Below are 113,348 nucleotides of genomic sequence, written 5' to 3' on the forward strand. Positions count from 1 at the left end.
GTCTGCTGTGTTCATGACGCCCGATGCTACACCCCATTTCGTCAGTGTGACGATTTGTGGTGGGCGTGGCAGCATGGGGGTTGTGACGTCAGCCGCTCCCATCGAGATCGAACGCACCGAGTCGGCGGAGGAGGTCTCTGCCGTACCCGAGCCCGACGTCCCCTGGGTCACCATCGTGCACAACGACCCGGTCAACCTCATGAGCTATGTGACGTACGTCTTCCAGACGTACTTCGGCTACTCCAAGGAGAAGGCGAACAAGCTCATGCTCGACGTCCACCACAAGGGCCGGGCGGTCGTCTCCAGCGGAAGCCGCGAGGAGATGGAGCGCGACGTGCAGGCGATGCACGGCTACGGCTTGTGGGCCACCCTCCAGCAGGACCGGAAGTAGCGACCGCCCCCATGCCAGGAACCTTCGAACGCCTCCCCGGCGGCGGCGCGGCCGTCGCCCTCGACGAGGTCGAGATCTCGATCATCCGGTCGCTGACCGTCCAGCTCCTGGAGCTGATCGGCCCCGGACCCGCCGAGGACGCCGCCGCCGACCCGCTGGCCGAGCTGTTCGCCGAGGGCCCGAGCGAGCCGCCCTCCGACCCGGTCCTCAAGCGCCTGTTCCCGGACGCCTACACGGACCCGATGCAGCCCCCCGCCTCCGCCGAGCGGGCCGAGGAACAGCGGGCGTACTCCGCCGAGTTCCGCCGCTTCACCGAGAACGACCTGCGGGCCGGCAAGCGCGACAACGCCCTCGCGGTGATCCGCTCGCTGGACGAACTGGCCGCCGACGCCACCGGTTCCGGCGCGGTGCTGAAGCTGACGCCCGACCGGGCCCGGCCCTGGCTCGGCGCGCTCAACGATCTGCGGCTCGCCATCGCCGCCCGCCTCGACATCACCGACGAGGACGAGAGCGCCCTGCTCTTCCGGCTCCCGGACGACGACGAGCGCAAGCCGATGGTGATGGCCTATCTGTGGCTGGGCGGCCTCCAGGAGACCCTGGTCCAGTCACTGATGCCCTGAGGGCGGTCGCCCCGGGCCCGCGGAGCCGCCGCCCGGCGAGGCTCCGCCCAGCGAGGCGCCCTCGGCCCGCGAGGGGCGCCCCCGGCGAAGCGCGCCCCGGCCCGCGGGAGACGCCGCCCGTGAGAGGCCCCGCCCGGCGGGGTTCCGCCCGGCCAAGCGCGCCCCCACCTGCGAGAGGCGCCACCTGGCGAGGTTCCGCCCGGCGAGGCGCGCCCTCGGCCCGCGAGAGGCGCCCCCCGGCGAGGCGCCCCCGGGCCCTCGAAGGGCCCCGCCCGGCGAAGCGCGCCCCGGCCCGCGAGAGGCCCCGCCCGGCGAAGCGCCCCCGGCCCTCGAAGGGCCCCCGCCCGGCGAGGCGCCCCCCACCCCGAAATCCCCCACCCGATGCGCCCCACCCCGCGAAGCCTGACCCCCCGAAGCCCCACCCGGTGAAGGCGGACGCCCCCATTCCTCCTTGGGTTCGATTGTCCGGGGACCGTCACGCTTACGTTCCTCAGTCAGCCCTCAAATCGCGGTATCGATCAAGTGAATGATGCCGTCGCTTATGGCGAGGCGGCTCCCCTTTGTCCCCTTCTTCCAGTGTGCTGCGTCACACAACGCCGGGACGGCCGGCCGTACCGGCGTGATACATCTTCACCTCGCCCGGCGGACGCCACCCCTGTCCGGCCCGGGTGCGCCACAGCGCCGGCCGACCGCCGGCCGGGCGACTCCATTCCATCCGGGGGGATCGAGACCCGATCCGAAGCCGCGCGCCGGCTCGGATCGGACATGGAGAGAAGGGGCGCACCACCCATGACCTCACCGCAGGTCGACCAGCACACGAGCGGACGCGATCACACCCCCGAGGAGGGCTACGAGCGCGGGCTCGGCAGCCGGCAGGTCCAGATGATCGCCATCGGCGGCGCCATCGGCGTCGGCCTCTTCCTGGGCGCCGGGGCGAACATCGCCAAGGCCGGACCGAGCCTCATCCTGATGTACGCCCTCGCTGGCGTGATCATCTTCTTCATCATGCGGGCCCTGGGCGAACTGCTCCTCTACCGCCCCGTCTCCGGCTCCTTCGCCGAGTACTCGCGGGAGTTCCTGGGCCCGTTCTTCGGCTACTTCACCGGCTGGACCTACTGGCTGATGTGGGTGGTCACCGGCATGGCGGAGCTGACCGCCGCCGCGATCTACGTCAACTACTGGTGGCCCGCCGTCCCGCAGTGGGTGACCGCGCTGGTCTTCCTGATCGTCCTGTTCGGGGCCAATCTGATCTCGGTGAAGCTGTTCGGCGAGATCGAGTTCTGGTTCTCGATGGTCAAGGTCACCGCGCTGATCGGCATGATCGTGATCGGCCTGGGCGTGCTGACCTTCGGCTTCAGCGCGGCCGGTGACACCGCCGCGGTCTCCAACCTCTGGGCCTTCGACGGCTTCTTCCCGACCGGCGTCGGCTCGTCCCTGATGACCCTCCAGGGCGTGATGTTCGCCTACCTCGCGGTCGAGCTGGTCGGTGTCACGGCCGGTGAGTCGGAGGACCCCGAGAAGACCCTCCCCAAGGCCATCAACACCCTCCCCTGGCGGATCGCGCTGTTCTACGTCGGCGCCCTCACCGTCATCCTGTGCGTGGTCCGCTGGACCGAGTTCGCGCCCGGGGTCAGCCCGTTCGTCGCGGCGTTCGCCCAGATCGGCATCCCGGCCGCGGCGGGCATCGTGAACTTCGTGGTGCTCACCGCCGCCCTGTCGTCCTGCAACTCCGGGATGTACTCCACCGGCCGCATGCTGCGCACCCTGGCCGACAACGGCGAGGCCCCGCGCGTCTTCAGCAGGCTGTCCGGCACCAAGACCCCCGCCTTCGGCATCACCGTCTCCGTGCTCTTCATGGGCATCGGTGTGGTCCTCAACTACATCGTCCCGGAGAAGGCGTTCGGCTATGTGGTCTCGGTCGCCACCGCCGCCGGTATCTGGACCTGGCTGATGATTCTGATCAGCCATGTCCTCTACCGCCGGGGCGTGGACGCGGGCCGCCTGGCGCGCTCCTCCTTCCCGGCCCCGGGCGGCGCGGTCTGCTCCTGGATCGCCATCGTGTTCCTGCTCTTCGTGACCTGTCTGATCGCGTACGACGCCGACGCCCGGGTGTGTCTGTACGTGATGGCGGGCTGGGCCGCCGCGCTCGGCATCGGCTGGCAGATCCTCAAGACCCGCACCCCCGCACCGGAGGGCGCCGAGGGCACCCCCGGCAAGGTCGACAGCATCGGCTGACCCCGGCCGCGCGGACGCCCGCCGTCCGCCATCCGGACCGCCCCGTACCAGCCATCGGTACGGGGCGGTCCGCACGCTTATCCTGGCGACCATGCTGACCATCACCCAGGCGCTGTACGACCGGATCGTCGCCCACGCGCGCGAGGACCACCCCGACGAGGCGTGCGGCGTGGTAGCGGGCCCGGTGGGCCGGGGCCGCCCCGAGCGGTTCATCCCGATGCTGAACGCCGCCCGCTCGCCCACCTTCTACGAGTTCGACTCCGGCGACCTGCTCAAGCTCTACCGCGAGATGGACGACCGCGACGAGGAGCCGGTGATCATCTACCACTCCCACACCGCGACCGAGGCGTACCCCTCGCGTACCGACATCTCCTACGCCAACGAGCCCGGCGCCCACTACGTCCTGGTCTCCACCGCGGACGCCGACGGCGCCGGGGAGTTCCAGTTCCGCTCCTTCCGGATCCTGGAGGGGGAGGTCACCGAGGAGGAGGTCACGGTCGTCGCGGCCTACTGAGCCGGGGACGCCCGATCCCGCCCCTGATCCCGGTATGCGGCCCCGATCCCGGTATTCGGTCAGAATTCATCCACTATGTGGGATCCCTCTCGGATCGGCGGACCGGGAATCGTTACGATGACCGCATGGTTCTGAACGACGTGAGCGAGAAGACGCCGAGCAGCCCGCTGCTCGTGGCGCGGCTGCACGTCGACCTGTGCAGGCTGAACAGCGCCATCTGTTGACGTTCCCCGCCGCCGCACGGCCGTGAGCCGCGGCGTCACCCCGCACCACACCCGCCGCACCGACGCCGTCGCGCGCCCACCGACCAGCCTTCTTCCGACAGGAGCCCTCCCACCATGGCCATCGAGGTCCGCATCCCCACCATCCTGCGCCAGTACACCGACGGCCAGAAGGCCGTGGCGGGCAGTGGTGACACCCTTGCCGAGCTGTTCGCCGACCTGGAGACCCGGCATACGGGCATCGAGGCCCGCATCGTGGACGGCGGCCAGCTCCGCCGGTTCGTCAACGTCTACCTCAACGACGAGGACGTCCGCTTCCTGGACGGCATCGGCACCAAGCTCGCCGACGGCGACAACGTGACGATCCTGCCGGCCGTGGCCGGCGGCATGGCCTGATCGGCCACCGCCCCCGATGCGCTACGACTCCCCGCTGGCCGCGGTGGGCAACACCCCCCTGGTGCGCCTGCCGCGGCTCTCGCCCTCCCCCGAGGTGCGGATCTGGGCCAAGCTGGAGGACCGCAACCCCACCGGCTCCATCAAGGACCGCCCCGCCCTGCACATGATCGAGCAGGCCGAGAAGGACGGCCGCCTCACCCCGGGCTGCACGATCCTGGAGCCCACCTCCGGCAACACCGGCATCTCCCTGGCCATGGCCGCCAAGCTCAAGGGCTACCGCATGGTGTGCGTGATGCCCGAGAACACCTCGCAGGAGCGCCGGGACCTGCTCGGCATGTGGGGCGCCGAGATCATCTCGTCCCCGGCCGCGGGCGGCTCCAACACCGCCGTCCGGGTCGCCAAGGAACTCTCCGCCGAGCACCCCGACTGGGTCATGCTCTACCAGTACGGCAACCCGGACAACGCGGGCGCCCACTACGCGGGCACCGGCCCCGAGATCCTCGCTGACCTCCCCTCGATCACCCACTTCGTCGCCGGACTCGGCACCACCGGCACCCTCATGGGCGTCGGCCGCTTCCTGCGCGAGCACAAGCCGGACGTACGGATCGTCGCCGCCGAGCCGCGCTACGACGACCTGGTCTACGGACTGCGCAACCTCGACGAGGGCTTCGTCCCCGAGCTGTACGACGCCTCCGTGCTCACCACCCGGTTCTCGGTCGGCTCCGCCGACGCGGTCACCCGCACCCGGGAACTGCTCCAGCAGGAGGGCATCTTCGCGGGCGTCTCCACCGGCGCCGCGCTGCACGCCGCGATCGGGGTCGGCCAGAAGGCGGTCAAGGCGGGCGAGAGCGCGGACATCGTCTTCGTGGTGGCCGACGGCGGCTGGAAGTATCTGTCGACCGGCGTCTACACCGCGGCGACGACGGAGGAAGCGATCGAAACCCTCCAGGGCCAGCTCTGGGCCTAGTGACCTGACCGGCGCGCCGACCCGCGCAGCGCGGCGGCCCAGACCCCGGCCGCCGCGTACCCACCGGAACCGGTAGCCGCCCGTACGCACGGGAAACCGGTAACCGCAGGACCCGGCAACCGCAGGACCCGGTCACCGCCGTGACCCGGTCACCGTGCCAGATGCCGCACCCGGTCCCACAGTGCCGGTTCCACCGGCCCCACCCGGCGGCGGAAACCGCTCACCCGGACCCGGCGCAGCTCGTCCGTCTCCAGGAAGCTCGGCCGTCCCCGGGCGTCCCCGACCGAGCCCGGCGGCAGCGGGATCACCCCGGAGCGCTCCTCCCGGAACCTCGTGGTGATCTTGGCGACCAGCGCCCACCGCCCCCGGACCGCCAGCACCAGACAGGGCCGGTCCTTGGCGCCCGGCCCGTCCTCGTAGGGCACCTCCGCCCACCAGATCTCCCCGGCCCGCGGACCGGGTCCCGCCGCCGCGCGCTCCGGACGGCCCCCGCGCCCCGGGTGTCCGGGCGGCCGGGTGATCCGCCCGCCCGGCCGGCTCCCGCGGCCCCAGCCGTCGACCAGGGTCGCGACCAGCGCGAGCAGGACCACCGCAGCCAGCGCGAGCCACCATGACGTGTCCATACCGACGACGGTACCGGCGTCCGCCCGCCCGGTGGGGCGCCCCCGCCCCGGACGCGCGACGCGCCCGGCCCCCGCACCCCGTCCGTCCAGCCGAACCGGTGACACCACAGGTGAGTTCGCCCACAACAGACCTTGCCGGAGGAGCGACCGGACGTTTTGCGCCTTACGCTCGACAAACCGCACGACCCCCGTCTCTCCATATCCGCCAGCGGAGGTTTCTGTTTCATGAAGCTCACCGTCGTCGGCTGCTCGGGGTCGTTCCCGTCCGCGGAATCGGCCTGTTCGAGTTACCTCGTCGAGGCCGACGGCTACCGGCTGCTCCTCGACATGGGCAACGGTGCCCTGGGTGAGTTGCAGCGCCACTGCGGTCTCTACGACCTCGACGCGATCTTCCTGAGCCATCTGCACGCCGACCACTGCATCGACATGTGCGCCTATTTCGTGGCGCGGTACTACCGGCACGACGGCGGGCGGTGCGATCCGATCCCGGTCTTCGGGCCGGAGGGCACCGAGCACCGGCTGACCACCGCCTACGCGGACACCCCGACGGCCTCCTCCATGAGCGAGGTCTTCGACTTCCACACCGTCAAGCCCGGCACCTTCGAGATCGGCCCCTTCACGGTCCACACCGACCGGGTCGCCCATCCGGTGGAGGCGTACGGCATCCGGGTGGAGCACGGCGGGCGGTCCCTGGTGTACTCCGGTGACACCGGGGTCACCCCGGCGCTGGACGAACTCGCCCGGGACGCCGACCTGTTCCTGTGCGAGGCCGCCTTCACCCACGGCAAGGAATCCATCCCGGACCTGCACCTCACCGGCCGCGAGGCGGGCGAGACCGCGCACCGGGCCGGCGCCCGGCGCCTGGTCCTCACCCACATCCCCCCGTGGACCGACCCCCAGCACAATCTGGCCGACGCCCGCGCGGTGTACGCCGGCCCGGCGGAACTGGCGGCGCCGAGGGTGACGTACGAGGTCTGACGCAACCCGCACCCGCACCCGCACCCGCGGCACGCAGGAGACAGGACGAAGGCCCCGGCATCGTGGTGATGCCGGGGCCTTCGTCAGGGGCGTATGGGAGGCACCCCGGGAGGGTGGGGTTACGCCCCTGCGGGGGTTACGCCTTGGTGAGGTCCTCGATCTCCTCCTCGGGCTCGCGGCCCGGGGTGGTGAGGTTGAACTTGACGATCGCGAACCGGAAGAGCGTGTAGTAGATCGCGGCGAAGACCAGTCCGATCGGGATGATCAGCCATGGCCTGGTGGCCAGGTTCCAGTTCAGCGCGTAGTCGATGAAGCCCGCGGAGAAGTTGAAGCCCGCGTGGACGCCGAGGGCCCAGGTGATCGCCATGGACAGCGCCGTCAGCACCGCGTGGATCACGTACAGCAGCGGCGCGATGAACATGAACGAGAACTCGATCGGCTCGGTGACACCGGTCACGAACGAGGTCAGGGCCAGCGAGACCATCATGCCCATCACGGCCTTGCGGCGCTCGGGGCGGGCGGCGTGCGCGATGGCGATGGCGGCGGCGGGCAGACCGAACATCATGATCGGGAAGAAGCCGGACATGAACATTCCGGCCTCGGGGTCACCCGCGAGGAAGCGGCTGTAGTCACCGTGGACGACATCACCGGCGGCGTTGGTGAAGTCACCGAGCTGGAACCAGGCCACGGTGTTCACGAACTGGTGCATGCCGATCGGGATGAGCGCGCGGTTGATCGCACCGAACAGCGCGGCACCGAAGGAGCCCAGACCGGTCATCCACTCGCCGAAGTTGCTGATGCCGTCACCGATCGGCTCCCAGACCAGCCCGAAGAAGACACCGACCGCGACACCGACGAACGCCATGATGATCGGGACGAGCCGCCGGCCGTTGAAGAAGCCGAGCCAGTCCACCAGCTTCTTGCGGTGGTACCGCTGCCACAGGACCGCCGACAGCAGACCCATGATGATGCCGCCGAGCACACCGGGATTGTTGTAGGTGGCGGCGGCGTCGGCACCGTCCTGGACGACGGCCTCGGTGACCGGGAAGGACTCCAGGACCTTGCTGTAGACCAGGAAACCGACCAGGGCGGCGAGGGCGGTGGAGCCGTCGGACTTCTTGGCGAAGCCGATGGCCACACCTATACAGAAGAGCATGGGCAGAGAGCCGGTGATCGCGCTGCCCGCGTTGGCGAACACCGACGCGACCTTGTCCCAGCCCAGGCCGTCCTTGCCGAAGACGTCGTCCTGGCCGAGACGGACCAGCAGGCCCGCCGCGGGCAGCACGGCGATCGGGAGCTGAAGGCTGCGGCCGACTTTCTGGAGGCCCTGGAACAGTCCGGATCCCCGCTTCTTCGCGGGGGCCGCCGTGGTGGTGGCGGAGCTCATACTTCCTCCAACGGGTGGTGGTCTACACCACTCAGTGGTGTAGACCTGTTCTAGCAGATGAGCTACGCATAAGGAACCCACCTTTCATAACGTCCTGGGATGCTGTTCCGGATCAATCCGCGGGCCACCGGAAACACGCCGAAAGGCCCTCGGACGCGGGGTCCAAGGGCACTGGGGCGGACGTTAGTTGAGGCGGCTGTGAAGCGGGTTACACCTTGGTCACGTCTTCCACCTCGTCCTCCGGTTCACGGCCCGGGGTCTTCAGATCGAACACGGTGATCGCGAACCGGAAGATCACGTAGTAGACGGCGGCGAAGGCCAGGCCGATCGGGATGATCAGCCAGGGTCTGGTCGCCAGGTTCCAGTTGATGAGGTAGTCGATCAGACCGGCGGAGAAGCTGAAGCCGTCCTTCACGCCCAGCCCCCAGGTCACCGCCATCGACACCCCCGTCAGCACCGCGTGCACCGCGTACAGCACGGGCGCGACGAACAGGAACGAGTACTCGATCGGCTCGGTGATGCCGGTGACGAACGAGGTCAGCGCCACCGACAGCATCAGCCCTCCGACCTCCTTGCGCCGGCCCGCCCGCGCGGTGTGGGTGATGGCCAGCGCGGCGGCCGGCAGGGCGAACATCATGATCGGGAAGAACCCGGTGGTGAACTGTCCCGCGCCCGGGTCCCCGGCCAGGAACATATTGATGTCGCCGTGCACCACCGTGCCGTCCGGCTTGGTGTACGAGCCGAACTGGAACCAGATGGGCACGTTCAGGAACTGGTGCAGTCCGATCACCAGCAGCGCCCGGTTGGCGACCCCGAAGATGCCCGAGCCCCAGGCGCCGAGGCCGTCCAGCCAGGAGCTGAAGCTCTCCAGGGCGCTGCCGATCGGCGGCCAGATCCACAGGCACAGCGAGGCGAAGGCGATGGCCACGAACGCCATGATGATCGGGACGAGCCGGCGCCCGTTGAAGAAGCCCAGCCAGTCGACCAGCCGGGTGCGGTGGAAACGGGCCCAGAACCAGGCGGCCAGCAGCCCCATCACGATCCCGCCGAACACCCCCGGGTTCTGATAGGTGAAGGGCCCGACCGTGCCGTCCTGCGCCTGGCACCCCGCCACCACCACCCGCGCCCCGGGCGGGCACTCCACCGGGAACTGGCGCAGCACCGAGTAGTAGACGAGGAACCCGGCGACCGCCGCGAGCGCCGTCGAGCCGTCCGCCTTCTTCGCCATCCCGATGGCGACCCCGACGCAGAACAGCAGCGGCAGCCCCAGCGCGGAGTCCAGCAGCGCGCCGCCCGCGCCCACCATCACCTTGGAGACATCGGTCCAGCCGAGCCCCTCGGCCCCGAACACATCCGGCTGCCCGAGCCGGTTGAGGATGCCCGCGGCAGGCAGGACGGCGATGGGCAGTTGAAGGCTCCGGCCCATTTTCTGAAGCCCCTGGAACAGACTGTTCCAGCGGGCCCGTCCCGGACTGACGACGCTCTCGGCACTCATCGGACTCCTCTCGGACTCCTCCCGGTGGGGCCGGGCTTGGCGGCGGTCCATGTGGTGGTGTAGACCAGTTGACAGAGGGTTCCGCTGTCGTGTCGCCATCATTCGGTACGGACGGCATGACCGCTCGCGAAGTTGGGCCAACTGTGGGTTACTGCGACAAAGCGGTTCGGATCAGGGAGAAGGAACATGGCCAGCAAGGCTGAGAAGATCGTCGCCGGGCTCGGGGGCTTGGAGAACATCGAGGAGATCGAGGGCTGCATCACCCGGCTTCGGGTCGACGTCGCCGACGCGTCCCTGGTCGACGAGGCCGCTCTCAAGGGCGCCGGCGCCCACGGCGTGGTGAAGATGGGCACGGCCATCCAGGTCGTCGTCGGCACCGACGCCGACCCGATCGCCGCGGACATCGAAGACATGATGTGACCCCCCGCCCCGGGTGAGGTGACCACGGGGCGAGGTGAGGGGAGCCCCTCCGGCACGACCGCCGGAGGGGCTCCTTCCTGTGCCCGCGACCGCCCCCGGCCGTCGGCGTACCTGCCGGTAAGGGGCGCCCTCCCAGGGGGCTAGGCTCAGCGCATGTCACGAATCGACGGCCGCACCCCCCAGCAGCTCCGCCCGGTCACCATCGAACGCGGCTGGAGCAAGCACGCCGAGGGCTCCGTCCTCGTCTCCTTCGGGGACACCAAGGTCTTCTGCACCGCCTCCGTCACCGAGGGCGTCCCGCGCTGGCGCAAGGGCAGCGGCGAGGGCTGGGTCACCGCCGAGTACGCGATGCTGCCCCGCGCCACCAACACCCGCGGCGACCGCGAGTCGGTCCGGGGCCGCATCGGCGGCCGTACGCACGAGATCTCCCGCCTGATCGGCCGCTCCCTGCGCGCGGTCATCGACTACAAGGCGCTCGGCGAGAACACGATCGTCCTCGACTGCGATGTCCTCCAGGCCGACGGCGGCACCCGCACCGCCGCCATCACCGGCGCCTATGTCGCCCTCGCCGACGCCATCACCTGGGCCCACGGCAGGAAGCTGATCCGCGCCAGCCGCCAGCCCCTCACCGGCACCGTCGCCGCCGTCTCCGTCGGCATCGTCGACGGCGTCCCGCTGCTCGACCTGCGCTACGAGGAGGACGTCCGCGCCGAGACCGACATGAACGTGGTCTGCACCGGTGACGGACGCTTCGTGGAGGTGCAGGGCACCGCCGAGGCCGAGCCGTTCGCCCGCGAGGAGCTGAACGCCCTGCTGGACCTGGCCGTCGCCGGATGCGGGGAACTGGCCGCCGCCCAGCGCGCCGCGCTTGATACGGTCCTCGAAAAGTAATCGGCAAGTAAAGGGCGCACCGAAGGAGCCGTCCGGCGCGGGCAACCGTGGCCGCCGGTCCCTGCGTCACTACCGGTACGGGCGTACGGCTGATCCCTGTGCGCCCGGCCAGCAGTTCAGGGCACAGGGGGCGGCATCGGGCCGGGTCCCGGCCCGCACCCGAGGGAGGGGACCGTTCCATGGCCGCGAGCCGCCGTCGCCGCACCGCAGCCGTCGCCGCCACCGTGGCGGCCGTCGCGCTCACCGCCGGCCTCACCACCGGCTGCGACGCCGTCAGCACCGCGCTGGACTGCGTCCAGACCGCCGACGCCATCGCCGACAGCGTCACCGACCTCCAGCAGGCCGTCGACGCGGCGGCGAACGACCCGACCCAGCTCAGCGAGTCCCTCCAGTCCATCGAGGACAATCTGAACGAGATCGGGGACACCACCGACAACACCGATGTCTCCCAGGCGGTGGACGACCTCCGCACAGCCGTCGAGAACGTCAACACCGCGGTGGAGAACGGCGACGCGACCCCGGACATCAGCCCGGTCACCGACGCCGCCGGTGAGCTGACCAAGGTCTGCACCCCGTAGGGACCGCACCCGACCGGCGTTGCGGGGGGCCCGCGATACTGAGGGCATGACCCGCCTGATCCTTGCCACCCGCAACGCCGGGAAGCTCATCGAACTCAAGGCCATCCTGGCCGACGCCGGACTCCCGCACGAACTGGTCGGCGCGGACGCCTACCCCGAGATCCCGGACGTCAAGGAGACCGGCGTCACCTTCGCCGAGAACGCCCTGCTCAAGGCGCACGCCCTCGCGCGGGCCACCGGCCTGCCCGCCGTCGCCGACGACTCGGGCCTGTGCGTGGACGTGCTGGGCGGCGCCCCCGGCATCTTCTCCGCCCGCTGGGCCGGACGGCACGGCGACGACCGGGCCAATCTCGATCTGCTGCTCGCCCAGCTCTCCGACATCGGCGACGACCACCGCGCCGCCCACTTCGCCTGCGCCGCCGCCCTCGCCCTGCCGGACGGCACCGAGCGGGTGGTCGAGGGCCGGCTGCGCGGCACCCTGCGCCACACCCCCGCCGGTACCCACGGCTTCGGCTACGACCCGGTCCTCCAGCCCGACGGCCACGACCGGACCTGCGCGGAGCTGAGCCCCGAAGAGAAGAACGCCATCAGCCATCGCGGGAAGGCGTTCCGCGCGCTGGTGCCCGTCGTACGGGAGCTGATCGCGCCGTAGGCGTGTCCGGGCACGCACGGGAAGCGGGACGGGCGTCGCGCCCGGACATGCCTCGGGAAGAAGAGTGGTTGTGGTGCGGCCGGAGGGACTCGAACCCTCACGGGAGTTACCCCACTGGGACCTAAACCCAGCGTGACTGCCAATTCCACCACGGCCGCCTGCTGCTGCCCGGCCATGCTACTGGCCGGGCAGGGGCGTCAGATGCCCAGATCCTTGATGATCTTCGCCACGTGGCCCGTCGCCCGGACGTTGTAGAACGCCCGCTCGACCTTGCCCTCCTCGTCCACCACGACCGTGGAGCGGATGACACCCAGATAGGTCTTGCCGTAGTTCTTCTTCTCGCCGTACGCCCCGTACGCCTCGATCACGGTCTTGTCCGGGTCCCCGGCCAGCACCACCCGCAGGTGCTCCTTCTCGCGGAACTTCGCGAGCTTCTCGGGGGCGTCCGGGGAGATCCCGATCACGTCGTACCCGGCGGCGGCCAGGACGTCCAGGTTGTCGGTGAAGTCGCAGGCCTGCTTGGTGCAGCCGGGTGTCAGGGCGGCCGGGTAGAAATAGACGATGACCTTGCGGCCCTTGTGGTCCGCCAGGGACACATCGTTGCCGTCGGCGTCGGGCAGGGTGAAGGCGGGGGCCACGTCCCCGGGCTGGAGTCGCTCACTCATGGGATCGAGCGTAACCGGGGGTGCTGACCGTGCGGTCCGCCGGGAAGCTGACAGACTGTCCGGAACAGTGCATCAGCGGAACTTCGGAGGCCGTACGGTGGCGGACACGTCGGACACCAGAACCCCGGCGCAGATCGAGGCGGACATCCAGCGCCGCCGCGAGGTGCTGGCCGAGACCCTCGACGAGATCGGGGTCCGGGTCCACCCCAAGACGATCGTGGGCGATGCCAGGGCCAAGGCCGCGGCCCAGGTCGACCACACACTCGGCAAGGCATATGTGCAGGTCAACAAGGCCGTGACCGAGGTGCGGCAGCGGTTCGTCACCGACGAGGGCGCCCCCCGCCTCGAACGGATCGTGCCCCTCGCCCTGGTCACCGTCGGCGTGGTGGGCCTGCTGGCCCTGTCCGCCCGGCGCCGCAAGGGCTGACCCGGAGGCGGACGGCCGTGGTGAAGGCAGGTAGGTTCGAGCCGTGAGCGCCAACACGAACGACTCCAGCACCCACCCGGACAAGCTGCCCATCCGCATGCTGCACGACCGGGTCCTGGTCCGCCAGGACACCGCCGAGGGCGAGCGGCGGTCCGGCGGCGGCATCCTCATCCCCGCCACCGCGGCCGTCGGCCGCCGGCTGGCCTGGGCCGAGGTGGTCGCGGTGGGACAGAACGTACGGACGGTGGAGCCGGGCGACCGGGTGCTCTACGACCCCGAGGACCGTGCCGAGGTCGAGGTGCGCGGGGTGGCGTATGTGCTGATGCGCGAGCGGGATCTGCACGCCGTCGCCGCCGACCGCTTCGAGGGCTCGGAGGACTCGACGGGGCTGTATCTCTAGCTCCCGGGATCTGGAGATCCCGGGCGCGGCCTGCGAAGTAGCGGCTCCGAAGGGCTGGTGACCATCGTCACCAGCCCTTTTCCCTGTTCTTTGCTATGTTTGGAAGGCATCCCGACGAGACGCGCCGTACCGGGCCGAAACGCAAAGACGACGCACCCCGTTCAGTGACAAGACGTGACACAACGTGGCACGACGTCTCGGAGGTGCCTGACATGGCCTGGATTCTGCTGCTCATCGCCGGTCTGCTCGAAGTCGGCTGGTCGATCGGGATGAAGTACACCGAGGGCTTCACCAAGCTCTGGCCCAGTGTGTTCACCGGGATCGGGATCGCCGCCAGCATGATCCTGCTGGCCCAGGCCGCCAAGACCCTGCCCATCGGCACCGCCTACGGCGTCTGGGTCGGTATCGGCGCGGCCGGTGCGGCGATTCTCGGGATGGCCATCCTGGGCGAGCCGGTGACCGCCGCCCGGATCTTCTTCATCTCCCTGCTGCTGGTCGCCGTCGTCGGCCTGAAGGCGACCTCCGGTCACTGACCCGAGGCCGCCCCGCCCGGGGACCGGTCACTGCCGACGCGTCGTCGGCAGTCCGCCGGTCCCCGTCGTCGTTCCCGCGTCGGTCCCGCCGCCCCCGTCGGCGCCGCCGCTCGGGGTCTCGCCCGTGGTCCCCCCGGTGCCGGTCTCCCCGCCGGTCACCCCTCCGTCGGCCGTACCGCCGCCCCCGGTGGTCTCGCCGGTCGTCCCGCCGTCGGCGGTACCCCCGGTCACCCCTCCGTCGGCCGTACCGCCGCCGTCCGTCGTACCGGTGCTCGGCCCGGTCGGCGTCTCGGTGCCACCGGTGCCGTTGTCCGGCTCCTCGCTGGGCGGCTCGGCCACATCGGACGAGTTCTCCGGGTCGGGGTCACCGCTGCTCGGCGGCGTCGACGGATACACCCAGTCCTCGGCGCCGTCCTGCACCTGGAGGTCGAACTCCTTGACCTCGACCCCCTTGAGCGCGGCCTTGGTGTACTGCGCCCAGATCTCCGCGGGCGGCCCGCTGCCGCTCACCCGCGCCAGGCCCATGGCCCCGTACAGCGGTTCCTGCGCGGCCGTCTCCGGGTTCTGGCCCATCACCGCGACCACCGTCACCAGCTCCGGGGTGAACCCGGCGAACCAGGCCGCCTTGTCCTGCTCGGCGGTGCCCGTCTTGCCCGCCGCCGGACGGCCCGCCGCCTGCGCCGCGACCCCGCTGCCGTTGTCGACCACGCTCTGGAGCACCGAGGTGGTGGTGTCGGCGGCCTCGCGGCTGATCACCCGGCTGGTCTTGCGCTCGGGCACCGGGATCTCCTCCGCGCCCTCCTTGGTGATCTTCTTCACCAGGGTGTACGCCCCGTACCGGCCGTGGTCGGCGAGGGTGGTGTACGCCTGCGCCATGTCCAGGGGGCTCGCGGTGGCCACGCCGAGCGCGACCGCGGGGACCGCGTCCAGCGACGGGGTGTCCTTCGGCAGCCCGATGCTCTCCGCCGTCCCCACCACCTTGTCCGGGCCCACGTCCACCGCCATCTGGGCGTAGACCGAGTTCACCGACTTGTCGGTGGCCTCGCGCACCGAGAGATCGCCGTAGTCGACCTCGTCCTGGTTCTCCGGGGCGTAGGAGCCGCCGCTCCAGCCCTCCACCGGGCGCTCGCTGCTGCCGTCGTAGACGGTGTTGGGGGTGATCGTCCGGCCGCCCTGGGTGCTGGCCTTGTGGTCGACCGCCGAGGTGAACACGAACGGCTTGAAGGTGGAGCCCACCTGGTAGTCCCGGCGGGTGGCGCCGTTGGTGTACTGCTGGACGTAGTCGATGCCGCCGTACATCGCGACGACCTCGCCGGTCTTCGGGTCGATGGAGGCGCCGCCCGCGCGGACGTAGTTGTCCACCTTGCGGTCCTTCTTGTCCAGCTCGGACATGAGCTGGTCGTCGACCGCCTTCACAAAGGCGTCCTGCTTCGGCTTCTGGAGGGTGGTGGTGATCCGGTAGCCGCCGGTCTCCAACTGCTCCGGGGTGAGGATCTCCCGCTCGGTCAGATACTGCTTGACCGCCTCCACCAGATAGCCGCGCTGCCCGGACATCCCGGTCGACAGCGTCGCCTCCCTGGGCACCGGGAACTTCAGCCCCGCCCGCTCCGGCTCCGCCAGCCAGCCCTTCTTGACCATGCCGTCCAGCACATAGTTCCAGCGGGCCTCGGCCGCGCCGCGGTTCTGCGGGTTGGCGATCACGTCGTACTCGCTGGGCGCGTTCAGCAGCGAGGCGAGGTAGGCGCCCTGCGCCGCGTCCAGGTCCTTGGCGTCGATGCCGTAGTACGCCTGGGCCGCGGCCTGCATTCCGTAGGCGTTGCGGCCGAAGAAACTGGTGTTGAGGTAGCCCTCCAGGATCTGGTCCTTGCTCTTCTCCTGGTCCAGCTTGATCGAGATGAAGAACTCCTTCACCTTGCGGGTGACGGTCTGCTCCTGCGCCAGGTAGTAGTTCTTCACATACTGCTGGGTGATCGTGGACCCGGACTGCTTGCCCTCGCCCGTCGCGGTCTTCCAGGCCGCCCGGACCATCGCCTTCGGGTCGATCGCCGACTGGTTGTAGAACTCGCGGTCCTCCGCCGCCAGTACCGCGTTGCGGGCGTCCTTGGAGATCGCCGACAGCGGGACGTTCTCCCGGTTCACCTCGCCGTCGCGGGCGAGCTGCGAGCCGTCCGCATAGAGATACACATTGCTCTGCTTGGTCGCCAGCGCGTTCGCCGGCGGGATCTTCACCAGGGAGTAGCCCAGGAAGAACAGCCCGCCGAGCAGCAGCAGGCCGGTCACACAGGTGGCCAGCGTGATCCGCCAGGTCGGGATCAGCCGCCGCCACCCGGTCCGTTTCGGCCGGTTCTTCTTCCCGCCCTCCGGCGGTGCCCCCTCCGGCGGTGGCTGCGGTGCCGAGCCCTCGGTCGGCTGCTGCGGCTGCGGCTGGTCGCTCATCTCGTGCACGGACTCCTGTTTCGCGTCGTACGGGAACTCCGTACGCCCTCGGTAACGCTTCACGCCCCCCTGTGAAGACTCTCGCACCGCCCGAACCGTTCCCGGTCACCGGCACGCGACCGGCCCGGAAATGCGGTGGCGTGCGTCACGGCCCGCTCGCTAGGCTCCTGCGCTCGGCCGTCCCGGCGGTTCGGCGACGGTTCGTTGACGAGGGGGAGGCTGGTGGGAGTGGGCTCGGGACGGTTGTACCTCGCCGTCGCCGCGAGTGGAGTACGACGGTACGCGACCTACCGGGTGGCCACCGCCGCCGGCGTCTTCACCAACACCGTCTTCGGGATCATCCTCGTCTACACCTATCTCGCCCTGTGGGACCAGCGCCCCCACCTCGGCGGCTACGACCAGGCCCAGGCCGTCACCTATGTGTGGCTGGGCCAGGCCCTGCTGTCGACCATGGCCATCGGGGGCGGCGGCTTCGAGGACGAGCTGATGGACCGCATCCGCACCGGCGACATCGCCATCGATCTCTACCGGCCCGCCGACCTCCAGCTCTGGTGGCTCGCCACCGACCTGGGCCGGGCCCTCTTCCAGCTCCTCGCGCGCGGGGTGCTGCCCTTCGTCTTCGGCGCCCTCGCCTTCGACGCCGCGCTGCCCTCGGACACCGGGACCTGGGCCGCCTTCCTGGTCGCCGTGAGCCTCGGCATGCTGGTCAGCTTCGGTATCCGCTATCTGGTGGCGCTCAGCACGTTCTGGCTGCTGGACGGGGTGGGGATGAGCCAGCTCGCCTGGCTGCTCGGCTTCTTCTGCTCCGGGATGCTGCTGCCGCTGAACGTCTTCCCCGGCGCGCTCGGCGAGACCGTCCGCGCCCTGCCCTGGTCGGCCCTGCTCCAGGCCCCGGCCGACGTCCTCCTCGGCCGCGCCGGCCTCGTCACCACGTTTGCCTTCCAGGCGGGCTGGGCGGTGGTCCTGTTCGCGGCGGGCCGGATGCTTCAGTCGGCGGCTGCTCGGCGGGTGGTGGTCCAAGGTGGGTGACACCTCCGGTGGGTCGTTGGGTGGTGGTTCGGGGGGCTCGTCGGGTGCGGGTGGGTGGGGGCTGGTCGCGCAGTTCCCCGCGCCCCTGAAAGATTGCGCAGTTCCCCGCGCCCCTGGAGGGCTGCCGGGGGCCTCGGCTGGGGGTGGGGCTTCGGGTGGTGGGGTGGCGTCGGGGCGGGCGGAAGGTGGGGCTGTGGGTGGGGCTATGGGTGGGGCGCGGGGTGCTGCGGTGGACGGGGGTGGGCCGGGTCGTGGCTCGCTGGGTGCTGGGGGTGCTGGGGGTGCTGGGGGTGCTGGGGGTGCTGGGGGTGCTGGGGAAGGCAGGGGAGGCGCGGGCGTTGGGGGAGGTGGGGGTGCTGGGGGTGCCGGGGGCGGTGGGGGTGTGGTGGGTGGGGAGGAAGGGGGCTGGGGTGAGGGGGGTGTTCGGGGTGGGCGGTTGGGGGACGGGGTGCGGGCCTATCGGCTCATCGTCGCCATGTGGATCCGCTCCACCATGGCCTACCGGGTCTCCTTCGTGATGACGACCCTCGGCAGCTTCCTCGCCACCGGTCTGGACTTCATCGCGATCCTGCTGATGTTCTCCCGCGTCGACGCCCTCGGCGGCTACGCGCTGCCCGAGATCGCCCTGCTCTACGGCCTGTCCAGCCTCTCCTTCGGCCTCGCCGACCTGGCCATCGGCTCCATGGACCGGCTCGGCCGCCGGGTCCGGGACGGCACCCTGGACTCCCTGCTGGTGCGCCCCGCGCCGGTGCTCGCGCAGGTCGCCGCCGACCGCTTCGCCCTGCGCCGCCTCGGCCGGGTCCTCCAGGGCTCGCTGGTCCTCGGCTACGGGCTCGCCCACCTCGACCTCGACTGGACGGCGGGGCGGCTGCTGCTGATGCCGGTGATGATCCTCAGCGGCGGGCTGATCTTCTGCGCGGTGTTCGTCGCCGGGGCGGCCTTCCAGTTCGTCGCGCAGGACGCCTCCGAGGTGCAGAACGCGTTCACCTACGGCGGGACGACGCTGCTCCAGTACCCCCCGACCGTCTTCGGCACGGACCTGGTGCGCGGCGTGACCTTCGTCCTGCCGCTGGCCTTCGTCAACTGGGTGCCCGCCAGCTATGTCCTGGGCCGCCCCTACCCGCTGGACCTGCCCGCGTGGACGGCGTTCGCCACGCCGCTGGTCGCCGCCGGGTGCTGCGCGCTGGCGGGACTGGCCTGGCGGGCGGGCCTGCGGACCTACCGGAGCACGGGAAGCTAGAGAGGATCGCCGGAGAAGATGACGGAGCTGGAGCTGGAGCGGGACCGGGAGCGGCGGGAGCCGCCCGGGTTCATCGAACTCGACCGCGTCGAGAAGGTCTTCGACGTCCGCAAGAAGACCGGCTTCCTCAAGCGGGAGCGCCGGGAGGTGCGGGCGGTCGACGCGCTCTCCTTCACCGTGGCGCGCGGCGAGATGGTCGGCTACATCGGGCCGAACGGCGCCGGGAAGTCCACCACGATCAAGATGCTGACCGGCATCCTCACCCCGAGCGCGGGCCGCCTGCGGGTGGCCGGGATCGACCCGTCCCGCGAGCGCGGGCGCCTCGCCCGGCGGATCGGCGTCGTCTTCGGGCAGCGCACCACCCTGTGGTGGGACCTCCCGCTGATCGACTCCTACCGGCTGATGCACCGCATGTACCGCATCCCGGACGCCCGTTACCGCGCCAACCTCGACCGCTGCGTCGAACTCCTCGAACTGGGCGAGCTGCTGGACGTCCCGGTCCGTCAGCTCTCCCTCGGCCAGCGGATGCGCGGCGACATCGCCGCCGCCCTCCTCCACGACCCCGAGGTCCTCTACCTCGACGAGCCGACCATCGGTCTGGACGTCATCTCCAAGGCCAGGGTCCGGGAGTTCCTGCGCGACCTCAACGCCGAGCGCGGCACCACCGTCCTGCTCACCACCCACGACCTCCAGGACATCGAACAGCTCTGCTCCCGCGTGATGGTCATCGACCACGGCCGCCTCATGTACGACGGCCCGCTCGCCGGGCTGCACGAGGCGGGCGAGAGCGAACGGACCCTGGTGGTCGACCTGGAGCGCGAACTGCCGCCGATCGACGTCCCGCCCGCCCGGGTCGTCCGGGTCGAGGGCCCCCGCCAGTGGCTGGCCTTCCCGGCCGGGGAGTCGGCGGCGCCGCTGGTGGCGCGGGTGGCGGCGGAGTACCCGCTGGTGGACCTGTCGGTGCGGGAGCCCGACATCGAGGCCGTCATCGCGCGGATGTACGCGGGCCGCGCGGAAGCCGCGTAGTGCCGGGCGCCCGAAACTCGTAGGCTGCCGGTATGACCGACGATGCCCCGGAACTGCGTGCCTCCGACGCCGATCGCGAGCGGGTCGCCGAGATCCTGCGGGACGCCCTGGCGGAAGGGCGGCTGGACATGACGGAGTTCGAGGAGCGGCTCGACCGGACGTACCAGGCCCGGACGTACGGCGAACTCGCGCCGATCACCCGCGATCTGCCCGGCGTGTCCCTGGTCAAGGGGCCGGAGGAGGGGCGGGGTTGGGCGGGCCGGGTCACCAGGGGGGCCGGTTCGTCGACCTGGGGTGTGGCGGTGCTGTCGGCGTTCCAGCGCAAGGGGCGCTGGACGGTGCCGGAGCGGTTCAACAGCGTGGCGTTCTGGGGCGGCGGGGAGATCGATCTGCGCGAGGCGGACTTCGCGGAGCGCGAGGTCGTCATCAACTGCGTGGCCGTCATGGGCGGGGTGACGGTGATCGTGCCGCCGGGGGTGGAGGTGGTGGTGCGGGGGATCGGGGTCATGGGCGGTTTCGACCACCGCGAGGACGGAGTGCCGGGCGAACCCGGCGCCCCGCGGGTCGTGGTCACCGGCTTCGCCTTCTGGGGCGGCGTCCAGATCGAACGCAAGGCGACCCGCGCGGAACGCCAGCGCCTGAAGGAGGAACGCCGCCAGGCCCGCCAGGAGCGGCGACAGGAGCGGCGACAGGAACTGCGGGAACGCCACCAGCAGTACCGCGACGACATGTACGACGCCCACCGCCGCATGCTGGACGACCACAGGGATCGCCGGCGGGGGGAGTGACGCCGGGGCGGGCATGAGGGCTTTCGGGGGCCGGGATCCCCCCCCGGCGAGTCTCAGAGCCGTACCGGCGCCGACCCCCTCAGCGCGGGCAGCGGAAACACCGCCCCCATCCGCGCATACCCCCGGTCACTCGGATGCAGATGGTCCCCCGAGTCGTACTCCCCGGCCAGGCGCCGCGGGTCATACCCGTCGCGCACCGCCCCGTCGAAATCGGCGACCGCGTCGAACACACCCCCCGCCCGGATCTCCGCGTTGATCCGCTGCCGCACCCCCTCCCGGGCGTCCGTGTACCCCCGGTGGCCGAAGAACGGCATCAGCGTCGCCCCCACCACCTTCACGCCCCGCGCGTGCGCCCGGTCGGTCAGCGTGCGCAGACCGTCGAGGATCCGGTCGGGATCGGCGGTCCCGGGGTGCCGCAGGATGTCGTTGACGCCGAGGGCGATCACCACCACCCGGACCCCGGTCCGCTCCAGCACGTCCCGGTCGAAGCGCTCCAGCCCGCTGGGGTTGTCCGCGGGGCGCCCGAGCCCGTCCGTGAGGACCTGGTTCCCGCTGATGCCCTGGTTGACCACGCTGTAGCGCGGGACGCCGTCCGCGCCGGAGGCCACCGCCTCGCGGAGCCGGTCGGACAGGACATCGGTCCAGCGCCGGTTCCGTCCCACGGACGAGGTCACCCCGTCCGTCAGCGAGTCCCCGAGCACCACCACCGTCCCCTCGGACTCATGGCTGAGGACGTCCAGCGCGGTCAGATACCGCCAGGACTCCACCCGCGCGGTGTACCCGGCGCCGCTCGCCTCGGCGGCCAGGTCGCCCCGGGCTGCGTAGGAGAGCTGGCGGGCCCGCGGATGGTGGGTGACCGGCCCGGCGCCGGTGGGGGAGTACGTCGTGACCAGCACATCGCTGTCGTACGGGATCCGCAGCTCCACCGGGTCGCTGACGAGCTGCTCCCCGGCCGGGACGACGATCCGGGGGCTCCCGGCGGACGTCAGCCGCCGCATGCTGCCGGGCACCGCCGCCGCCGTATCCTCCCCGGCCGACAGGGCGATCGTGGCACGGGTGATGATCAGCGGCTGCCGGCCGTAGAGGTTGGAGAGGGTGATCCGCGCGTGGGTGCCGCCCACGCCGGTGTGCACCACATTGCGCAGCGACCGGCCCGCGAGACCGTCCGTCCCGGTGCCGGGCTCGGCGCCCGCCGGGGACGCGGACCAGGAGCCCACCCAGACGCCCGTGGAGGCGGGCGCCGCCGACGGCCCGGTCGCCCGCTCGGTCACCGGTCCGGCCGTACGCGCCGGACCGGTCGGGACCCCGAGGTATATCCCGGCCGACACGGCGACGACCAGCGCGAGCAGCGCGGCCAGGAGAAGGTGGTCGTGGCGCCTGGTCATGGCGGTGCTGGATCTCCTGTCGTCGTCCGGAGGACGGTCCCCCGGACCGAGGGACCGGAGGACGGTCCCGCAGTCCCGCAGTCCCTCGGTCACCCGGCCTCCCCGGTCACCCGGCCCCGGCCCCCGTCCCTCCCGCCCCGACAGACGCCGGGAACTCTCACTCCGTTCCGGGAGTCGGTCAGGAAGGGACACAGGAAGGGACAATGGCGTTGTGGGGGATCGCGAACGGGTGGAGCGGATGGATCGTACGGAAGTCGATGAGAAGTCGGTCAGGTCGGACATAGCGCCGGTGACTGGGGTAAATGGCGCGCACGGGGAGAATGCCCGGCCCGGTACCCCCGGCAACCCCGGTACCCCCGGCAACCGTCCCGGGGCGCGCGCGATGACCACCTTCTCCGCCGCCGACCTGGAGAAGCAGCGCGGGGTCCGGCAGATGAAACTCACCGCGACCGGGCTGCTGCTCCTGGTGGCCGTGATCTACGTCCTGGCGAAATGGGCGTCGAACGCGGGCGCGGGCCCCTGGGCGGGCTATGTGGCCGCCGCCGCCGAGGCCGGGATGGTCGGCGCGCTGGCCGACTGGTTCGCGGTCACCGCCCTTTTCCGGCATCCCCTCGGCATCCCGATCCCGCACACCGCGATCATCCCCCGCAAGAAGGACCAGCTCGGCGAGGCGCTCGGCGGCTTCGTCGGTGAGAACTTCCTCTCCGAGACCGTCGTACGGCAGCGGCTGCGGTCCGTCGGCATCGGCAGCAGGCTCGGCGCCTGGCTCGCCGAACCGGCCAACGCCGACCGGGTCACGGCGGAGCTGGCGACCGCGCTGCGCGGTGCGCTGACCGTGCTGCGGGACTCCGATGTCCAGGCGGTGGTGGGGGAGGCGATCACCCGGCGGGCGAACGCCCAGGAGATCGCCCCCGGGATCGGCAAGCTGCTGGAGAAGGTCGTCGCCGACGGCGGGCACAACCGGATCGTGGACCTGGTGGTCACCCGGGCGCACGACTGGCTGGTGCTGCACGGCGACTCCGTGATGGACGCGGTGCAGGGCGGGGCGCCCGGCTGGACCCCCCGGTTCGTGGACCGCCGGATCGGCGACCGGGTCTACAAAGAGCTGCTGCGGTTCTGCGCCGAGATGCGGGACATGCCCACGCACCCGGCCCGCGGCGCCCTGGACCGCTTCCTCACCGACTTCGCCTCCGACCTCCAGTCCGACACCGAGACCCGGACCAAGGTGGAGCGGCTCAAGGGCGAGGTACTGGGCCGCGGCGAGGTCCAGGATCTGATCGCGTCCGCCTGGACGGCCGTACGCACCATGATCGTCTCGGCGGCCGACGACGAGCGCAGTGAGCTGCGGCTGCGGGTGCGGTCCTCGCTGCTGTCGCTGGGTGCCCGGATGGCCACCGAGCCCGGTCTCCAGCGGAAGGTGGACGCCTGGGTGGAGGACGCGGCGGTGCATGTGGTGACCACGTACCGGGACGAGATCACCTCGCTGATCAGCGACACCGTGGCGAGCTGGGACGCCGAGCACACCACCCGCAAGATCGAGGCGCACATCGGCCGTGACCTCCAGTTCATCCGGATCAACGGCACGGTCGTGGGCTCGCTCGCCGGGCTGCTGATCTACACGGTCTCGCGCATGCTGGGGGCATGACCCCCGGGCCGCGGGCTTCCCCGCTCCGGCTCCGGGCACCCGGCAAGGGTCGCCTCGACGCAGAGGGAGCGGGCCATGACAGCAGCGGAGTCGGAATCGTCGCCGGAGTCGTCACCGAAGGCGTCCTCGGGGGCACCGGGGGTTCCGGGAGCGTCGGGGGCGTCGGGGGCACCCGGGGCGTCGGGGTCACCGGGGTCGCCGTTGGAGCCGTCGCCGCCGGAGCCGTCGTCGAGGCCGTCGCCGGGGCCGTCTTCGAAGCCGTCCTGGCGGTCCGTGCGGCCCCCGGGGCAGGTGCAGGGCCCTCCGGGGGCGGCGGGGACGGCGGGGGCTTTGGGGCCTCCGGGGTCTCCCGGGTCGCTGGGGTCGCCGGGGTCGCCGGGATCTTCCGGCCCGACGGCGAGGGGGACCGGAACCGGCGGCAAGGGGGCCGCCGTGCCCGGCAACGGCGGCAAGCGGCGCCCCGTTTCCGGGGACACCGGCACCCGCCCCGGGGACACCGGCCCCGCGCCCAAGCGCCTCGGCCCCGCTCCCGGAGACCCTGGCCCCATCCCCGGGGACACCGGCCCCGCGCCCAAGCGCCTCGGCCCCGCCCCCAAAGACCCCGCCTCCAAAGACCCCGGCCCCATCCCCGGGGAGACCGGCACCGTCACCACCGCCGTCCCGGCCCGGCTCGACCGGCTGCCCTGGTCGCGCTGGCACTGGATGATCGTCATCGGTCTGGGGACCGTCTGGATCCTGGACGGTCTGGAGGTGACGATCGTCGGCAATGTGGCCGGACGGCTCGCCGAGGACGGCAGCGGGCTGGCCATCTCGTCCGCCCAGGTCACCGGGGTCGCCGCCGCGCTCTATGTGGCGGGGGCCTGTACGGGGGCGCTGTTCTTCGGCTGGCTCACCGACCGCCACGGCCGCAAGAAACTGTTCATGATCACCCTGGTGGTCTATCTGAGCGCCACCGCGATGACCGCGCTGTCCTTCGAGTCCTGGTGGTTCTTCCTCTTCCGCTTTCTGACCGGCTTCGGCATCGGCGGCGAGTACGCGGCCATCAACTCCGCCATCGACGAACTGATCCCCTCCCTGTACCGGGGCCGGGTCGATCTGATCATCAACGGCAGTTACTGGCTCGGCGCGATCGGCGGGGCCCTGCTGTCGATCGTGATGCTGGACACCGCCATCTTCCCGAAGGACCTGGGCTGGCGGCTCAGCTTCGCCCTCGGGGTCGTCCTCGGCCTGGTGATCCTGCTGGTGCGGCGGCACGTCCCGGAGAGTCCGCGCTGGCAGTTCATCCACGGCCAGGGCGACCGGGCGGAGGAACTCGTCTCCTCCGTCGAACACGAGATCGAGCTGGAGCAGGGGAAGCCGCTGCCGCCGCCCGCCGGTGAGATCACCATCCACCAGCGCAAGAGCATCGGCTTCGGGCTGGTCGCCCGGACCGTCTTCCGCCGCTATCCGCGCCGCGCGGTCCTCGGCCTCTCCCTCTTCATCGGCCAGGCGTTCCTGTACAACGCCATCACCTTCGGCTTCGGCACCATCCTGATCACCTTCTTCGATGTGCCGACCGGCCACACCGGCTACTACTTCGCCGTCATCGCCGCGGGCAACTTCCTCGGCCCGCTGCTGCTCGGCAAGCTCTTCGACACCGTCGGCCGCCGGATCATGATCTCCTCGACGTATCTGATCTCCGGGGTGCTGCTGTTCGGCACGGCCTGGCTGTTCGACCGGGGCTCGCTCACGGCGAGCACCATGACCGCCTGCTGGTGCGTGGTGCTGTTCTTCGCCTCGGCGGGCGCCTCCAGCGCCTATCTGACCGTCTCCGAGATCTTCCCGATGGAGACCCGGGCCATGGCCATCGCCTTCTTCTACGCCCTCGGCACCGCCGCCGGCGGGATCAGCGGGCCGCTGCTCTTCGCCGACCTCACCGCGTCGGGCGTGGTCGGCGACACCGCGCTCGCCTTCCGGATCGGCGCCGCGCTGATGTGCGCGGCGGGCCTGGTGGCGGCCTTCCTGGCGGTGAAGGCGGAACGCCGGTCGCTGGAGGACATCGCGACGCCGCTGTCGGTGGTGCCGGGCACGGTGAAGTGACGGTCAGGTGACCGGGACGGGCGCGGCGGCCGGGGCTGCGAAGCCGGGTGCCCCCGGCGCCCCGAGCATCGTCGGGGGCGTCGGGGGCGTCGGGGGTACCGGTGGGACCGGTGGGACCGGTGGGGACCTGGATCCGGGTCAGCGCAGATGGGCCCGGAAGAAGGCGCCCACGGTCGGGAAGCTCAGCGCCGGTGAGGTGGCGGTCCGGGTCGGGCGGCAGCCGCGGGTGGTCTCCACGGTCTGCTCGGGGTGCGGGGCGGAGAGCGCGCCGGAGAACGGGAAGAAGTGGTCGGCGCCCTTGAGGGTGTACAGGGCGGCGGTGCCGCAGGACGCCTTCAGGGCGGAGTAGAGCAGCCGGCTCTGCCCGAGGGGGACGAGCGGGTCGGCGTCACCGTGCCCGAGGAGGAACGCCGGGGGGCGCCGGGTGGATGCCTGGAGATGGGTGATCGGGTTGGCCTGCGCCAGCACCTCGGGCGAGCAGGAGGCCAGCCCGGCCGGGCAGCCGAGGTAGGTCGAGGCGGCCGGGTCCAGCCCTGGGTGGCCGGTCAGGGAGGCGAGGTCGTTCGGCCCGGAGAGATCGACCACGGCATCGACGCAGCTCGACGGCCCGGTCGTCCCGATGGACCCTTCGAGCGCCGGGACCCGGCAACTCGTGCCGACGAGCGCGGCGATCTGCCCGCCGGCCGATCCGCCCCACAGTCCGACCTTCCCGTTGAGCCCGTAGGCGGCGGCGTTGGCGCGCAGATACCGGATGGCGGCCTTCACCTCGTGGATCTGCTGGGGGAAGAGGGCGCCGGGCGCCAGGGTGTAGTTGACGGAGGCGACGGCGACGCCCTCGCCGAGCAGGGACTCCCAGGCGGGGATGCGCTGGAGTTCGGTCTTGTCACCGGCGAACCAGCCGCCGCCGTGCACATAGATCACCAGCGGCAGCTTCTTGCGGGCGCCTTCGGGCACGTACAGATCGAGGACCTGGCCGGGGGCGGAGGCGTAGGGGACGTCGAGGCGGCTGGTGTAGGCGGGGGTGGTGGCCGGGGTTGTGGTGGTCGGGGTGGACGGGGTGGGCGCGGTGGGGCGTTCGGCGGTGCCGCTCGCCTCCGCCGTGCCGGCGAGGAGGCCGAAGCAGGCGGCGGCTGCGGCCACCGCGGCGGTCAGACGTCTGGCGCGGTGTCCCGGGCGGGACAGCAGGGCGGCGAGCGGCATGGGTGACTCCTCGGGCATCGGCGGTGCGGGGAGCGGCAGTGCGGGGGAGCGGCAGTGCGCGGAGTCGAAAGTAAAATGGAGATTACTTCTCCACAAGGGGTGCGACGCTGCTTTCCCGGCGGCCTGGCAGAAACCGAACCACCACTCCGGCCCCTCGCGCCCCCCTACGCCCCGGTAGTGGACCCCGGCCGCACGATCATCAGCACCGTCACGGTCGCCCACAGCAGATTGAAGATCCCGGTGAACATGGCCAGCCGTACGGTCGTCTCCCGGGTCCCGCGCCCCTCGGCCAGCGCGCCCTGCCGGGGCAGCACCAGCAGCACCAGCACGGCCGCCGCGAGCACCGTCAGCACGATCGAGGTGATCAGCCAGGCGTCCCCGAGCACCCCCATGGCGCTGCCGGTGGCCAGCCCGAAGACCGGTACGGCCACCCCGACGGCCGCGTACACCTGGCAGATCCGGTGCAGCAGCGCCACGGTGCCGGTGGCGCCGGGGTCGTCCGGCGTCTCCAGGGCCTTGCGGGCGGCGGGCGGGAACATGCTGGCCGCGACCGTGACGGGACCGATGGCGACGATGGCGGCGATGACATGGACGGAGAGCAGGAACTTGGTCACGGGCGTCGAGAGTAGGGACCTGCGGAGCGGCGGAGAAGTGGCGGAAATGCCAGGTGCCGACGGATTCTCGCCAGGAGGGTGGGAGGGGGCCGGGAGAGGGTTCCTGGGGGCCGGAGGGGCTTCGGCGGGGCGGAGCGCGGGGTTCCAGTGGCCCGGAGTGCCGATGTACCGCTTGGCGGAAATCCGTCGGCCGCCTACCCTCTGGCCATGCACACCGTGGCCGTTCTCGCCCTGGACGGGGTCATTCCGTTCGATCTCTCGGCGCCTGTCGACGCGTTCGGCTGGGCGCGGCTGCCGGACGGGCGGGAGGCGTACCGGGTGCGGGTCTGCTCGGTGGGCGGGGAGGTGAACGCGGGCCCCTTCACCCTGCGCACCCCGTACGGGCTCGAACTGCTCGCGGAGGCCGACACGATCGTGCTGCCCGGCGTCGAGAACCCGCCCGAGGTGCTGCCGCCCGGGGTCGCCGAGGCCCTGCGCGCGGCGGCGGCGAACGGCACCCGGATGGCCTCGGTGTGCGTCGGGGCGTTCCTCTTCGCCGCGACCGGACTGCTGGACGGACTGCGCGCCACCACCCACTGGCTCGCCGCGCCGGACCTGGCCGCCCGCTATCCGAAGGTGACCGTCGACGCCCGGGTGCTGTACGTCGACAACGGCCAGTTCCTGACGTCGGCGGGCGCGGCGGCGGCGCTCGATCTCTGTCTGCACATGATCCGCGGCGACTACGGCTCGGCGGTGGCCGCGCACACCGCCCGGATGTCGGTGATGCCGCTGGAACGGGAGGGCGGCCAGGCCCAGTTCATCGTCACCGATCCGCCCCCGGCACCGGCCGGGGCGGCCATGGAGCCGCTGCTCGGCTGGCTGGAGGACCGGTTGGACCGGGATCTCACCCTGGAGGAGATCGCCGCCCACGCCGGGATGAGCACCCGCACCCTGAACCGCCGCTTCCGCGAGCAGACCGGTACGACGCCGCTGCGGTGGCTGCACCGGGCACGGGTGCGGCGGGCCCAGCATCTGCTGGAGACGACCTCGTACCCGGTGGAACGGATCGCCGCGCAGACCGGGTTCGGCTCGCCGACGGCGTTCCGGGAGCGGTTCCGGAAGGTGGTGGGGACGAGCCCGCAGGGGTATCGGAGGGCGTTCAGGGGGTGAGGGGGCTCACGCCTTGCGGTCGGCGACCGCCCAGGAGGCGAGGGCGACGGCCCCGGCGACCCCGAACACCGCCGGCCAGGCGCCGACCTTCTTGGCCAGCGGATGCGACGCCCCGAACGCGGCCACGTACCCGGCGGTCAGCGCACCCGCCGCAGGCCCCCCGGCGCGGGCCCGCCACTGCGTGGCGGCGGCGGCTCCGGCGACGGCCAGCACGGCCCCGCCCAGTTCCCGCCGCTTGGTCCAGCGGGCGACGCCGTACCCGCCGACGAGTCCGCCCGCCGCGACCAGCGCGCTGGGGACCTTGGCCATCGTTGCCTCCTCAGTACCGGGACCGACCCACCGACCCACCGACCTACTGATCGATCCATCGGATCCATCGGATCCATCGTCGCTTCGAGGCTAACCCCGGCCCCGCCCGGACCGTCGCGCGCCCCCGTCCCCGCTCCGGCGGTATATCAGGGACATGGACGTGGTGGACGCGAACCCGGACCCGGAACCGGACCCGGACCCGGGCGTGGGCGTGGACGTGGACGTGGACGTGCTGATCGTCGGGGGCGGGCCCGTCGGGCTGGCCGCGCGGGTGCTGCTGGAGCGGTGGGGGGTGCGGACCCTGCTGGTCGAGCGGCACCGGGAGCTGTCGCCGTTCCCGCGCTCTCGGCTGGTCAATGTGCGGTCGATGGAGATCCTGCGGCAGCTCGGGCTGGCCGAGCGGCTCACGGCGGTGGCGTTCCCGGCGAAGTACGGGCGCATCCGGTTCCGGGACACCCTGCGCGGCCCGGACTTCGCGACCGCGGCGATGGTCGGCGTACGGGAGGCCGTCCCGGAGAGTCCCGTGCGCGGGGTGGTCAGCTCCCAGGACCGGCTGGAGCCGCTGCTGCTGGGCGCGGCGGCCGGGGAGATCCGCTTCGGCACCGAACTGACGGCGCTGCGGGACACCGGCACCGGGGTGATCGCCGACCTGGCCGACCGGGAACGCGGTACGTCGGCCCGGATCGGCGCCCGCTTTCTGCTGGCCGCCGACGGGGCGGGCTCCGCCGTCCGGCGGCTGCTCGGCATCGGCGTCCACGGGCCCGGTGAGCTGGGCCGGACCACCACCGTCGTCTTCGACGCCGACCTCGCCGAGTGGAGCGACCGGGAACCGGCCGGGATGTACGTCACCGCGCACGGCTCGTTCCTGCCGCTGTACCCCGAGGGCGGCTGGGCCTGGTTCGGGCCCACCCCCGAGGGCGCGGCGCACACCGACTGGGGCGCGCTGGTCCGGCGGGCGCTGGGAGCGGCACGCGACGGGGACGGCGGAGTGCCCGGTCCCGCGACGGACGTCGATGTCCTGCGCGTCCAGCACTGGACCATGAACGCCTTCGTCGCCGACCGCCTCCGCCACGGCCGGATCCTGCTGGCGGGGGACGCCGCCCACGCCGTCCCGATCGTCGGCGGACTCGGCATGAACACCGGGATCGGCGATGTCCACAACCTGTGCTGGAAGCTGGCCGGGGTCCTGAAGGGCTGGGCCCGCCCCGCTCTCCTCGACACCTACGCGCCCGAACGCCACCCGGTGGCCGAACGGGTGCTGGAGCAGTCGGTCGCCAACACCCGCCTGATGGCCGAGGTCCAGGCCCACCGCCGCGCCCGGCTCGCCGCGGGCCCCGCCGAGGCGGACCCCGGCCGGGTCGAACTCCCCTGGACCGACCAGTACTTCGCCCAGATGGGCCTGGTGCTGGGGGTGGCGTACGAGTCGACGGCGGTACTGCGGGAGCCGTCCGGCACGGGCCCCGCTCCTGCCGGGGGCACCGACTACGTCCCCACCCCCCACCCCGGCCACCGCCTCCCCCACCTCTGGCTCACCCCCACCCGCTCCACCCTGGACACCCTCGGCGAGCACTTCACCCTGCTCACCGCGAGCCCGCCCCCGCACCTCCCCGCCACCCCCTGGCCCCTGAGCGTCCAGTCCCTCGCCCCGCGCCACGCCGACGCCTACGGCCTCGCCCCCGGCGGCGCCCTCCTCGTCCGCCCCGACGGTCACATCGCCGCCCGCTTCCCCGACGCCCCGCCGACCCCGGCCACCCTCACCGGCGCGCTCGACGCGATCACCGGAGGTGGCTGACGACCGCCTGGCCACGGCCCGGCCCGGTCCGGCTACGGCCGCCAGGTCACGGTCCGGCCCGGCTACGGCCGCCAGATCACGAAGTCCGACCAGACCTCCACCGTCGTCTCCTGGTCCCAGGGACCGCCGTCGTCCAGCCCGGCGAACTCCCGTTCGATGTAGTCCACGAGGTGATCGCTGTGGCACCGGATGGCCGTGCCCCACATGGACAGCACCGGATGCCCGTACGACCCGCCCCCGGCCGGCAGAAACCGGTGGCCGTACACCGGGACCATCGCCGGGGCCTCGGCCAGTTTGCGCCGGGCCATGTCGACGGCGGCTCGTGCCCCGCGGGGCCGGGCGCCGAAGGCCCGTTGGTGCCAGCCGCCCAGCTCCACTTCCCGCAGGACCTCCCGTACCGGCCACTCCAGCCGGTACCGCAGATCCTCCGGGTCGCCGTGGCGCCAGTCCGGCCAGGGCTGCTCCCAGGCGGCGCCGCGTTTGGGCGGCGAGGCGACGGGCAGCCCTTCGGCCAGAAAGGCGCGGTGATCGGCGGCGAACACAAACCCGTAGGTGCGCTCGATCCGGGCGAGTTCGGCCTCGCTCAGCCCGGCCGCGACATCGCACCCGGGAAGCGCCGCGAGCCGCCGGGCCGCTTCCTTCCCCAGCCGGACACCGTCCGTACCGCCCGCACCGTCCCTGTCAGCCGTGCCGTCCGTGTCAGCCATTCGGGCAAGGTACACAGGGAACGGCCGTTCGGACGCCGGAATCGGCCAGCACACCGGAACCACCCGGCCGACGCGGCGACGAAGGTCCGACGGAGCACGAATGGCAGCCCGTCGGAGCATGAATGACGGCCCAGCGCAGCATGAATGACGACGCGTCAGAACAACAATGGCAACCCATCAGAGCGGGGCCGTCGGCCGGATCGGCCTGCTGATCCGGCCGACGGTGCTGCTGCCGAGGGCGAGGCGCTGGCGGCCGGCGGGCCGGTAGCCGGTGCCGTAGCAGCACTGGCGCCGGGTGAGGACGACCTTGACGGGCCGTCCGGCCTCGCGGGTGGGCGCGAAGGGGGTGGTGGGAGCGGGGGTGGGGACGGGGGTGGTCATCGCCTACTGCCCTCCTGTGCTAGCGAGTTGGCGACGGACGATGCCCCCCGGCGAGCGGCACGGCGCGACGCGGGAACCCCGCCCGGGGTGAGGCGACCGGACGGGGTTCGGGGAGGTTGGGGGGATCGGGGGTGCTCAGCCGATGTCGGCGTTGCGTGCGAGTGTCAGGAGATCGGTGAAGGCCGCGAGGGAGAGTATGAGGACCGGGCCGTCGGTGCGCTTGCTGTCCCGGAGGGGGATGAGACCGGTCGTCGTGATGTGGTCGGGGGCCCATTCGACGCACTGACCGCCGCCACCGCTGTAGGAAGACTTGATCCAGTTGAGAGGCTCGCTCATCACAAGGTGCCCTTTCGTACCTGGTCAATCATGGCTACGGAACCCGCCTGCGGGAGCGCGTGTTTCTGCAGGTGATGGTAGGCCGTCAAGAGGGGCAGCACGGAGTTGGTTTCCCGGTCCAGGTGTCCCCGGGTGGCGGACTCCGCGTAGGCCAGGAGAGACCGGTCGGGCAGGGTCAGCACGGTTATCGGCAGACTGAAGGGGCGACGAGCCCCTATGGAGAAGTCCGCGACTTGAAGGACGGCGTTCGGCTGCTCGGCGAAGGCGATCAACCGCGCCATCTGGGCCTGCATCACGGAAGGGCTGCCGACCGGTCGCCGGATGCAGCTCTCGTCCAGCACCACATGGACCAGCGGCGGCGGCTTGCGGGCGACCATCGCCTGCCGCTCACCCAGAAACGACACCCGCTCCTGGGCCTGCTCCGGGGTGATGGCTCCCCGCTCGACATGTCCTGCCTCGATCGCCGCGGCGTAGTCCGGGGTTTGCAGAAGTCCGGGGATGACGCCGACTTCGTACGCCCTGATCTCCGCCGCCCGGCCCTCGTGGCCCACGTACTCGGGGAACCCCTCCAGCAGACTGCCGTGCTGGATCTCGCGCCAGGCCCGTTCGAAGGTGTCCGCCGCGCCTTGGAGTCCGAACGCGGCGTCCGCACTGCGCGAGAAACGCCAACTAGGAATCTTGCGGCCGGTTTCCACGGCTGAGATGTGCCCGCTGGAGTACTTCATCATGGCGGAAAGATCTTCTTGCTTCCAGCCGTGCGCCTCACGTGCGCTGCGTAATCGCGCGCCGAACGCCGCCTGCGGAGAAGCGTCGGGGTTCAACTCCTTGCGGTTCACCCGGGACCCCCTACTTTTCTTGCTGCTTTGCCACGTTGATCGAGTGCCGACTCTAGACCACGCTGACTCCACCGGGTAGTGGAACTGCTACGGAGAGGAGTGGTGTACGTGTACGTGCCTCACGACGACGTGACCGCGGAGGTGGCCCGGTGAACGCCGGTACCCCGCCCGCCCCGGGCACCTCCCGGATGACGATCGAGACGTACCGCGTCCGCCCGAACGGCGAACGCGTGGGCCGCACCCGGCGCCGCACCTTCCGCGCCGGCCCCGGCCCGCTCACCCTGCTGGACGCGCATCGGTGGCCGCCTTGTCGGTGTGTGCGGTGCGGGGGTGGGGAGGGGCTGTCCGCCTCACGGCCGTGATCGCGCGGCGAAGTAGCCCAGCTCCGGGTCCTCCGGGGTGCCGACGAGGAGGGCGCGGTCGAGAAGGACGTTGTTGTGCTCGCAACTCGTCTCGGGGAGCATCACGCAGGCATGGCAGGCGGCGAGGTTGATGGTGGTTCTGAACACATCGGACTCGACGCAGAGCGGGTCGGAGGAGCACCACTCGGCGCGATTCAGGGCGGAGCGGATCGTCGGGTCGAGGCGCTCCGGTTCGCCCTGGGCGACCAGCCCGCCGAGACTGCCCGCGGAGTCGCTCGTCGCCGTGTAGACGAGCACCCCGGCCATGTCGTCCGCCGCGTACAGCCGCTCCCGCAGGGCCGCCGACGGGTAGCCGGCCTCCAGACTCCACTCGTTGATCAGGACGTGGGCCAGCGTGTGCAGCAGCACCATGCGGGGGGTGGCCGGGGAGGGGACGACCAGGCTCGGGTCGTCGGCCCGCTGCTCCAGTACCCGCTGGTGGGCGGTGCGCATCCGCTCGACGCGGGCGGCCACGGCCGGCGCCCTCTCCCAGGCGTCGAGCCGGTCCTCGTCCAGGCGGAGGAAGACCCCCTCGCCGCGTACCTCCATGGCCGGAAGCCATCGCAAGGGAGTGTCGGAGAGGGGCATCTCCTTCGATCCGGTGGTCGAGTCGGGATCGGCGAGGCGTGTGAACGCCTTCAGGGCGCGGACCTCACGGAGCTTCTTGACCAGCATCGGGCCGGTGATCCCGAGCGGACCGAGCACGCTCGGGTCGCCCAGCGGGGTCTCGCAGACGAACTGCTCTTCGTGGGAGTGCTCGCGCTCGTCATTGCCCGCGCGGAGACGCTCGTACTCCTTCTCCCGCAGGGCGCGGTAGCGGTGGTCGAAGGTCGCGGCGGCCCCGTCGGCCGGGTCCTCCTCGCGCTCCGCGTCGAGCAGGGCCATCACCTCGTCGAGCGACATGGGTGACGGACCTTTGAAGATGGCCTTGAGATAGCCCTTGACCTCTGCGCGGCTGTCGCACTCGCGAAGCTCGTCCCAGTGCTCGGCCAACGGGTCCGCGCGGCCGTCGCTCCACGGGGGGATCGAGAGCGCCGACTTCAGCACCGGCTGCCACACCGCCGACGAACCGCGCTGGAGTGTACGCAGATTCGATCCGCAGTTCACTTTGTCGGCGGACGTGCCCAGCCACGGGCGGGTACCTCGGCAGGTGAGCCCCAGATCCTTGAGCGCGTTCCTGCGGAACGAGCCCTCCATCGAGACCTCCGAGGCCCGACCGCAGGTGCAGGAGACGAGGATGGAGCGGAGCGAGGACGTGCGTCCGGACGCGCGCAGCCGGAGGATGCCGCCGCATCCGCCCACCGTGCCGGCATCGCGCTCAGTGGATCGGTGCACCCACTGCCAGTAAGGGAACTCGTCGAGATGTCCGGCCGCGCAGGCGACGACGAAACGCGAGGGGACGAGTTCGACCTCGCACGTACCGCAGACGCTCTTGCCGGTGGGCGGGTTGAACTCGCGGTGGCGCCGCAGCTCGGTGCACTCGGGGCAGGAGTGCATGAGGGGGAAGCGCCGGACGCGCAGCCCGTCCCGGCTCCTGTCGTCGGACGCGGGGGGCAGCCGGAAGTGGTCGACGCCGAGCACCCGGGCCAGCCGGCGTTCGTGGACGCGTGGCGACTCGTCGTCGCGCCAGCTCTCCTCGGCCCGGTCCAGCCCCGAGACGACGAAGGACTCGTGGTCGACGGCGATGAGCGATCCCATGCCGTATGTGGTGATCGCCTGGGCCCGGCGGACGGTGCCGCGACGCGGGAGGTTCTGGGCAGGTGCGGCGCTTCGCGCGCCGGTTCTCCGGCGGGGGGCGGGGGGCGGGGTCATCGGGTTCCCTCCATGAACAGGGCGGACTCCGCGTCGACGTCGCGCAGACTCCAGAGCGTGGACCATGCCGGGGCGTGCTCCGACTCGTCGTCGTACGCCCTCAGCAGCGAAGGGGCGCCACGGCTGCCCCTGGGGGGTTCGAAGACCAGACGGCTGTCTCTGTCGGCCGCATCCAGCCACCAGTCCACGAACTCGTCGAAGGCGAGGGAGACGGCCTCGGTCTCCTCCGGGGTGACCTCGCGGACCCGGTCCAGGAGCACGGGCTTGACGGTGTCCCGGAGGCGGTCCACGTAGGACTCGACCGCGCCGGCGCCCGGATTGGGGACGGCCTCCCGGATCAGGATGCGGGCGAGGGCGACGATCACCGCGTGCAGGCCCCGTTCCCGGGCGCGGGCGGAGAACGGGGTGACGGACGTGGACTCGACCTCGCGATAGAGGGCCGAGTGGAAGTGCTGGAAGCCCTCGTAGTGGGAACGGTCCCTGGCGCGGGAGGAGTTGAGCATGGTCACGACCAGTCCGGGGTGGGCGCGGCCCACCCGGCTGGTGGCCTGGATGTACTCGGCGGTCGTCTGCGGTTGTCCCATCACGGCCATGAGACCGAGACGATCGACGTCCACCCCGACGGCGATCATGTTGGTGGCGAGCAGGACGTCCACGGTGTCCTCGTCGGGGAGCCGTTTCTCGATGCCCTTGAGCCGGGCGGGGATCTCACTGGCGTCGATCCGGCTCGTCAGCTCGGAGTAGTGGGTGACGGGGCGTGCCGGCAGTGCTCCTTCACGCTCGGCGAGCAGTTCCAGATACGCCACCACGTCGTCGTGCACCTGGAGTTCCGCCGCCGAGAGCAGTCGGAGGCTGTTGAAGTAGCCGACGAGGCTCCAGTACGCGTCGCGCACATCGTCCTTGGTGTCCGCCTGCCGCGCCCGGTGCAGCAGGGTGGCGTACGTCCGGATCAGCAGGGTGGACTGGCTGGTGCCGGGGGCGAGGAGGCCGACGTAGCGGCGGCTCGCCTTCTCCTCGCGCGGGGTCTCCACGGCGAACCACGAGTCACGGGCGTCGAGACCGGCGGGCGGGAACTGCCGGACCCCACGGGCGAAGAGATGGCGGCCCTGGTCGGCGGCGCGGCGGATGGTCGCCGTGGAGGCGATCACCTTGGGGCGGCCGGCGAGGGCGTCCACCGCCGTCTCGTAGAGGCCGGTGAGCGTCCCGAGCGGGCCGGAGATCAGATGCAGCTCGTCCTGGACGATCAGTTCCGGGGGAGGGGTGCCGTCGGCCGGGTCGTCGCGGTTGAAGAGCGCGGCCGTCGCCGGGCGCCACGGCATCGAGGCGAACTTGTCGACGGTGGCGATCACCAGCGTCGGTCGGGCGGCGTAGACCGCCTCGTCGATCAGATGGACGGGCAGGCCGCCGGTGAAGGCGCAGTCGTCCCCGGGGCATCGGATGCGCATCCGCCGGGCGTTCACGTCGACGTCGTAGTCGCGGGCGTCGAGATGGGTCCCGCACCAGGGGCAGGCGTGCAGTTGGACGGGGTTCTCCGTGGCGAGGCGCCTGTTCGGGCTCCGGCGCAGCTCGTCCAGCTTCCGGCCGGCCTCGTCGAGCTTGTTCGGCGTGGCCGAGCGCCCCACCCACATGCCGACGGAGAACTCCTCCCGGCCCAGCTCGGGCGTGCCGCGTCGCAGGTTCTCCATGGCGCAGAGCAGGATCGCGGCGCGCTGGAACTGCTGAAGGGTGAGCAGCCGCAGCGTGTAGCGCATGAGGACGGTGACCCCGCCGCCCTCGGCCCCCCTGCGGATGCGGCGCAGGAACGACGTGAGGGCGATCAGCCCGAGATACGCCTCCGTCTTGCCACCACCGGTGGGGAACCACAGCAGATCGGAGATCCGCCGGTCCGGGTGGTCCGGGTCTTCGACGCCGGCCAGGCAGAGCAGCACGAACGCGATCTGGAAGGGTCGCCAGCGGCCGGCGGCCGGATCGGGGGAGCCGACGCGTCCGTCCTTCACCCAGGCGCTGCGGGCCCGCTGGTCGGCCATCGCACGATTGGCCAGCCGGAACGCCCTCATCAGATCGGGCCGGGTCCCCAGCAGCCCGATCCCCTCCCGAATCCTGTCGAGGGCCTCGCGGCAGGCCGCCACCTGCTCCCGCGCGGGCCGCTCATGGGTGTCGCCCGCCAGGGCATCGGCCTCGGCGGCCTTGCGGGCGATCCACTGCTCGTAGCCCGCGGCGAGCGCGTCCAGGGCGGCCAGGACCTCGACGTCGGACCCCTCCGCCAGCCCCAGCATGGACAGCGCCGAGCTGTCGATGTCCGGGTTGGAGTCGGTGAGGAGCACCTCCACGGTGGGCACGAAGGTGGTCCGCACCTCGGGGACGGCGGCCCGGACGGTGTCGGTCACGCCGATCGGCGGAGGGCTCCAGTCCCAGGCGGCGGCGCAGTTGTGACCGACGGCGAAGGTAGGGGCGTGGCGGTGCAACAGCCGACTCGTGGCGATCTCGGGGTCGTGGGCCACGGCGGGCGCGGGCCGTTCCACGAACGCGGTGGAGCCGTCGGCGGCGCGCACCGTCAGACCGCACTGGAAGAGGGAGAACGCGTCCTGGAGATCCCATGTGCCGACCCGCTGGGGGTTGATCAGCGTGACCGTCACCGTGACCGTGCCCGTCCCCGGATCGGGACGCCGCACGGTCACGTGCAACGCGGCCTCCGGTGTGAGCGGGATCGGTCCGGCGGTGGATGCCGTCACGTCGACCGACACGTCCGGGAGGTCGAGTTCCCGGCGCCGCCATCGCTCCCGCTGGTCGGCGGTGGTGCGGGCCTCGGCGCGTCGGGCCGGCGTCGGCGCCCCGTCGGCGTCGGTGGGCTCGTAGACGGCGGCCCGCGCCGAGACCACGATCGTGTCGCAGACGGCCGGGTCGACCGCGAAGGTGAGACCCATCGTGGACGGGCGGCGGTCCGCCGAGGCGCCGGTGTCCTGCTCGGCGCCGGCATCGTCGACGTCGTCGCGGGAGAGCAGCGGGGCGGCGTCCAGGCCGTCCACCGCGGCGTGCTCCTCGTCCTTCCGCCGCTGCGCGGCCGGGTCCGCCGCCCGCGGGTACAGGACGCCGGTGATGTAGCGGTCGATCGGCGCGTCCTGGGTGAGCACCTCGTCCCGGTCGGCCGCCCCGGCGTCCGGCGCGGGGCCCAGCAGCTCCCGGCCGAGCCCCACCAGGAGTTCCTCGTCGCGCACCCGGTAGTGCTCGGTGTGTCGTCCCGCCCCGTGCGTCATGCGCGCTGCTCCTCGTCCTCGTGCGCTCGTCGGTACCGTCCGATCCCGGTGATCCGGGGGGCGATCCACACGCCCCGGTCACCGAGGCCCGCGTTGGCACCCGCGGCGGTGCTGCCGGTCACGGTCTCCAGGGTGTCGATGCGCAGGCCGTGGATCTCGTCGGGCCACCAGGGGTCCCACGTCCGGTTCACCCGCTGCACCCGGAACAGATCCTCGCGGAACCGCTCCGACGCCTCCCCGATCTCCCGCCCCTCGTGGAGCAGGGCGTAGGGCGGGCTCTGCCCCTCACCCATCGGCAGGTCATGGCGCCTGCGCCACACCACGGCCGCCCCCGGGGCGACCCGTTCCAGGAGGTACCCCTGTGTCGCCACGGCGTCGGTCCCGGGACCGGGCGGGTCGTCGCGGTGGACGTCCCCGGCCTCGGCGACGATCCCGAACCGGTCGTACGACCGCCATCCCCCCAGGTACCGGCGACCGTTCCTCCTGTCGCCCGCCCTCCTGAGCATCGGCGACTCGGGCGGGACCGCGTGGTAGAGGTCCTGGCGGGCCCGCGTCATCGCCACGTAGAGGGCGCGGGCCTCGGCGGGGAGGTCCGTCCCGTCCTTGTACCGCCTGCGCAGTTCGGTGGACGTCGGCGGGGTGAGGACGATCACCCGGTCGAACTCCAGCCCCTTGGCCCGGTGCACGGTCGAGACCACGATCGGCCCGGTCTCCGGGTCGGCCGCCTCGTCGGGGAACGTGCCCTCGGCGACCGCGCGCCGCAGCCGGTCCGGGGCGAGCGTGTCACGGCCGGGGCCTCGGGCGGCGCGCCGCAGCACCGTCCACAGCGCGGGCACGTTCGGCTCGTACGGCAGGGGGATCTCCGCGAGGAGCGAGCGGAAGCGGTCCTCGGTGAGGGCGCTCGCCCCGGTCCGGCGCAGCAACTCGGCCACCCAGTACGGCACCGGCCGCTCCTCCAGGGGGCGGCGCAGCCGGTGGGCGACCCCGTGCTCGTGGAGCAGCGCGGAGACCACCAGGGCTTGGCCGTTGTCGCGGGTGAGGATCGCACAGGTCTCGGAGAGGGTCCGCAGGCCGTCCAGGGCGAGCGGGTCGGTGAGTTCGCCCATCCCGTTCAGCGGGTCCAGGAGGAGGTCGCGCAGTTCCTCGTAGCGCGTCGCCGCCTCGTCCGCGTCGGTGACGTGCTGGAGCCGGGGCCCGTGCGCGAGGGCGATCCGGGCCTCGGGGGTGACGGCCCGGAAGTTCCCGGTGAGGCGGAGTTCCACCAGGTCGTCGAGGTACGACAGCCGAAGCCAGTCGAAGAACCGTCCGGTCTCGTCGGTCCGCTCGGCCGCGTCCTCGATCTGGAATCCGTAGACGGACTGGGCGGCGTCGCCGACGACCGTGAAGCCGCTGCTGTCCTGGTAGCGGTCGAGCAGCGCCTCCACCAGTTCCCGGCGCCCGCCCAGCAGATCCTGCACCTCGTCGATCACCACATGGGCGGGCGGAACGGCGTCACCGGTCTCCAGGGCCCCCTTCTCGATCGCCCGGGTCGCCGCCGTGATCCGCTCGTCGAAGCCGACCGCGTCCCACCCGCCGTCCGGATGCGCCGCGACGAGCACCCCGTACGCCCAGGCGTCGAAGGTCTGCGCCCGCACCCTGCGGGCCCGCTCGCCGTGCCGGGCGATCCGCTCCCGCAACTCCCTGGCGGCGGCCCGGGAGAAGGTGAGGACGAGGATCTCGGCCGCCTCCAGCGCCTGCTCGGGGTCCTCGTGTCCGCACAGCGCGTCCAGGCGGCGCACCAGGGTGTGGGTCTTGCCGGCCCCGGCTCCGGCGGTGACCAGGACCCGGGCGTCCCAGGGCTGCTCGACCACGGTCCGCTGTTCCTCGGTGAGCGGCGGGCTGTCGAGGTAGGCGTCGGTCATGTGCGGCTCCACAGATGCTCGAACTGGGTGAACGCCAGCCGGGTGTCGAAGTTCGCGATGTTGTCACTGACGTTGAGGATCAGGCAGGTGTCCTTGCCGCCGTTCCTGGGACCGCGCAGACCGCGTCCGATCATCTGCTGGTAGACGTTGGTGCTGTAGACCGGGCGGGCCACCACCACGACCCGGGTGGCGGGTGCGTCGAAACCCTGGCTGAGGACACCGTAGTTGGTGAGCACCCGGATGCGTCCGTCCCGGAAGTTCTCGATGCGCCTGCGCCGGTCCTGCGTGCTGGTCGTCGCGTCGACGGCGGCGGACGGCACGCCCCGGTCGTTGAGCATCGCCGCCAGGTACTTGGCGTGGTCGACGGAGGTGGCGAAGAGCAATGTCGGCCAGTCGTCCGGCAGTTCGGCCACCGAGTCGACGATGCGGCGGCTGCGCGCGTGGTCGTCGGCGAGGCGCTGCTCGGCGGCACGGGAGAGCGTCGCCATGCGATCGGCGTGCGCCTTCTCGTCCCGGGTCAGCTCGATCCGACCGCCTTCGAGGGTGCGGTGCTCGACCTGGGCGAGCATGCCCCAGTCCTGGAGGTCGCGGTAGGGATCACCGGACGGGAAGACCCCCTGGTCGAGACGCGTGTTGCCGAACCGGCCGATCAGGCGCCGGGTCTCCTCCTCATTGGTGTTGCGGAACGGGGTGGCGGTCAGACCGAGCAGATGCCGACCGGTCTCGTACTGGGTGAGGCCCAGCCGGGTGAGGATCTCCGTGTACCGCTTGGAGATGGCGGTGTGCGCCTCGTCCACGATCACCAGCGAGGCCCGCCGCAGCCAGGCGTACGGGTCGGTGCCCAGGCACCGCTCCAGCGTGGCGTCGATGGAGATCACCAGATGGGGGTGGTCGACGACGTCCCCGACCTCGTTGCCGCCCCAGAGCCGGCTGATGGTGAGCGGACGCTCCGCGCCGACCTTGCTCCAGACGAACTTCCAGCTCTGGACGGCCTGTTCGCACAGTTCCTCGGTCTGCGCGATCCACAGCAGCGGACCGTCCAGGTCCCCGACCCGCTTCACCCAGCGGATCACGGCCTCGGCGGTGATCCGGGTCTTGCCGGCGCCGGTGGGCAGGGACAGCATGCCCCGCTGGGGCGCCAGCCGGTCCAGCATGGTGGAGATGTTCCTGACCAGGTCCTCCTGGTAGTCGTGGAGGCTCGGGAAGTCCCGGGGGCCGTCGACCGTCTCGGACGACGGCAGGGAGGGAGCCCTGGAACCGGCGAAGGCGCCGGGCAACCTGAGATCCGAGACGAACGCGATGGCGGCGGACGAACCCCCGTACCCCACGGGCGCGTTGGGGAAGCGTCCCTGGATGTCCCGGGCGTGCTGATGGAGCACCCCGTCGCCGTGCGCGTTGAACGCCATCTGGGCGATCCGACGCCCCGACGGCTCCACTCCGCCGGTCGCTTGCAGCTCGGCCTCCATCAGCCCCTCGGGGAGCCCGGCGCGCAGCGCGGCGGCACCGACCAACAGCTCGATCTTGGCCACCACGTCCTCGGCCTCGCGCACCGCCCGCTGCGCCGCCTTCAGCGCCCCGTCCCGGGCCATGCGCTCCTGGTGCTCCAGCACGGCCCGGCAACCGGCCGCGCCCAACCCCAGTCCCAGCTCGCGGTCGATCAACCGCAGCATCGGCTCGGGCTCCAGCGGCACCCGCACCTTCACGGTCCCGTCCCGGCGCACCGCGTCCAGCGGGGTCGCGTGGGTGCCGTTCGGGGTGCGGGTGACCGCCTCCAGCTCGGTGCACCGTTGCACCAGGCTGTTCCGGTTCCCGCTGTTCAGCCGCTGCCGCAGTCCGGGGAACAGCTCGACCAGCGGTACGGGGTCGCCCTCCGGCACCTCACGGGTCTCCCGACTGATCACGTCGGAGTACCGGAGCATGCCCCACCGCTCGACCATCAGCTCGGCGTCCGCGGCGGTCGGCACGAGCAGCGCGGGGAGCTGTTCGGCACGCAGCGCCCGGTACTCGGCGGCACCGACGGCGAGGGCGATCTCCGCGTCCGGGCGGGTGCCCCAGGCGTCGCCGATCCGGCAACGGGTCAACGCGTCCTCGGGAAACTCCGCGCCGAAGCGGGTGAGCATCACGTAGGTGGCGCCGACGAAGGTGTCGTCCTCGCTCCGGGACACCTCGTCGAGGAGGGCGGTCCAGCGGTCGGCGGGGACCTCGTCGACGGTGCTCGGCAGCCCGAGCCGCCGGGCCTTGTCGGGCGAGATGTCCGCGACCGGCAGTACGTCGCGATAGCCGGCGAGCTGCGGACCAACGGCGTCCTTGAGGCGCTTGACCCCTTGGGAGGTGGTGACGTACCCGTGCTTCGTGAGCATCCACCGGATCGGCGAGACCACGGGCTGCCGCGTGCTGCTCTGCGCCCCGATCTGGCGCGTCCAGCGTGCCACCACGGCGTCGTCCGGAAGCGCCGCGAGGAAGGCGGCTCGGGACTCCTCGGAGAGCGTACGGAACAGATGGAGCGGGCCGCCGATCGGGGCACCCTCGACCTTGATCTGGCCCAGCCCGGTGCGTCGGGCATCGCTGGGCAGTCCCCTCAGATGGGAGGCGTGGAGGGCCTCCCGGTACTCCTCGAACCAGGCTTCGCCCGCCTGGGGCCGCACTCCGCCCGTCGGCCGCTGCCGCAGACCGACCTGGGCGAAGAAGGGCGTGTCGTCGGAGTGGAACCCCATGTCGACCGCGACGCTCGGGTCACGCGTCGCGTCGACCACGACGCCGGGCACCATGCAGTCCTCGATCGGTCGGAACTTCCCGTCGGCGGTCCGCACCCGGAGCGTCGAGCGCGGCGCGGGCACTCGCTCCAGGACCTTGTGGGCCAGGCGACCGACCCCGGCCTGCCGGAACAGCTCCCAGAAGCGTTCCCAGTCGGACGGGCCGTAGTGCTTGAAGCCTTGGTCGAGGACGGAGACGAACCGCCCGTCGGCATCGGCCTCACGAATGCCGAGCACATTGAGCGCGTGCGCCAGCTCCGGGTCCTGGGCGAGTGAGTCGACCACGTACACCAGGGATTCGCGCAGCCCGTCGCGGTCGGTGCGACGGAACACCTTGCCGCGCACGGGGGCGACGTGGCCGTGTTCCTCGGTCAGCACGACACGGGCCTTGAGGGCTTCCTCGGCCAGGGGCGAACTGGCCTCGATCATGCTCGCGAGAATGCGGACGGCAGTGGCCGACGACTCGGCCGTACCGCACTCGACGAGCGCCTCCAGCCACGCACGGACATCGGTCCGCTCCCGTCCGGCGGCGCCGAGGATGTGTTCGACTTTCCCGGAGCGTAGGACGTCCGCCTCGGCACTCGGGTGCAGCCAGTTCGAGGGGCGTCCGGGACACTCGTGCCACATCCGGAGCCAGCCGGTGACCTTCTTCGGGTCCTTGTCGAGCCGGGGATGGGCGTGCAGTTCGGTCGGGAGCCGCAGGACGCCGTCCTGGTCCGGCAGCGACGGACGTTCCGTCGTACGGGCCCAGATCGCCCGGGTCAGGAACTCGTCGGCCCAACTGATCGACTCCTTGAGACGCCCGGGGAGCAGCGGGAGGTAGGCGGCCGGGTCCTCGGCGGGCGCCAGGGAGGGCAGGGAGTCGACGACCAGCCCCGCCGCCACCCTGATCATCTCCTGGTTGAAGGGGGACGAGTCGAGGAGATTCTGACGGTCCTCGTTGGTCTTCCAGGCGCCGTTGAGGATGCCGCTCAACGACATCTCGTACTTGGTCGGGAAGAAGGACCAGAACTTGCCACGACCGCGCGAGCGGGGGCTGACGTAGAGGCCGCTCTCCGGGTCCTTCTCCTGGGCGGGGACGGCCCAGGCGAGGTCGAGCGTGAGGCGGTCGTGCAGCTCCCCGGCGTCCGCGCGTGCCGCCGGACCGGGCTCGTGGGTGAGGGTGAATACGCGCCAGCGGTCGCTGGTCAGGGCCTTTCCGGTCCGCTCCTCGATGAGGGTGTGGAGGTCGCCGGTGTGCCGGGCGGTCAGCGTCCGACGGGCCACCGGTCGGGGCCGGCGGTCCTCCAGCACGACCTTCCCGACATGGGGGGAGAACAGAGGGAACCCGGCCGGGAACTCCTCGCGCGGCTCGTCGTGGTCCTTGGCGCGGCCTCCGTGCATGTCCCGTCCCAGCCTGTCGTCGGCTTTCGGGAGGAGGGGCAGTCGGACGACGGTGGTCGCCCAGGTCAGCAGCTCCTTCAGCACGGGGTCCGCATCGCCCTCGGCCCTCACGTCGAGCGGGCGGGCCATGCGCAGGACGGGGGCGTCGAACTCCTGCCCGTAGCGCTCCGACACGCCGGGCACGGCCTTGATCTGCTCGTACGACCAGGAACGGTCGAATCCGAAGCTCCCGGAGCGGCTGAAGAACTGGGGTGCGTCGGTCACCACGAGAACCGATTTCACCCCGACCCCGAATCGCCCGATCTGCCCTCCTCGTTTCCTGGAAAGACTCATCCGGAGAATTGTCTCGGCACCCTCAGCGGTTACCGGGTCTCCTTCATTGGCGCAGTACAGGAAACGCTCCGTGAGAACTACATGGATCTTTCCGCCCGGGTGATCCGCGATTTCGTCGGCCGCGTTCTGGACGAGTTCGAAAAGTTGACGATCGCCGTATCCGCCCTGGGTGATACGGCGTTCGCCATTGGCGTGCTCGGCCACGAGACCGGGGTCCACGGCGTAGGTCTGGAGGACACGGGAGGACTGGTCGTGAACGGTCTGGATCACCGCAGCGGAAGGAGACGGCACTGAATTCTGCACCCCTTGGGATGTCAAGGTCCGAAAGGAAGAGGTAGGGGGCGGGCCGGCCGACGGCTTGCGTACGGCCGGCCCACGTGGCGTCGCGGGACGGAGAGGGGCCCGTGCAGCTCGTTCACACATAGCTGAAGCGGGCTCAGGACGAGTGGATGACCTGGAGGAGGGAGGGGGGAGTGGTGCTTGCCCGCCATCAATGTTCCCGTAGCGTGGCAGTCGTCGTGCTCGTCAGGCCGAAGGAGGCTCGTCGGGCAGGTTCTGAATCACCTTTTCCAAACTGGGAAATCTTTCGGCGAATTCCTCCTTGCTCAGCCCCAAGCGCGTGTGGACCTCACGCGCTTCCGGCTTGCTCTGCGCTGCCCTGACACCCAGGTCAAGCATGACGTACTCCCGGCCAGGGAATAAAGCGTCGGCCCATTCCTGTTCTTGCTGGTCCACGTTCTTTTTCACCCCTGATTTGTTAAGTTTTCTGGCGCGCAGGGGTGTGCGGACACATGTCCCCCGTTGCTTGGATAGTTGATTCTGGGTGAGATTCTTGCCCCGGATCAACGCTAGCGGGTCGGAGTCTCGTGTCGCCAGTCCTTTGGGGACGTTCCGCGAAGAGGGTCGAGCGGCGTTCGAAATGTGTTTTGGACGCACCTATCCCCTTCACTCGAATTCCAGTTCTGAGGAATTCCGAGTCAGAAATCACGGTACCGACCGCCGCCCGCACCCGCAACCCGAACTGCCGTTCGCTGCAAGGGAGTTGATCCCCACAGAAAGCCCTGAACGGTCATATGGGTGCAACTTGGACAGCCTGCTCCGAGTGGCCATGGTGGCACCGGTGGAATCAACTGTCAATTGACATCACCTCAACTGTCAAATTAACCTCTGGGTCGTGACGTGCGATCCGCATGTGACCCGAGGGAAGTGCAGGTGGACCTGTGGAGACAGGCGAGGAGTTCGGGCCGTGGCTGTCCCGTCAACTCAAGATCGCGGGGAAGACGCAGGCCGAACTGGCCGAGGAGCTCGGGCTGACCCGGGCCGCCGTCTCCGCGTGGATCACCGGGAGGTCCACTCCCCGCCCGACCGTCATGACGGATATCGCCAGGGCGTTGGGCACGGACGTCGGCACGGTGCACACCCGTACCACCGACACCGGGTCGAGCCTCCCGGTGACCTGGTACCACCGTCCCGGCTACCCCGACGGGGGGCGCGACCTAGGCAACGCCGCAGCCTTCGCCTTCGACGCCGATGTCCAGGTGCTCGCCCGTGAGACCTGCCAGAACAGCCTCGACGAGCGACTGACCGGCGAGGGCCGTCCGGTGCGTGTCCGCTATACCCTGCACGAGTTGACGGGGGAGCACCTGGACGCTTTTCGTGAGGCGATCCTCTGGAACGACCTCTTCCCGCACTACTCCGCCGTCTCGGAGACCGCCGGTCACCAGAAGGTCGGCCGGGTCGTGGACGCCGGGGTGCGCGATATGTACGAGAAGGGCCGCCTGGTCCTGCTGCGCGTGGACGACTACAACGCTTCCGGGCTCAACGGTGACGACTACGCGGACGGCAAGTTCGCCGCCGTGGTCAGACGGCAACTGGAGAGCCTTAAATCCGGTCATGGCGCGGGCGGTTCGTACGGACTGGGCAAGGCAACGCTGTGGGCGACCAGCGCGCTCGGTCTCGTGCTCATCAACTCCACTCTGTCCGAGGCGCACGAAGGGCGCACCGAGCGTCGAGTCATCGGACGTCTCGAACTGCCTTGGCGGAAGGTCGACGGCCGGTCCTACGCCGGTCCCGCCTGGCTCGGCCGGCCGGACCCCGAATCGCCCGGTGCCCTGGTCACCCGCTCCTGGTGGGCGGACGAGGCGACCGTGGAGCGTCTGCACCTGACCCGGGAGCACGACGAGCCCGGGACGTCCTTCCTCATCGTCGGGGCGCATGACGTCGCCAGCCTGGAGGGGAAGCCATCCGATCAATCGGACGGCGATGGAGAAACCTCCGACAAGGAGGACGCCGAGGACCCGCGCGACATCAGCAGGATGCACGGCCGACTGGTCGAAGCGTTGGGGCGCGACTTCTGGGCCGCGATGGTCGGTGGGGGCGGCAGACTGCCCCTGCTGGAGGTCTCCGTCCGCGCCCTGCGCAACGGGGCGGTGGTCGTACCGGAGAAGCAGGTGGACCCGTCCCTCGAACAGCCGTCACGGACCCGTGCCCTGCGGGCACACTACGAGGGCACCACCGTGGACCGGCTCACCGAGGCCGGGCAGGTGGCGGCGTGCGGCGTACCTCTGGAGCTGCCGCTCACCGGAGGCACCCGAGGGACCCTCGGCACGCACCGGGCGCTTCTGCTCGTCACCCATCTCGTCACCGATGCCGAGGACCGCGACAGGTCGAAGAACCAGGTGCACTCGCTGCGCGGCAACCGTATGACCGTCAAACGGGCCGGGGTCCCGAATCTGCCGCTCGGCACCAATCCGTTCCACGCCGTGCTCCTGGTGGGCGAGGCGGCCGGTGAATCGGTTCCCTTCGCGGCGGACGCCGAGGAGTTCCTGCGCGCGGCGGAACCACCCGAGCACGACCGCTGGGGGCAGACGGAGGAGCTGACCGTGCGCTGGTCACCCACCGCCTACCGGCGGATCAACGGACTGACGAAAGAGGTCAACAGCGCGGTCAGAGAACTCGTCGCGCGGCCCAGACGGGCCGGCCCCGAGGGCGGGGAGGCACTGCGCAAGGCGCTGACGGTACGGAAGAGACCCAAGGCCAAGGCGCCTACCGGGCCGGTGGTCCCGGTGCTGGACCGCCTGGAAGCGACGGTCGGCGACGACGGGGAATGGCGGATCACCGCGGAGGCCGCCATCCCGCGAGGCGACGAGATCACACCGATGATGCCGGTCGCCCAACTGGACGTGCGCTCCGGAGGCCGCCCCAGACTGGACTGGGCGGAACTCGTGGCCGTCGAGGGCTGTGAGGTGGTGGACGGCATCCTGCGCTTCACGCCCGGCGCCCGGCGGGCGAGGTTCCGGGGGATCACCGACGTCACGAGCCATCCCGTCAGGACCACCCTCACCCGCCTTGTCGTCGAACTCCGTGCCGGCAAGGGGGAGTGACGCGTGAAGATCTACCCGTACAAGCGGCTCAACCGACCCGTCACGCTCCGGGTGACCTCGGTCACCCTCGGACTCGCCGACGGCACCCGCGACCGCCTGGAGACCACCGCGTACTCGATCCCTCAACAGACCGTCGCGCTCGGTGTCGCGGGCGACACCGACTGGCTGAGCGCCACGATCGGCCTCTCGGCGACGCTGCCGCCCGGGGCGAACGCCCTGGAGGCGGCCTGGTCCGATCTGGAGGTCCTCGCTGTCCTGACGGACGGCGAGACCAATGTCCGGACGTCGGCGAGGCTCACTCGGGACACGGATGACGGCCGCGACTGGTCGGGCGTCCTGGACGTGCTCCGTGACGATCACCTCGGGCGGGCCTCCCTCGCCGTGCACGCCGTCGGCACCGTGGACGGGATCCGCGGCCGGTCGATCGCGGAGACCGACCGGAACTGGATCGTCGACACCGTCTCCGTGGAGCCGGTTCACGGTCTCCCCCTGGATGTCCAGAAGGCATCGTTCACCAAGAGCGCCCGGACACTGCTGCGCGCCTGTCCCGACGCGCCCTGGCTCGTGGACGTCTCCGCCCGCGTTCCGACCGTGTTCGTGAACACGGACGTCGAGGGGATCGACGGACTGTTGGGCAGCCGAGGATCCGGTGTGGACAGCAAGGTGCGCGACCTCCTCGTGGCCCAGATGGCCACCGACGTCTGGACGGCGGTCTTCCACGGGGCGATCGGCGACCTGGAGGTGGAACCGGGAGGCACGCCGGTCTTCCCGACCGACTGGCGGGGCGAGGTGCTGCGGGAGATGCTCCCCGACGTGATGCCCGGCGTCCACGTCGAGGAGGCCCTGCGACAGGTGCATCGCCGGCGCACCGGGGAATCGGGGTGGGTGGAGCTCCAGACCCGTGTCCACTACGCGGCCGTCCACCGGGCGGACACCATGAAGGCACTCGCCTACGCCATCCGCAGCCTCGAACAACTGAACAAGGAGGTGTGAAGTGATCACCTCTCCGGACCATGTACCGGAGCGCCTGGCGCTGCTCGACAACTCGGCCGTCGACCCGTTCCTCACCGAGGAACTGCTCAGGGGGGAACGGGTGCACGGCGGCATCGACCTGGCCAAGGTCGTCGAACCGCTCTCCGAGGACGACGCCAGATGGTCGGTGGAGCCCGTCCGGAACCTGGTGGACGACGCCATGTTCGCGTTCCGGGACAATCGGACCGGTGCCGACGCCTGGCTCGCGCCACGACTCCACGCCACCCTCCGCCTGACACGGCGGGAGGCCGCGAACAAGAGCCTGTGGAACCATCTCGCCCTGGCGGTGGCCCCCGATTACGTGGCCTGGCGTCATCTGTCGGAGCCGACGGCGAAGAAACCCGAGCGGCGTATCCCCGCGGAACGCTTCCGGGGCCCTGCGGACCGGCAGTGCTTCTCCCGACTGTGGTGGGCGGCCGAGCTCTACCGGAACGGCCCCGACTACGGGCCGGCCGAGGCCGCCTGCGGCAACCAGGACCTCATCCACACGATTCTCCGTATGGAGCTGATCGACCACCGTCCGACCGCCCAGGCACTGGTCCGCCTCATGACGAGCGGGAAGGCCGGCAAGGGGCGGGAGGTCAACGGCCTCAGCACTGCGATCAACGCGGCCGGCGCGACACTGATCTACGACATCCTGGCACCCGACGAGCCCCGGGACCCCGCCCCCCTGAGGGACTGGATCGCGGAAGCGGGATCGGCACCACCCGTCGGGCGGCACACACTCCCGACGGGGCCCGACGAGGACCCCGTTCCGGAGGAGTCCGTGGCCGCGCTCACCGACTACTTCGCGGAACTGTTCGACACCGCGCCGATCAGGGGCAGGAAGAACCCGGACTGACCGGGCACGGTCAATCGGAGGAGGGGACCGACTTCTGGTCCTCGAGGCGCGGGCACCTCGCCGTGCAGTCGTCCGCCGCTCCGCAACCATGGCTGCGCAGCTTGGCCCGCTGCTCCTCCGTGGCCGGCTCCCAGGGCGTCCGCATGATGTCCGGGGCCGGTGCGGGAAGACCGAGCGCGGCACTCAGCAGATGCGCGCCGAACAGAGGCGGAACGGCGTTGCCCACCTGCTGGGCCTGCGCGGTGCCGGACCATGGATAGTCCGGCGGGAAACTCTGCAACATGCCCGCCTCGTTCATGCTGAACCGCGCGCCCTCGCGGACGACGTGCTCGTCCAGGTGCTCGAAGACCACGAATCGGGAGATGCGGCCGGTGACGGTGGCGGCGGGCTGGCGGTCGGTCCGTACGCCGCGCCGCCCGGGAACGCCGGAGCTGCCGTAGTTCGAGCGGACCAGGAAAGGAATGGCACGACCCGGACGCGATCCCGTCCGGGCGCCGAGGACATCGCCCATCGACACCCAGGGCCACTTCTCGTCCGAGCCGGTCGTCCGGCGCTCCGCGATCTCCGGTGCGTCGCCCTCGGTCGTGTCACCCTCGTCGAGGGTCGGCTGATGGGCCTCGGGCGGGCGAGAGCCCCGGAGTGCCGCGTCGTCGCTCCTGCGATTCCATTCCTTCGCGTCGTAGGCGTGGTGGCTCGGCGGGGGAAGTTCGGGCACCCCGAGTCCCACCCGCCGGGCGATCAGCACCGCGCGGCTTCGCGTCTGCGGCACCCCGTAGGTCTCGGTGTCGAGCACGTCGACGACGACCTCGTACCGGGTGCCGTCGGGGAGACCGATCTCCTCCAGCACCTTCTCGTAGTGATCCCACAGTCCGACGACGGCGGGGACCTGTTCCAGGACGATGACGTCGTACGGTCGACGTCCGCGGTTGTGACTCCTGGTCGCCTGGATCGCGTATCGGAGCGGTTCGAGGACCAGCGCGGTGCGTGGATCGCTGAGCGACTCCAGGTCCTTGTCGATCGCCTCGTCGGGGTCGCCCGCCATCAGACGTTCGATGTACTTCTTGACCTCGTCCAGAGCCTTGCGGCCGGCGCCCTTCCCGGCCACCGAGTACGTCTGGCACGGTGGGCCACCGGCGAGCACGTTGATCTCCGGCGGCAGCGACTCGAAGGAATCCCTGCGCACCGCGCTGACATCGGCGTGGAGGGTGTCCAGCCCGGCCGCGTACCGCGTCAGACACGCACTCCTGTCCCACTCGATGCCCAGACTCGGGATGTGGAGCGCGTGCCCCGCGACATCCAGTCCTCCGGGCCCCGCGAAGAGATCCAGGACGAAGGGCTCGTCGAGGACGGACTGGTGAGACGCCGTGCTGGTCATGTGGCGGAAGTCTAGCTATCGGCGGAGACCGCCGGACCCCTGTCGAGGGCTTCGGCGATGGCCAGCCCCAGGGCCCTGCCGACCGGCGGCGGTGTCGCGTGCCCGATCTGCCGGTACCGAGCCGTCTTGCGCCCGGAGACCACCCATGAATCGGGAAAGCCCTGGAGCGCCGCCGCCTGCTCGGTTGTGATCTTCACCATGCCGCTCCTGCCGAGCGCGGGGTCCCACGCGAAGTCAGGGCCGGGCACCTCGTCCCCCACCGTGTGCCCGTCGACGCCCATGGTCGCCCACTTGCGCTTGGCTCCGGTCGGGCCGAGATCGGCACCACCCCGGTTCTTCGAGCCACCGACCAGGGTCGGAGCCGGTTGATCGGCCTGGGCGGCCCAGCGGGAGGCGTCCCGCCAACCGCGCGCGGCCATGGACGGTCCCAGGGATGCCCCCACCGTCGTCGGCTCCTGCACGGTGGGCGCCGGCGGTTCGAATCCGTCGGCCCACCGCTTCTCGACGGCCACCAGTACGCCCTGCCTGCGGTTCTGCGGCACGCCGAAGTCGACGGCGTTCATGACGAACCAACTGAACTCGTACCCCAGATGGGCCAGCTCTGCCCGCGCGAAGTCACGGAACGGCTGGTAGGCGTCCGCGTGGGCGAGTCCGGGAACGTTCTCGATGAGCACCGCCCGAGGTCTGATCGCGTGCACCAGATAGACGGTGGCCTTCAGCAGCCGCTCCTCCGCGCGCGAGTCAGGTCGTCCGACGGTCGCACTCGACTTCACACGGGGCAGGCCCGCGGCGAGCAGATCCACGTCGTAGGTCTCGGGGTGTTCGGCCGGGTCGAACTGCAACAGATCGGTGTGCAGCACGTCCCACCCGGGTCGATTGGTCCGCAGCGTCGTGACGGCGGTCTCGTCGTCGTCCAGCAGCAGACGCGGCTCGAACCCGGCCTGCTCCAGCCCGAGGGCGAGACCACCCACCCCGGAGCACACATCTACGAAGGTCCGTGTTCTCATGCCGATCTCCCCTTGCTCCGGTCCGTCCGACGGCGCTCCACGGCGGCGGCCACCCGTAGGGCCACCCGCTCGGGGTCCTCGTGTTCCCAGAAGCGCAGCACCACCCATCCCTCGGCGATCAGATGCTCCGTCGTCTCCCGGTCACGGGCCATGTTCCGATCCAGTTTGTCGCGCCACCACTGCGCGTTGGACTTCGGCTGCGTCGCGTGCTCGGGGCAGCCGTGCCAGAAGCAGCCGTCGATGAGGACGGCGACCCTGACCCCCGTGAAGGCCACGTCGATCCGTCGTCGGGGTATTCCCGGTACCGGGTACTCCAAGCGGTAGCGCAGGCCGGCCGCGTGGAGCAGTCGTCGCACCGCCAGCTCGGCGCCGGTGTCCTTGCTGGCCTGCTTGGACATGCGGGTGGAGACGGCGGCGGAGGAAGCTTTGGGTCTCGCGTGGGTCAAGGTGCTCGCGCCTCAGGAACGGGTGTCGTCGCGGTCGATGGTGATCGCATCCTGCCGGCCCGAGTCGATCGCGCGGAAGCGCACCAGGGGGCGGCCGGACGGTACCGACGACGCCGGGGCGACGAAGGAGAAGGCCATGACGAGGTCGCCGGGGTCCACGGATCCGTCGGGGGAGAGTCGGGGGTCCGTCTCGATCACCGGGTAGATCAGCAGCGCGCCGCGGCGGGGGCGGACGCTCTCCTCCACGGTCGGGTTCCCCTCCGTCGGGACCGCGCCCGCGATCCGGAGGGCGGCCCCGCGGTGCTTGGGCTCGCTGATCGCACCGAACAGGGGACCCCGCCGTCGGGTCCGGCGGGCCAGGGCGAACGGGCCGTGTCCGAGGATGCGCGCCTCGCGCCGGCGGGCGGCGGTCTGCGTCGGCGCGATCACGAACCAGTCGTCGATCGTGTGCGGGTCCCGGCCCGCCCGGAGCAGGAACTCCAGATGGGGCGAGAACTGGCTCGGCACGGACCAACGCAGGTCGCACAGCACCTTGAGCAGGGTGTCGTGCGAGACGATCCCGACCCGTGCCCCGTACCCGGCTCCGCCGCCGACCGCCAGCCGCACCGGCTCCGTGCCCAACGCGGCGAGCACGGGCTCCCAGCACCCGACGTTGTGGGTCAATGCCGCCGGGGTGTCCGGGTGGGCCGTCGGCTCCACCCAGGTCCCCGGCGACCGCACCTCCACCAGCTCCGCGTTGAACATCTTGTTCCGCGCCGACGGCTTCACCCACGGCAGGTGCTGGGCCACCAGCGGGGGGATCTGCGCGGGGGTGACCTGGGGGCGGCCGTCGACCATCGGCGCGTACCTGGCCAACTCCTCGCGGAAGAGCTCCTCGTCCCGGCAGATCGCCTCGAACGCCTCGTAGAGGTCGACCCTCCTGGCGTTGCGACCACGACCGTGGGTCTCCTCGCGGCCGATGTAGAGGCGCACGAGGTCGCGGTAGCCGGGGCGGAAGCCGAACCAGCGGCCCATCTGCATCAAGGTGTCCGCCTGCTGGGTCGTCCGGCGGTAGTAGGTGATCGTCAGCCCCTCGACGGTGAAGCCCCGGGACAGCTTGGTGCCGCCGACCAGGATCTTCCAGACGTTCGGAGTGCGGTCGAAATCCAGCTCGGGCTGGGTGTAGTCGAGCTCGCGGTCCCCGTTGACCACCATCACCGGGCTCCCGCCCCGATGGATGAGACGGCGGGCCCGGGCGACGTACGGCTTCAGATCCGCGTACGTCGTCGGCGTGGCCAGGTCGGTGTCCGTGTGGTCGCGGAAATCCTGCTCGAACAGGGACGCCAGGCGGGCGTGGCCTGCGGGACCCGTGTATGCGGCGTGGTCCCACAGGTCCTTGATGCGTGCGGCCAGTTCGGCGTGCTCACGCATCAGGACCGATTCGTGCACCAGCATCGTGTGGTGACGGAAGGGCCCGGAGGGGACACCGTGGTCGGCGCGGTAGAGCTTCAGGGCACCGCTGAGGACGAAGGCGTCGAGCGCCTCCCCGAGTCTGTCGCCCGTCGAGTCGTGAATGCCCCGGACATGCTTCCTCTCCGCCTCACCGGCGCCGCTCGTGTCCAGGTCGTGGAAGTCCTGCACCCCCATGTAGCCGGTGGGGCGGGCGAGGGAGATCAGGAAGTCGCGCGGGAAGATGTCCGCCTCGTCGCCGGGGTCGACGAAGACATTGGCGAAGGGCGTCGCGGTGTAGCCGACGTACTGCGCGCGGGGCAGCAGGCCGAGGAGCTTGCTGATCCTGCCGTTGATCGCGCTGCGGTCGACCGTGTCGGCCTCCCACTTCTTCGGGTCCGTCGTGTTCACCGACGCCTGGTCGGACTCGTCGTCGATGATCAGCGCCGGGATCTCGCGGAGGATGGGGCCGATCTTCCTGAGGTCCTTGACGAGACTCTCCAGCACCGACGCGTTCTTCTTCACGACCATGACGCGGGCGCGGGCGGCATGCAGGTTCGCCGGGTCGTAGAGGGGACGGGCACGGTCGGGCTTCTCGAACTCCAGGGCGCTGATACCGCGTTCCAGCGACATGTAGTCACGGTCGCGGGAGGTCAGACGCTCGATGTCGAAGGCACCGAGCGTGGAGGGACGGGCGCCGAACGAGACGAACCTCTCCGGCCAGTCCTCGTCGTCCTGGTAGTCGATGTCCACCACGGCGTCGGGGTCGTTCGGGTCCGCGGCGCCCAGGATGTTCTCCCGGCCGATCAGCTCCATGTCGAGGCGGCGCTGCGTCTGCCCGCGCAGCAGGTTCAACGTGCCGCCCAGGACGATGACCAGACGGTAGCCGGCGTCGATGGCCTTGGCGACGACGCCGGTGAAGTTGGCGGTCTTGCCGGACTGCACATAGCCGACGACGAGCCCGCGCGCGCCGTACGGCTCCACTCGGGTCGGGTCCGCGAGCCGCTCGACGACGGCGTGTGCGGCTTCGTCGAGACCGGAGACCGCCACGTCGTTCCACCCCTTGCGCCGCAGCAGCCGTTCGTACGAGGTCCAGTAGAACGACCTGTTCGCGGCGGTCTCCCGGGTGTACCAGGGCTGGAACTCGCGGCTGATGGTGACCGCGACCGGCTCCCGGTGGACCGGAACGGCCTCGTCCAGGGCTCGGCGCAGGTCGGGGTCGAACGCGAGCCGGTCGTGGATCTCCGCGCGGCGCTCGGATGTGCGGGGCGACGTGCCGGACCAGCCGGGGGACTGCTCGAAGTCCCAGGCGGTGAGCCGGCGCCGCCACAGGGCGATCAGTTCGTCGCCGGGCGCCGGGGCCAGGACGCGGTTGCGGAACCGCGTCAGATCCAGATCGTCCGGGTCATCGTCCTCGGAGAGGGCGAAGGCCAGCTTGGCGAAGTGCCGTGGGCCGCGGCGGCTCATCGCGTCGAGCACCGTCCCGTGGAGGTCGGTGAGCGGATCGTGCGGGGACGGGGTGTCGGCTGTCACGGCGACGGGACTCTTTCCGGTGCGCTGCGGATCGGGGGACGGACTAGCCTTCGGCCCGGGACAGTTCGGCCCGTACCGCAGCGATGAGCACGCTGTTCCACAGGGCGATCCGGTCCGTCTGGTTGGCCCAGACGCGTTCCTTGCGGAAGATCTCGTTCAGCATCAGGTAGAGCAGGCTCTTGAGGACGGGCGCGTCGTTCGAGCCGCCTCGCCGGGTGCCGTTGAAGGCGTGCCGGTAGTCCTTGTTGAGAGTGACCCGCCGCTCCTTGTGGTCGATCGTGAAGAGCAGATCGGCGGGGTCCGTCCCGTTCCGTGCGTCGAGCCGGGCCCAACCGAAGGTGATCGGCTCCTCGCCGTCCAACTGCGGCAGCTCGTCCCGGAGCGTCCGCTTCAGCTTGGGGTCGATGCCCTTGCCGGGTGGGATGACGGCGTCGCGCTTGACCTCGGTCCGGCGCCGGGACGCCTCTCGATAGGTGGCCTCCGCCTCTTGGACGTAGGCGGCGAAGGAGTGGTCGGTCCCGGGGGAGAGGGCTTTCTCCAGGCCGCGACCGAAGGCGGGGGTGACCTGGACGCCGTCCTTCTTCACGGTCAGGGCGAACACGTCGTTGGGTTCGGACGGCAGGTCCACCGCTATTCGGGCGAGCGCCAGGTGACCCTCGGGGCTGCGGGTGTCGTTCCACCCGCCGGCCTGCACCAGACGGTCGTTGCGGTACAGGTAGAAGCCCTGGCGCTCGGCGAGCGGTCCGATGCCGCGGTACGCGACGAGCGGTGACTTGGGCGGCCAGATGTGCGCGTGGAGCAGGACCTCGCCCACTCCCTCCACCGGGGCCGCGTAGGTGCGCGGGTAGCCGGCTCTGCCCGGCACCCGGTAGCCGAACGGGTCGATGGGCTCCACGCCCCGGTGGTCGAGTTCCTCCCGCGTGTGGGCGTCCTCGACCACGATGTCGACATGGAAGTCGTCGCGTGCGAGGAAGCGGTGGAGATACAGACCCAGGTGGGTCTCCAGCCGTTCGATCGCGTCGTTGAGATAGCGGTCGGTCTGACCCTCCGTGATGGTCTCGAAGGCGCGCACCCGGTCCCACCGCACGATCGTGCCGTGCCAGCCGATGACGCCGTCGTAGCGGTCGACCAGGTTCTGGCAGTACCTCGCCTCGACGATGTCGCAGGTGAAGTCGGCCTGGGCGCGGGCGGTGAGCCAGCGGCGCCCCGCGGACGGGCTGCGTCTGGTCCGGCTGATCACGGTGAGGGCGTCGGCGTGCGACAGCGACGCGGCCTTGAGCCCGGCACCGAAGTGTCCGAGGGCACCGACGGCGTACTTCTCGCGCCCGCCGACGGTCATGGCGGTGTCCAGGCCCGTCTCGTCCATGCCCTGGCCGTCGTCGACGACGAGCAGGGCGACCAGCCGGTCACGCCCTCCGCGATCACCGGTGTCCCGGACGAAACTCACGACCACGTTGTGCGCGCCCGCGTCGATCGAGTTGTCGATGAGATCGGCGATGGCCGCCTCGAACCCGTAGCCCTGGTGCGACAGCGCCTCGAACGACCTGCCCGCCGGAGGGAGCCGCTTGGTGCCGTCGGTGGGTACGTCGAACTGCCACTCCGAAGACGGCTGATAGGGGGGCATGAGAATTCCTCGCGGGCCAGGACACGCCGCGACGCGGACCGCGGGGCATGCCGGTTCGGCTGTTCGTGGACGACGTTAGCGTGCACGAGTTGTGAAGGAACGAAGAACGGCGGCTTCGGGACGAAAAGGATCACCGAGCCGGAGTCGGGAGCGGGTGGGCCTCAACCGTCCACCCCATGACACTCCCCATAACCCCTCCCCACCCCACACCAACACCCCACCCCCGCCTCCGGCGGCCACCCCACCGCACGCCCCCGGGCCGCCAGGGTCGTCGCGTACTGGGGGAGGAGGGACGGGTCGGACGGGGACGTGGACTCGGAGGCGGCGAAGGCCTCGTAGGAGGGGACCGTGCCCGTGACGATGCCCAGGTTCGCCGTGCCGGAGGCGGCCAGTTCGCGGAGCGAGGACTCTATGGTCGTGAGGTGCTCCTCGTGGGACGGGTACTCCGCGGCCAGCGTCGGGTACGCGGTCAGGAGTTCCGTCAGTTCGGGGGCCGGCCAGTGCAGGACCGCCACCGGGTACGGGCGGGACAGGGCCGCGCGGTAGGCGCCCAGTTCGGCGCGGAGGCGGGTGATCTCGGCCGCCAGCTCCGCCGGGTTGTCCGAACCCAGGGACCACACCCGCTTCGGGTCGTGCAGTTCGTCCAGGGAGATCGGCATCGAGTGCAGGGTGTCCGCCAGGGCGTCCCAGTCGTCGTGCGGCAGACCCAGCATGCGGCGCACCCGGTGCCGGCCGAAGAGGAGGGGGTGGGCCGCCGCCGGGGGGTTCTCGGGGTCACCGATCAGCAGGCCCGCGCCCTGCGTGAAGGTGTCCTGCGCCGCCTGCAACTCGTCGTGCGACTCCAGGGACTCGGCCACGATCACCCAGGCCGCCGGGTCCCGAGGCGCCGCCGCCCGCAGGCCCTCGATGATCGCCCTGGCCTCCGCCTCGTGCCCGTACTCCCACAGGTTCGACGCCTTCAGCGCGCGGATCAGGTGCGGGTGGTCGAGCGGGAGGTCGGAGGTGAGGAGGCGGTCGTAGAGCGCGGTCGCGGCCGGGCGGTCGCCGGACAGTTCGCGGTGGGCGGCTGCCCGCAGCAGCAGGGCTTCCGCGTCCTCCGGGTACAGGCCGGCGGTTCGCTCCAGGCGGGCCGCCTCGGCGGGGTGGTCGACGATCTCGGCAGGCGTGTCGGGGCGCATGGGGGACACCGTACTGCCGAGGGGTGACACCGGGGTGGCCAAGCCCGGGATCCGACCCATTGGGCATTCCGGTCAGCCCACCCTCCCCCCACCGGCCACTCACGCATCACTTCACCTCACCTCAGTTCACCTCACCTTGCCAACGCCACCCCCACCGCTCCCAACCCCGCCAGCCCCGCCGAGACCAGCAGGGCGAGATCCGTGCCGCCGCCCGGCGTCGTCGCTATCGCGATCGTCAGCGCCACGCCCGCGCAGGAACCGACATAGCGGAACGTCTGCTGCGCCCCCGACCCCATCGCCGCGCGGGTCGCCGGCACCGACTCCACCGCCAGCAGCGGGAGCGCCGCGTTGAGCAGCCCGCTGCCGATGCCGGCGATGACCAGACCGGGCAGCAGCCGGGGCCACGAACCCGCGTCGATCGCGCCCAGCATGGCCAGGACGCCGGCCAGGTGCAGGGCGAAGCCGATGATCAGTTGGCGGCGGGGAGAGACCCGGCCGTTCAGCCGCCGGGCTTGGAGGGCGACCGCGAACGACAGACCGGACCAGAGCAGGAACAGCCACGCCGTGGACAACGGGGCCAGGCCGAGGGAGCGTTGCAGCACCGTCGGCAGAAAGCTGAACAGGCCGATCACCGCCAGCCCCATGAACAGCCCGCCCGCCGACGACGCCAGGAAGCGCGGCCTGCGGAGGAGCGAGAGGTCGATCATCGGCGCCCTCACCCGGCGCTCCACCCAGCCGAAGACCGCGACGAGTGTCACCGCCGCCAGCAGGAGCCACCCCACCGGCGCCCGCAGCCAGCCGTCCCGGCCCAGGGTCAGCGCCGCGACCAGCGCCACCAGCGCCAGCCCGAAGGTCACCGCCCCCGGCAGATCCGGCCGCGCCCCCCGCGGCGAACGGGACTCCGTGAGCGTACGGACCCCCAGTGCCGCCACCGCCAGCGCCGCCGCGCCCAGCAGGACGTACACCCACCGCCAGCCGGGCAGCGCCCCGCTCAGCAGTGGACCCACCGCGATACCGCCGCTCACGAACGCGCCCCACACGCCGGTCGCCCGCACCCGGCCCCGCGGGTCCGGGAACGCGTGCACGATCAGGCCCAGCGCACTGGCCAGCAGTGCCGCGCTCGCCGCCCCCTGCGCCACCCGCGCCAGGGTGAACTGCCAGGTCGTGGTGGTGATCGCACCGAGCGCCGTGGTCAGCCCGAGGGCGAGGGTGCCGAGCAGGAAGACCCGGCGGCGGCCGTAGTCGTCGGCGAGGGTGCCGGAGACCAGGAGCAGCGCTGCGAGCCCGAGCGGGGTGCCGTTCAGGAGCCATGCCTGCGCGGTGGGCGCGGTGTGCAGCGCGGCGGCGGTGTCGGCGAGGGTCACCATCGGCGCGACGTAGGCCATCAGCGCGAGGGCGGTGGCGGCACTGGTGACGGCGAGGGTGGCTCGGGGGGTGGGGGAGAGGGTGAGGGGGTGGCTGAGGGTGGGGGTCCTGGACGCCGGGGGTACCGGGGGTACCGGGGGTATCGGGGGCGTCGGGGGCGTCGGGGGTGTCGGGGATCCCGCGTCGTCGGCATCGGGGTCGACCCCTAGGGTTCGTTCACTGAACCTATGCATGCCCGCACCGTAGCATCGCTAGGTTCGTTCATTGAACCAACAGTGGGGAAAGTGATTACAGTGGACGTCATGGCTCTCGGCAAGGACTACGCCACCCAGCAGTGCTCGATCGCCCGCGCCCTGGAGGTGGTCGGCGAGCGCTGGACCCTCCTGGTGATCCGCGACGCCCTCTACGGCGTCCGGCGCTACAACGACTTCCTCGTCCACCTCGGCATCCCGCGCGCCGTGCTCGCCGCCCGGCTCCAGACCCTCACCACCGAGGGCATCCTGGAGAAGCGCCGGTACCAGCAGTCCCCGCCGCGCGACGAGTACGTCCTCACCGAGCGCGGAATCGCCCTGTGGCCCGTCGTCCGCTCACTCGGCCGCTGGTCCACCCGCCACTACGACCAGCAGACCCTGCGCCACTTCCGGCACGCCGTCTGCGGCACCGAGATCGGTTCCTACGGCGAGTGCGCCACCTGCGGAACCATCGTGCCGGTGCCGGACGTTGAGATGGTGCCCGGCCCGGGTCTCGATCCGGATCCGGCCGACCCGGTGGGTCGCGCTCTCCTCAAGCCCAAGCGGCTCCTGGAGCCGATCGAGACCGATTGACGAGCAGGACGAGCAAGGCCAGTAACGCGAGCAGGGCGAGCGATTAGTCAGTTGTCAGTGACGAGGGAGGGTGGGGCGGTGATGATGATCGGTGCGGCGGCGGGTGTCGGCGGCTTCCGGGCCGGCTCCCGTCCGCGGACGCGGTACGGCTCCGCTGGTCCGCGGACGCGGTACGGCTCCGCCGCCCTCCTGGTGCTCGCCCTCCTCCTGCCCCTCCTCCAGTTCGCCCTGCTCGACGCCGGTGGGCTCTACGCCACCGTCGCGCTCGCCGCGACCGCCGCCGCCGGGTCCGCGCTCACCCTGTGCGCCCTCCTCGGCTCCCGCTCCGCCCCCGCCGTACCGCCGACCCGGGTGCGTACGGCGATCCGGGACCGCAGACGCCGCACCGCCTTTCTGCCCCAGCGCGATCCCGACGCCCGCGGCAGAACGCGCCCCAGAGCACCCGGGCACGCCCTCCCGACGACTGTCGCGCAGGGCACCGCACCCGCAGGGGCAGCTCACCTGTAGGGCACCGCACCCGTAGGGCACCTCGCCCGCGTAGGGCCACCCCGCTCGGATCGGCATCCCCCTCTTAGGGCTCGTCAGGGCCCCGGCAGGGCGCCGTCGCCCGCCGCAGGGCCGCCCCGTAGGCCCCCGCAGGGAACCCCCCTCTCAGGGCACCCCCCCGCGCAGGTCGTCATGCCGTCCATCCGCCCCGCCCACGAGGCAGCGGCACTTCCGGCACGACGAGACCCCCGGAGGGCTCACCCATGTCCGTCTTCGCCACCCTGGTCGAAAACCTCACCGACCTTCTGCACCCCCTCTTCGCCGCCTCCGCCGCGGCAGCGGCCATCGTGCTGTTCACCATGGCCGTACGGCTGCTGGTGCTGCCGCTGTCCCGGGCCTCCGCGCGCGGCCAGAAGGCACGCCAGCGGCTCCAGCCGAAGATCGCCGAACTGCGCAGAAGGCACCGCCGCAACCCCGAGCGGTTCAAGCGGGCCCTCCTGGAACTGCACGCCAAGGAGAAGGTCTCGCCGCTGGCCGGCATTCTGCCGGGACTCTTCCAACTGCCCGCCTTCTTCCTCCTCTACTACCTCTTCTCCAGCCCCACCGTCGGCGGCCGGACCAACGAACTCCTCGGCCACCGACTCGGCGCCGCCCCGCTCGGCGACCGCTGGGCGGACGCGCTCTCCGCGGGCGGCCCGTTCGGCGCGGCCGGGCTGGTGTACGCCGGGCTGTTCGTCCTCGTCGCCGGGGTCGCCACCTTCAGCTACACCCTGACCAAGCGGATGACGGCCGCCCAGCAGCAGGGCGGCGCCGTCGCCCTCGGCGCGGGGGACCAGCCGATGCCGGGGCTGGCCACCATGATGAAGGTGATGCCGTTCCTGTCCTTCTTCACCCTGGTCACCGTCGCCGTGGTGCCGCTCGCCGCCGCGCTGTACGTCGTCACCAGTACGACCTGGACCGCGGTCGAGCGGGCCGTGCTGTATCGCTGAGCGCGTGGACGGCGGCCGGGGTCCAGGGGGTGAACCGGGTATTGCGGGAGGGGACCTTGAGCTTGGAGGATCGACCAGTCCTCCGATGACCGCACACATCGGCGGATGCCGCGAGCGAGGGAGACGGAACCATGAAGCTGCTGCGAGTCGGTACGGCCGGGGCGGAGCGGCCCGCGCTGCTCGACGCCGGGGGAGTGCTGCGGGACCTGTCCGCGCTGGTGCCGGACATCGACGGGACGCTGCTTGCGGACGAGGCCGCGCTCGACCGGGTCCGGAGCGCCGCAGACGCCGGTGACCTGCCCGTTCTGGACCCGGAGGGGCTGCGGATCGGGCCGCCGCTGGGCCGGATCGGCAAGGTCGTCTGCATCGGGCTGAACTACCACGACCATGCCCGCGAGACCGGCGCGGAGCCGCCGACCGAGCCGGTGCTGTTCCTCAAGGCGCCGGACACGGTGGTCGGGCCCTATGACACCGTTCTGGTGCCGCGCCGGTCGGTGAAGACCGACTGGGAGGTCGAACTGGCCGTGGTCATCGGACGTACGGCCCGCTATCTGGAGTCGACGGAGGAGGCGCTCGCGCATGTCGCCGGGTACGCGGTGGCGCACGATGTGTCCGAGCGGGAGTTCCAGATCGAGCGCGGCGGCACCTGGGACAAGGGGAAGAACTGCGAGACCTTCAACCCCCTCGGGCCCTGGCTGGTGACCGCGGACGAGGTGCCGGATCCGCAGCGGCTCGATCTGCGGCTCTGGGTCAACGGGGAGTTGCAGCAGGACGGGACGACGGCGGAGCAGATCTTTCCGGTCGGGGAGGTCGTGCGGTATCTGAGTCACTTCATGACGCTGTATCCCGGGGATGTGATCAATACGGGGACGCCCGCCGGGGTGGCGCTGGGGCGGGCCGAGCCCAAACCGTATCTGCGGGGTGGGGATGTGGTGGAGCTGGAGATCGGGGGGTTGGGGAAGCAGCGGCAGGTTTTCGCTGACGCGTAGGGGGCCTGAGGGGGGAGGGGTGGCGGGGTGGCGGGGTCCGAGGGCGGGTGCGTTGTGGCTGGTCGCGCAGTACCTCCCCGCCCCCCGAGGGGGTACCCCCAGCGTGCCCCCCAAAGGCTCGCCTCCAAAGGCCCGCCTCCAAAGGCTCGCCCCCAAAGGCCCTCCCTACCCCACCAGCGTCGCCAGCTCTCGCCATGCCTGCCGGGGGAGCCCCGTGTTGGTGTCGGGGCTGAAGACCTGGAGGGCGACATGGTCCGCGCCCGCCTTGTGGAAGGTTTCCAGGTGGGTGTGGATGCGGGTCTCGTCGCCCCAGACGAACAGCGCATCGACGAGGCGGTCGCTGCCGCCGTCCGTCAGGTCGTCCTCCGTGAAACCGTGGCGGAGGAAGTTGTCGGTGTAGTTCGGGAGGGTCAGATAGCGGCCCAGTTGGGCCCTGGCCAGGGCTCGCGCCTCGGTCGGGTCCGCGCTGAGGATGACACTCACCTCGGGGGCCAGCAGGGGCCCCGGGCCCAGGATGTCCCGGGCGTACGCCGTGTGGTCCGGGGTGACCAGATACGGGATCGCGCCCGCCGCCCGCTCCCCGGCCAGCCGGAGGTTCCTCGGGCCCAGGGCGGCGAGGAGCCGGTGTCCGGCGGGGAAGCCGCCCGCGTCCAGGCCGTCGAGGTAGCCGACCAGGGCCGAGTAGGGGCGCCGGTACTGCTCCACCAGCTTGGCGTGGCCGACGCCGAGGCCCAGCAGGAAGCGGCCGGGGTGGGTGGCCTCCAGATCGGCGAAGGCGGCGGCGGTCTCGGCGGGGCCCTCCAGCCATATGTTCTGGACGCTGGTGCCGACGGTGAGGGTGCGGGTCGCGCCGATCAGCGGGGCCGCGAGGGCGAGGGAGCTGTTGCCGCCCAGCCAGAGGGCGCCGAAGCCCAGTTCCTCCAGTTCGGCGGCCGATTCGTTCAGCTCGGTCTGCCGGGCGGGTTCCTCCGGGCGGAAGTCGCGGCTCCAGATGCCGTACCGGCCGAGCCGCTGCTTGAGGTCGTGCGCCGAGCCGTCCGCTGCGTTGGTGCTCATCTGTTCCGATCCCTCCGGTTGATCGTTTCTTCGGTGCTGTGGGGGTCAACCGGAGGGGTGGTCCGGATCATTCCGCGAGCCGGAGGTGACTGAGGACGGAAGGGAGAAGAGGGGGGTGGCGGTCAGAGGGTGTCGCCCAAATAGCGCTCCAGCGCCTCCACCACGAAACGGTGGTCCTCCAACTGCGGCAGCCCCGACACCGTCACCGCGCCGATCACCCCGACATCCGCCACCGTGATCGGGAAGGAGCCGCCATGGGCCGCGTACCGGTCCGGGTCCAGGCGGGACGACTCCTCGAACGTCGTGCCCCTGGCCCGGCACCGCGCCCCGACCAGGTACGACGCCGACCCGTACCGCTCCACCACCCGCCGCTTGCGGGCGATCCAGGCGTCGTTGTCCGGGGCCGAGCCCGGCAGCGCGGCGTGGAAGAGCTGCTGACCGGCCCGGTGGATGTCGACGGCGACCGGCGCCTGCCGCTCCCGGGCCATCTCCACCAGCAGCGAGCCCAGCGCCCAGGCGTCGTCATGGGTGAACGTACGGAACACCAGGCGCCGTTCCTGCGCCTCCAGTTCGGGCAGGCCGGGGGTCAGCTCGGGCGTGATGCGCGGGGTGGGGGTCACAGGGTCACCGCCGATCCGTCGCGCGCCGAACGGCGGGCCGCCTCCAGGACGTCGAGGGCGGCGGCGGCCTCCAGCGCGGTCACCGGGGGCGGCCCCCCGTCGCGCAGGGCGGCGGCCACGGCGGCGTAGTACGCGGGGTAGTCGCCCGGGACGGTGGGCTCGGGACGGCCACCGCCGGTCAGCGGGGACTCGCCGGAGCCGACCCGGCCCCACAGCTCCTCCGGCTCCGTCCCCCAGGCCCCGTCGGCGCCGGGGCGGCGGCCCTCCCGCAGCTCCGCCTCCTGCGGATCGAGGCCGTACTTCACATAGCCCGCCTTCGAGCCCAGCACCCGGAAGCGCGGGCCGAGCTGGGCGGTCGTGGCCGAGACATAGAGGTGGGAGCGGACGCCGCTGGTGTGGGTGAGGGCGAGGAAGGTGTCGTCGTCGGTACGGGCGCCGGGCCGCCGGATGTCCGACTCGGCGTACACCTGTGCGACCGGGCCGAAGAGGACGAGGGCCTGGTCGACGACATGGCTGCCGAGGTCGTAGAGCAGACCTCCGATCTCCGCCGGGTCGCCGGACTCCCGCCAGCCGCCCTTCAACTGGGGCCGCCAGCGCTCGAAACGGGACTCGAAGCGCTGGATCTCGCCCAGCTCGCCGTCCGCGAGGAGTCTGCGCAGGGTGAGGAAGTCGTTGTCCCAGCGCCGGTTCTGGAAGACGGAGAGCAGGAGCCCGCGGTCGTCGGCGAGGGCGGCCAGTGCGCGCGCCTCGGCCGCCGTCCCGGCGATCGGCTTGTCCACGACCACCGGGAGGCCGGCCTTGAGGGCGGCGGTGGCCAGCGGCACATGAGTGCGGTTCGGGGAGGCCAGCACGAGCAGATCCAGTTCGTCCGCGCGGCCGAACAGCTCATCGACGGTCCCCAGCACCCGGACGCCCGGGAACGCGCCGCGGGCCTGCTCCTGCCGCTCCGGGCTGGAGGTGACCACCGTGTCCAGGGCCAGACCGCCGGTCACCGCGATCAGCGGGGCGTGGAAGACGGACCCCGCGAGCCCGTAGCCGACGAGGCCGACGCGCAGGGGGGTGCCGGGGGCAATGCCGGGGGAGCCGGGGTCGGTTCCGGGAGTGGTCCCGGGGTCGGCTCCGAGGGGGGTCCCGGGGGTGGTCCCGGGATCGGTCCCGGGGGTGGCTCCGGGACCGGTCCCGGGGGTTCCCGGCGTACCGCTCATGCCGCTCATGCCAGTCATGCCAGTCATGGCGCCCACTTTGGCAACGCTGTTGCCAAAGTGCAAGCAGGGGGGAGAATAGGGGCCGTGAACGACGGCGGATCGGTGACCGGGATGACCGGGATGAGCATGGGCGTGACCGCGGGCGGCACGGCCGGTGCGGGCGGTGCGGGCGGGACGGGCGGCGGACGGGCCCCCGGCGGGGGCGTCAACCTCCTCGCCCTGCGCAGCCACAACACCGCCCTCGTCCTCGATCTGCTCCGCGAGGCCGGTCTCGACGGGATGACCCGGATCAAGCTCGCCGAGCGCACCGGCCTCACCCCCCAGGCCGTCAGCAAGATCACCGCCCGGCTGCGCGCCGACGGCCTCGCCGCCGAGGCCGGGCACCGCCGCTCCACCGGCGGCAAACCCCGTACGGTCCTGCGGCTGGTCCCCGACGCCGGACACGCGGTCGGTGTCCATGTCGACCGCGACGCGCTGCGGGCCGTCCTCGTCGACCTCACCGGAGCCGTGGTCCAGGAGACCTCCCGCCCGGTCGATCTGGGCGCGGGCGCGGAGGCGGTGGTCGCGGCGGTCGGCGAGGCCGTGGGCGAGGTGACCCCGGCGGGCGCGGGCCCGGGTCCGGGGCTGGTCGGCGCCGGGGTCGCGCTGCCCGGACCGCTCGACCACACCCGGGGCGTACTGCACCGGGTCACCGGCTTCCCCGAGTGGGACCGCTATCCGCTGCGCGCCGCCCTCACCGACCGCCTCGGCGTCCCGGTCGTGGTCGACAAGGACACCAACGCGGCGGCCCTGCGCCTCGCCGCCCGCTCCACCGCCCGCTCCTTCGCCTACCTCCACCTCGGTACGGGCCTGGGGGCCGGGCTGGTCATCGACGGAACCGTGCACCGGGGGGCGCGCACCGGCGCCGGGGAGTTCGGCCACCAGGTCCTCCAGCTCGACGGACCACCCTGCACCTGCGGCGACCGCGGCTGCGTCGAGGCGCTCTGCCTGGCGGCGGTGGCCCGCGGCGATCTGCCGGAGGCGGCCCGGGTGCTCGGCGCCGGCGCGGCCAACCTCGTCGCCCTGCTGGACATCGACCTGGTCCTGCTCGGCGGCCGGACGGTCATGGCCGCCGACGACCTCTTCGTCCGGGGCGTCGCGGCCGTCCTGGACGCCCGCGCCCGCCGCGAGAGCCGGGGCGACACGGGTGTGCCGGTACGGATCGCCTCCGGCGGGGAGCGGGGCGTCGCGGAGGGCGCCGCCGAACTCCTCCTGGGCCCACTGTTCGGCCGGGACGTATAGGCGACGGGGCCCGGCACTCCTTGGCGGACGGCGGACGGCGGACGGCGGGCGCGCCGGGGCGGGCGCTGGGTCGGATCGTCGGTCGGATGGGGGGTCGGATCGTCGGTCGGATGGGGGGTCGGATCGTGGGTCGGATGGCGGGTCGGATCGTGGGTCGGATGACGGGAGCGCCGGGACGGATGGCGGGACGGATGGCGGGTCGGATCCTCGGGCGGACGGCGGGGGTGGGCTGATCGGGCGGTGTGGGCGACCCCGGCGGCGTGGCAGCCGCCGCCCCGCTCCCCCGTCCGTCATGTCATGTGCTCATGCGACCGGTCACCCCTGCCGCCCTCTGCCTCCTCACCACCGCCCTGCTGTCCCCGCTGCCCGCCGCCCAGGCGGCCCCCGCCCCCGCCCCGTCCCTCGCCCCGTCCCCCAGGCCCGCCCCCGCCCCCGCCTGCGGCGGCGCCGACGCGCGCGGCTTCCCCCTCACCACCCACATCCACGGCGGCCCGGACACCTACGCCGCCGGCGGCGACCCCGGCACCTGGTACCTCGACGTCACCAACACCACCGGCCGCGCCTGCTCCGGGATCCACCCGGTCGTCGTCCTCGTCGACCAGGACCGCAGACTGACCGCCGCCCAGCCCCGACTGGAGTTCACCGTGGGGCGGCACCCGCATCCGGTGCGGTTCGAGGCGACCGACGAGGACGAGATCGTCGCCCCCTTCGAGGCCGCCGGTTTCCCGGGGCTCACCATCGGGGCGGGCCGCACGATCCGGGTCGAGGTCCGGCTGTCGGTCACCTCCGACACCGTGCCCAACGACATCACGGCCACCGCCGCCGTCGTCCAGCGGCAGGGCGACGACGGGGACTGGGTGGGGGAGTCGAACGCCTACCGGTTCCGGGTGGTACGGGCGACGACGAGCAGCCGGGGCGAGACCCCCGAACGCCCCACCCGCAACCCGGAGTCCGCCTCCGCGCCCGCACCGGAAACCACCCCCACCCCAAGCCCCACCCCCACCCCCCGAACCCCCACCACCCTCGCCGACGAACTCGCCCGCACCGGCCTCGGCTCCCCGGGCGAGGCCCTCGCGCTGGCCGTGGCCCTGGTGGTGACCGGCACCGCCCTCCTCCTGTCCCGGAGGCGCCGCTGAGGCGTGTCCGACGGATACCCGCAGGACACGCCCCGCCCGTGCCTGGGATACCGGGTGACCGGCGGGGTGAAGCCCGGCACTTCCTGATTACCCTGGGGGCGTCGGTACGCCGTGGTTCCGGCGCCCCCGTTCACCCACGTCCCGCACGACGTGACAGGCACCAGGAGTGATCCACCCACATGGCAGACCGCAAGCCCATCGACTCATGGCTGACCGACATGGACGGCGTCCTCATCCACGAGGGTGTGCCGATCCCCGGCGCCGACGCGTTCGTCAAGAAGCTCCGCGAGTCCGGCAAGCCCTTCCTGGTGCTGACCAACAACTCCATCTACACGGCCCGTGACCTGCACGCCCGCCTCAACCGCATGGGCCTGGACGTGCCGGTGGAGAACATCTGGACCTCGGCGCTCGCCACCGCCGAGTTCCTGGACGACCAGCGGCCGGGCGGTTCCGCGTACGTCATCGGTGAGGCCGGCCTCACCACCGCCCTGCACGACATCGGCTACATCCTCACCGACCACGACCCCGACTACGTCGTACTCGGCGAGACCCGTACCTACTCTTTCGAGGCGATGACCAAGGCCGTCCGCCTGATCAACAACGGCGCCCGCTTCATCTGCACCAACCCCGACGAGACCGGCCCGTCCGCCGAGGGCCCGCTACCGGCGACCGGCGCGGTGGCCGCGCTGATCACCAAGGCCACCGGCAAGCAGCCGTACTTCGCGGGCAAGCCCAACCCCCTGATGATGCGCACCGGGCTGAACGCCATCGGCGCCCACTCCGAGACCAGCGCGATGATCGGCGACCGCATGGACACCGACGTCCTCGCGGGCATCGAGGCCGGGATGCGCACCTTCCTGGTGCTGACCGGGCTGACCACCCCGGCCCAGATCGAGGACTTCCCCTACCGCCCCTCCGAGGTCGTCGACTCCATCGCGGACCTGGTCGACCTGGTCTGACCACCACCCCGGGACGGCCGCCGAAACCTCCGGCCCCCCGGATGCAACCCGTACGGAGCAGCCGGACCCCGCGTCAGGATGCGTGGTCCGGCCGCGCGGGGGAGTCTCCAGACATCTGGAGGTTCACGATGGGTTCTCCCTACATCACTCTCCGCGCCCCCCTTGTCGGCCTCGCCGCCGCACTCCTGACCGCGCTCCCGCTCCTCACCCCCGCCCCGCCCGCCCACGCGGCGGACGGCTCCGGCGGCACCGTCACCGTCAGCCCCGCCGCCCCGGTGCCCGGCGGGGACATCGCCCTGCGCGTCACCGGCTGCGAGGTCACCTCCGCGACGGCCGTCTCGGCGGCCTTCGTCTCCGAGGCCCGCCTCAGCGGCTCGGACGGCACCCTCACCGGCGACACCCGGATCCGCACCGCGCTCAAGGCCGGCGCCTACGCCGTCCGGATCACCTGCGGCGAGCACACCGCCGACGGCCGCGTCCGCGTCACGGACACCCCCGCCCAGGATCGCCTCGCCCAGGATTCCCCCGCGCAGGATCCCCCCGCGCAGGACGCGCCCTCACCCACCGCCCCCGTCCACGCGGGCGGCGGCGGCACCGCGACCCACCTCGCCTCCGAGGCGGAGTCCGGCCGGGACGGCGGCCCCGGCGCCGCCCACGCCATCACCGGACTGCTGCTGGCCGGAGCCGCCGCGGTCGCCGTCATCCTGCGCGGCGCCCGCAAAAGCCGCCGCACCCCCTGAGGCGGCCGAACCATGCCGGACGCCACACACCGCAACGAACACCACGATGCCGACCACCACCCCGACCACCACCCCGACCAGGACCCCGAACGTCCCACCGGCCCCGCCCGACTCCTCACCGGCGTCGCCTGGGCACTCCTCCTGCTCGGCCTGTGGCTCTGGGGCCGCGAGGTCACCGATCTGCGCCAGGGCATATCCGCCCCCACCACCGGCGACATAGCCGCCGTCGGCCGCCCCGCCGGTGCCGGACTCCCACCCCCCGCCGACCCCCTCACCGGCGCCGCCCCGACCCGCCTCGACATCCCCGGCATAGCCGTCCGGGCCCCGGTCGTCGCCCGTGGCCTCGACCGCGAGGGCGCCATCGACCCCCCGCCTTACGACCGCCCCGGCACCGTCGGCTGGTACGCGGCCGGCGTCGAACCCGGCGCGGCGGGCACCGCGCTGCTGGTCGGCCATGTCGACACCGACACCCGCCCCGCCGTCTTCTACAAGGTCAGCACCCTCCGCCCCGGCGAACCCCTGCGCGTGGCCCGCGCCGACGGCACCGTCGCCGAGTTCACCGTCGACGACGTCCAGGTCCTCACCCGCGACCGCTTCGACGCCCGCCAGGCGTACGGCCCACGCGAGTCCGGCCGCGCCGAACTCCGCCTCATCACCTGCGGCGGCACCTACGACCGCACCACCCGCAGCTACACCGCGAACGTCGTCGTCTCCGCCTACCTCACCGGCACCCGCCGCTGAACCAAACCCGGCGGGGGCTGTAACAGCTCCGGGACAAGCCCGACGACCGCCCTCGTGGGCGGACCGGGACGTATGTCAGGATTGAGCCTCTTGGACGAGTGCACCCAAGGGGGAGTTGGATGTACGGCAGCAGGGGGGCAGGCCGGTTGCGCGCGCCCGCCGCGGCACTGGGCGCGGCGCTGCTGATCGCGGGCTGTTCGTCCGGGAGCGACGGCGACGAACCGGGCGGCGGGATCACCCAGCAGCCCAAGGGCGCCGACCCGTTCTGGGTCAACCCGGACAGCAACGCGGCGCAGCAGGTCGCCTCCTACGAGGAGGACGGCAAGCAGAGCGAGGCGGACGAGATCCGTAAGATCGCGCAGTACCCGACGGGCGAGTGGATCAGCCCGGAGAGCCCCGAGGACCAGGCCCGCGGCTTCACCGAGGCGGCGGCGGAGGCCGACCGCACGGCCCTGCTGGTCCTCTACAACATCCCGCACCGCGACTGCGGCCAGTACTCGGGCGGCGGCGCGGCCGACGGCAACGCCTACCGCGCCTGGATCGACGGGGTGGCGGCGGGCATAGAGTCCCGCGCGGCGACGGTGATATTGGAGCCGGACGCGGTCCTGCACCTGGTCGACGGCTGCACCCCGGGCGAGTTCCACGAGGAGCGCTACGACCTCCTCAAGTACGCCATAGAGAAGCTCGGCGGCCTCTCCGCCACCCAGGTCTATCTCGACGCGGGCAACGCGGGCTGGGGCCACCCCGACCAGATCTTCGACCCCCTGAACCGGGCCGGGATCGCGCAGGCCGACGGTTTCTCGGTGAATGTCTCGAACTTCTACACCACCGACGATTCCATCGCCTACGGCAAGCAGCTCTCCGCCAAGATAGGCAACAAGCCCTTCGTCATAGACACCAGCCGCAACGGCAAGGGCCCCTACACCGAGGGCGACCCCAACGAACGCTGGTGCAACCCCCCGGGCCGTGCCCTCGGCGAAACCCCGACCACCAAAACAGCCGACCCCTTGGTGGACGCCTACGTCTGGGTCAAACGCCCCGGAGAATCAGACGGCGAATGCAAGGGCGGCCCCAAGGCAGGCGAATGGTGGCCGGACTACGCCATGAAACTGGCGCAAGCCACAACGCCCTGAAGGGGCGCGAGAAACCACACCGCTCCCGCAGGTTGAAAACAACCTGCGGGAGCGTCTCTGTCCCGGTTACGGAATCCGAACCCACTGAGCCTGACTCGGCGTCCCCTGATCATCCGTAACAAACAACATGTACCACCCCGCCTGCACCAGATTCCGACTCTCCGGCACAGTGACCGTCACCTCGTCCCCGGACACCTCCATGTCCAGCGCGATGGACCGCTGATCCACATCCGTGACATGCGTGGAAGCGCTGGGCCGGATCAGCCGTGCGTTCTTCAGCGACGAAGCATGCTGGGAGGTGAACGTCGCCGACTCCCCCCGCTCGATACTGTCCGGCCCGCCGGACAGCGTCGGCTGCGCCCCCTGGTACAGATACGGCGGCGTATAGATCTCGATCCGCTGCTCGAACTCCCCGGGCTTGGTGTTCGCCTTGTCCGCGTAGAGCGAGTCGGACCCGAAGAACATCACCCGCCCGTCCGGCAGCAGGATCGACCCGGAGTGGTAGTTCCGGCCGACCAGCGGATCGGCGACCCGCTCCATCGAGTTCGACTCGGTGTCGTACAGATGGGCCTGGAGGATATTGGAGTCCCCGCGCCCCCGGTAGTCCTCGGACCCGCCCGAGATCAGCACGGAATCGTCCGGCAGGACGGACGCCATCGGATAGCGCGTCCCCTTCTCCAGCGAGGGCCCGTCCACGAACTCCGGTTCGTCGGCCTTCAGATCGGCGATCCGGGTCTTCTCGCTGGACAACTGCGACTCACCGACCCCGCCACCCCCGATGACCATGTACTTCTCGTCCTGGGCCGGAGGCAGCAGCACACTGTTCGCGGTCTCCAGCATGTTCGCGTCGCTCATACCGGGGACCTTGGTGAACTCATTGGTGTCCACGTCCCAGATACCGGGGTCGCGCCCCACGTCGTCCGGTCCGTATCCGGCGTTCGCGCCCGAGTAGAAGATCTTCCCGTCCTGCATCAGGAACAGCGCGGGATAGGTCGGGAACTGCCGGACCTCCTCGGTGTACGTCCAGGTCTTCGTCTCGGGGTCGTAGACCTCGTTCTTGCCCGGGACGAGCTGCCCGATGTCGTCGAGCCCGGAGACGCTCAGCACCTTTCCGTCGCTGAGTGTGGTGAGCGTCGGATACCAGCGGGCCTCGTTCATCGGATCGACCTTGATGTACTTCTCGGCGATCGGATCGAACTCATAGGCGTCCCGGATGCCCTGGAAATCCTTCTTGTCCAGCGCGAGTTTCTCCGCGATGCCATAGGTGTTCCGCGAGTCGGCACCATTGAGGCCCTGCACCCGGTAGTTGTCCTGGGTACCGGTCTCGTACTCGCTGCCGGACTTCTGCGCCTCGACATAGATACGGCCCAGCCCGGGGTCGTTGCGCAGGAACGCGCCGGTCTCCGGGTCGAAGACCTTCTCCGCGCGCGGCACCAGCACCGGGTCCTTGGAGACGAAGGTCTTGCCGTTCTCCTTGCCGGTGAACTTGGTGCCCGCGGGCAGGGTGATCGGCTTGTCCGGGTTCTCGTTGTGGACGACCATCAGGCCACCGGCCTTGGTGACATCGCCCTTGAGTTTCTCGTACCGCTTGGTGCCGCCGGCGATCAGGAGATTGCCGTTGGCGAGCTGGGTGTGCCCGGTGCAGAAGAGATCCGTGGGGGTGGGCACCTTCTTGATGGTGTCCTTCACCGGATCCCAGATCCGGGTGTCGAACTTCTTCGCGTCGAAGTTGTCCTGGTCGTTGCCCGACCCGGCGACCAGCAGCACCTTTCCGGTCCGCAGCAGGGCCGCGTGAATGGTGTTCTGCTTGTACTCGTCGGGAAACTCGACGACCTCCCACTTGCCGTTCTCGGCTTTGTACTCGGGTCGGTTGATCTGGTACTGGTGGTATTTCTCCGAGCCGAAGCGGTAGAGCCACGGCCCGTTCATCCCGGCCAGCGCGAGTACCACCACCGTGCCTATCGCGAGTCGACGGGCGCGACGGCGGCCTCCACGGTCGTTCATTCCTTACGTCCCCCAAGTCCACCCAGGGCGATTTGCATGGTCTGGTTATTGCCCGCGGCGGCCGTGCCGGTCGCACCCGCCGCGTCCTGCGGACCCGATGCAGCCGGTGTACCCGATGCACCCGGTGCACCCGGCGTGCCCTGGCCTCCGCCCGCCTGCTGACCGGAGGCGGCGGCCCACTGGGGCCGCTGCTGCGGCGCGTGCGATCCGAACGCTCCGTGCGGTGCGAACGGTCCGGGCGATCCGTGCGGTGCGGCGTGCGCGCCATGGCGGGGGGTCCCCTGGCCACCCGTGGGCAGCGGCTGCGGCTGGTACTGCTGGTGCGGCCCCGCAACGGGCCCGCCCGCGCCCGCCCCCACCCCGGCACCTGACCCCACTCCCGCTCCTGTTCCCATTGCAGCCTGCTGCGGATCGGCGGGAGCCGTCGCCGCGGGCCGCTTCTTCGCCTCGCGCAGCGACCAGCGCCACGCGAAGATCGGGGTCGCGGTGATCAGCATGGCGAAGATCGCCCAGATGATCATCGCCGGATGGGCGTGGCCGAAGGCGAAACCGGCGCCGATCGAGGCACCGAAGATCAGGATGAAGTACCAGTGGTAGCGGAAGGTCCCGAACCAGCGGTCGGGGCTGGCCGAGTCGCCCTTGGGCGTCACCACGAACTTGCTCTTGCGCCGCAGCGCCGAGTCGATCAGCGCCTTCGCGTACAGCGGCGCGGACAGCGCCGACATCACCATGCCGGCCACCCCGCCGGAGCCCTCCGGCTCGTGCGGGGAGACATTGTGGCGGCGGTTCCAGACGTACAGGCCGATCTGGAGCGCGGAGGCGTTGCCGTAGAGCATCAGCCACACCACCGGGTCGATGTTCACACCCGAGGCGCCGAGGCCCAGGAACAGGGCGCAGCTCAGCGCGGCCAGGATCCAGTTCAGGGCGGACATCGGATAGAAGATGATCATCATGGTGTAGTTGAAGAGCTTGCTCGGCGGCAGCGAGTACCAGCCCTTCCAGTACTGCTTGAGGATCGTCTCGTACGTACCCCGTGACCAGCGCATCTGCTGGGTGAAGAAGTCCGTCCAGGCGCTCGGGCCCTCGCCGACCGCGAGGACGTCCGGGGTGTAGACCGAGCGCCACTTGCGGCCGGTGGCCGGGTTCTTCGCGCGGTGGATCTCGAACCCGGTCGCCATGTCCTCGGTGATCGAGTCGTAGAGCCCGCCGATCTGCTTGAGGGCCCTGATCCTGACCGCGTTGGAGGTGCCGACGAACATCGGGGCGCCGTACTTGTTCCCGGCCCGCTGGATCAGGGCGTGGAACAGGAACTGCTGGGACTCGGCGGCCTTGGTGACGAAGGAGTCGTAGTTGCCGTAGACCTGCGGGCCGATGACGAAGCCGACGTCCGGGTCGCGGAAGAAGCCGAGCATCCGCTCCAGGTAGTTCGGCAGGGGGACGTGGTCGGTGTCGACGGAGGCGAAGAAGTCGTAGTCGTCGCCGTGCGCCTCCAGCCAGGCGTTGTAGTTGCCGTGCTTGGTCTTGGCGCGGTGCGGGCCCTTGGCCTGGTTCCACTTGGCGACGCCCTTGCGGGAGAAGTGGTGGACGCCGAGCCGGGCGCACACCTCCTTCACATCCGGGTCGTCGCCCTCGTCCAGCAGCCAGACGTGCATCAGACCCCGGTGGCGCAGCTTGACGGCCGCCTCCAGGGTCTTGGTCACCATCTCCAGCGGCTCCTTGCCGGGCACGAAGGAGGTCAGGAAGGCGACCCGGGTGCCGGTCTCCGGCACCACCGGGACCGGGTCCCGGGCGACGAGGGTGGCGTGCGCGTTGGACAGCACGTTCATACAGCGGAAGAACTCGATCAGACCGATCGAGACCAGCATCACGACATCGAGGGCCGGCAGGAAGTCGTAGGCCGGGTAGTCGCGTTCGGTCCAGTGCGCGGGCTGGAGCAGCCAGGCCAGCAGGACCAGCGACAGCAGGGGGGCCGCCGCCAGCATCAGGGCCACGCGTATCCGGTGCGGCTCCTGGGAGATCAGGGACCGGTACTGGACCTTGTAGGGCTTGCCGGGATCGGGCTGGGTGAGGGGGCCCGCGAGCCGGCTGTAGTGCTCGTAGTCGTACCGGGGCAGGGTCTTCTTGATGCGGCGGAAGGCGCCTGTGTTGCCCGTGCGCAGCGAGTCCACCCGGAGCTGGGTGGTCCGGGACGGGTCCGAGTCGTCCCGGGCGCCCGTCGGCCTCGACGTCATGAGTCATCCCCCCACACGCGGGTCACCCGCGTGTCTGTCGGTTCGTCTGCCGTCCGCTCGGTCCCCCTCGACCTTCACGGACGTGTGTGTGGTGGGCCACCGTCACCACGTCGTCCACACTTTATAGACATGGCACAGCGCCCTGTCGGTTGCATGATGCCCCCCCTCGGCATCGGTTCAGATACGGGCCCCCTTCTCCCGCGCTCCGCCCCGCGCCGAACAGCGACCGGATGCCCCGCCCCCCCAACAGGCGCGCCTCCGCCGCCTCTTCCCTGCCAGGGTTCTACGGCGTTCGGCATGATCGCAAGACGCTCTACACCGTATTTAACGGTCATTTGTCTGTCATATGTGACGAAAGTAATGCGTGGGTGCGGAGTCGGGCGGGAGTGTGTGCGGGAGCGTGTGCCGGAGTGTCCGGGGGCGGTCGGGGGCGGCCGGGAGGAGCGGTCGGAGGAAGGGGCGGGAGCGGCGGGGGAAAGCGAACAGGCCCCCTCCGGATGGAGGGGGCCTGCCGTGTCGTGCGCCGCCAGGGACTCGAACCCCGGACCCGCTGATTAAGAGTCAGCTGCTCTAACCAACTGAGCTAGCGGCGCCTGCTGACCCCGGAAACTTTACCGGACCGCCGGGGGTGCTCGTGACCACGGAACCCCGGACGGCGGCGCCGGAACCGGCCCCCGGCCCCTCCCGGACCGCCGGAGTACATCATTCGGACCGTCAGAATGCGCGCCCCGGTGACAGTTGGGAAAGGCTGATCACGTGCACAGGTGCGGAGATGTCGAGCAGAAGTGTGAGGGGAATCGCATGAAGCCTCCGGTATTCGAGGAAATCGAACCGGCGGGCGACTGCGATTGCCCCGGCTGCCGCCACCGGCGGCCCCTCGCGGGATTCTCCCCGCAGTCGGCGTATGTGTCCCCGGGCGCGCTGCGTGGCGCCCAGCGGGCCGTGGTGGTGGCCGTCGCGGCGAGCGCCGCCCTCGGTGCCGGGCAGGCCCTGCCGGCCGTCGCGGCCCCCCAGACCCCCGGCCGACCTGCGGTTCCCGCAGCCGACGGGCCGGACACCCCCCAGGGCGGCAAGGCCCCGCTGCACGGTCCCGGCGGCCGTCCGGCGCCCCAGGTGGAGCCCACGCCGGGGTCGATCACCCGGGCCGAGATCATCAACCGGGCCAAGACCTGGGTCGCGGCGAAGGTGCCGTACAGCATGTCGAAGTACTGGACCGACGGATATCGGCAGGACTGCTCCGGCTTTGTCTCGATGGCCTGGAAACTCGCCGGGAACGAATGGACCGGGTCCCTGGACAAGTACGGGGTGAAGATTTCCAAGGAGGAACTCCAGCCCGGCGACATGCTGCTCTTCCACAATCCCGCGAACCCCGAGAAGGGCTCGCACGTCGTTATTTTCGGCGGCTGGACGGACTACACCCACACCTACTACACCGCCTACGAATCCACGCCTCCCCACGCCCGCAAGCAGTCGACGCCCTACGCCTACTGGTCGAACTCGGACCGCTACGTCCCGTACCGCTACAAGGGCGTGGCGGTGACGGAGGGCACGGACACCGGCACCGGAGAGAAGGAGCCGGTGGCCGCCAAGCCGCAGCCCCCGACCCCGGCGACCCCGGTGACCCCGGCCCCGGCGGCCACCCCGTTCCCGGGGGCCGCGTCCTTCGGGCCGGGCGCCAACAACAAGTACGTCACCCAGCTCGGCCAGATGCTGGTCAAGCGGGGCGGCGGCCGGTTCTACACCTCTGGCCCCGGCCCGGTCTGGACGAACGCCGACCTCCGGGCCACCCAGGCGTTCCAGCAGGCCCAGGGCTGGACGGGCACGGCGGCGGACGGCATCCCCGGCCCGAAGACCTGGGACCTGCTGGTGACGGGCAAGGGCAGGAGCATCCCGGCGGCAGCGGCGGCGGGCCCCCAGGCCCCTACGAAACCCAAGCCCAAGCCCCCTTCTCCGGCGAGGCCCACCCCCGCGTCCGCCAAGCCGCAGGGGACGGTGCCCGCCTACCCCGGCGGCGCGGTCTTCCGCCCCGGCGCGGACAGCCCGTCCGTCACCCGGCTCGGGGAGCGGCTCGTCGAGAAGGGATACGGCCGTTTCTACGCGACCGGCCCCGGTCCCCTCTGGGGCGAGGCGGACCGCCGCGCGGTGGAGGCGTTCCAGCGGGCGCAGGGATGGCGCGGCGCGGCGGCGGATGGCTACCCGGGCCCGGAGACCTGGCGCCGCCTGTTCCGCTGAACCCGCCGGGCGAGCCCCCGACCACCCCTGCCCCTACCCCTCCCCCGTTCCCCACCGTCATCAGGCATCAGGCATCACACGTCACGCACCACCTACCCCGTACCACGCACCACACATCACACATCACACACCACACATCAGGCATCCGTCGCGGAGGCTGGACCCACCCATGAACCCGAACCCCTCGCCTGACGTTCCCCTGGACGAGCAGCCCGCCCCGGACCACGCGGAGGTCCCCGAGCCGCCGTGGCCGTGCCGTCCGTCGCCCCGGCTGATCCAGAACGAGGTGACCACCGAGATCCCGGTCCACCTCCTCTTCCGCGACGACCCCGACCCCCAGCCGGTGCCGCTGCGCCCGGCGGTGGTGAACCGGCGCCAGGGCACCGGAGAGCAGCCGCGCGTGCGCCGCCCGGTACCGGCGAAGGCCCGCCCGGTCGCGCAGGTCGACCCGGACCTGGCCGAGCGCCCGGCCCGGGTGCTGCCCGCGACGGCCGGGGTGCTGGCCGGGCTGTGCGGCGCGGCCGGCTGTGTGGCCACCTCGTGGTGGGCCGGGGTGCTGCCCCCGCTGACCGGGGCGGCGCTCGGTCTCCCCGCCGCCGGGGCGGGGGCCGGGCTGGGTCCGGCGCAGTGGGCGGCGTACGCGGGCGCCGGGGCGCTGGGGCTGTTCGGCTTCGGCGGGCTGGCCCGGGGCGGGACCGGACGGGCCTGGGTGCTGGGCCTGTTCGGCCGCTACCGGGGGACGGTCCGCCGCACCGGCCTGATGTGGGTGAACCCGCTGCTGCTCCGCCGCCGGGTGGATGTCCGGCTGCGGCACTGGCGCAGCGATCCGCTGCACGCGGCCGAGCCCGGCGGGGTCGCGCTGCGGGTGGTGGTGCTGGTGGTGTGGCGGGTGCGGGACACCGCGCGGGCCGTCCTGGGCGTCGAGGACCACGAGGGCTATCTGCGCGAGTGCGTGGAGGCGGCGCTGGCCCGGGTCCCGGTGGAGATGCCGGGCACCACGCGGGCCTCGGTGGCGGGGGAGGCCCTGACCCGGCTGGTCGCGGCGGACGCGGCGGCGGTGGGCCTGGAGGTCTTCTCGGTCCAGCCGGTACGGGTGGAGTACGCGCCGGAGATGGCGGCGGCGATGCACCGCCGCCGGATCGCCGCCCTGGACGCCCAGCAGCGGGCGACCCTGCTCACCTCGGTCGTCGACTCGGTCGAGGACACGGTCACCCGGCTGACCATGCGCGGTCTGGTGGAGCTGGACGACTACGAACGCAAAGTCCTGGTCCGGGACTTGACGGTCGCCTTCTGCTCGGGCCGGACGGGGGGCGGCGACCCCGCGCACTGACCGTCCACACCATCCCCCCGCCACCGTCACGCCCCCCGCACGGACGGCGCTGACACGTGCCCTGCCTGGGCCCGGGTTCCGAGATTGGTATGGACATGTTCAACGCTCAGCAATACATTGATGCTTGGTCTAGACCTGCACGGCTCACGGAACACCCCCACGTTTCACCCCCACGTTCTCTCCAGGAGCGGCAGACATGCGCACTAGGACCAAGCTGTACGCCGCCGCGGTGGGAATGGCGACCACCGGAGCCCTCGTGCTCTCATCCGGTGGTGCCTCCAGCCACGGCTACACCGATCTCCCCCTCAGCCGGCAGAAGGCGTGCCAGAACGGCACCGTCACCAACTGCGGCAACATCCAGTGGGAACCGCAGAGTGTCGAGGGGCCGAAGGGCTTCCCGTCCAGCGGTCCCGCCGACGGCTCGATATGCAACGCGGGTCTGGGGCAGTTCGCCCAGCTCAGCGCGCCGAAGACGCCGTCCGGTGCGGCCTGGCCCGCCACCAGGGTGACCGGCGGTCAGAGCTACAACTTCCGCTGGCAGTTCACCGCCATGCACGCCACGAGCGACTTCAAGTACTACATCACCAAGCCGGGCTGGAACCAGAACCGCAACCTCACCCGGGCCGACCTCAACCTGACCCCGTTCCTCACCGTCCCCTACAACGGGCAGCGCCCGCCGTCCACCCTGTCCCACTCGGGCACCATCCCCTCGGGCCTGAGCGGACGGCACGTCATCGTGGCGGTCTGGAGCGTCGCCGACACGACGAACGCCTTCTACGCCTGCTCGGACGTCACCTTCTGATCGCTCCGCCGCAGACCGGGCCGACCCCCGCGCACACCGGCACCGCTCCCCGGTGCCGGTGTGCGACCCGCTCCGCTTCGGCGGAGGGGCGCGGCCCGGACGACGTCCACTGACTCCGCAAGCCGATGTCCCCGGACATACGTCGAAGGGCCTCTCACTCCCACGAGAGGCCCTTCGTCGGTGCGCCGCCAGGGACTCGAACCCCGGACCCGCTGATTAAGAGTCAGCTGCTCTAACCAACTGAGCTAGCGGCGCATGACTCCCGCCGAAACGCTTCCGCGCCCGGCGACAGAGAAAATAGTACCCGCTCCCCGGGGGTGCTTCCGCCCCCGCCCGCGCGGGCCTGAGCGGGCCTGAGCGGCTCAGATCGCCAGGGACAGCAGGACCGGCGCCGCGTTGCGGTTCAGGGTGTCCGCCGCCTGGCGCAGCCGGTGGGCGTGCTCGACCGGCAGCGACAGGGCCAGACAGCCGGCCGAGGAGCCCGCGGTGAGCGGGACGGCCGCGCAGACCGTGCCGATCGCGTACTCCTGGAGGTCCAGCACCGGCACGGTCGGGGGCTGGGCGGCGAGCCGGGACAGCAGCAGCGCGTCACTGGTGATGGTGCGCGAGGTGAGCCGGACCGCGCGGTGCCGGGAGAGATGGTCGCGCCGCCCGTTGTGGTCGAGCTGGCCGAGCAGGCTCTTGCCGAGCGCGGTGGCGTGCGCGGAGCGGCGGAAGTCCACCCACTCATGGACGACCGGGGTGCCCGGTCCCGCCGCGTACTGGGTGATCCTGACCTCGCCGTCGATGTACCGGCTGAGGTAGACGGCGGCGCCGACCGAGTCGCGCAGCCGGTCCAGGGTGCGCTGGAGCTGGGCCCGCAGCGCCTGCTCGGGCCGGTGCGAGCCGCCGAGCCGGGTGAGCGCCTCGCCGGTGACATGGGTGCCGTCGGCGGTCTGCTCGACATAGCCCTCGCGGCGCAGCATCCGCAGCAGGGCGGTCAGCCGGGGTGGGGTGAGGCGGGTGGCGCGGGCCAGTTCGGTGTCGGTGACCCCGGTGGAGTGCCGTGCCACCGTCTCCAGGACCCTGAGGGCGTCCTGCGCCGAGTGGTACGGGGCCGTCGGCTCGTGCGTCAGCGCCACGGTGTCCCCCCGGTCGCTCGGGCCGTGATCCGGGTCGGCGGATCCTTTCCACGATAACCGGCGGGTGCCCGCGGGGGAGAGGGTCTTGGCGAGAACGCGTCCGCTCCGGCCGCCGAAGGCGCCGCCACCGGCGAGCGCGCCCCCTCGGCCCCCTCGCCCTCCCCGGCTGGCCCCTCCGCCTCCCCGGCTCCCCTCGCCCACCCCCGCCGATGTCACAGCACCGCGCCCAGGAACTCCCGGGTCCGCGCCTGCTCCGGGTCGCCGAAGATCCGCTCCGGGGGTCCCGCCTCGATCACCCGGCCCGCGTCGAACATCAGTACGGTGTCCGAGATGTCCCTGGCGAAATTCATCTCATGGGTCACGCACAGCAGCGTGATGTCCGTACTGCGGGCGATGTCCCGCAGGACGTCCAGCACCCCCGCCACCAGTTCCGGGTCCAGTGCCGAGGTGACCTCGTCCAGGAGCAGGATCTCCGGGCTCATGGCCAGCGCGCGGGCGATGGCCACCCGCTGCTGCTGACCGCCGGAGAGCTGGGTCGGACGGGCGTCCACCTTGTCGCTCAGCCCGACCAGTTCCAGCAGCTCACGGGCCCGCTCCTCGGCCCGGTCGCGCTCGATGCCCAGCACGGTGACCGGGGCCTCGGTGATGTTCCGCAGGACGTTCATGTTCGGGAAGAGATTGAACTGCTGGAAGACCATCCCGATCTTCCGGCGGATCTCCCGCTGGTACTTCTCGCTCGCCGGCCGCAGCCGCCCGTCCGGGCCGCCCGGCATGTGGGACAGCGGGGTGCCGTCCACCGTGATGGTCCCGGAGCTGACCTGCTCCAGCGTCATCAGCAGCCGCAGGATGGTGGTCTTGCCGGAGCCGCTCGGCCCGATCAGGGTCACATGCCGGCCGCGCTCGACGGCGAAGTCGAGGTGATCGAGCACCACATGGTCGCCGTACCGCTTGACGACCCGGTCGAACTCGATCAGCGGGCCGCCCGGCGCGGCGGTCTTCCGCAGCGGGTCGGGGGCACGGGTGGCGTCGGCGGCATCGGTCGCATCGGTGGCGTCAGTGGCCAAGGCGCTTCTCCAGTCGTCTCATCAGCAGCGAGGTCGGGTAGCTCGCCAGCAGGAAGATCAGGCCCGCCAGGGTGAAGGTCTCGACGTAGGCGAAGTGGTACGCCCCGTACTCCCGGGCCTCGGCGACCATCTCGGTGACCGTGATCACGGCCAGGAAGGGTGTCTCCTTGAACATGGAGATCGCGTAGTTGCCGAGCGCGGGCAGCACCTTGCGCACGGCCTGCGGCAGGATCACCGACTGCCAGGTCCGCCGCGGCGACAGCGACAGTGCCCGGGACGCCTCCCACTGCCCCGCGGGCACGGCGTCGATCCCGGCCCGGTAGACCTCGGCCAGATAGGACGCGTAGTGGATGCCCAGCACCACCACCCCGATGGTCAGCGGATCGACGCTGCTGAACACCGCGTAGGCACCCACCAACTGCACCAGCAGCGGGGTCGACCGCACGAACTCCATCACCGCCCTGACCGGCAGCGACACCAGCCGGGCCGGCGCCCGTGCGGCGAGGGCCGCCACCAGCCCCAGCACCGCCGCCACCAGTGTGCCCAGCACCGTCGCCAGCAGCGTCGTCCGGAACCCCTGCCAGAGCAGCGGCAGCGAATCGCGTACGGCGTTCCAGTCCCAGTCGTAGGTCACCGGGCGCCTCCCGCCGTCGCGCCCGCCTTCGCCACCGCGGGCCGCGCACGCCGGTCGCCGCCCCCGGTCAGCCGGGCCTTGGCCCGCCGCTCCAGGGCGTTCATCAGCAGCGTCAGCGCGTACGCCAGCACGAAGTACAGGACCAGCAGGGTCAGATAGGCGGCGGCCGACTCACCCGTGCGGTCCCGCATCCGCTGCACCACCGTCGTCAGATCGGCCGCCGAGATCAGCCACAGCAGCGGCGTGCACTTCAGCAGTTGGATCAGCAGATTGGTGAACGGCGGAATCATCTGCGGCCACGCCTGCGGCAGGACCACCCGCCGCATCCGCTGCCCCGGAGACATGTTCAGCGCCACCGCCGCCTCCCACTGCGCCTTCGGTACGGCGTTCAGCGCGCCCCGCACCACCTCGGAGCCGTACGCCCCGTAGTTGAGGCCGAACGCCACCACCCCGCACAGCAGCGGCGACAGCTCGTACCCGACGAGCAGCGGGAACGCGTAGTACAGCCAGAAGAGTTGGACATAGAGCGAGGTGCCGCGGAAGAACTCCACCGCCACCCGGGAGGTGCCCCGCACCACCACCGGGCGGGCGCGTGCCATGAACCCGAGGGCGAAGGCCAGCGCGAGCGCCAGCGCCGAGCCCAGGACGGTGGCGGCGACGGTCACCCCGAGGCCCGACCACACCTCGGGCAGATGGCCGAAGAAGTAGGCGTAGAAGTCAGCCATGCGCGCGGGTCCCCGTCACGCCCTGCACAGATCGGCGGTCTTCAGATCGGCCGGCGGGATGGTGTCCTCGCCGAAGCCGTACGCGCCGAGCAGCTCCACATACCGGCCCCGGTCCGAGACGATCTTCCTCAGCTCCCGGTTGAAGGCGTCCCGGACCTCCTCGGCGCCCTGCCGGAACACCGCGCCGCCGGGGCTGTACTGCTTGACCCCGTCGACCTCCGGCACGAACGACTCGGTCACCTCCAGGCCGCTGTTGTTGCGGGCGAGCCAGTTGAGCGAGATGCCGGTCAGCAGAAACGCGTCGATCCGCCCGGCCTTGACCGCGTCGGCCCCGTCCTGCGGCTTCTGGAGCGTCTTCAGCGAACCGTCGGGGATCCCGGCGCCGGTGGCGTAGGTCTTCTCCACCGCCCCCGACATCACCCCGATGGCCGCACCGGACTCCTTCGCCGACGCCAGATCGGTGAGCTGCTTCGGATTGCCCCGCTGGACCAGCAGCGCGGTCGGCGAGATGAACTCCGGATCGGAGAAGAGCGCCTTCGCGCAGCGCTCCGGGGTGATCGCCATCCCGGCGCTGATGACGTCGTACTTGCCGGCCTGGAGCCCCGGGATCAGCCCGTCCCACTCGGAGAACGTCGGCCGCAGCTCGGCCACGCCCAGCGCCCGGAAGATCTCCCGGTGCAGGGTCGGCGCCTCCCCCTTGAGCTGCCCGTCCTCCTCATAGCCGTACGGCGCCTCATTGGCGTAGGCGACCCGGATGTGGCCCTGCTCCCGCAGCCTGTCCAGCCCGGCCGCCGCACCGCCCGCGTCGGTCCTGGTGCACCCGGCCAGCAGCCCCGGCACCGCGAGCGCACCACCGACCGCGGCCGTTCTGGTGAGGAAACCCCTGCGGGTCGGATGGGGGATGACGGACATGGACGTGCCTCCAGATCGGGTGCCTGTGAACCGGTCGCGACCAGTCCCTCCGCCTGCCCGGCAGCGGCGAGCTATGCCCGGACCCGGCCCGATGTGATGGAACAGTCACCGAAATGAGACCTTGACGTTTTCCCGCGCGCCGGAACGCGGATCTCCGCCACCCAGGTGACCCATGCCCGCGACGGCGTGCCGGACGGGTACCCGGACAGTGGGGCGGGAGACGCTGACGCGCAGCAGGAAGGCATGGGACATGACCGCACTCGGATTCCTCCACCCGGGCGACGCCCCCGCGGACGACTACCCGCGTATCGAACAACTGCTCGGCAGTGATATCCGGCTGGATGTCGTCCCGACCGATCTCACCGATCTCACCGAGCTGGAGCCCGGTGACCGGCTGGCGGCCACCGCGGAGCGGCTGCGGCTGACCGGTGCCGAGGCCGTCGTCTGGACCGGCCCCGCGCCCGCCGACCCGGGGGCCGCCCGCGCACAGGTCCGCACCCTGGCCCTGGCCGCCGGGATGCCCGCCTCCGCCACCCCGCTGGCCTTCGTCAACGCGGCGAAGGAGCTGGGCGCGACCCGGGTGGCGGTGGTTGCGACCGGCCCCGACCCGGACACCGCCCGCTTCACGGACTTCCTGACCGCCGCGGGCCTCCGCATCACCCGGGTCGCCACCGGCACCCCGGACGCCGACCTCCGTGCCCTGGCCGCCGAGGCCCTCACCCCCGACGCGCAGGCCCTGCTCCTGCCCGACCCCGCCCTCCAGACGGCCGCCCATATCGACGCCCTGGAGGCCCGTCTCGCCCGCCCGGTCCTCACCACCAGCCAGACCACGGTCTGGGAGGCCCTGCGCCTGACCGACCGCAGGGTCAACTCCCCGGGCCTGGGCCACCTCTTCACCCGCGAACCGATCGTGCAGGTCTAGCGGTGCGACCGGCCCTCCGCCCACCGGCACTCTTCAGGCCCGGGGAATAACCGGAGACAGTCCCCTGTTAGCGCGGGGAACCGAAATCCGACCCCACCCCGGAGGACCCCCGTGGCGGCAGCAGCACAAGACATCCCCGGCACACCCCACGGCACCGCCCCCGTCCCCCTCTCCGTCCTGGACCTCGCCACCGTCTCCAGCGGCAGCACCGCCACCGACGCCCTGCGCACCAGCGTCGCCCTCTCCCGCCTCGCCGAATCCCGCGGATACCACCGCTACTGGGTCGCCGAACACCACTCCATGCCCGGCGTGGCCAGCACCTCACCGGCCGTGATCCTTGCCCATCTCGCCGCCCACACCACCCGCATCCGCCTCGGCTCCGGCGGTGTCATGCTCCCCAACCACGCCCCCCTGGTCATCGCGGAGCAGTTCGGCACCCTGGAGGCCCTCGCCCCCGGCCGGATCGACCTCGGCCTCGGCCGCGCCCCCGGCACCGACGGCCCCACCGCCGCCGCCCTGCGCCGCACCGACACCCTCCACGAGGGCGCCGACGACTTCCCCCAGCAGCTCGCGGAACTGATCCGCTTCCTGGACGACGACTTCCCCGACGGTCACCCCTACCGCCGGATCCACGCGGTCCCCGGCCCGGTCCAGGGCACCGCCCCCGGCGGGGTCCAGTCCCCGCACCGCCCGCCGGTCTGGCTGCTCGGCTCCTCCGGTTTCAGTGCCCGGCTGGCCGGCCTGCTGGGCCTGCCGTTCGCCTTCGCCCACCACTTCTCCGCCCGCAACACCGTCCCCGCGCTCGATCTGTACCGCGAGTCCTTCCAGCCGTCCCCGCTCCTGGCGGAGCCCTACGCACTGATCGGCGTCAACGCCCTCGCCACCGAGGACCCGGCGGAGGCCCGCCGCCAGATCAAGGCGTCCGCGCTCGGCATGGTCCGGCTGCGCACCGGCCGCCCGGGGCTGATCCCGACGGCCGAGGAGGCGGCGGCGTACACGTTCAGCCCGATGGAGCAGGACTTCATCGACTCCTGGAACGCCGACATCGTCCACGGCACCCCGGACGAGGTGGCGGCCGGGCTGAACGACCTCCAGAAGCGCACCGGCGCCGACGAGCTGATGATCACCGGCAACACCCCCGGCAGCGCACTGCGGCTGCGCTCCTACGAGCTGATCGCCGACGCCTACGGCCTCCCCGGCGGGGACAGGTGAATCCCAGTTCCGCAACCAGGTTGCGGAAGTGAGATCCGCCTACCCTTCCCGACCGCCTACCCGTTCCCGACCGCCTGCCCCGATCCGGCGGGGCTCGGGCTCGGGCCGGGACAGGTCAGCAGCTCGGCGATCCGGTCCGGCGGCACCGGCCGGGAGTACAGCCACCCCTGACCGGTGTCGCAGCCGATCCGCCGCAGCCGTCCGGCCTGCGCGGAGGTCTCCACGCACTCCGCCGTCACGGTCAGCCCCAGCCGGTGGGCGAGCTGGATCATGGCCTCGACGACCACCTCGTCGGCGGGGTTGGTCCCGGCCGCGTCCGCCTCCCGCTCCTCGTACTGGAAGCCCCGGACGAAGGAGCCGTCCAGCTTCAGCACCGACACCGGCAGCCGGCTCAGATAGGCGAGGTTGGAGTAGCCGGTGCCGAAGTCGTCGATGGCGATCCGCACGCCCATGTCACTGAGCGACTGGAGGGCCTGGAGCGGGCGCCCGGAGGAACCCATCACCGCGGACTCGGTCAGTTCGAGCTGGAGCAGATGCGGGGCGAGCCCGGTCTCGGCGAGGATCCGGGCCACATCGGCGACCAGATCCGAGTCCCACACCTGCCGCACGGCGACATTGACACTGACGAAGATGGGTTCCTCGTCGGGATGGTCGAGCTGCCAGCGGCGGGCCTGGCGGCACGCGGTGGCCAGCACCCAGCGGCCCAGCGGCACGATCGCGCCGTCCTCCTCGGCCAGGGTGATGAAGCGATTCGGCGTCAGCATCCCGAACTGCGGATGGTTCCAGCGCACCAGCGCCTCCACCCCGCTCAGCTTCCCGTCCGCCATCCCCACCAGCGGCTGGTACTCCAGGACGAACTCCCCGCGCTCGATCGCGGGCCGCAGGGTGGAGGCGAGCGCCTGACGGGTCATCCGGTGGGCGTTGCGCTCGGGGTCGAAGAGGGTCCAGCGGTCCTTGCCGTCGGCCTTGGCCCAGTACAGCGTGGTGTCGGCGGCCTGCATCAGCCCGGTCGCGCTGGTCCCGGCCGCGAGCCGCTCCACCACCCCGATCGACGCCGACACCGACAGCCGCCGCCCGGACAGGTCGAACGGCGCCTGGAGCGCGGTGAGCACGGACTCGGCGAGATCGGCGAGCTGCTCGGTGCCGGTGGAGTCCTCCACCAGCAGCGCGAACTCGTCGCCGCCGAGCCGGGCCACCAGGGGCGCGCTGGCCCGCGTATGACCGGCCGCGTTGGCGCAGCGGGTGAGGCGCTGGGCGACGGCGGTCAGCAGCCGGTCGCCGATCCGGTGGCCGAGGGTGTCGTTGATGGCCTTGAAGCCGTCGAGGTCGAGATAGCACAGCCCGATCCGCCCGGTGCCGCCGGTGACCTCCGGCTCGGCCTCCAGCGCGGCGGTCAGCCGCTCGAAGAACAGGGTGCGGTTGGGCAGCCGGGTCACCGGGTCGTGCATCTGCAAGTGCCGCAGCCGGCCCTGGAGTTCCCGGCGGGCGCTGATGTCACCCGCCGACAGCAGGACGCGGTGCGGCTCGCCGGGCAGCGGGGAGACGGTGATCTGCACCCACACCGCGTGTCCGTCGTCGGGGTGCTTGAGCCGCCGGGTGCAGCGCAGCCGCGCCTGCCGCCCGCGCAGCACCTCGCGGTAGGCGTGCCAGGTGCGGGCGTCGGAGGTCAGGTCCATCAGCTCGGCGGCGGTCTTCCCGGTCAGCCGCTCCGGTACGACGCCCAGCAGTTCGCCCAGCGCGTCATTGGCGCTGACCACCAGCCCCTCGCCGTCCACCACCGCCATGGCGAAGGGCGCCGAGACGAACGCCGAACGATAGGGGTCGCCGGGCCCGCGCGGGCCTTCGGCGGGCGTATCACCGCTCAATCCGGCACCCCCCGTACGTCGAGCCTCTTTGTGCTCACTCTCTGTGACGGCCGGCCGGATGAGGTCTGCCGCGGGCGTCGGCCCTTCGGACGTTCCGCTCACCGCTCGCTCCCGCAGTGCACTCGATCCGCTCGATCTCTGTCCGGGCAGGAAAGTGTCAGGAAAGTGTGCCGATCATAGAGGTTGGTCCCCGGCCCTTCCAGCCACTGTCCAGTGTCGCGGATTGCCCCACTGTCCTGACAGATCGTTTCTGCCCGTGCGGGGACCGGTTTCCACAACCACCGACCGATTGTGACGGACCGTGAACATTCCCGGGGTGTCGACCCGGCGAGTGTGACCGGCCCCTCACCCGGGCGGGGTAGACAAACAGGGCATACAACCAGAAATTCCCACAGGCTGGGTGCGGTGTCCCCTGAACCGCTCCCGGAGGTACCTGTGCCGCGTCCGCTTCCGCGCCCCCGACTGCGCAGCACCGCGGCCGTGTTCACCGTCTTGTCGGCCGTCGCCGCCACCTCCTTCATCACCGCTCCCTCCATCGCCGAGCCGTTCGCCGCCTCCCCGTGCGCCCTGAACCGCACCGACGCCCATCACTCCGAGGGCCTGGACACCTGGAACGCGGCCTACCCGAAACCGACCCGGGCCCTGGACGCCGTCATGGTCTTCCTGTCCTTCCCGGACGCGGCCCCCCGCACCACCCCCGCCGAACTGACCGCCGATCACTTCCCCGCCACCTCCGACTTCTTCGCCCGCGCCTCCTACGGCCGCTTCACCCTGCGCGCCCACCCGCAGCGCCGGTGGATCCGCATGCCGCGCCCCTCCACCGCGTACGCCATGCAGCGTGACTGGAACCCCGCCCACCGGGCCGCCTATCTGCGCGACGCCCTGTCCGTGTCCGACGGCCGGGTCGACTTCTCCCGCTACGACGTCGTCTACTTCGTCGCGGATCCCGACGCCCCCGGGGTGGACTCCGACGCGACCAAGGTGGTGAACCTCGACACCCCGCTGCGCGCCGACGGCACCGACATCCGCCGGGTGGTGACCGTCTTCGAGCGGCATCCGCCGGACCGGCTGGTACTCGCCCATGAGACCGGTCATGTCTTCGATCTGCCCGACCTCTACCACCGCCCGGTCGACGGCCGGGGCGACTGGGACACCCATGTCGGCGACTGGGATCTGATGGGCAGCCAGTTCGGACTGGCCCCGGATCTCTTCGCCTGGCACAAGTGGAAGCTGGGCTGGCTGGACGACCGCCAGGTGGTCTGTGTCCCCGGCACCGGTCCGGCCCGGCTCACCCTGGAGTCCCTCGGCGCCGCCCCCGGCACCCCGGCGACGGCCACCGCCGGCTCCCCGGCCTTCGGCACCGGCCGCGGCACCAAGCTGGCGGTGGTCCGCACCGGCCCGGACAGCGCCCTCGCCTTCGAGGCGCGCGGCGCGGTCGGCAACGACACCTCCACCTGCCGCCAGGGCGTCCTGGTCTACCGCGTCCGGTCCGACGCCCCCTCCGGCACCGGCCCGGTCCGGGTCGTCGACGCCCACCCCGGCTCCGAATCCTGCTGGCGCGGCTCGGTCTACCCGCCCCTGGCGGACGCGCCCGTCGAACCGGGCGAGAGCTTCACGGTCCCCGGGGAGCGGGTCACGGTGAAGGTGGAGGACCGCACCCCGACGGGGGCGTGGACGGTCAGAATCACCCCGGCCGACCAGCCAGAGGTGTGAGGCGGAGTGGGGACAGCAAAATGACGGCCGGTCCGCGTTTCCGCGAACCGGCCGTCACCGATGTCGTGCGCCGCCAGGGACTCGAACCCCGGACCCGCTGATTAAGAGTCAGCTGCTCTAACCAACTGAGCTAGCGGCGCCTGCTGACGTCGTAGACCTTAGCACCCTGCTCCTGAGGAGGAGAAATCGATATCCGCACGGTGGCGCGGGCGGCCCGTACGGCGGCCCAGAGCAGCACCTCGGGGCCGGGGAGCCAGGGGTGGCGGGTGTCCGGGGCGACGAGCCAGCGGTTGTCGAACGGCCCGTCGCCGCCGTCGCCGCCGAGGGGTGCCGGGACGGTCACGGCGTCGCCGGTGCCGTGACACAGCAGCGGCGGGATCCCGCCGGTACGGCCGCCGCCGTCCGGATCGCCGTCGTCGCGGGCGCCCCACTCCTCCCAGTGCAGCAGCGACGGCAGCCGCTGGGCCGTGCCGGACGCGGCGAACAGCAGCACCCGCCCCCGGTAGACGGCGACCGGGCCGGAGCCGGGCCCGTCCTCCCACAGCCGGTCCAGCATCCGGCGCCCGAACACCACGGGCGCGCTCACCACGTCGAAGACCGCCCCGCAGGGCAGCACGACCGGGGCGTCCGGCTGCTCCCGCCACACCGCGAGCGTGCTGCGCGGATAGAGCGCGGCCGAGGCGAGCCAGGAGGCGCCGTCCGGGGTGACCCCGGCGATGTCGGCACCGTGCCCGCTGCCGGCGTCCTCGCTGCCGAGGGGGCCCGGGGGGCCGAGGGGGCCGAGGGGGGAGGGGAAGGCGGCGAAGATGGCACTGGCACTGGCACTGGCGCTGGCAGCGCTGGCACTGGACGTGGTGCTGGTGGGGGGTGTGCAGAAAGGTTCATTCCCGGCGCTGCTCATGACACCCAGATGTACCGGCTGTGAGTGCCTGGTCGCCATCAGTTGCCGGAAATCGGGACAGGGGGTGGCCCGGGGAGGTATCTTGCCCGGCTGGCATATGCGGGGTGCGCGTTGCCGAGGGCGGTGGGCCCCCGGAGGTGGGCCCCGGAGGTGGGTTGCTGCGGTGGGCTGCGGGCCCCCGCGGTGGGCCCTTCCCTCACACGGGGTCCACGTGCTCCCGCCCGCCCTCCGCGCCGCTCATCAGGTCCCGGCCGAACTCGACCATCTTCTTCGCGTAGTCCTCGGTCCACTCGGCCCGCGCGGCGATGTCCGCCGGGGTCAGCCGGTCGAACCGGCGCGGATCGGCGAGCTGGGCCGCCGCCATCGCCTGGAACTCCACCGCCCGGTCGGCCGCCGCCCGGAACGCCTGGGTCAGCTCCGTCGCCCGCGCCAGCAGGGCCCGCGGGTCGTCGATCGACTCCAGGTCGAAGAAGTGCTCCGGATCGGCCGCCGCCTGCATCGGCTCGAAGAGCAGGGGCGCGGGGCGTAGCCGCGGTTCCTTGCTGCGCGGCGTGGGCTCCGCCATGTCGTTCCTCCTGGTCTCGCGTTTCCGCTCGGGTCGGTGGGGTGGGTCTGTGTGTCCTGGCTGGGGCTCGCGGGGGCTCGCGTGGGTGGCTCCGGGGTGGCTGCCCGGCCGGGGGCGCGGGCCCGGCCACCCGGGTCTCGGGTTGCTGGCTCGTGCTTTCGGTCCGGGTCTTCCGTCCCGGGGTGTCCGTCCCGGGATTCCGGGGCGGGTCTCCGGTCAGGGTCTTCGGGCAGGGTCTTCGGTCCGGTTTCCGTCCCGGGTTTCCGGACCGTTGTGCGTGCTGTGTGAGGGGCGCACCCGCACACGAACGCCACGGGCCACCCACCATTGTCCCGCGTGGGCGCAAGAGGGCCCACCGTCCCACCCTTCACCCCTGCCACAACACGACGGTGGGGCGGGGGCTTCCGGGTGGCGGCCACTGCTGTCCGGGGGCGGCGGACGGTGCTGCCCGGGGGCAGCGTGGACCCGGATCCCAACCGGAGGCGGATCCCCCGGCACACCCGCACCGGACCACCGCCGGAGACGGACGGCGCTGCCCCCTGGGCACGCCCCGTGACATCGCCCCCGTGACATCGCCCCCGTGACATCGGCCCCGTGATATCGCCCCGGCGCCAGCCGCAGCCCGCAGCCCGCAGCCCGCACCCCCCGGCTCACGGTCTCCAGGTCACCCGGTGTTCCCCCAGATGGGACAGCACCGCGTGATTCGCCTCCCAGCCGTCCGGGAACTTCACCAGCGTGCCCAGTTGCACCGGCTCCGTCGACGGATAGGCGTCGAGGAGGTCGGCCACGCCCGCCCGGCACACCACCACACAGGCGTGCCGGTGGCGCGAGGCCAGGACGCACAGCCGGCCCGTCTCCAGATGGAACGCGGTGGCGTCCGGGCGCCCCGACAGCGGATGCAGCACCACCGTCACATCGAACTCCATGCCCTGGAGCCGGTTGGCCGTGTCCACCGCGACCCCGGTGACGCCCAGCTCGGCGAGGGCCGCGCGGACGGCCGCCGCCTGGTCGCGATGGGCGGTGCCGACGGCGATCCGCGACGCGGTCAGCGGTACGGGCTCGGCGGCCCGCTCCGACACCGCCGCCCCGCCCCGGTCCAGCAGCCGCCGCACCACCATGGCCACCGCCCGCACCGCCTCCGGGTCGGTGCGCGGGGTGTGCCGGGCGGGCAGCTCCAGCAGGCCCCAGCCGGACTCGGCCGCCGCGTCGATCACCCGGTCGGGGCCGGAACCGTCGGCCGGGACCGCGAAGGCCAGCCGCCGGTCGTCGTGACCGGTGCCGCTGCGGAACGGGGTGTACGGGTAGAACGCGTCGGAGACCAGCGGCGCCGCCGACGCCGGGAGGCGCCAGGACACCGGCAGCCGGTGCTGCGGCAACTGCGGATTGTGCGCGAGCAGCGTCGTCACCGCCGAGGCCGACGGGTCGTACGACAGCCCCGCCCACTGCTCGCCGCCCACGATCGAGAACGGGTCGAGCTGCCCCGGGTCGCCGACGAACAGCGCCCGCTCGAACAGCCCCGCCACCGCCAGCAGCGAGTCCGAGCGCATCTGGTACGCCTCGTCCACGATCGCGTGCCGCCAGGGCTCGTCCACCGTGACATGCGCCCACTTCGCCGCCGTGGAGATCACCACCGGCAGCCCCGCCAGGTCGGCCGCCTTCGCCGATGTACGGACCTGGTCGAGCGGGTCGAGGGCCTTGTCGTAGGGGTCGGCGTCGCTGCTGTGGAGGCGGCCCACCGGGAGGTCGGGACGCTTCTCGGCGAGGCGCAGCACCAGGTCGTCGACCTGGGCGTTGGTCTGGGCGACCACCATCAGGGGGCGTCCGGCGTCGGCGAGTTCCAGGGCGGCGCGGACCACCAGGGTGGACTTCCCGGCGCCGGGCGGGGAGTCCACGACGACACCGCGCTCGGTGCCGCGCAGGGTGTCGGCGAGGATCGCCTCCGTCGCGCGGGAGGCCGCCGCGCCGGGGTCGAGCGGCACCGGGGCCGGGGCTGCGGTGGTCACAGGACGTCCTCCTCGGTGACCGGGTCGGCCGCCGGGACGGCCGTCTCGTCCGGTGGTCCGCCATGGGTCCAGGGGGTGTCCTCCGGCTCGGGCAGCCGGGCACCCCCGCGCTGCTCGTGCTCGAACAGGGTGAAGCACACCCGGTCGCCCTTCTCCGGCACCGACCCCACCTCGGGTTCCTTCCCCCGCCCCATCTTGTCGACGATCCGCAGCACGACCAGCAAGGGCGCCCCGCCCCCCGCCCCGCTCTCCTCTTCCGCACCCTCCTCCTCATAGCCGACGAACTCCGCCGCCTGCGGTTTGCCGCCCAGGGAGCGGAAGGTCTTCGTCCGCTCGCCCAGATACGGCCGGTCGTCCGTACGGACCGTGACCAGCGGGCGCGGGCTGGGGCGCTTGCCCTCGCTGTACGCCATGACCACGTCCACGACCTCGCCCGCGAACGCCTCCCCGGCCAGCCGCCGCCCGGCCATCACCAGCGGATCGTCCAGCGCCTCCTGGGCCTCCAGGCGGGCCTGTTCGCGCTCGCGGGTGGCGAGTTTGTTCGCGGCGGTCACGGCGTCGTCGTGGCGCGGCTGGGGCGGCTCGCCCGCGATCACCCGGTCGCGGTGGCCGGTGAACGACCAGCGGTCCCGCGTCCACCGCTCCGCGACCCGCGCCCCCTCCGGCAGCTCCCGCAGCAGGTCCAGACCCCGCCACACCGCGTCCCAGGTGGGCCGGGTCCGGGACTCGACCAGCGCCCGGATCCCCCGCTCGGCGGCCGTCACCTCCCCGAGCCGGTCGTCGGCCTCCAGCCCGTCCTCGGCGGCGGCGAAGGCGGTACGGGCGCGGTCGTAGCGCTCGATGGCGGGGGCGAGCAGCTTGTTGTCGAACGCCGGGTCGGTGGCCGGTCCGGCGGGCGGACAGCGCAACTGTCCCTCCGGGTCCCGGTCCAGCTCCGCGCGGAGCGCCGCCTCGGCACCGGACGCGGCGCCGGGCGGGTCGAGCCAGGCCAGCAGTGCGCCCAGGTGCTGGTCCTCCATGCTCGACTGGCCGGTGGCCCAGTGCCGGGCCAGCAGATCGGTCATGCCGAGCAGCAGCGAGGAGCCCGGCACCCGGGCCCGCTCCCCGTAGTGGGTCAGCCAGCGCCCGAGCAGCGGCACGCGCGGGGGGGCCGGATAGGGCGCCTCGGGATCCTGCTCGGCGGTGCGCCGGAACCGCGTCGAACGGCCCAGCAGCCGCACGTACGCGATCCCCGCCCGGTTCGGCACCACGAGCTGCGGGGCGTCCGCGCACAGATCGACCTGGACCTTCACCCGCTTGCCGGTCTCCGGGTCGGTCTCGGTCCGCTCGGCGGCCTCCACGGACTCGGCGTAGGCGTCGATGTAGGGCAGCACGATGTCGGCCAGCTCGGCGAGGAACGCGAACCGCAGCTCGCGGTCGCGCGGCTGGGCCACGGTCAGCAGCCGGGGCGCGTCCCGGTCGGTGCCGACCAGCGCGCCGAGCGGTGCACCGGCCTCACCGGCGGTGGTGAGCGGCACGAACACCAGGGGGTGCGGGGACACCTGCCGGTGCCGCACGGTCGCGGCGGGCTGGGCCCGCCCACTGCGCACGGCCTCCAGCCGCCCCAACGCGGAGATCAACGACATCCCGAAGCCTCCCCGCCGCCCCCCGGCCCCACACCGCGCGGGACCGCCCCACCGACATCCCCCCGAACGCCCCCACCCCCCGGACGCGGCCCACCCATGTGACCGGGGTGCGCAGCCATCCCCGGCGGGGTCCGTCCGGCACCGCTCTCGGCCTCCATGAGCGGCGGACGCTGCCCGCCGACCGGGCCGGTACCCACAGCCGTGCCCGGCAGGGTTAGTCCGGTACTGCTCTCAGCGCCCGTGAGCGGCGGACGCTGCCCGCTGACAGGGCCGGTACCCGCAGCCGTGCCCGGCGCGGGATGCCCCGGGTTGCTCCCGGCGCCCCAGGGCCGGTTCGCGTCGACGCCCGCTGCACGGCCCCCGCCGTGCTGGAGCGGCCCGCCCCGCTCGCGTACCGCGCCGATGCGCTGCCCGGAGCCGCCCGTCCCCGACACCGCGCCCGGCGAGGTCTGTCCGGTATTGCTGTCGCGGCCCGTGAGCGGGGGATGCTGTCCGCTGGCCGGGCCGGTACCTGCCGCCGTGCCCAGCGCGGGGTGCCCCGGGTTGCTCCCGGCGTCCAAGGGCCGGTTCGCGTCGACGCCCGGTGTACGGCCCCCGCCGCTCTGGAGCGGCCCGTTCCGCTCGGGTGCCGTGCCCGTGCCTTGTCCCGAGGCGCCGGTGACCACACCCGCGCCCAGGCCCTGCCCGGAGGCACCGGTCCCCGGCACCGCGCCCGGCGAGATCCGTCCGGTACTGCTCTCGGCGTCCGTGAGCGGCGGACGCTGCCCGCTCCCCGGGCCGGTACCCGGCGCGAAGGGCCCCGGGGCGCTTCCCGGGTCCCCGAGAGGATGCGCCGCCCCGTCGACCCCCAGCGCCTCCGCCCGCAGCAGGGCCGCTCGGCGCAGTGCGGTGACCGTGGGGTCCGTGGGGTCGCCGTGGGTGCCCCGGGAGGTGGCGAGGACGGTGTCGATGTCGGTCAGGGCGCCCAGTTCGGCGCGCAGCGGGCGGCCGAGGGCGGTCACCGCGCCGGACGCGCGGGCCCGTGCCCGGCAGTGGTAGGCCAGTTCGCAGGCCGACAGGCACTCGGGGGCGTAGGCCGCCGGAACCGCCTCGACGGCCGTGGTGAGCTGCTCGGCCGGCAGGTCGGGGGCGAAGCAGGCGCCCGCGGGCAGCCTCGCGGCGATCTCGTCCAGCCGGGTCAGCCGGCGGAGCTGCCGCGCGGTGACCGCCCGCTGCTTGCGGATGTCGACCGCGGAGGCGGTGGGCAGGTTGGAGAAGTCCTTGGGGCACACCAGCAGCACCCGGTGGCCGACCCGCGGGGCGGGCTCCAGCCGGGCGGCGACCTGCTCCAGCGCCAGCACGTACACCGCCGCCTGCCGGGCCGCGGCGCCGACCTTCGCGGGATCGGCCGAACCGTCCAGCAGCGGGAACGACTTGATCTCCACGACCGTCCACCGCCCGTCCGGATGCACCACCACCGCGTCCGGTTCCAGGAAGGCGGGCGCGCCCGCGACCTCCAGCGCCAGCATCGGATGGTCCAGCAGCGTCCACTTCCCTGAGCCGCTCGCACCCCCAGGAGCCTGGGAATCCCCGGAATCCCGGGGCTCCCCGGCATCTCCCGACCCCTCGGACTCCCCGGAACCGGTCGCCTCGCGCAGGGCCAGGGCCGTCCGCGCGGCGCGGCCCTCGGGGCCGGCGGCCGTGAGGTCGGGGACCTCCGCGCCGGTCGGCGGCTCGGCGCCGGGGTCGAGGGTGCGGTGCACCAGGGCCAGCAGCTCCGCGCCGCCGTCCGCCTTGACCCGCGCCTCGAAGGCGTTGCCGCGCGCGAAGGCGAACTGCGACTGGCCGAACGCCGACGGGGAGCCCAGCGCGCTCGCCAGCTCGGCCTTGTTCACCCCCGCGCCGTCCAGGATCGCGCGGCGGTCGCAGCCGGGGTTGGCGGCCAGGGCGGCCAGGGCGCGCGCGTCCAGCGCCTTGGCGGGGACGCCGGCGCCGCGCAGCTCAGCGAGCCTTGCCCACGCTCTCGGCGCCGCCGCTGCGGGAGAGTCCCCATCCGGCGACATCGTCGTCGCCCGGGTCCGCGGGGGCGGCACCCGGTCCGGTACGTGACTCTCGCTGCCGTGGAATTCGTTCACCCTGGGAAGTCTGGCATCCACCACTGACAACCGGGGCCGAAGCGCCCCGAGCGCCCGAAGTGAGCGCCGGTATCCGGCGGATGACCAGCGCCCGCACCCGGTCCGCGCCCCGCAGCACATACGGCGTCAGCAGCAGCCCGGCGCCCATCACGGCCGCTCCCGCGACCGCGTCGAGGAAGTAGTGGTTGGCGGTGCCCATCACCACGACCGTGGTCACCAGCGGGTAGACCACCGCGGCGACCTTCGTCCACCGGTTCCCCCCGTACCGCCACAGGATCACCCCGCACCACAGCGCCCAGCCGACATGCAGACTGGGCATCGCCGCGTACTGGTTCGTCATCCCGCCCAGCCCGCGCGGCGCGCTCGCCTCGCCCGCCCACCAGCCGTACGCGCTGTACTGGGCCATCGTGTCGACGAAGCCGTAGGCCGGGTCGAGGAGCCGGGGCGGGCAGGTGGGGACCAGGGTGAAGCCGATCAGGCCGATGAAGGTCGAGGTCATCAGCCAGGCGCGGGCGGCGCGGTAGCGCACGGCCCGGGAGCGGAACAGCCAGATCAGCACGGCGGGGGTGACCAGGTAGTGCAGCGAGGCGTACCAGAAGTCCGCCGGTATCCCGATCCACGCCTCGCGCGTGAAGAGCCGGTTGAGCGGGTGCTCGGCGTTGAGCCGCAGGGCCTTCTCCAGGCGCAGGATCGCCAGACCGTGCTCGACGGCGGTGGTCTCGTCGCCCCGGGCCAGCAGCCGCCCCGCCGAGTAACAGCCGTACACCAGCAGGATCAGCAGCAGCTCCGTCCACCAGCGCGCCCGGGGTGGCGGGGACGCCCCGGCGCCCGCTATGTCGGAATGCGGCATCCGATCGCCCTCCCCCTCGTCCTGTCAGCGGCGCCGGCGTACCGGTCGTGTCACTCTACGGCGTACTCCCGTGGCAGCGATGGGGCACTCCAGCCCCGATAGACGCAGGGATCGCCCGCCGGGTTGCCCCATATGCGCGTCGGCGATGATGGAAGGACGCCGCCCGGTCTTCGGCCTCCCGTAAGACGGGGGACACCCGCCCGACGCCCGGCATTTCCCGAAAGGTCCCCTAGGTCTCCATGGCACCGCGCATCCTGCTGGCCCGGCACGGGCAGACCCGGTGGTCACTGGCTGGCAAGCACACCGGCAGGACCGACGTCCCGCTGCTCGACGAGGGACGGCGCGGCGCGAAGCTGCTGGGGGAGCGGCTGCACCGGCCGCCGTTCGCGGGCCTGCCCGGCACCGAGGTCCGCACCAGCCCCCTGGTCCGGGCCAGCGAGACCTGCGAACTCGCCGGCTTCGCCGACCGCGCCACCCCCTGGGACACCCTCCAGGAGTGGGACTACGGGGCCTACGAGGGCCTGACCCCGGACGAGATCCAGGCGGTCCGTCCGGGCTGGCTGATCTGGCGCGACGGGGTCCCGGACGGCGAGAGCGTCGCCGAGGTGACCGCCCGCGCGGACGAGATCGTCGCCTGGGCCCGCTCCGCCGACCGCGATGTCCTGGTCTTCGCCCACGGCCACATCCTGCGCGCCCTGGGCGCCCGCTGGCTCGGCCTCCCCCTCGACTTCGCCGCCCGCATCCGCCTGGCCCCCACCTCCCTGTCCATCCTGAGCTGGGCGTACGGCGCCCCCGCGATCGATAGCTGGAACGACCGAGGCCACATGGGTTAGCGACCGCCCCATGCTGCTCCCTCGCGGCTCCCGGCCCGAGCGCGGGGCCCGCTCCCTCACACGGCCTACGGGTGCCTGGGCCGCCCCCCCGGGGCCCCCGCCCTCCCGCGCCGTTGGCGGCTGCCTGGGTCCGCCTCCAGGGACTCGCACTCAGGCGCCATTGGCGGCTACCTGGGCCGTCGCCCGAGGTCCCACACTCAGGCACGCGCGGCTACCTGGGCCGCCTCCCGGAGTCCCACCCTCACGGCACCGCCCGTGACTCCCGGGCCCGGCCGCCGGTCCCGCTCTCCCGCCCGGCCTGCGGCCATGCGAGCTGCCTCCTCCGGGTCCCGCCCCCACCTCTTCCGTCGGCGGCTGCCTGGACTGCCATCCGGCCCGGCGGCAGGCCCTGCGGGCTACCTTCCGGCCCGGCAGCACAGGCCCTGTCGGCTGCCTTCCGGCCCGGCCTGCGACCCTGCGGGCCGCCCCCCCCCGGGGGGCCCACCCCCCGCCCGGCAGCCAGCCCCCTACCCCGCCCGCAACAACCCCCCACACCGACCCAGGAAATCCGACACCCCCGAAGCGTGCCTGTGCGGCAGGAGCACGCGGGCCGTGCCCGCCAGCATGGTCTGGATGCGGGACGACTGGACCTGGCCCAGCAGCTCCAGCACCCGCAGGCCCGCCTGGGCGGCCTCGTCGGGGTGGCCGCCGCGGGCGAGGTCGTCGGCCAGTTCCGCGGTGTAGAGGGCGATGTTGCGGGTGAAGTGCGGATCCTGGAGGTGGGCCGCGCGGCGGGCGTGCCGGGCCGCGCGGGGCCAGTCCCCGAGCGCCGACCAGCACTGCGCCTCCAGGCCCTCCAGCTCGGCCTCGCCGTAGAAGGTCATCCACTCCGGGTCGGCCGGGGAAGGGCCCCGTTCGAAGAGGGCCTGCGCGCGGGCCAGGGCCTGTACGCAGCCGGTGCGGTCGGCGAGTCCCGCCCAGCCGCCCGCCTCGCGCAGCGCCAGCAGCGACATCAGCCGCGCCGACCCCAGCGGCCGGGCGATCCGCTGCGCCGCCTGCGCCGCCCGGACCGCCTCCCGCGGGCGCCCGGTGTCGCGCGCGAGGAACGCCGTGTTGCAGAAGGCGTGCGCCTCCAGCCCGGCGTCGTCGGACACCCGCGCGGTGGCCAGCGCCTCCGCGTAGTGGGACCGGGCGTCGTCGAACCGCCCCGAGTCGTGCGCCAGCCACCCCACCGAGATCGCCAGTTCCCCGGCGCCCGCGTGCAGCCGGTCGGCGGTGGTCTGCCGGGTCGCCCCGGCGTCCAGCAGCGCGTAGGCGGCCCGCAGGGGGGCCGCGGCACGCCGGTACAGTCCGTCGGCGCCGTGCCGGTCGTCCAGCAGCCGGATCCGGCGGACCGCCTCCTCCAGGGCGCCCGCCTCGCTCGACCCGGCCCGCCGCGCCGGGCGCCGGGCGGCGGACGCGTCCGGTGCCAGGGCCAGCGGGCCCAGCGAGGCGGTGGCCACGGTGGCGCTCCCGCCGGTCATGAATGCGCGACGCAGCACGTCGCTCTCCTCGTGGTCGTGGTGCCGGCCGTCCGGGTCCCCGGTGGGTGCGGGGGCCGGTGCCGATGTCGTGGTCCGCGCGCCCCGGCCGCGGACCGAGGAGCGGGGCGCGAAGCCCAGGTCGGCCAGCGTGCGGCCGGGGAACATGTGCAGGAACACCCGCTCGTACGCGTAGTTGGGACAGCGGATCTCGCCGGCCTCGACCCGGCCGACGTACCGCGCGTCACAACTGACCTGCTCGCCGATCTCCCGCGCGGCGCGCCGCACCTCCGCCGCGAACTCGGCCGGTGAGCGCGGTCCCCGCAGCCGGCGGAAGGCGAGGTTCGGCCGGGGCGGCCGACAGGGCTGGGACGAGGTCACCTTTGACGACGTCATGGCCGGGTCCTCTCATACGAAGCGTCGAACCCTGCCGGATCCGAGAGGAGTTGACCCTGGATGTCGGGTTGGTTCCCTTGTGGTCCGGCGGCATGAAGGTACCCGCTGTGGCCGGTCCGGCATGCTGCGTTTGGCTACAAACCGGATATCTCATCCGTGATCTGCCATGAACTGCCATCCTTTGCGGCGCACTTCCGGCGTAGCCGTTGACGGCCGTGCGGCGTTGAACCTGCGGACCGGGAGCCCCCGACTCCCGAGCCCATGCCCAAGGAGGTTCGTGGTGGAGGCCGGGATGGAGACCAGACAGAGTATCGATTTCCGCGGTGCGCGCGGGATGTGCGGCGCGCGGGGCGGGCCGCCGACCGCGTGGCCCACCGCCTGGGACCTGGTGACCGTCCCCGCGCGGCAGGGACTTGAGGCCGTCGACATCCTGCGCCGCGGCGCGGGCGACGCCGTCGGGCCGGTCCTGCACGACAACGGCTGCGACACCCTCGGCTTCCTCGTCCCGCCCGGCACCGCCGCCGCCTGGGACGTCCCCGGAAGCACCTGTACCGAGACCCGGGGCGGCGGCCCCCGCGTCGCCCCCGAACCCCCCGTCGAGGGCTCCGACTGGCTGCTGCCCCCCGCCGACACCGGCCCCGGCACCGACCTCGCCACCGACCCCGCCGTTCTGCGCGCCGCGCTCGGCGAGGCGGCCCGGCTGATCGAGGCGGCCGACAACTGCCGATGACGGCCCCTGGGTGACGGCTGACCGGGATCGTCCCGGCACCGTGACCGGGCGCCCAGCACGGGCGCCGCCCGCGACCCCCTGTGACAATGTCCCCATGGGGAAGTCGGGACAGGGACAAGGGCAGCGACAAGGACAGGGACAGGGACAGTCCAGGAGTGGGACCCGGCGCCGACCCGCCGGGGCGCTCGTGGAACCCGTCGACGGCGGACTCGCCGAACTGATCCCGGACCGGGACCGCCCGCACGCCTGGACGCTGCTGATCGACGGGGCACCGCAGTCCCACGTCGACCTCGACGACCCCGCGTTCCTCTCCTTCGAGTACCAGCGCCGCCTGGGCCATGTCATCGACCTCGCCGCCCCGCCCGGCGCCCCCCTCAAGGCCGTGCACCTCGGCGGCGGCGCCCTCACCCTCGCCCGCTACCTCGCCGCCACCCGCCCCCGCTCCACCCAGCAGGTCGTCGAACGGGACGCCCCTCTCGTCCAACTGGTCCGGCGCGCCCTCCCCCTGCCCGGCGGCGCCCGCATCCGGGTCCGGTCGGCCGACGCCCGCGAGGGACTCGCCAAGGTCGCCGACGGCTGGGCCGATCTGATCCTCGCCGATGTCTTCAGCGGGGCCCGCACCCCCGCCCACCTCACCTCCACCGAGTACCTGGACGAGGTACGCCGCGCCCTGCGCCCGGGGGGCGTGTACGCCGCTAATCTCGCCGACGGGCCACCGCTGGCCCATCTGCGCGGCCAGATCGCCACCGCCGCCGCCCGGTTCGGCGAACTCGCCCTGATCGCCGACCCCGCGGTCCTGCGCGGCAAACGCTTCGGCAACACCGTACTGGTCGCCTCCGACCGCCCGCTCCCGCTCGCCGACCTCACCCGCAGGGCCGCCTCCGACCCCCACCCCGCCCGCGTCGAACACGGCCGTTCCCTGACCGACTTCACCGGCGGAGCCCTCCCGGTCACGGACACGACGGCGGTGGCGTCCCCGGCACCACCACCGTCGGTGTTCCGCTGAAACGGGCACCAGGGAGGGGCGTCCCCGGGAGGGCCCGAGGTGATGGGGATTGGCGGGCAAACGCGACGAACCCCGTCCCACTCAACCTGGGGACGGGGTTCGTCGTCTGGAGCGCTGGGCAGGTCTTGCACCTGCATTTCCCCGCAGGAAGCGGGGCGTCTTGACTTGGACCACCAACGCAGAGGCAGTCTCTCCCGGGTCTCCCCGGTGGGCTGCTCTGTGATCAGCTTAGCGTATTTCCAGACCGCGCCCGACCACCCAACAGCGCCCGGAACAGGGCTAGTACGTCCCCACCTCCACCCGGGGCGGCCCGTCGTGCCAGGTGCAGAACACCGATACCCGCTCGGCGCCGGAGGAGAACTCCACCCGGATCCAGGTGTCCAGCGTCCAGACCTGCATCGACCAGCCCGCGTTGGGCTTGGCCGTCACCAGCGTCGCGGAGGCGGCGCCGATGTCGAACACCGCCCGACCGGCCTCGGTGTCATAGCTCCGGACCGTGCCGGAGGCGGGGGGCGGGGTCGTGGCCGGGGTGCTCGGGGCGGCGGGGGAGGTGGCGGGGCCGGTGGCGGGCGGGGTGCTGCCCGAGGCGGCCGGGGGCTCGCTCGGCGGCGCCGGCGCACTGCTCCGCGGCGGCTCCGACGACTCCGGCACGGTGGGCGTGACCTGCGGTTCCGGCCGTTCGTCCGCCTCGTCCGCCGCGGTCACCGGCAGCGCGCGCGGCGCCTCGTAGGCCGTCGCCACCATCACCGTGTGGACACCCCACCAGGACAGCGTGACCGCCGCGCCCGTGGCGAGCGACCAAGCCAGTACGTGTATGAGTCCTCGGAGCATCGGGGGCCATCCTGCCCCACCCGCCCCGCTGGTGTCCCACCGCCGTGACTCTTTTCCACAACCCGGGAGTTGTCCACAGGCGGCCGATGGGTGTCGCCCGTATGGCGTACGGTGCCGCGCATGGCAAGTGTGCTCGTGGTCGAGGACGACCAGTTCGTACGCTCGGCGCTCATCCGGCATCTGACGGAGGCCGCGCACACCGTGCGCAGTGTCGGTACGGCGCTGGAGGCGCTGCGCGAGGTCGCCCATTTCCGTTTCGACGTGGTCATCCTCGACCTCGGACTGCCCGACCTGGACGGCGCCGAGGCGCTCAAGATGCTGCGCGGCATCACCGACGTCCCCGTGATCATCGCCACCGCGCGGGACGACGAGACGGAGATCGTGCGGCTGCTCAACGACGGGGCGGACGACTATCTGACCAAGCCGTTCTCCGTGGAGCACCTCTCCGCGCGGATCGCCGCCGTACTGCGCCGCTCCCGGTCCACCGCCGGGGAGGCCCCGCCCTCGCCGGTGCTGCGGGTGGGCGGTCTGACCGTCGACCCGCTGCGCCGCCAGGCCGAGCTGGACGGTGAGCGACTGGACCTGACCCGGAGGGAGTTCGACCTGCTGGCGTTCCTGGCCGGCCGCCCCGGCGTGGTGGTGCCCCGGCGTGAACTGCTGGCCGAGGTCTGGCAGCAGTCCTACGGCGACGACCAGACCATCGACGTCCATCTGTCCTGGCTGCGCCGGAAACTGGGCGAGACCGCGGCCCGTCCGCGCTATCTGCACACCTTGCGCGGCGTCGGAGTGAAGCTGGAGCCACCGGGAGTGGAGCCGCCGCGATGAGATGGGCACTGGTCAAGGTCTCGCTAGCGGTCACCGCCATGGTCGTCGTCGCCTTCGCGGTACCGCTCGGCCTGGTCATCCAGGAGATGGCCCGCGACCGCGCGTTCTCCAACGCCGAACGGGACGCGGCGGAGATCGCCCCCGCGCTGTCCATCACCACCGACCGCGAGCAGCTCCGGCGGGCGATGGCCGCGGCCGGCTCCGACGACCGGATGGCGGTCCATCTGCCGACGGCCAGCGGTACGTCGACGGCCGGGATCGGCGTGCCCCGCGCCCTGCCCGAGGACATCGAGGCCACCCGCAGCCTGGGCCGCGCCTCCACCGCCGAGGTCCCCGAGGGCTCCGCGCTGCTCCAGCCGGTGGCGCTCAGCTCCGGCCAGATCGCCGTGGTCGAGGTGTACGTCGCCGACGCCGCCGTAAGCCGGGGGGTGAGCACGGCGTGGGCGGTGCTCGCCGGGGTCGGCCTCGCCCTGATCGTCGGCTCGGTCGCGGTCGCCGACCGGCTCGGCGCCCGGATGGTCCGCCCCGCCCAGCGGCTGGTCGAGGGCGCGCGCGAACTCGGCGACGGCCGGCTCGGCGCCCGGGTCCCCGAGGAGGGCCCGACCGAACTGCGGCTCGCGGCGGTCGCGTTCAACTCGATGGCCGACCAGGTCGTCCAGCTCCTGCACAACGAGCGGGAGCTGGCCGCCGACCTCTCCCACCGGCTGCGCACCCCGCTGACCGTGCTCCGGCTGAACGCGGCCTCCCTGGGCGAGGGCCCGGCCGCCGACCAGACCCGCGCGGCCGTCGCCCAACTGGAGCGCGAGGTCGACACCATCATCCGGACCGCCCGGGAGGCCAAGCCGCAGACCGTCGCCGCCGGGCCGGGCGCCGGGTGCGACGCGGCCGAGGTGGTGCGTGAGCGGATGGGCTTCTGGTCCGCGCTCGCCGAGGACGAGGGCCGCAAGTGGCGGGTGGCGGGGGCGGAGACCCCGGTCCGGATACCGGTGGCCCGCGCCGATCTGGCCGCCGCGCTCGACGCGCTGCTCGGCAATGTCTTCCGGCACACCCGGGAGGGCACCGCCTTCGCGGTCGACCTGCACAACGGGGAGGACGCGGTGATCGTGCTGGTCTCGGACGCCGGGGAGGGCATCGCCGACCCCGAGGAGGCCATGGCCCGGGGCAGCGGCTCCGGCAGCGACGGCTCGACCGGGCTCGGCCTGGACATCGTGCGCCGCCTCGCCGAGTCCACCGGCGGGGACGTACGGATCGGGTCGTCGGTGCTGGGCGGCACCGAGGTGCGGATCTGGATCCAGCTCGACGGGCGCAGGCCGGAGCGGCGGGGGCATCGCGGGGGGATGCGGAGACGCCGGCCCCGCCGGCTGGTCCCCTCGCTTAACCGGCCCCGATCCCTTCCTTAAGCCCACCCTAAGGATCCCGATCGGCGCCCGTTACAGGTGATGTGCCCGGTTCCGCTTCGGTAGCGTGTGAGGTGTTCCCCCAAGAGGGCATCGCCTCGGCGCCCCGACCTCCCCTGGCTAAGGCGCCCTGACACGCCCGGACCCCGAGGGGAGTCGACGGGGCGCGACACCTCCCCCCCCATATGGTGTCGCGCCCCGCTTCCCCCCCCCCCAAGAAAAGAACCGCCAAGCCCCCCCAACCACCCCACCCCCCCGCTACACCGCCCCGATCCCCGGCAGCACACCCGTCCGCGCCGCCTGTCCGTACCAGTGCGCGCTGGACTTCGGCGTCCGCTCCAGCGTCGCGTAGTCCACGTACACCGCCCCGAACCGCTTCCCGTACCCGTACGCCCACTCGAAGTTGTCCATCAGCGACCACAGGTAGTAGCCGCGCACATCGGCGCCGTCCGCGAGGGCGTGGCGCACGGCCGACAGATGGCTGTGCAGATAGGCGATCCGCTCGGGGTCGTGCACCCGCCCGTCCGGGCCCGGCGCGTCCTCGTAGGCGGCCCCGTTCTCCGTGATGTAGAGCGGCAGTCCGGGTGCCTCCCGCGCGTAGCGCGTGATCAGCTCGTGCAGCCCGCTCGGGTCGACGGTCCAGCCCATCCCGGTCCGCTCGCCCGGCGTCTGATGGAACACCACGTCGTCCGCGCCCGGCCAGGGCGAGTGCGCGCTGGCACCGTGACCGTCGGCCCGCGCGCCGGGACCCGCCGGGCCACCGGCGACCGGGCCGGAGACCAGCGCGGGCGTGTAGTAGTTCAGCCCCAGCGCGTCCAGCGGCTGCCGGATCGCGGCGAGGTCCCCGTCCCGGACGAACGACCAGTCGGTGAGCGGCGCGGTGTCCGCCAGCAGCGTTCCGGGGTAGGCGCCGTGCAGCATCGGGCCGTGGAACACCCCGTTGGCGAGATCGTCGATGCGCCGGACGGCGGCCAGATCGGCGGCGTCCCCCGACACGGGCCGCACCACCGAGGAGTTGAGGCTGACGGCGACCGCGTTGCGCTCCGGCATCACCGACCGCAACGCCGAGGCGGCCAGCCCGTGCGCCAGATTGAGATGGTGCGCGGCCCGCAGCGCGGCCACCGGATCGGTCCGGCCCGGCGCGTGCACCCCCGAGCCATAGCCGAGGAACGCGCTGCACCAGGGCTCGTTCAAGGTGATCCACTGCTCCACCCGGTCACCGAGCGCCTCCCCGACCAACTGCGCGTACTCGGCGAACCGGTACGCCGTCTCCCGCTCCGGCCAGCCGCCCGCGTCCTCCAGTTCCTGCGGCAGGTCCCAGTGGTAGAGGGTGACCGCCGGTTTGATGCCCCGGGCGAGCAGCACGTCCACCAGCCGCCGGTAGAAGTCCAGCCCCACCTGCACGGCAGGACCCCGTCCGGTGGGCTGCACCCGGGGCCAGGACACCGAGAACCGGTAGGCGTTCAGCCCCAGCTCCGCCATCAGCGCCACGTCCTCGCGGTAGCGGTGGTAGTGGTCGACGGCGATGTCCCCGTGCTCACCCCCGGCCGTACGGCCCGGCGTATGACTGAAGGTGTCCCAGATCGACGCAGTACGACCGCCCTCCCGCGCCGCGCCCTCGATCTGATAGGCGGAGGTGGCGGCACCCCAGAGAAACCCCGCCGGGAAGGCGGCCGGGCTCGGCGACAGCACGGACTCGGACCGGGATGACGTGGAGGAAGCGGATGCCGTGGACGACGCGGGTGACGGGGATGAAGCAGACGCCGTGGATGACGTGGACGACGCGGATGAAGCGGATGCCATGGAAGCGCTCCCAGAGGTAGGGGATGGGGCCGGGGCAGGCAGGCAGGCGGGGACGGGCAGGGGGCGGTGACGGCCTCACCCCTTGACCGCCCCCTGCATGATCCCGCCCACGATCTGCTTGCCGAAGATCGTGAACACCAGCAGCAGCGGCAGCGTGCCCAGCAGGGCGCCCGCCATGATCAGTGACTGGTCGGGCGTGTATCCCCGGCCCAGTCCGGCGACCGCCACCTGCACGGTCGGGTTGCCGGTCTGGGTGAGCACCAGGAACGGCCACAGGAAGTCGTTCCAGGTCTGGACGAACATCAGCATGCCCAGCACCGCCATCGCCGGGCGGGCCGCCGGGAACACGATGTGCCACACCACGCGCCAACTGCTCGCGCCGTCCACCCGGGCGGCCTCGATCAGCTCGTCCGGCAGCGCGGAGATCAGATACTGCCGCATGAAGAACACTCCGAACGCGCTCACGAGCGATGGCAGGATCACCGCCTGGAGCTGATCGGTCCAGTCCAGCTCGGCGACCATCATGTAGAGCGGGATCACACTGAGCTGCGGCGGCACCATCATCGTCCCGATCACGAGCAGCATCAGCGCGCCCCGGCCCCGGAACCGCAGTTTGGCGAAGGCGAACCCGGCGATGGTCGAGAGGAACACGACCGTCCCGGACGCGATCCCGGCCACGATCGTGGTGTTGAGGAACGCCTCGCCGAGGTTGGCGTCCGTCCAGGCCGTCTCCAGGTTGTCCAGCAGATTGGCGCCGAACCAGAACGGCGGCGGGGTCTCGGCGAGCCGCTGGTTGTCGCGGGAGGCGGCGATGGCCGTCCACACCAGCGGGAACAGCGAGCCCAGGGTGAACAGCGCGAGGATCGCGTAGGCGATCGGCCCGGCGTGGCGCTGGCCGCCCGCGCGGGCCGCCTTCGGGACCCGGCGCTTCGGGCCTCGGCGCCCCGGGCCCCGCCGCGACGGGCGTCCGGCCTCGGCGGCCGGCTGCTCGGGGGGAGTCAATGTCGTCGTCACGCCCGTTCTCCTAACCACTGGCCCGACCGGCGCTACCGCTACCGCTACCGCTGGCGCCACCGCCACTGCTATCGCTACCGCCACCGCCGGCGCGCAGTCGGCGCGAGATCACGTAGTTGACGAGTCCGATCACGATCAGGATCAGGAACATCGTCCAGGCGATGGCCGAGGCACGGCCCAGATGCTGATTGATCCAGCCCTGCTCGTACAGATACAGCCCGAGCGTCTGGAACTGGTGCTGGGAGCCGCCCGAGGCACCCTTGTTCGCATCGAACAACAGTGGTTCACCGAACAACTGAGACGCACCGATGGTCGAAACGACACAGGTGAACAGGATGGTCGGCCGCAGCGACGGCAGGGTCACATGCAGGAACTGCCGCCACCGGCTCGCCCCGTCCAGGGCCGCCGACTCGTACAGATCATGCGGGATCGCCTGCATCGCGGCGAGATAGATCAGCGCGTTGTAGCCGGTCCAGCGCCAGATGACGATGGTCGAAACGGCGATCTGGGACGCCCAGGTGTCGTTCTGCCAGTCGATGTGATCGATCCCGATCGCCCCGATCGCCCAGTTGATCATGCCGTAGTCCCGGCCGAAGAGCAGCACGAACACCAGCGACGCGGCGGCGATCGAGGTGGCGTAGGGGGCGAGCATGACGACCCGGTAGAAGGTCGAGGCACGCAGCCGGTAGTTGAGGAGGTGCGCGATCCCGAGCGCGATCAGCAACTGCGGAACGGTCGAGATGATCCCGATCGTGATGGTGTTGCGGGCGGCGTTCCAGAAGAAGTCGTCGTCGAGGATCCGGGTGTAGTTGCGCAGTCCTACCCAGTCCATGTTGGTCGGTGCGGTCAGCTCCACCTGGTGCAGCGAGGCCCAGCCGGTGTACAGCAGCGGAAACAGCCCGAACGCCAGGAACAGCACGAAGAACGGCGAGACGAACGCGTACGGGCTCCACCTCATGTCCCGCTGCCGGCGGCGGGACAGCCGGGCGCGGCGGCGCGCCCCGGGCCCGGTGGGGGCGCCCGCGCCGGCCGGGGCCGTGCCCCCCTCCGGGGAGAGGGGCACGGCGGCGGTGTCGTGCCGGGCGGCCATACCGGTCACTTGTCCAGGTTGTTGTCGATGGTCTTCACGGCCGTCTCCCAGGCTTCCTGGGCCGACTTGCCCTGGGCGACCAGGATGACCCCGTTGTCGGTCAGGCCCTGCTGGATGATCTGGTCCTTCGGGCCGATCACCTGCACGGGACTGCTCTTGGCGGCCTCGGCGAAGAGGGTGCCGATGGGGGCGTCACCGGTCATCTCGTTGGTGGCGTCCCTGACCTCGGGCATCTCGTAGGCGGCCGGGGCGCTGGGGAAGCTGCCCTGCACGTCGAACAGCTTGGCCTGCTGCTCGGGCGCGGTCAGCCAGGCGGCCAGTTCGGCGGCGGCCTCGGCGTTCTTGCCGGACTTCGGCACGGCGAGGAACGACCCGCCCCAGTTGCCGGCCCTCGGGGCGGCGGCCACGTCCCACTTCCCGGCCGCCTCCGGCTGCGACTTGCCCTTGATGTACCCGAGCATCCACGGCGGGCAGGACATCGCCGCGAACCGGCTGTTGGCGATGGTGGTGTCCCAGGCGGGCTGGAACTGCGTCTGATTGCCGACGAGTCCCTCCTCGGCGGCCCGCGCGGTCAGGTCGAACGCGTCCTTCACCGCCGGGTTGGTCTTGTAGACGACCTCGCCGGAGGAGTCGTAGAACCGCTCGGTCTCGCTGCCCAGGATGGCCTGGATGAGGCCGCCGGGGGAGTCCAGGAAGGTGGTCTCGTCCGGGGCCCGGTCCTGGTACTGCCGTCCGACCTCGACGAACCTGTCCCAGGAGCCCGCCCACAGCTTCCCGACCTCCTCCCGCTCGGAGGGCAGTCCGGCGGCCTCGAAGAGGTCCTTGCGGTAGCAGATGGCCATCGGCCCCACATCGGTGCCGAGTCCTATGGTCGCGCCATCCATGGTGGTGGCCTGCTGCCACTTCCACTCCAGGAAGTCGCTCTCCTTCCCGTACTCCGACAGGTCGAGCAGCTTCTCCGACTGGGTGTTCACCACCTCGGCGATGTTGCCGACCTCGACGGCCTGGATGTCCATCAGCCCGCTGCCGGTGGTCAGATGGTTCACCAGGGCCGGGTAGTAGTTCTCGTTGCGCTCGGTGACGTTCTCCTTGATGGTGATGTCGGGGTGGAGCTTCATGTACTCGTCGTAGAGACCGGCCTCCTTGAAGCCCATCGCGCCGAACAGCCCCAGCGTGAGGGTGGTCGTGCCGCCGCCACCGCCGTCCGAGGTGTCCGACTCGTTGTCGCCGTCGTCGGCACAGCCGGCCAGCAGACCGGCGCCCAGCGACACGACGGCCGCGAGGACGAGCGCCTGACGGCGGATGATCCGGGAAGGTGCGGGTGCTCGCATGTGCGTCCTCCTGTCGCCCCGACGGGCGGGGAACGTGCGGGATGGGGTGGGGAGTGTGCGCGGGCGGGAGTGCGGGGTGCGGGGGTCCATCCGGGGAACAAGTCCCGGATCAGGTACGGGAATGACTCAGGGATCAACCAAAAGAACGACTGCGGTGGTGCGTGCCGGGACGACGGGTGGAATGCATGCCGGAACGACGGGTGGCATGCGTGCGGGAACGACTGCGGGAATGCGTGCGGGATGTGGAGGCCACGGGTATCGTGAGGGCTGTGGGAGCGCTCCCATCGATGATGTGTTGAAGGGTCGTGGCTCCCGGCGGGGGTGTCAAGGGACCGGACGCGACGGGCCGCGTTCAGTTATCGGCCCGTTAACCGGGGACCGGGGCGCCCCCGGTTGACGCGGGTCGGGGCCCGTGCCGCTCACGTGACGGGCGCCACTGTTACATTCCAGGCCAGGGTGACGACGGAAGGGCGAGCCGATGGCAGTCCAGGGAACGCGCGGCCGAGGGGCCGGGCGGCCGACCCTCGAAGAGGTCGCCGCACGCGCGGGCGTGGGCCGCGGCACGGTCTCGCGCGTGATCAACGGCTCGCCCCGGGTCAGCGCCACCACCCGCGCCGCCGTCGAGGCCGCCGTCGCCGAACTCGGCTACGTCCCCAACACCGCCGCCCGCGCCCTGGCCGCCAACCGCACCGACGCCATCGCCCTGGTCGTCCCCGAGCCGGAGACCCGCTTCTTCGCCGAGCCCTACTTCTCCGACATGCTGCGCGGGGTGGGCGCCGAACTGGCCGACACCGAGATGCAGTTGCTGCTGATCTTCGCGGGCAGCGACCGGGAGCGGGCCCGCCTCGCCCAGTACCTCGCCGCCCACCGGGTCGACGGCGTCCTGCTGGTCTCGGTGCACGCCGACGACCCGCTCCCGGATCTGCTGGCGGAGCTGGAGATCCCCGCGGTCATCAGCGGCCCCCGCTCGGCGGCCGAGGCCCTCCCCTCCGTCGACTCCGACAACTACGGCGGCGCCCGCTCCGCGGTCGAGCACCTGCTCGCGCGGGGCCGCACCCGCATCGCCCACATCACCGGCCGCCTCGATGTCTACGGTGCCCAGCGCCGCCTGGACGGCTACCGCGACGCCCTGCGCGACTCCGGCCGCCCGCTGGACGAACTCCTCGTCGAGCGCGGCGACTTCACCGAGGACGGGGGCGCCCGCGCGATGACCGC

97 protein-coding genes, 4 tRNA genes, 2 pseudogenes and 1 riboswitch (2 of these 104 running past the window's edge) are annotated in these 113,348 nt (G+C 71.9%); of the genes and pseudogenes, 49 read left to right on the plus strand and 54 right to left on the minus strand.

Going from position 1 to position 113,348, the window contains the following annotated elements:
- Positions 1-15 carry the start of a nicotinate phosphoribosyltransferase gene (locus tag AB0O01_RS26175; protein ID WP_365317017.1) on the minus strand. 1,323 nt of this gene lie to the left of the window's left edge, so 15 of the gene's 1,338 nt are visible here — the first part of the coding sequence; it begins with the start codon at positions 13-15; its stop codon lies off the left edge, out of view.
- A gap of 58 nt (positions 16-73) precedes the next feature.
- On the opposite strand from AB0O01_RS26175, the gene clpS reads away from it, so the two are divergent.
- From clpS to AB0O01_RS26210, 7 genes are all read left to right on the plus strand, one after another.
- The gene (gene clpS / locus AB0O01_RS26180) at positions 74-391 is read left to right on the plus strand and encodes an ATP-dependent Clp protease adapter ClpS (RefSeq protein ID WP_355738581.1); all 318 of its coding nucleotides are present in this window, start codon (positions 74-76) and stop codon (positions 389-391) included.
- Between the two features lie 11 nt (positions 392-402).
- Positions 403-1,011, plus strand: coding sequence for a DUF2017 domain-containing protein (locus AB0O01_RS26185; RefSeq protein WP_365317018.1), 609 nt, complete (start codon positions 403-405; stop codon positions 1,009-1,011).
- A gap of 789 nt (positions 1,012-1,800) precedes the next feature.
- On the plus strand, positions 1,801-3,246 hold the full coding sequence (locus AB0O01_RS26190; RefSeq protein ID WP_365317019.1) for an amino acid permease: 1,446 nt from the start codon (positions 1,801-1,803) through the stop codon (positions 3,244-3,246).
- A 91-nt stretch (positions 3,247-3,337) separates the two neighbouring features.
- Entirely contained in the window at positions 3,338-3,760 is a 423-nt protein-coding gene (locus AB0O01_RS26195; RefSeq protein WP_365317021.1) for a M67 family metallopeptidase, read from the plus strand.
- 125 nt (positions 3,761-3,885) lie between these two features.
- A complete protein-coding gene (locus tag AB0O01_RS26200) occupies positions 3,886-3,984 on the plus strand; it encodes a putative leader peptide (protein WP_365317023.1) in 99 nt (32 codons plus the stop codon).
- A gap of 114 nt (positions 3,985-4,098) precedes the next feature.
- Positions 4,099-4,377, plus strand: a complete 279-nt coding sequence (locus tag AB0O01_RS26205; protein ID WP_365317025.1) for a MoaD/ThiS family protein — start codon at positions 4,099-4,101, stop codon at positions 4,375-4,377.
- 16 nt (positions 4,378-4,393) lie between these two features.
- On the plus strand, positions 4,394-5,344 hold the full coding sequence (locus AB0O01_RS26210) for a cysteine synthase (RefSeq protein ID WP_365317026.1): 951 nt from the start codon (positions 4,394-4,396) through the stop codon (positions 5,342-5,344).
- Between the two features lie 149 nt (positions 5,345-5,493).
- Here the strand turns inward: AB0O01_RS26210 and AB0O01_RS26215 are convergent, their stop codons facing one another.
- Positions 5,494-5,967 (minus strand): type II toxin-antitoxin system PemK/MazF family toxin, encoded by a 474-nt coding sequence (locus tag AB0O01_RS26215; protein WP_365317028.1) that lies wholly within the window; start codon positions 5,965-5,967, stop codon positions 5,494-5,496.
- Positions 5,968-6,192: 225 nt separating this feature from the next.
- Here AB0O01_RS26215 and AB0O01_RS26220 point away from each other — a divergent pair, with 225 nt between their 5' ends.
- Positions 6,193-6,945: an MBL fold metallo-hydrolase gene (locus tag AB0O01_RS26220; protein ID WP_365317030.1), complete on the plus strand. Its 753-nt coding sequence runs from the start codon at positions 6,193-6,195 to the stop codon at positions 6,943-6,945.
- 136 nt (positions 6,946-7,081) lie between these two features.
- On the opposite strand, the gene AB0O01_RS26225 is transcribed toward AB0O01_RS26220, so the two are convergent.
- Complete coding sequence (locus tag AB0O01_RS26225) at positions 7,082-8,332, minus strand: PTS transporter subunit EIIC (protein WP_365317032.1); 1,251 nt, start codon at positions 8,330-8,332, stop codon at positions 7,082-7,084.
- 208 nt (positions 8,333-8,540) lie between these two features.
- Complete coding sequence (locus tag AB0O01_RS26230; RefSeq protein ID WP_365317033.1) at positions 8,541-9,827, minus strand: PTS transporter subunit EIIC; 1,287 nt, start codon at positions 9,825-9,827, stop codon at positions 8,541-8,543.
- Positions 9,828-10,013: 186 nt separating this feature from the next.
- Between AB0O01_RS26230 and AB0O01_RS26235 the strand changes: the two genes are divergently transcribed.
- The 4 genes from AB0O01_RS26235 (at position 10,014) to rdgB (ending at position 12,368) form a co-directional block, all read left to right on the plus strand.
- Entirely contained in the window at positions 10,014-10,247 is a 234-nt protein-coding gene (locus AB0O01_RS26235) for a PTS glucose/sucrose transporter subunit IIB (RefSeq protein WP_365317035.1), read from the plus strand.
- 153 nt (positions 10,248-10,400) lie between these two features.
- Positions 10,401-11,138: a ribonuclease PH gene (gene rph / locus AB0O01_RS26240; protein WP_365317036.1), complete on the plus strand. Its 738-nt coding sequence runs from the start codon at positions 10,401-10,403 to the stop codon at positions 11,136-11,138.
- Between the two features lie 179 nt (positions 11,139-11,317).
- Entirely contained in the window at positions 11,318-11,716 is a 399-nt protein-coding gene (locus tag AB0O01_RS26245; RefSeq protein WP_365317038.1) for a hypothetical protein, read from the plus strand.
- Positions 11,717-11,762: 46 nt separating this feature from the next.
- Positions 11,763-12,368: an RdgB/HAM1 family non-canonical purine NTP pyrophosphatase gene (gene rdgB / locus AB0O01_RS26250; RefSeq protein WP_365317039.1), complete on the plus strand. Its 606-nt coding sequence runs from the start codon at positions 11,763-11,765 to the stop codon at positions 12,366-12,368.
- Positions 12,369-12,439: 71 nt separating this feature from the next.
- Here rdgB and AB0O01_RS26255 read toward each other — a convergent pair.
- Positions 12,440-12,526, minus strand: a tRNA-Leu gene (locus AB0O01_RS26255).
- Between the two features lie 39 nt (positions 12,527-12,565).
- Entirely contained in the window at positions 12,566-13,033 is a 468-nt protein-coding gene (bcp, locus tag AB0O01_RS26260; RefSeq protein ID WP_365317041.1) for a thioredoxin-dependent thiol peroxidase, read from the minus strand.
- 97 nt (positions 13,034-13,130) lie between these two features.
- Here bcp and AB0O01_RS26265 point away from each other — a divergent pair, with 97 nt between their 5' ends.
- From AB0O01_RS26265 to AB0O01_RS26275, 3 genes are all read left to right on the plus strand, one after another.
- Positions 13,131-13,460: a DUF3618 domain-containing protein gene (locus AB0O01_RS26265; protein ID WP_365317043.1), complete on the plus strand. Its 330-nt coding sequence runs from the start codon at positions 13,131-13,133 to the stop codon at positions 13,458-13,460.
- 43 nt (positions 13,461-13,503) lie between these two features.
- On the plus strand, positions 13,504-13,860 hold the full coding sequence (locus tag AB0O01_RS26270) for a co-chaperone GroES (RefSeq protein ID WP_355738622.1): 357 nt from the start codon (positions 13,504-13,506) through the stop codon (positions 13,858-13,860).
- An 87-nt stretch (positions 13,861-13,947) separates the two neighbouring features.
- Positions 13,948-14,017, plus strand: a riboswitch (guanidine-III (ykkC-III) riboswitch).
- 55 nt (positions 14,018-14,072) lie between these two features.
- Entirely contained in the window at positions 14,073-14,393 is a 321-nt protein-coding gene (locus tag AB0O01_RS26275) for a multidrug efflux SMR transporter (protein WP_355738625.1), read from the plus strand.
- Positions 14,394-14,420: 27 nt separating this feature from the next.
- Here the strand turns inward: AB0O01_RS26275 and AB0O01_RS26280 are convergent, their stop codons facing one another.
- Positions 14,421-16,829, minus strand: coding sequence for a transglycosylase domain-containing protein (locus tag AB0O01_RS26280; RefSeq protein WP_365317252.1), 2,409 nt, complete (start codon positions 16,827-16,829; stop codon positions 14,421-14,423).
- A 222-nt stretch (positions 16,830-17,051) separates the two neighbouring features.
- Between AB0O01_RS26280 and AB0O01_RS26285 the strand changes: the two genes are divergently transcribed.
- From AB0O01_RS26285 to AB0O01_RS26300, 4 genes are all read left to right on the plus strand, one after another.
- Positions 17,052-17,858, plus strand: a complete 807-nt coding sequence (locus AB0O01_RS26285; RefSeq protein WP_365317045.1) for an ABC-2 family transporter protein — start codon at positions 17,052-17,054, stop codon at positions 17,856-17,858.
- A 382-nt stretch (positions 17,859-18,240) separates the two neighbouring features.
- Positions 18,241-19,098: an ABC transporter permease gene (locus tag AB0O01_RS26290; RefSeq protein ID WP_365317047.1), complete on the plus strand. Its 858-nt coding sequence runs from the start codon at positions 18,241-18,243 to the stop codon at positions 19,096-19,098.
- A gap of 18 nt (positions 19,099-19,116) precedes the next feature.
- The gene (locus AB0O01_RS26295) at positions 19,117-20,124 is read left to right on the plus strand and encodes an ATP-binding cassette domain-containing protein (RefSeq protein ID WP_365317048.1); all 1,008 of its coding nucleotides are present in this window, start codon (positions 19,117-19,119) and stop codon (positions 20,122-20,124) included.
- A gap of 32 nt (positions 20,125-20,156) precedes the next feature.
- On the plus strand, positions 20,157-20,912 hold the full coding sequence (locus tag AB0O01_RS26300; RefSeq protein WP_365317050.1) for a DUF1707 domain-containing protein: 756 nt from the start codon (positions 20,157-20,159) through the stop codon (positions 20,910-20,912).
- Positions 20,913-20,965: 53 nt separating this feature from the next.
- Here the strand turns inward: AB0O01_RS26300 and AB0O01_RS26305 are convergent, their stop codons facing one another.
- Positions 20,966-22,297, minus strand: coding sequence for an SGNH/GDSL hydrolase family protein (locus AB0O01_RS26305; RefSeq protein WP_365317051.1), 1,332 nt, complete (start codon positions 22,295-22,297; stop codon positions 20,966-20,968).
- Between the two features lie 382 nt (positions 22,298-22,679).
- On the opposite strand from AB0O01_RS26305, the gene AB0O01_RS26310 reads away from it, so the two are divergent.
- The gene (locus AB0O01_RS26310) at positions 22,680-23,942 is read left to right on the plus strand and encodes a DUF445 domain-containing protein (RefSeq protein WP_365317052.1); all 1,263 of its coding nucleotides are present in this window, start codon (positions 22,680-22,682) and stop codon (positions 23,940-23,942) included.
- Here AB0O01_RS26310 and AB0O01_RS26315 read toward each other — a convergent pair.
- Complete coding sequence (locus tag AB0O01_RS26315) at positions 23,912-24,364, minus strand: hypothetical protein (RefSeq protein WP_365317054.1); 453 nt, start codon at positions 24,362-24,364, stop codon at positions 23,912-23,914. The genes AB0O01_RS26310 and AB0O01_RS26315 overlap by 31 nt on opposite strands.
- A gap of 202 nt (positions 24,365-24,566) precedes the next feature.
- Here AB0O01_RS26315 and AB0O01_RS26320 point away from each other — a divergent pair, with 202 nt between their 5' ends.
- The gene (locus AB0O01_RS26320; protein ID WP_365317253.1) at positions 24,567-26,021 is read left to right on the plus strand and encodes an MFS transporter; all 1,455 of its coding nucleotides are present in this window, start codon (positions 24,567-24,569) and stop codon (positions 26,019-26,021) included.
- Between the two features lie 138 nt (positions 26,022-26,159).
- Here AB0O01_RS26320 and AB0O01_RS26325 read toward each other — a convergent pair whose 3' ends face one another.
- The gene (locus AB0O01_RS26325; protein WP_365317055.1) at positions 26,160-27,221 is read right to left on the minus strand and encodes an alpha/beta hydrolase; all 1,062 of its coding nucleotides are present in this window, start codon (positions 27,219-27,221) and stop codon (positions 26,160-26,162) included.
- Positions 27,222-27,385: 164 nt separating this feature from the next.
- Entirely contained in the window at positions 27,386-27,835 is a 450-nt protein-coding gene (locus tag AB0O01_RS26330) for a hypothetical protein (protein ID WP_365317057.1), read from the minus strand.
- A 207-nt stretch (positions 27,836-28,042) separates the two neighbouring features.
- Between AB0O01_RS26330 and AB0O01_RS26335 the strand changes: the two genes are divergently transcribed.
- Entirely contained in the window at positions 28,043-28,984 is a 942-nt protein-coding gene (locus tag AB0O01_RS26335; RefSeq protein ID WP_365317058.1) for a helix-turn-helix domain-containing protein, read from the plus strand.
- Between the two features lie 6 nt (positions 28,985-28,990).
- On the opposite strand, the gene AB0O01_RS26340 is transcribed toward AB0O01_RS26335, so the two are convergent.
- A complete protein-coding gene (locus AB0O01_RS26340) occupies positions 28,991-29,293 on the minus strand; it encodes a hypothetical protein (RefSeq protein WP_365317060.1) in 303 nt (100 codons plus the stop codon).
- 154 nt (positions 29,294-29,447) lie between these two features.
- On the opposite strand from AB0O01_RS26340, the gene AB0O01_RS26345 reads away from it, so the two are divergent.
- Positions 29,448-31,085 carry an FAD-dependent monooxygenase gene (locus AB0O01_RS26345; protein WP_365317062.1) on the plus strand — a complete coding sequence of 546 codons (1,638 nt, stop codon included), beginning with the start codon at positions 29,448-29,450 and terminating at the stop codon, positions 31,083-31,085.
- 62 nt (positions 31,086-31,147) lie between these two features.
- On the opposite strand, the gene AB0O01_RS26350 is transcribed toward AB0O01_RS26345, so the two are convergent.
- The 8 genes from AB0O01_RS26350 to AB0O01_RS26385 all read right to left on the minus strand — a co-directional run bounded on the left by AB0O01_RS26350 (position 31,148) and on the right by AB0O01_RS26385 (position 45,182).
- On the minus strand, positions 31,148-31,792 hold the full coding sequence (locus tag AB0O01_RS26350; protein ID WP_365317064.1) for a hypothetical protein: 645 nt from the start codon (positions 31,790-31,792) through the stop codon (positions 31,148-31,150).
- 177 nt (positions 31,793-31,969) lie between these two features.
- Positions 31,970-32,173 carry a hypothetical protein gene (locus AB0O01_RS26355; RefSeq protein WP_365317065.1) on the minus strand — a complete coding sequence of 68 codons (204 nt, stop codon included), beginning with the start codon at positions 32,171-32,173 and terminating at the stop codon, positions 31,970-31,972.
- A gap of 135 nt (positions 32,174-32,308) precedes the next feature.
- Entirely contained in the window at positions 32,309-32,512 is a 204-nt protein-coding gene (locus AB0O01_RS26360; RefSeq protein WP_365317067.1) for a DUF397 domain-containing protein, read from the minus strand.
- Positions 32,509-33,345: a helix-turn-helix transcriptional regulator gene (locus AB0O01_RS26365; RefSeq protein ID WP_365317069.1), complete on the minus strand. Its 837-nt coding sequence runs from the start codon at positions 33,343-33,345 to the stop codon at positions 32,509-32,511. The genes AB0O01_RS26360 and AB0O01_RS26365 overlap by 4 nt, the downstream gene beginning before the upstream one ends.
- A gap of 350 nt (positions 33,346-33,695) precedes the next feature.
- The gene (locus AB0O01_RS26370) at positions 33,696-35,558 is read right to left on the minus strand and encodes a DUF1998 domain-containing protein (protein ID WP_365317070.1); all 1,863 of its coding nucleotides are present in this window, start codon (positions 35,556-35,558) and stop codon (positions 33,696-33,698) included.
- On the minus strand, positions 35,555-38,812 hold the full coding sequence (locus tag AB0O01_RS26375; RefSeq protein WP_365317071.1) for a helicase-related protein: 3,258 nt from the start codon (positions 38,810-38,812) through the stop codon (positions 35,555-35,557). The genes AB0O01_RS26370 and AB0O01_RS26375 overlap by 4 nt, the downstream gene beginning before the upstream one ends.
- Positions 38,809-40,713, minus strand: coding sequence for a UvrD-helicase domain-containing protein (locus AB0O01_RS26380; RefSeq protein WP_365317073.1), 1,905 nt, complete (start codon positions 40,711-40,713; stop codon positions 38,809-38,811). Before AB0O01_RS26380 ends, AB0O01_RS26375 begins: the two co-directional genes overlap by 4 nt.
- Positions 40,710-45,182 (minus strand): DEAD/DEAH box helicase, encoded by a 4,473-nt coding sequence (locus AB0O01_RS26385; protein WP_365317074.1) that lies wholly within the window; start codon positions 45,180-45,182, stop codon positions 40,710-40,712. The genes AB0O01_RS26380 and AB0O01_RS26385 overlap by 4 nt, the downstream gene beginning before the upstream one ends.
- An 81-nt stretch (positions 45,183-45,263) precedes the next feature.
- Here AB0O01_RS26385 and AB0O01_RS26390 point away from each other — a divergent pair, with 81 nt between their 5' ends.
- Positions 45,264-45,476 (plus strand): hypothetical protein, encoded by a 213-nt coding sequence (locus AB0O01_RS26390; RefSeq protein WP_365317075.1) that lies wholly within the window; start codon positions 45,264-45,266, stop codon positions 45,474-45,476.
- Between the two features lie 231 nt (positions 45,477-45,707).
- Here AB0O01_RS26390 and AB0O01_RS26395 read toward each other — a convergent pair whose 3' ends face one another.
- Entirely contained in the window at positions 45,708-45,929 is a 222-nt protein-coding gene (locus AB0O01_RS26395) for a hypothetical protein (protein ID WP_365317076.1), read from the minus strand.
- A gap of 473 nt (positions 45,930-46,402) precedes the next feature.
- Here AB0O01_RS26395 and AB0O01_RS26400 point away from each other — a divergent pair, with 473 nt between their 5' ends.
- Genes AB0O01_RS26400 through AB0O01_RS26410 form a run of 3 tightly spaced genes read left to right on the plus strand, consistent with a single transcriptional unit; the run spans position 46,403 to position 50,438 of the window.
- On the plus strand, positions 46,403-48,565 hold the full coding sequence (locus AB0O01_RS26400) for a helix-turn-helix transcriptional regulator (RefSeq protein ID WP_365317078.1): 2,163 nt from the start codon (positions 46,403-46,405) through the stop codon (positions 48,563-48,565).
- A gap of 3 nt (positions 48,566-48,568) precedes the next feature.
- Positions 48,569-49,558, plus strand: coding sequence for a hypothetical protein (locus AB0O01_RS26405; protein WP_365317080.1), 990 nt, complete (start codon positions 48,569-48,571; stop codon positions 49,556-49,558).
- 1 nt (position 49,559) lies between these two features.
- Positions 49,560-50,438: a DUF6339 family protein gene (locus tag AB0O01_RS26410; RefSeq protein WP_365317082.1), complete on the plus strand. Its 879-nt coding sequence runs from the start codon at positions 49,560-49,562 to the stop codon at positions 50,436-50,438.
- A 10-nt stretch (positions 50,439-50,448) separates the two neighbouring features.
- On the opposite strand, the gene AB0O01_RS26415 is transcribed toward AB0O01_RS26410, so the two are convergent.
- The 7 genes from AB0O01_RS26415 to AB0O01_RS26445 all read right to left on the minus strand — a co-directional run bounded on the left by AB0O01_RS26415 (position 50,449) and on the right by AB0O01_RS26445 (position 60,627).
- Complete coding sequence (locus AB0O01_RS26415) at positions 50,449-51,813, minus strand: DNA cytosine methyltransferase (RefSeq protein ID WP_365317083.1); 1,365 nt, start codon at positions 51,811-51,813, stop codon at positions 50,449-50,451.
- A gap of 11 nt (positions 51,814-51,824) precedes the next feature.
- A complete protein-coding gene (locus AB0O01_RS26420) occupies positions 51,825-52,820 on the minus strand; it encodes a DNA cytosine methyltransferase (protein ID WP_365317085.1) in 996 nt (331 codons plus the stop codon).
- Positions 52,817-53,266, minus strand: coding sequence for a very short patch repair endonuclease (locus AB0O01_RS26425; protein ID WP_365317087.1), 450 nt, complete (start codon positions 53,264-53,266; stop codon positions 52,817-52,819). Before AB0O01_RS26425 ends, AB0O01_RS26420 begins: the two co-directional genes overlap by 4 nt.
- Before the next feature lie 12 nt (positions 53,267-53,278).
- On the minus strand, positions 53,279-56,161 hold the full coding sequence (locus AB0O01_RS26430; protein WP_365317255.1) for a Z1 domain-containing protein: 2,883 nt from the start codon (positions 56,159-56,161) through the stop codon (positions 53,279-53,281).
- 109 nt (positions 56,162-56,270) lie between these two features.
- Positions 56,271-57,851, minus strand: coding sequence for an ATP-binding protein (locus tag AB0O01_RS26435; protein WP_365317089.1), 1,581 nt, complete (start codon positions 57,849-57,851; stop codon positions 56,271-56,273).
- Positions 57,852-58,012: 161 nt separating this feature from the next.
- Positions 58,013-59,029, minus strand: coding sequence for a hypothetical protein (locus AB0O01_RS26440; RefSeq protein ID WP_365317091.1), 1,017 nt, complete (start codon positions 59,027-59,029; stop codon positions 58,013-58,015).
- A 131-nt stretch (positions 59,030-59,160) separates the two neighbouring features.
- On the minus strand, positions 59,161-60,627 hold the full coding sequence (locus AB0O01_RS26445) for an MFS transporter (RefSeq protein WP_365317092.1): 1,467 nt from the start codon (positions 60,625-60,627) through the stop codon (positions 59,161-59,163).
- 69 nt (positions 60,628-60,696) lie between these two features.
- On the opposite strand from AB0O01_RS26445, the gene AB0O01_RS26450 reads away from it, so the two are divergent.
- The 4 genes from AB0O01_RS26450 to AB0O01_RS26465 all read left to right on the plus strand — a co-directional run bounded on the left by AB0O01_RS26450 (position 60,697) and on the right by AB0O01_RS26465 (position 63,682).
- Positions 60,697-61,218, plus strand: coding sequence for a helix-turn-helix domain-containing protein (locus tag AB0O01_RS26450; RefSeq protein ID WP_365317094.1), 522 nt, complete (start codon positions 60,697-60,699; stop codon positions 61,216-61,218).
- Between the two features lie 189 nt (positions 61,219-61,407).
- Positions 61,408-61,725 (plus strand): DUF6412 domain-containing protein, encoded by a 318-nt coding sequence (locus AB0O01_RS26455; protein WP_365317256.1) that lies wholly within the window; start codon positions 61,408-61,410, stop codon positions 61,723-61,725.
- A 242-nt stretch (positions 61,726-61,967) separates the two neighbouring features.
- Positions 61,968-62,693 carry a YidC/Oxa1 family membrane protein insertase gene (locus AB0O01_RS26460; protein WP_365317095.1) on the plus strand — a complete coding sequence of 242 codons (726 nt, stop codon included), beginning with the start codon at positions 61,968-61,970 and terminating at the stop codon, positions 62,691-62,693.
- Between the two features lie 131 nt (positions 62,694-62,824).
- The gene (locus tag AB0O01_RS26465; RefSeq protein WP_365317097.1) at positions 62,825-63,682 is read left to right on the plus strand and encodes a fumarylacetoacetate hydrolase family protein; all 858 of its coding nucleotides are present in this window, start codon (positions 62,825-62,827) and stop codon (positions 63,680-63,682) included.
- A 165-nt stretch (positions 63,683-63,847) separates the two neighbouring features.
- On the opposite strand, the gene AB0O01_RS26470 is transcribed toward AB0O01_RS26465, so the two are convergent.
- The 3 genes from AB0O01_RS26470 to AB0O01_RS26480 all read right to left on the minus strand — a co-directional run bounded on the left by AB0O01_RS26470 (position 63,848) and on the right by AB0O01_RS26480 (position 66,590).
- Positions 63,848-64,738, minus strand: coding sequence for an LLM class F420-dependent oxidoreductase (locus tag AB0O01_RS26470; protein ID WP_365317099.1), 891 nt, complete (start codon positions 64,736-64,738; stop codon positions 63,848-63,850).
- A gap of 122 nt (positions 64,739-64,860) precedes the next feature.
- A complete protein-coding gene (locus tag AB0O01_RS26475) occupies positions 64,861-65,358 on the minus strand; it encodes a heme-degrading domain-containing protein (RefSeq protein WP_365317101.1) in 498 nt (165 codons plus the stop codon).
- Positions 65,355-66,590, minus strand: coding sequence for a Gfo/Idh/MocA family oxidoreductase (locus tag AB0O01_RS26480; protein WP_365317103.1), 1,236 nt, complete (start codon positions 66,588-66,590; stop codon positions 65,355-65,357). Before AB0O01_RS26480 ends, AB0O01_RS26475 begins: the two co-directional genes overlap by 4 nt.
- An 84-nt stretch (positions 66,591-66,674) precedes the next feature.
- Here AB0O01_RS26480 and AB0O01_RS26485 point away from each other — a divergent pair, with 84 nt between their 5' ends.
- The 6 genes from AB0O01_RS26485 (at position 66,675) to AB0O01_RS26510 (ending at position 72,553) form a co-directional block, all read left to right on the plus strand.
- A complete protein-coding gene (locus AB0O01_RS26485) occupies positions 66,675-67,844 on the plus strand; it encodes an ROK family transcriptional regulator (RefSeq protein ID WP_365317257.1) in 1,170 nt (389 codons plus the stop codon).
- A gap of 305 nt (positions 67,845-68,149) precedes the next feature.
- Positions 68,150-68,980, plus strand: a complete 831-nt coding sequence (locus AB0O01_RS26490; RefSeq protein ID WP_365317105.1) for a hypothetical protein — start codon at positions 68,150-68,152, stop codon at positions 68,978-68,980.
- 179 nt (positions 68,981-69,159) lie between these two features.
- Positions 69,160-69,939 (plus strand): HAD-IIA family hydrolase, encoded by a 780-nt coding sequence (locus AB0O01_RS26495; RefSeq protein ID WP_365317106.1) that lies wholly within the window; start codon positions 69,160-69,162, stop codon positions 69,937-69,939.
- A gap of 128 nt (positions 69,940-70,067) precedes the next feature.
- A complete protein-coding gene (locus AB0O01_RS26500; protein ID WP_365317107.1) occupies positions 70,068-70,679 on the plus strand; it encodes a hypothetical protein in 612 nt (203 codons plus the stop codon).
- A gap of 12 nt (positions 70,680-70,691) precedes the next feature.
- Positions 70,692-71,420, plus strand: coding sequence for a class F sortase (locus AB0O01_RS26505; protein ID WP_365317109.1), 729 nt, complete (start codon positions 70,692-70,694; stop codon positions 71,418-71,420).
- 119 nt (positions 71,421-71,539) lie between these two features.
- On the plus strand, positions 71,540-72,553 hold the full coding sequence (locus AB0O01_RS26510; protein ID WP_365317111.1) for a glycoside hydrolase family 6 protein: 1,014 nt from the start codon (positions 71,540-71,542) through the stop codon (positions 72,551-72,553).
- Between the two features lie 66 nt (positions 72,554-72,619).
- Here AB0O01_RS26510 and AB0O01_RS26515 read toward each other — a convergent pair whose 3' ends face one another.
- From AB0O01_RS26515 to AB0O01_RS26525, 3 genes are all read right to left on the minus strand, one after another.
- Positions 72,620-74,557 (minus strand): kelch motif-containing protein, encoded by a 1,938-nt coding sequence (locus AB0O01_RS26515; protein WP_365317113.1) that lies wholly within the window; start codon positions 74,555-74,557, stop codon positions 72,620-72,622.
- Positions 74,554-76,788, minus strand: coding sequence for a glycosyltransferase family 2 protein (locus AB0O01_RS26520; protein ID WP_365317115.1), 2,235 nt, complete (start codon positions 76,786-76,788; stop codon positions 74,554-74,556). The genes AB0O01_RS26515 and AB0O01_RS26520 overlap by 4 nt, the downstream gene beginning before the upstream one ends.
- A 519-nt stretch (positions 76,789-77,307) precedes the next feature.
- Positions 77,308-77,381, minus strand: a tRNA-Lys gene (locus AB0O01_RS26525).
- A 208-nt stretch (positions 77,382-77,589) separates the two neighbouring features.
- On the opposite strand from AB0O01_RS26525, the gene AB0O01_RS26530 reads away from it, so the two are divergent.
- The 3 genes from AB0O01_RS26530 (at position 77,590) to AB0O01_RS26540 (ending at position 81,152) form a co-directional block, all read left to right on the plus strand.
- Positions 77,590-79,020, plus strand: a complete 1,431-nt coding sequence (locus AB0O01_RS26530) for a peptidoglycan-binding protein (protein ID WP_365317116.1) — start codon at positions 77,590-77,592, stop codon at positions 79,018-79,020.
- A 169-nt stretch (positions 79,021-79,189) separates the two neighbouring features.
- Positions 79,190-80,350, plus strand: coding sequence for an SPFH domain-containing protein (locus AB0O01_RS26535; protein ID WP_365317118.1), 1,161 nt, complete (start codon positions 79,190-79,192; stop codon positions 80,348-80,350).
- A gap of 196 nt (positions 80,351-80,546) precedes the next feature.
- A complete protein-coding gene (locus AB0O01_RS26540; RefSeq protein WP_365317119.1) occupies positions 80,547-81,152 on the plus strand; it encodes a lytic polysaccharide monooxygenase in 606 nt (201 codons plus the stop codon).
- A gap of 181 nt (positions 81,153-81,333) precedes the next feature.
- Here AB0O01_RS26540 and AB0O01_RS26545 read toward each other — a convergent pair.
- The 6 genes from AB0O01_RS26545 to ehuB form a co-directional block, all read right to left on the minus strand.
- Positions 81,334-81,407 (minus strand) — tRNA-Lys (locus AB0O01_RS26545).
- 107 nt (positions 81,408-81,514) lie between these two features.
- The gene (locus AB0O01_RS26550) at positions 81,515-82,273 is read right to left on the minus strand and encodes an IclR family transcriptional regulator C-terminal domain-containing protein (RefSeq protein WP_365317121.1); all 759 of its coding nucleotides are present in this window, start codon (positions 82,271-82,273) and stop codon (positions 81,515-81,517) included.
- 212 nt (positions 82,274-82,485) lie between these two features.
- Entirely contained in the window at positions 82,486-83,277 is a 792-nt protein-coding gene (gene ehuA / locus AB0O01_RS26555) for an ectoine/hydroxyectoine ABC transporter ATP-binding protein EhuA (RefSeq protein WP_365317259.1), read from the minus strand.
- A 49-nt stretch (positions 83,278-83,326) separates the two neighbouring features.
- On the minus strand, positions 83,327-83,971 hold the full coding sequence (ehuD, locus tag AB0O01_RS26560) for an ectoine/hydroxyectoine ABC transporter permease subunit EhuD (protein WP_365317123.1): 645 nt from the start codon (positions 83,969-83,971) through the stop codon (positions 83,327-83,329).
- A complete protein-coding gene (gene ehuC, locus AB0O01_RS26565; protein WP_365317125.1) occupies positions 83,968-84,696 on the minus strand; it encodes an ectoine/hydroxyectoine ABC transporter permease subunit EhuC in 729 nt (242 codons plus the stop codon). Before ehuC ends, ehuD begins: the two co-directional genes overlap by 4 nt.
- 15 nt (positions 84,697-84,711) lie before the next feature.
- Entirely contained in the window at positions 84,712-85,608 is an 897-nt protein-coding gene (ehuB, locus tag AB0O01_RS26570) for an ectoine/hydroxyectoine ABC transporter substrate-binding protein EhuB (RefSeq protein WP_365317127.1), read from the minus strand.
- Positions 85,609-85,858: 250 nt separating this feature from the next.
- On the opposite strand from ehuB, the gene AB0O01_RS26575 reads away from it, so the two are divergent.
- Both AB0O01_RS26575 and AB0O01_RS26580 read left to right on the plus strand, forming a co-directional pair.
- Positions 85,859-86,530, plus strand: coding sequence for a decarboxylase (locus tag AB0O01_RS26575; RefSeq protein WP_365317128.1), 672 nt, complete (start codon positions 85,859-85,861; stop codon positions 86,528-86,530).
- A gap of 111 nt (positions 86,531-86,641) precedes the next feature.
- Entirely contained in the window at positions 86,642-87,742 is a 1,101-nt protein-coding gene (locus AB0O01_RS26580) for an LLM class flavin-dependent oxidoreductase (RefSeq protein ID WP_365317129.1), read from the plus strand.
- Between the two features lie 56 nt (positions 87,743-87,798).
- On the opposite strand, the gene AB0O01_RS26585 is transcribed toward AB0O01_RS26580, so the two are convergent.
- Positions 87,799-89,709 carry an EAL domain-containing protein gene (locus tag AB0O01_RS26585; RefSeq protein ID WP_365317131.1) on the minus strand — a complete coding sequence of 637 codons (1,911 nt, stop codon included), beginning with the start codon at positions 89,707-89,709 and terminating at the stop codon, positions 87,799-87,801.
- A gap of 333 nt (positions 89,710-90,042) precedes the next feature.
- Between AB0O01_RS26585 and AB0O01_RS26590 the strand changes: the two genes are divergently transcribed.
- Positions 90,043-91,320, plus strand: a complete 1,278-nt coding sequence (locus tag AB0O01_RS26590; RefSeq protein WP_365317133.1) for a M6 family metalloprotease domain-containing protein — start codon at positions 90,043-90,045, stop codon at positions 91,318-91,320.
- A gap of 66 nt (positions 91,321-91,386) precedes the next feature.
- Here AB0O01_RS26590 and AB0O01_RS26595 read toward each other — a convergent pair.
- The 7 genes and pseudogenes from AB0O01_RS26595 to AB0O01_RS26625 form a co-directional block, all read right to left on the minus strand.
- A tRNA-Lys gene (locus AB0O01_RS26595) sits at positions 91,387-91,460 on the minus strand.
- Complete coding sequence (locus AB0O01_RS26600) at positions 91,451-92,038, minus strand: hypothetical protein (protein ID WP_365317261.1); 588 nt, start codon at positions 92,036-92,038, stop codon at positions 91,451-91,453. Before AB0O01_RS26600 ends, AB0O01_RS26595 begins: the two co-directional genes overlap by 10 nt.
- Before the next feature lie 379 nt (positions 92,039-92,417).
- Positions 92,418-92,786: a hypothetical protein gene (locus AB0O01_RS26605; RefSeq protein WP_365317135.1), complete on the minus strand. Its 369-nt coding sequence runs from the start codon at positions 92,784-92,786 to the stop codon at positions 92,418-92,420.
- A 650-nt stretch (positions 92,787-93,436) separates the two neighbouring features.
- Complete coding sequence (locus AB0O01_RS26610) at positions 93,437-94,789, minus strand: AAA family ATPase (RefSeq protein WP_365317137.1); 1,353 nt, start codon at positions 94,787-94,789, stop codon at positions 93,437-93,439.
- Positions 94,786-96,414 (minus strand): hypothetical protein, encoded by a 1,629-nt coding sequence (locus tag AB0O01_RS26615; RefSeq protein ID WP_365317139.1) that lies wholly within the window; start codon positions 96,412-96,414, stop codon positions 94,786-94,788. Before AB0O01_RS26615 ends, AB0O01_RS26610 begins: the two co-directional genes overlap by 4 nt.
- An 845-nt stretch (positions 96,415-97,259) precedes the next feature.
- A pseudogene (locus tag AB0O01_RS26620) lies at positions 97,260-98,456 on the minus strand (hypothetical protein); the annotation flags it as partial.
- Positions 98,395-99,378 (minus strand): phosphatase PAP2 family protein, encoded by a 984-nt coding sequence (locus AB0O01_RS26625; RefSeq protein WP_365317141.1) that lies wholly within the window; start codon positions 99,376-99,378, stop codon positions 98,395-98,397. The gene AB0O01_RS26625 and the pseudogene AB0O01_RS26620, both read right to left, overlap by 62 nt.
- 239 nt (positions 99,379-99,617) lie before the next feature.
- On the opposite strand from AB0O01_RS26625, the gene AB0O01_RS26630 reads away from it, so the two are divergent.
- Positions 99,618-100,211 carry a histidine phosphatase family protein gene (locus tag AB0O01_RS26630; protein ID WP_365317143.1) on the plus strand — a complete coding sequence of 198 codons (594 nt, stop codon included), beginning with the start codon at positions 99,618-99,620 and terminating at the stop codon, positions 100,209-100,211.
- A gap of 506 nt (positions 100,212-100,717) precedes the next feature.
- Here the strand turns inward: AB0O01_RS26630 and AB0O01_RS26635 are convergent.
- Positions 100,718-102,106 (minus strand): hypothetical protein, encoded by a 1,389-nt coding sequence (locus tag AB0O01_RS26635; protein WP_365317145.1) that lies wholly within the window; start codon positions 102,104-102,106, stop codon positions 100,718-100,720.
- A gap of 334 nt (positions 102,107-102,440) precedes the next feature.
- Here AB0O01_RS26635 and AB0O01_RS26640 point away from each other — a divergent pair, with 334 nt between their 5' ends.
- Both AB0O01_RS26640 and AB0O01_RS26645 read left to right on the plus strand, forming a co-directional pair.
- Positions 102,441-102,836 (plus strand): hypothetical protein, encoded by a 396-nt coding sequence (locus tag AB0O01_RS26640; protein WP_365317263.1) that lies wholly within the window; start codon positions 102,441-102,443, stop codon positions 102,834-102,836.
- 94 nt (positions 102,837-102,930) lie between these two features.
- On the plus strand, positions 102,931-103,842 hold the full coding sequence (locus tag AB0O01_RS26645) for a fused MFS/spermidine synthase (protein WP_365317146.1): 912 nt from the start codon (positions 102,931-102,933) through the stop codon (positions 103,840-103,842).
- A 279-nt stretch (positions 103,843-104,121) separates the two neighbouring features.
- On the opposite strand, the gene AB0O01_RS26650 is transcribed toward AB0O01_RS26645, so the two are convergent.
- Positions 104,122-104,673 carry a hypothetical protein gene (locus AB0O01_RS26650; protein ID WP_365317147.1) on the minus strand — a complete coding sequence of 184 codons (552 nt, stop codon included), beginning with the start codon at positions 104,671-104,673 and terminating at the stop codon, positions 104,122-104,124.
- 120 nt (positions 104,674-104,793) lie between these two features.
- Between AB0O01_RS26650 and AB0O01_RS26655 the strand changes: the two genes are divergently transcribed.
- Both AB0O01_RS26655 and AB0O01_RS26660 read left to right on the plus strand, forming a co-directional pair.
- Entirely contained in the window at positions 104,794-105,498 is a 705-nt protein-coding gene (locus AB0O01_RS26655) for a response regulator transcription factor (RefSeq protein WP_365317148.1), read from the plus strand.
- Complete coding sequence (locus AB0O01_RS26660; RefSeq protein WP_365317150.1) at positions 105,495-106,898, plus strand: HAMP domain-containing sensor histidine kinase; 1,404 nt, start codon at positions 105,495-105,497, stop codon at positions 106,896-106,898. The genes AB0O01_RS26655 and AB0O01_RS26660 overlap by 4 nt, the downstream gene beginning before the upstream one ends.
- 255 nt (positions 106,899-107,153) lie before the next feature.
- Here AB0O01_RS26660 and AB0O01_RS26665 read toward each other — a convergent pair whose 3' ends face one another.
- From AB0O01_RS26665 to AB0O01_RS26680, 4 genes and pseudogenes are all read right to left on the minus strand, one after another.
- A complete protein-coding gene (locus AB0O01_RS26665) occupies positions 107,154-108,698 on the minus strand; it encodes a GH1 family beta-glucosidase (RefSeq protein ID WP_365317152.1) in 1,545 nt (514 codons plus the stop codon).
- Positions 108,699-108,773: 75 nt separating this feature from the next.
- Positions 108,774-109,712, minus strand: a complete 939-nt coding sequence (locus tag AB0O01_RS26670) for a carbohydrate ABC transporter permease (RefSeq protein ID WP_365317154.1) — start codon at positions 109,710-109,712, stop codon at positions 108,774-108,776.
- Between the two features lie 88 nt (positions 109,713-109,800).
- A pseudogene (locus AB0O01_RS26675) lies at positions 109,801-110,802 on the minus strand (sugar ABC transporter permease); the annotation flags it as partial.
- 5 nt (positions 110,803-110,807) lie between these two features.
- On the minus strand, positions 110,808-112,133 hold the full coding sequence (locus AB0O01_RS26680) for an extracellular solute-binding protein (RefSeq protein ID WP_365317155.1): 1,326 nt from the start codon (positions 112,131-112,133) through the stop codon (positions 110,808-110,810).
- A gap of 478 nt (positions 112,134-112,611) precedes the next feature.
- Here AB0O01_RS26680 and AB0O01_RS26685 point away from each other — a divergent pair, with 478 nt between their 5' ends.
- Positions 112,612-113,348, plus strand: the 5' portion of a protein-coding gene (locus AB0O01_RS26685; protein ID WP_365317157.1) for a LacI family DNA-binding transcriptional regulator. 322 nt of this gene lie beyond the right edge of the window; only the first 737 of its 1,059 coding nucleotides appear in the window; its start codon is at positions 112,612-112,614; its stop codon lies beyond the right edge, outside the window.

The sequence above is a fragment of the Streptomyces sp. NPDC093252 genome (assembly GCF_040683675.1).
GTDB lineage: Bacteria > Actinomycetota > Actinomycetes > Streptomycetales > Streptomycetaceae > Streptomyces.

What these genes read in the sequence shown, in the direction of transcription:
- AB0O01_RS26380 (WP_365317073.1), bottom strand. Translation starts at nt 40,713, where the DNA reads ATGACCGACGCCTACCTCGACAGCCCGCCGCTCACCGAGGAACAGCGG.
- AB0O01_RS26185 (WP_365317018.1), top strand. Translation starts at nt 403, where the DNA reads ATGCCAGGAACCTTCGAACGCCTCCCCGGCGGCGGCGCGGCCGTCGCC.
- clpS (WP_355738581.1), top strand. Translation starts at nt 74, where the DNA reads ATGGGGGTTGTGACGTCAGCCGCTCCCATCGAGATCGAACGCACCGAG.
- AB0O01_RS26605 (WP_365317135.1), bottom strand. Translation starts at nt 92,786, where the DNA reads ATGGCGGAGCCCACGCCGCGCAGCAAGGAACCGCGGCTACGCCCCGCG.
- AB0O01_RS26645 (WP_365317146.1), top strand. Translation starts at nt 102,931, where the DNA reads ATGGGGAAGTCGGGACAGGGACAAGGGCAGCGACAAGGACAGGGACAG.
- AB0O01_RS26420 (WP_365317085.1), bottom strand. Translation starts at nt 52,820, where the DNA reads ATGAGAACACGGACCTTCGTAGATGTGTGCTCCGGGGTGGGTGGTCTC.
- AB0O01_RS26520 (WP_365317115.1), bottom strand. Translation starts at nt 76,788, where the DNA reads ATGACGTCGAGGCCGACGGGCGCCCGGGACGACTCGGACCCGTCCCGG.
- AB0O01_RS26345 (WP_365317062.1), top strand. Translation starts at nt 29,448, where the DNA reads ATGGACGTGGTGGACGCGAACCCGGACCCGGAACCGGACCCGGACCCG.
- AB0O01_RS26505 (WP_365317109.1), top strand. Translation starts at nt 70,692, where the DNA reads ATGCCGGACGCCACACACCGCAACGAACACCACGATGCCGACCACCAC.
- AB0O01_RS26305 (WP_365317051.1), bottom strand. Translation starts at nt 22,297, where the DNA reads ATGACCAGGCGCCACGACCACCTTCTCCTGGCCGCGCTGCTCGCGCTG.
- AB0O01_RS26415 (WP_365317083.1), bottom strand. Translation starts at nt 51,813, where the DNA reads ATGACCAGCACGGCGTCTCACCAGTCCGTCCTCGACGAGCCCTTCGTC.
- AB0O01_RS26195 (WP_365317021.1), top strand. Translation starts at nt 3,338, where the DNA reads ATGCTGACCATCACCCAGGCGCTGTACGACCGGATCGTCGCCCACGCG.
- AB0O01_RS26335 (WP_365317058.1), top strand. Translation starts at nt 28,043, where the DNA reads ATGCACACCGTGGCCGTTCTCGCCCTGGACGGGGTCATTCCGTTCGAT.
- AB0O01_RS26205 (WP_365317025.1), top strand. Translation starts at nt 4,099, where the DNA reads ATGGCCATCGAGGTCCGCATCCCCACCATCCTGCGCCAGTACACCGAC.
- AB0O01_RS26310 (WP_365317052.1), top strand. Translation starts at nt 22,680, where the DNA reads ATGACCACCTTCTCCGCCGCCGACCTGGAGAAGCAGCGCGGGGTCCGG.
- AB0O01_RS26340 (WP_365317060.1), bottom strand. Translation starts at nt 29,293, where the DNA reads ATGGCCAAGGTCCCCAGCGCGCTGGTCGCGGCGGGCGGACTCGTCGGC.
- AB0O01_RS26630 (WP_365317143.1), top strand. Translation starts at nt 99,618, where the DNA reads ATGGCACCGCGCATCCTGCTGGCCCGGCACGGGCAGACCCGGTGGTCA.
- AB0O01_RS26540 (WP_365317119.1), top strand. Translation starts at nt 80,547, where the DNA reads ATGCGCACTAGGACCAAGCTGTACGCCGCCGCGGTGGGAATGGCGACC.
- AB0O01_RS26435 (WP_365317089.1), bottom strand. Translation starts at nt 57,851, where the DNA reads ATGCCCCCCTATCAGCCGTCTTCGGAGTGGCAGTTCGACGTACCCACC.
- AB0O01_RS26640 (WP_365317263.1), top strand. Translation starts at nt 102,441, where the DNA reads ATGTGCGGCGCGCGGGGCGGGCCGCCGACCGCGTGGCCCACCGCCTGG.
- rph (WP_365317036.1), top strand. Translation starts at nt 10,401, where the DNA reads ATGTCACGAATCGACGGCCGCACCCCCCAGCAGCTCCGCCCGGTCACC.
- AB0O01_RS26390 (WP_365317075.1), top strand. Translation starts at nt 45,264, where the DNA reads ATGGATCTTTCCGCCCGGGTGATCCGCGATTTCGTCGGCCGCGTTCTG.
- AB0O01_RS26190 (WP_365317019.1), top strand. Translation starts at nt 1,801, where the DNA reads ATGACCTCACCGCAGGTCGACCAGCACACGAGCGGACGCGATCACACC.
- AB0O01_RS26535 (WP_365317118.1), top strand. Translation starts at nt 79,190, where the DNA reads ATGAACCCGAACCCCTCGCCTGACGTTCCCCTGGACGAGCAGCCCGCC.
- AB0O01_RS26500 (WP_365317107.1), top strand. Translation starts at nt 70,068, where the DNA reads ATGGGTTCTCCCTACATCACTCTCCGCGCCCCCCTTGTCGGCCTCGCC.
- AB0O01_RS26650 (WP_365317147.1), bottom strand. Translation starts at nt 104,673, where the DNA reads ATGCTCCGAGGACTCATACACGTACTGGCTTGGTCGCTCGCCACGGGC.
- AB0O01_RS26450 (WP_365317094.1), top strand. Translation starts at nt 60,697, where the DNA reads ATGGCTCTCGGCAAGGACTACGCCACCCAGCAGTGCTCGATCGCCCGC.
- AB0O01_RS26225 (WP_365317032.1), bottom strand. Translation starts at nt 8,332, where the DNA reads ATGAGCTCCGCCACCACCACGGCGGCCCCCGCGAAGAAGCGGGGATCC.
- rdgB (WP_365317039.1), top strand. Translation starts at nt 11,763, where the DNA reads ATGACCCGCCTGATCCTTGCCACCCGCAACGCCGGGAAGCTCATCGAA.
- AB0O01_RS26445 (WP_365317092.1), bottom strand. Translation starts at nt 60,627, where the DNA reads ATGCATAGGTTCAGTGAACGAACCCTAGGGGTCGACCCCGATGCCGAC.
- AB0O01_RS26430 (WP_365317255.1), bottom strand. Translation starts at nt 56,161, where the DNA reads ATGAGCCGCCGCGGCCCACGGCACTTCGCCAAGCTGGCCTTCGCCCTC.
- AB0O01_RS26625 (WP_365317141.1), bottom strand. Translation starts at nt 99,378, where the DNA reads ATGCCGCATTCCGACATAGCGGGCGCCGGGGCGTCCCCGCCACCCCGG.
- AB0O01_RS26665 (WP_365317152.1), bottom strand. Translation starts at nt 108,698, where the DNA reads ATGGCATCCGCTTCATCCGCGTCGTCCACGTCATCCACGGCGTCTGCT.
- AB0O01_RS26515 (WP_365317113.1), bottom strand. Translation starts at nt 74,557, where the DNA reads ATGAACGACCGTGGAGGCCGCCGTCGCGCCCGTCGACTCGCGATAGGC.
- AB0O01_RS26530 (WP_365317116.1), top strand. Translation starts at nt 77,590, where the DNA reads ATGAAGCCTCCGGTATTCGAGGAAATCGAACCGGCGGGCGACTGCGAT.
- AB0O01_RS26440 (WP_365317091.1), bottom strand. Translation starts at nt 59,029, where the DNA reads ATGCGCCCCGACACGCCTGCCGAGATCGTCGACCACCCCGCCGAGGCG.
- AB0O01_RS26275 (WP_355738625.1), top strand. Translation starts at nt 14,073, where the DNA reads ATGGCCTGGATTCTGCTGCTCATCGCCGGTCTGCTCGAAGTCGGCTGG.
- AB0O01_RS26245 (WP_365317038.1), top strand. Translation starts at nt 11,318, where the DNA reads ATGGCCGCGAGCCGCCGTCGCCGCACCGCAGCCGTCGCCGCCACCGTG.
- AB0O01_RS26350 (WP_365317064.1), bottom strand. Translation starts at nt 31,792, where the DNA reads ATGGCTGACACGGACGGCACGGCTGACAGGGACGGTGCGGGCGGTACG.
- AB0O01_RS26370 (WP_365317070.1), bottom strand. Translation starts at nt 35,558, where the DNA reads ATGACCCCGCCCCCCGCCCCCCGCCGGAGAACCGGCGCGCGAAGCGCC.
- AB0O01_RS26280 (WP_365317252.1), bottom strand. Translation starts at nt 16,829, where the DNA reads ATGAGCGACCAGCCGCAGCCGCAGCAGCCGACCGAGGGCTCGGCACCG.
- AB0O01_RS26460 (WP_365317095.1), top strand. Translation starts at nt 61,968, where the DNA reads ATGTCCGTCTTCGCCACCCTGGTCGAAAACCTCACCGACCTTCTGCAC.
- AB0O01_RS26210 (WP_365317026.1), top strand. Translation starts at nt 4,394, where the DNA reads ATGCGCTACGACTCCCCGCTGGCCGCGGTGGGCAACACCCCCCTGGTG.
- AB0O01_RS26375 (WP_365317071.1), bottom strand. Translation starts at nt 38,812, where the DNA reads ATGACGCACGGGGCGGGACGACACACCGAGCACTACCGGGTGCGCGAC.
- AB0O01_RS26220 (WP_365317030.1), top strand. Translation starts at nt 6,193, where the DNA reads ATGAAGCTCACCGTCGTCGGCTGCTCGGGGTCGTTCCCGTCCGCGGAA.
- bcp (WP_365317041.1), bottom strand. Translation starts at nt 13,033, where the DNA reads ATGAGTGAGCGACTCCAGCCCGGGGACGTGGCCCCCGCCTTCACCCTG.
- AB0O01_RS26615 (WP_365317139.1), bottom strand. Translation starts at nt 96,414, where the DNA reads ATGTCGTTGATCTCCGCGTTGGGGCGGCTGGAGGCCGTGCGCAGTGGG.
- AB0O01_RS26230 (WP_365317033.1), bottom strand. Translation starts at nt 9,827, where the DNA reads ATGAGTGCCGAGAGCGTCGTCAGTCCGGGACGGGCCCGCTGGAACAGT.
- AB0O01_RS26355 (WP_365317065.1), bottom strand. Translation starts at nt 32,173, where the DNA reads ATGACCACCCCCGTCCCCACCCCCGCTCCCACCACCCCCTTCGCGCCC.
- AB0O01_RS26490 (WP_365317105.1), top strand. Translation starts at nt 68,150, where the DNA reads ATGCGACCGGTCACCCCTGCCGCCCTCTGCCTCCTCACCACCGCCCTG.
- AB0O01_RS26200 (WP_365317023.1), top strand. Translation starts at nt 3,886, where the DNA reads ATGGTTCTGAACGACGTGAGCGAGAAGACGCCGAGCAGCCCGCTGCTC.
- ehuC (WP_365317125.1), bottom strand. Translation starts at nt 84,696, where the DNA reads ATGGCTGACTTCTACGCCTACTTCTTCGGCCATCTGCCCGAGGTGTGG.
- AB0O01_RS26660 (WP_365317150.1), top strand. Translation starts at nt 105,495, where the DNA reads ATGAGATGGGCACTGGTCAAGGTCTCGCTAGCGGTCACCGCCATGGTC.
- AB0O01_RS26325 (WP_365317055.1), bottom strand. Translation starts at nt 27,221, where the DNA reads ATGCCGCTCGCCGCCCTGCTGTCCCGCCCGGGACACCGCGCCAGACGT.
- AB0O01_RS26215 (WP_365317028.1), bottom strand. Translation starts at nt 5,967, where the DNA reads ATGGACACGTCATGGTGGCTCGCGCTGGCTGCGGTGGTCCTGCTCGCG.
- AB0O01_RS26300 (WP_365317050.1), top strand. Translation starts at nt 20,157, where the DNA reads ATGACCGACGATGCCCCGGAACTGCGTGCCTCCGACGCCGATCGCGAG.
- AB0O01_RS26470 (WP_365317099.1), bottom strand. Translation starts at nt 64,738, where the DNA reads ATGAGCACCAACGCAGCGGACGGCTCGGCGCACGACCTCAAGCAGCGG.
- AB0O01_RS26655 (WP_365317148.1), top strand. Translation starts at nt 104,794, where the DNA reads ATGGCAAGTGTGCTCGTGGTCGAGGACGACCAGTTCGTACGCTCGGCG.
- AB0O01_RS26495 (WP_365317106.1), top strand. Translation starts at nt 69,160, where the DNA reads ATGGCAGACCGCAAGCCCATCGACTCATGGCTGACCGACATGGACGGC.
- AB0O01_RS26575 (WP_365317128.1), top strand. Translation starts at nt 85,859, where the DNA reads ATGACCGCACTCGGATTCCTCCACCCGGGCGACGCCCCCGCGGACGAC.
- AB0O01_RS26385 (WP_365317074.1), bottom strand. Translation starts at nt 45,182, where the DNA reads ATGAGTCTTTCCAGGAAACGAGGAGGGCAGATCGGGCGATTCGGGGTC.
- AB0O01_RS26465 (WP_365317097.1), top strand. Translation starts at nt 62,825, where the DNA reads ATGAAGCTGCTGCGAGTCGGTACGGCCGGGGCGGAGCGGCCCGCGCTG.
- ehuB (WP_365317127.1), bottom strand. Translation starts at nt 85,608, where the DNA reads ATGTCCGTCATCCCCCATCCGACCCGCAGGGGTTTCCTCACCAGAACG.
- AB0O01_RS26235 (WP_365317035.1), top strand. Translation starts at nt 10,014, where the DNA reads ATGGCCAGCAAGGCTGAGAAGATCGTCGCCGGGCTCGGGGGCTTGGAG.
- AB0O01_RS26295 (WP_365317048.1), top strand. Translation starts at nt 19,117, where the DNA reads ATGACGGAGCTGGAGCTGGAGCGGGACCGGGAGCGGCGGGAGCCGCCC.
- AB0O01_RS26485 (WP_365317257.1), top strand. Translation starts at nt 66,675, where the DNA reads ATGACCGGGATGAGCATGGGCGTGACCGCGGGCGGCACGGCCGGTGCG.
- AB0O01_RS26680 (WP_365317155.1), bottom strand. Translation starts at nt 112,133, where the DNA reads ATGCGAGCACCCGCACCTTCCCGGATCATCCGCCGTCAGGCGCTCGTC.
- AB0O01_RS26480 (WP_365317103.1), bottom strand. Translation starts at nt 66,590, where the DNA reads ATGACTGGCATGACTGGCATGAGCGGCATGAGCGGTACGCCGGGAACC.
- AB0O01_RS26510 (WP_365317111.1), top strand. Translation starts at nt 71,540, where the DNA reads ATGTACGGCAGCAGGGGGGCAGGCCGGTTGCGCGCGCCCGCCGCGGCA.
- AB0O01_RS26635 (WP_365317145.1), bottom strand. Translation starts at nt 102,106, where the DNA reads ATGACGTCGTCAAAGGTGACCTCGTCCCAGCCCTGTCGGCCGCCCCGG.